Below are 113,953 nucleotides of genomic sequence, written 5' to 3'. Positions count from 1 at the left end.
CCGCGCTCCCGGCACACGGAGGCGATCTCGGAGCCGGTGAATCCCGCACCGATGACAAGGACACGCGAGGGTCCGGCGGCGAGGGCCCGTTGCAGGCCCGCGGCGTGCTCGCGCGTACGGACGACGAACACGCCGTCCAGGTCCGCCTCGCTCTCGATGAACCAGGGCCGCGCCCGTACTCCGGTGGAGATCAGCACCCGGTCGAAGGGAATCTCGCGTCCGTCGGCGAGCCGCACGTGGTTGGTCGCCAGGTCCAGTCCGTCGGCGGGCACGCCCAGGAGCCACTCCGCATCGATGTCGCGTCGCCGCGGCAGCGTGGTGTCGTCCGCCGGGACCCACCCGGTCAGGACCTGCTTGGACAGGGGCGGCCGGTCGTAGGGCTCCGCCGACTCGTCGCCGATCATGGTCAGTGACCCGGTGAAACCCTCGTCACGCAGGGCTTCCGCGGCACGAAGTCCCGCGAGTGACGCACCGACGATCACGATGCGGCCGTCACGTTTGAACCCCCGCAGGTTTTCCGCGCTGGTCACGACGACGCCTCCGCCGGTGTGTGCTGCCCCTCCCACTCGACCAGGATCGCCTGGACCGGGCAGGCGGCCGCGGCTCGCAACACCTGGTCGCGCTCGGCGTCGTCGGGACTGGGGTTGTACATGAGTGCTTCCTCGCCATGCATCCGGAACGCGTCCGGAGCGAGGAACGCGCACTGCGCGTACCCCTCGCAGCGCGAAAGATCCACGACAATTCTCATCCCGACCTCCACAGGGACTGCGGGAGAAAGAACTCGGCCGTCTCCTACCCCCGCGAAGCGCGAAGGGACGCACCGGAAACTCCGGGTCTGCGAAGAAGGGTTCGACTGTCGCGAATGATGCGACCACGGCCGGCGAGAGCGCCCGGAGAAACGTGCCCTCGCCGTCAAAAGCCTATGCCCTGGGTGCATCACCTGCACCTGGGAAAGGGGTGCCCCGCCGATCCCGGTTCGCTCGCAGGCCGGTGCCCGCGCACGTCGGCCGACCGGCCGTCACGAGGGGAGTTCGATGTACTCGAAGACGGATCCGTCCGGATGCCGGGCGATCATGCGGTTGCCGGAGGGGACGGGGGACGGGCCGTCGAGTACGCGGCCGCCCGCTCGCCGCAGGGCGTCGGTGACCGGCGTCAGGTCCCGGACCACGAGTGTGGCGCGGCGGTCGGAGAACTCCGCGGCCTTGTCCCCGGAGAGCAGGAGGAAGGGGCTGACGGAAGCGAGCCGGACGCCCGCGTACTCGAAGGTCGAGGCGGCTTCCGCGCCGCCCAGCTCCTGGTAGAAGGGAACGGCCGCGGAGAGTTCCGGCACGGTGACGCGGGCGATCACTTTGACGATGTTGCTCACGTGTGGCCTCCAGTGGGTTGGGTGGCGTCCGCTGCGGTGATCACCAGGTGAGGGGCAGCGCGTGCAGCCCGTAGGTGACGTTCGACTTGCGGAAGGGGACTTCGTCGTGGGGAACCGCACAGCGCATGTCGGGGAACCTGCGCAGCAGGGCGGGAAGCGCCACGCGCAGTTCGAGCTGTGCCAGCGGTGTGCCGACGCAGTGATGGACGCCGTGCCCGTAGGCCAGGTGGGTACGGGCCGGGCGGGTGAGATCGAGGGTGTCGGGGGCGTCGATGCCCTCGGGGTCCCAGTTGGCCGACGGCAGCGAGACGAGTACCTGCTCGCCGGACCGGACCAGGACGTCGCCGACGGGCACGTCCTCGGTCGCGGTTCGCAGCTCGCCGTGATGCGGGATGGTGACGTACCGGACCAGCTCGTCGAGAGCCGAATCGTGCAGATCCGGCCGATCGCGCAGCACGTGTGCCTGGTCGGGGTGGTGCAGCAGCGCCAGCACGCCCAGGCCCAGCATGTGCGCGGTCGTCTCGTGCCCCGCGACCAGCAGGAGGTTGCCGATACCGACCAGTTCCTCGTCGGTGACGGACTGTCCGAAGTCGCGGATCACGCGCCCCAGCAGGTCGTCCCCGGGGCTGCGCCGCTTGCCGCGGACCACCTCGCGCATGCCCGCACGGAGGGCATCGCGTGCCCTGATGAGGTCGGGCAGCGGCGACATGACGTCGGTCATGACCCGGGTGAGCCCGGCGAAATCGTAGGTGCTCTCCGCGGGCAGCCCCAGAATGGCGCAGATGATCCGGGAAGGGACGGGCAGCGCGAAGGTCTCCATGAGATCGACGGGGTGCGGGGCGGAGGCCATGACGTCCAGGTGCTCTTCCACCACGGTCTCCACGTACGGCTGGAGCAGACGCATACGGCGGGTCGTGAACTCCCGCGTCACCATCGCGCGCAGCCGTGTGTGTTCGGGTGCGTCCTCCTCGATGAACGTACCCGGCTGGCGGGACCGCAGAGCCCGCGTCAGGTCCTGGTCGCGTGAGGGGGGCACCACCACGCCGATCGGCGTGAGCCGGCTGCTGAACCGCGGGTCGGCCAGGACCTGACGGGCATCGGCGAACCGGGTGACCAGCCACGCTTCCGATCCGCCGGTGAGCCGGACCCGTGAGACGGGCTCCTCGCGGCGCAGTCGGGCCAGCTCCGGGTCCGGGGCGAACGGGCATGCCGGATCCCTGCGGTAGGGAAGGGGCGCCAGGTCCTCGCGCACCGGCGCGCTCATCGGGCTGCTCCTTCGCGGCCGCGCGACGCCGAGGGCGCGGGCACCGTCCAGTGACAACCGCGTTCGGCCAGCTCGACCTCCGCGCTGATGCCGAGGTGCGCGGCGGTGCGCTGATGCAGATCGACGCAGAACTCGCAGGGCCGGTCGAGCGTCAGGGTGACGCCCCGCCGCGCGGCCTGCTCCCGGTAGTCGAAGATGCCGCAGCGCCGTACGGTGAGTTCGGTTCGCTCCGGCGAGGTACGGGTCTCGGTGTCGGAACCGTAGACGCCGAGCATCGCGCGCAGCCCGGACAGCAGGTCCCGGGCCTGGTCGTCCGTGTCGGGCAGCCGGTGCCGCATGGCATCGGAGTTGATCCTGGCCACGTGCTCGGTCCACTCCGGCAGGTTCTCCCGCCCCATGTACCGCTCGATGGCGGCCTGGGTCCGGAAGTACACCCCGAGGACGAACTCGGCCTTCTCCTTGTCGGTCATCGTGCTCTCGACCATCACTGTCCTTTCCCGGGTGCTGCGTCGTGCGGTGACCGTTGCGCGGGGCGCGGTCACGTCGTCATGGCGGGTACGGCGGTGATCCGCGCGATCTGGCTCAGGGACTGCTGGACCGCCTCCTGCAGGGGCGGTGGGAGACTGCCGCTCAGGGCGGGATCGTCGAGGTCCACGAGCCGTGAGAGCTTCCAGCCCACGTAGGCGCCCATCGAAGCGAGCGGGGGCAGGGCGGACACGGTCCGCACCGTGACGTGGTGTTCGGCGAAGAGAGGATCGAGACGTTCGCCGAGCTCTGCTTCCCAGGCCGGAGTCGTGTCGCGGTCGGCGGTCACCAGGCACACGACCGAGTCGCCCTTGACCACGAGCATGTAATTGAGCACGACAGGCGCCCGAGCGTCCTGGGACGCCCACACGACGGCCTCGCACTCCTCCTGCCGTACACCGTCCCGCGCCAGCTTCAGAGCGTCCTGCTGCCGGCCGAGCGTGCGCAGCACCGGTGTACGGACGCCGCACGGGCACAGACCGTTGGCGATCTCGACGAGATCGCCCGTCCGGTACCGCACCAGTGGCCGTGACGGCAGATCCAGTGTGGTGACCACCAACTCCCCGGAATCCGCCCGGCCTTCCTCGACCGGACGCGTGCCCGCCTCGTCGTGCACTTCCAGGAGGTAACTCTGGGGCTGCGTGTGCAGTGAACCGTGTTCGCACGTCACCGCCACGGTGCCGGTCTCCGACGAACCGAAGGTGGCGACCCGGGCGGTGGCTCCCGTGAGGGTTTCGATGTGCCGGACGAAGCTGGGGCCGGTCTGCTCCGCGATCAGCAGCAGCTTGCCGAAAGCGGGCGGTGCCTCTCCCCGTGACAGGGCGTACTGCAGGAGCTCGGTGAGCCGGGACGGAGCACCCACGTAGGTGTTGATGCCCAGCTCCCGCACGATGCGCAGCACGCGGGAGTAGTCGCCGGTGACCTGGTCCACCCAGAGCCGGACGGACAACAAACCCAGGTATTCCAGGACCTTTTCGAACTGGTACCCGGCCGGTGCGAAGGGCCCGTTGATGAGAATGAGGGCCGAGTCGCCCTCCTTCAGGACGCGTGCCCACATCTCGCCGATGTTCACCGTGTTGACGATGAGATCGTCCACGGCCTTGGGTGCGGCGACCGGGTCGCCGGTCGTGCCCGAGGACTCGTAGTAATGCAGAAAGGACTGGATCGGCCGCGTCAGTGCTCCTCGGGGTGATGCACGCAGCTTCGTACGCGAAAGAAGCGGGATCGCCGGAAAGAGTTCGTTCAGCAGACGGCCCGGGGGCTCTTGGAGCATTTCCCGAACACGTTTCTTGTCGCGCCAGTACTTCAGGTTCTCGTCATGGAGTCCAGAATGGGCAGCCTCATGCAGAATCCGCACCAGTTTTCTCGCCTGGAGCCCCGCAAGGTCGCCCTGACCGGCCAGGGTCGAACGCACGTCGACCAGGTGGACCTTCATGAGGTCCGAGGCCGCGACGGCGGACGTGCCATCACGCATAAGCAGCATGGGTCTCACCTCCTGTGCGGAATCTAGAGCATCGGACCGGGCGGAATGCAAATCCCTTCCGGTAACTGGAAGGTGACGGGTGAGCATAAATTCAGCACGTCATATCGAAATGTCGAACGATCGCGCTCAGTCGAATGAGTGGCTTGTGCATGGTTCTGGTGGGACGGAAAAGGATGGCGGGGTTTCATGGGTCTGGGTTCTGGTTAGCTGACCCCGGGTGAAGACGGTTACGGGCCTGTTTCGTGCGGCCTGTTTTCCGCGGATTCACCCTGTCCGAAAACACCGAACAAAAGGAGAGGTCATGGCCACTACCACGGCAGACCCGTTGACCCGCAAGTACGAGCGCGTCTTCAAGCACCTGGACGCCGACGGCAACGGGTACCTCGAGCGTTCCGACTTCGCGTCCTTCGTCGACCGGCTGGCGAAGGAGTACAAGCTGACCAAGAACGACCAGAAGGTCCGCGCGATCTCGACGGCGTTCGACATGCTCTGGCACGAGCTGGTACGCCACGCCGACACGAACCACGACAACCGGATCTCGGAGGAGGAGTACATCTCGTCGGTCCGCAGGACGGTCGACGACACCACGCGCTTCAACGCGACCGACGCGCTCGCCAACTCCCTGTTCGACATCATGGACGTCGACGACGACGGCCAGATCAGCAAGGACGAGTTCATCCGGCTGCAGCAGAACGTCTGGGGAATCAGCGTCCCCGACGCGATCGACACCTTCATCGCCCTGGACACGGACGGGGACGGCCACATGTCCCGTCAGGAGGCGGTGAGGGGCTGCCGTCAGTACTTCAACTCCAACAGCCTGGACGAGCCGGGCAGTTGGTTCTTCGGTCGCTTCTGACCCCGCCGGGGTGACGGAGCGGCGATCCTCCGGTCCTCACCCTTTTTCGCGTGTGCGGTGCGTCCAGGAAACCGGCTCGTACCGCATGCGTGTCCGCCGATGGTGTTCCAGCCGCGACGGGCCCGTGTCAGACAGTCCCACCACGGAGCAGAACCCGCCGGATGCCGTACACGGCCGCACCGACGGCCAGTACCCCCGCCCCGGAGACCACCGAGCCCGCCGGCAGCGCGAAGGCCAGGGCCAGACAGCCGGTCAGGCCGATGACGGGGACGATCCGGGACGGGCGGCCTTCCTCGGGGGTCAGGGTGAGGGCGGAGGTGTTGGCGAGAGCGTAGTAGGCCAGGACGCCGAACGACGAGAACCCGATCGCCCCGCGTACGTCCGCCACCGCCGCCGACACCGCCACGACCGCGCCCACCGTCAACTCCGCGCGGTGCGGCACCTTGAACCGGGGATGCACCGCCGCCAGGGCGTGCGGCAGGTGCCGGTCACGGGCCATGGCGAGCGTGGTGCGCGAGACCCCGAGGATCAGCGCGAGCAACGAGCCCAGAGCCGCCACCGCCGCGCCCGCCCGGACCACGGGGGACAGCCAGTCGGCACCCGCCGCTCGGACCGCGTCCGCCAACGGCGCCTCGGCACCGGCCAGCCGGTCCGGACCGAGCACCGTCAGGACGGCGACGGCGACCAGGGCGTAGACGACCAGGGTGATGCCCAGCGCGAGTGGAATGGCGCGGGGAATGGTCCGGGCCGGATCGCGCACCTCCTCGCCGAGGGTGGCGATGCGCGCGTAGCCCGCGAACGCGAAGAACAGCAGGCCGGCCGCCTCCAGCACCCCGCCCCACGACGCGTCGGCACCCGCTTCCAGCCGGGAGGCCACCGCTGCCCCGGAGGTGAGGGTGGCGACCACGACGGCGGTGAGCACCGCCAGCACGATCGCGACGATCACGCGGGTCACCCACGCCGACTTCCGCACCCCGGCGTAGTTCACCGCCGTCAGCGCCACCACCGCCGCCACCGCGACGGCGTGGGCGTGCGCGGGCCACACGTACGCGCCGACGGTCAGTGCCATCGCCGCGCACGAGGCGGTCTTGCCCACCACGAACGCCCAGCCGGCCAGATACCCCCAGAACGCGCCAAGCCGCTCCCGTCCGTAGACGTAGGTGCCGCCGGAGGCCGGGTACCGGGCGGCCAGCCGCGCCGACGAGGTCGCGTTGCAGTACGCCACCACCGCGGCCACGGCCAGCCCCGTCAACAGGCCCGAGCCCGCCGCACGCGCGGCCGGGGCGAGCGCGGCGAAGATCCCGGCGCCGATCATCGACCCCAGGCCGATCACCACGGCGTCCGGCAGTCCGAGGCGTCGCCGCAGTTCATCGGGCATGCCGGCCGCCGTCGGTGTCCCACCCATCACGCGCCTTCCGTCCGTTCCGCGGTTCCCGGTCCCGGCGGACGATAGCCGAGACATCCGAACGTGCGGTGATCCGAAACCCGCCGACCGGCTCCGCCGCGCTCGTCCGGGACCTCAACCGCCCCTGTGCGAAGGCGCAGCCGACACGGCGGCCTCGGACCGCGTGGGGCTCGTCGACGGCGCGGCCCCGCGCGGGCGTGCCGAGGGGACCGCAGGGGCCGCCGGGGCCGAGAAGTCGCGGCCTGACGGGACGGCGGACGGGGAGGTGGCCGAGGTCGTGCGGCGGGCGGGGTCGGTCGGCGTCACCCTGGGGGTGCCGGTGGTGGTGTGCGGGGGAGCCGACGCTTCCGGGTTCGGCACGGCCGTGGGGCTGCTCGCGGGCGGCGGAGCCAGGGGGACCGTCGGGGTCGCGGGGGCCTGGTGGGTCGTACGCAGCAGCGGTACGGCGAGCAGGGCGGCGACCGCGCAGGTCGCGCCCGCGCCGACGGCGGCGCGCAGGACGCGGCGGCGGGCCGCGCCCCGGCGGATCTCCTCGTACCGGCCCGGGGGAGGCGCGAGGTGCGTGGCGGGCGGCCGCATGATGACGGCGAGGGGGTCTTCGGGGCCGAAGTCGGGACCGTCGTCACTGAATGTGGTCAAGGCTTCTCCTCAGGTGGGCGCGGAGCAGTTCACGGGCCGCGTGCAGGTCGGCCTTGACGGTCCCTTCCTTGCGCCCGGTGAGCACGGCCACCTCCCGGATCGGCACGTCAGCGTAGTAGTGCAGCAGCGTCGGTGTGCGCAGCCGTTCGGGGAGCGCCTGAACGAGCAGGCGGACCGAGGGGTCGGTCTGCTCGGCGGGCGGCAGGACGGACGCCTCCACGGTGGCGCGGCGCATGGCCCTGCGCTCGCGCTCCATGCGGCGCCAGTGGTCCCGGACGAGGTTGGCGGCCGTGACGTAGAGGAAGCCCCGGGGCTCCGACACGGACGTCCAGCGGGCCCAGAGACGGGTGAACGCCTCCGAGGCGATCTCGTGGGCCGTCTCGTCGTCGTCGACGAGACGGCGGCACCAGCCGGCCAGGCGCGGGTAGAGAGCGGCGAAGAGCTCTGCCGCCGCCTTCTCTCGGGACCGTTTCAACGTTCTCCATGGGGGGATGGGGCACTCTTTCGGGCCGGGGCGCCCCGGGGAAAGACCCCGGGCCGACGGCGTACGTTCCGTCGGCCCGGGACCGTGCGGGCGCCGACCGGGTCAGTCGGGTGCGGTGCTCGACGCGGCGAAGACGATCACGTTGTCGCGATAGCCGTCGCCGGTACGGGGTCCGCCGCACGTGATGAGCCGCAACTCGGGCCGGTCGACGTCGCCGTAGACCGCCTTCGTCGGGAAGTCGGCCTTGGGGACGGTCCGTACGGAGGTGACCGTGAATTGGGCCGACGTGCCGTTCTCCAGGCGCACCGTGATCCCGTCGCCCTGGCGCAGTCGGTCGAGGCGGCGGAAGACACCGTCGCCGTAGGCGCCGACCGTGACATGGCCGAGGATCACCGACGGACCGGTCCGGCCGGGCGTCGGGGAGTTCTCGTACCAGCCTGCCCGGTCGTGCGCGGTGATCGGAGGCACCTGCACACCGCCGCCCGGGGCCAGCCCGAGCCGCATGACCGGGGTGTCGACGCCGATCCCGGGGATCCGCAGCCGCGCGGGCGCCGAACCGCCGGGATCCGCCGAGGAGTTCGCCGGACCAGCGGAGGACGGGGTGCTCGCGTGCGTGTCGACGGGGCGGCCGGCGGACACTCCGGTGCCGTCGTGACCGACGCAGCTCGCGAGCAGGGGGACCAGCGCGGCGACGACGAGCGCGCGCCTGGAGAAGCGGGTCATGCCCCGGTCGCCCGTCGGCGGCGCAGGAGGAAGACGGCCGTGCCGCCCACCACGAGGGAACCGACGGCGCTGCTGCCGATCAGGGAGGCGTGCCGACCGGAGTCGCTCGAACCGGTGGTCGCACCGGTGTCGGGAGCGCCGCTGGGAACGACGCGGACCTGACCGCGTCCCCTGGCCGGGGCGGCGGACGGTACGGGGGTGGGCGCCCCGCCCGCCGTACGGGCGGGGGCGGCGCCCGGTATCCGGCTGGGGACCGCGCTCGGCTCCGTGCCGCCCGGAGCGCTCGGCCGCGCCGACGGGACGGAGGCGGACGGTACGGCGGTGACGGAGGGGCGGGCGGTCGGGGACGCACTCGCCCCGTGGGCGAACGCGGGCACCGTGCTCGCCAGCACGGCGACGCAGGCGGCCGCCGTGGCGCTGAGGACTGTTCGACGCATGAATCGCTCTCTTCGCTCGGCCGGCCCGGCGAGTGGCCGGGCGGCTGCGTGATGGATCGAGCGGAGAGACGAGACAGGGTCGGCACGGGTTGTAAAGCGTCGGCAAAGTCTCGGCGGCGGGTAATTCCCTTGTCCGGAGCGGCGGTTCAGGAAGCCGCGCCCGGCGACCGCCGGGTGAACGGTGTGACGGGGCGCTCCAGGCGTTCGCCGTCCACGGTGATGTCGACCGTCTCGTTGTAGAAGGCGAGGAGGTCCTTGACGGCGCCGACGGCGGGCAGTGGGTGGGGGTAACTCCAGACGACGTTCGGCGGAACATCGCCCGCACCCCGCCAGGACCAGTACGCGGCGGTGCCCTTGTACGGACACGCGGTGCTGTGGTCGGTGTGCTCGAACAGGTCCAGGCGTACGTCCTCGCGCGGGATGTAGTACCGCGTCGGCAGGCCGGTCTCGAAGAGCAGCACCGGGCGGCGGGTGTCGGCGACGACCGTTCCGTCGATCGCGACCTGGACGTGTCGGCTGCTCTGGATGGCGTCCACCCGTTTGTGCGGGTCGCGGGGGTGGACGAAGATCTCCTCTTCCTCCTCGTACCAGTGCTCCAGGCCCCGGCCCACCCGTGCGAACCACTCGAAGGCGATGTGCCCGGCCAGGTCTTCGGCCGGGAAGGTCCAGGCGGCGTTCTCCATCAAACGGCCGTCGGCCTCGAGGTCGTAGAAGATCCGCGATCCGCTGTGCGTGCCTTGCGGCGGATTCTTCGCCGGGCGGAGCAGATCCTCCCGGACCTCCTCGCGCGGGAAGGCGTACAGCGGCACCGGCGTTCCGGGCTCCCACACCAGGACGGGACGCCTGCTGTCGACGACCGTGGTGCCGCCGCCCGTGCGACCGCGTACCCAGCGCTCGGAGGGTTCCCACCGGATGCCTTCGGGGGTGGTCCTGACGGTCGGAGGGGTGGGGAAGGCGGTCATGTCCTGTACTCCTTCGGTTGCTCGCGCGGTGATTCGGGACGATGTCGGCGTGGCTCCCGGGCCCTGCCGTGCCCCGCTTGTCGGCGGGTCCGTCAGAGTGTCACGGGAAGCGAGGCCAGTCCGCGGACGAGACGGGTGTGCCGCCGGTTCAGCCGGTCCGGCGGTACGGCCAACCGGATTCCGGGGTACCGGGCGAGTACCGCTCGCAGGGCGATCTCCGCCTCCGCCTTGGCCAGGGGAGCACCGACGCAGCGGTGGATGCCGTGGCCGAAGCCGAGCTGAGCGGCGGCGTTCCGGTCCAGGTCGAGGCGGTCCGGCGAGGGGAAGCGTCGCGGGTCGCGGTTGGCCGCACCGAGGGCGACCAGGACCGGGACGCCGGCGGGGATGTCGGTGCCGCCGAGGGTGATGGGCTGCGTGGTGCAGCGGAAGGTGGCTGTGCTGACGGGCGAGTCGAAGCGGAGCAACTCGTCGAGTGCGGCGGGGATTTCGTCCGGATTCTTTCGAAGGCGGTCCAGCTCGGCGGGGTGTTGGAGGAGGGCCAGGAGGGCGTTGCCGAGGAAGTTGGTGGTGGTCTCGTGTCCGGCCACGAGCAGCAGGACCGCCAGAGAGACCAACTCCTCCTCGCTCAGGCGGTCGTCTCCGTCGCGAGCGGAGATGAGCTGGTCGAGGAGGGAGGTGCCGGGGGTCAGCCGCCTGGCGGCGACGAGGTCGGTCATGTAGTCGGCCATGGAGTGCGAGGCCGTGTCGATGACGTCGGGTTTCCCTGCCGCGAACAGCTCTCCGGACCAGCGCTGGACGTCGGACCGATCCTTTCGCGGCACTCCGAGCAGCTCGCAGATCACGATGACGGGGAGCGGAATGGCCAGACCGGCCACGAAGTCGACCGGCTCGTCGGCGGGCCACCGGTTCAGCAGCTCGTCGGTGACCCGCGCGATGAACGGACGAAGCTTCGTGACGGCTCCTGCGGTGAACGCCTTGGTCACCAGCCTGCGCAGTCGGGTGTGCCGGGGCGGGTCGGTGGCGAGCATGTGGTGTGCGACGGCAGGGTGCAGGTGACGTGGTGATCCCTTGCCCTTGAAGAAGGCGGCCGTGTCCTTGGAGAGCCGGGGGTCGCCCAGGGCCTCTCGTGCTTCCGCGTAGCCGGTCACCAGATAGCCGGGGCGGCCGCCGGAGCCGGTGGGTACGGGCTGTACCGGGCAGGCGGACCGCATGGCGGCGTAAGTGGGGTACGGGTTCTGGCGGAAGCGGGGGTCCTGCGTGGGGTCGGTCATGTTCTCAGGGTCCGCCCGACTTCGGCTGTCGGCCCGCCAAGTCCTAGGAAACGGGGGACTCCTGCGGGGAGCGGAGTACGAGCAGCGTGATCTCGCTGGGGGCGAAGACGCGGAAGGGCGGGCCCCAGAAGCCGGTGCCGCGGCTGGTGTAGAGGAAGGTGCGGGCGCCGTGGTGGGTGAGGCCGGCGAGGGCGGGCTGGTCGAGGCGGACCAGATGGTGGAAGGGCCAGATCTGGCCGCCGTGGGTGTGGCCGGAGAGCTGGAGGTCGATGCCGTGGTCTGCCGCGCGGTCGATGAACTTGGGCTGGTGGGCGAGGAGGAGGACGGGGAGGTCGGGGTCGGCTCCGTTCAGGGCCTCGGTGAGGTTGGCGCGGTGGCCCGGCAGGCCGGAGGACTCGGCGGTGACGTCGTCCACACCGGCCACCACGAGGGTGTCACTGCCGCGTTCGAGCAGCAGATGGCGGTTGCGCAACGGCTCCCAGCCCAGCTCGTCCATGAGGTCGACCCAGCCCTGGGCCTCGCTGTAGTACTCGTGGTTGCCGGTGACGTAGACACGGGCCCGAGTCGCCCGCACGGTGCCCAGCGGGGCGGCCTGGGCGCGGCGGCGTTCGGCCGTGCCGTCGGCGATGTCGCCGGTGTGGCAGACCAGGTCGGCTTCCAGGGTGTTCACCGTCTCGCAGACCCGCGCCGACCAGCGGGCGCGGTCGAGGGGGCCGTAGTGGGTGTCGGTGATGAGGGCGACCCGGGTGCCGTCCAATCCGGCTCCCAGGCGCGGGAGCCGCACCTCGACGCGGCGCACGCGCGGCACGCGTCGGGCCTCGGCGTAACCCCAGGCGAGCAGCACGGCGGTCACGCCCAGGACCGCCCAGGCGACGATGCGCGCCCGGTCCTGTCCGTCACCGACGGACGCCACGGTCAGGGCGCCCCGCAGCAGGACGCCGAGCAGAACGGACCAGGTGAACAGGACCCAGCCGGCGCCCAGCAGCGTGTCGCCGACGATCGCCGCCCCGTCCTGCTGGCGTCGGCCGTGGCCGCGTGCCATCGCGAGGGGCATGCCGACCAGGCCGAGGGCGAACAGCGCGGTGCCGGTCAGGGTGACGGGGAGCGGCCAGTGCTGGCCGCCGTACAGGAGCACCCAGCAGGGCACGGCCCACAGCAGGACGGGGGCGATCAGGGGGAGGTAGCGCGTCAGGCGCAGCAGTCGGCTCCGTGGCGCCTCCTGCGCTTCACCGGTGGCGGATCGGGTGTTGCTGGTGTCGGTCACGCTTCCCCTCCTGAGGTCTTGTCCGGCGGATCGTGCCCGTGGCGGAGCCGGGTGGCATGATCCGCCGCTCAAGTCCTGATTCTGCTCCTGCCTCGGCTGCCGGAGTCACTTGGAGGGCTCATTGTCCGCCGCGGAGCTTCGCGAACGCGCGCGTCGACGTGGCGAACCGCCAGGTCCGGTTGAGCATCTTCCGCCAGGGATTCGCCTCGGCTCGTCCGACCTGCGGCGACGAGTGAAATTTCCCGGTGCGCGGCCTAAGGGGCAGTTCAGGCCCCCCTGTTCGTCACCCGCTTCGCGGTGCCCCACTGCCCTGCGGCTAGTTTGTGCGGGGACGGGAACGCAGGCCCGTGGTGGCTGAGATGCACGAGGAAACGGGAGGTCGGGAACGGTGTCGCTGCGCGAAGGTGATCCAGCCGAGATCGGCGGTTATCCACTGGAGGCGCGGCTCGGCGCGGGTGGAATGGGCGCGGTTTTCCTGGCCCGTACGAGTTCGGGACGACGTGTCGCGGTCAAACTGATTCACCGGCAGTTCGCGGAGGACGACGAGTTCCGTATCCGTTTCCGCCAGGAGGTGGCGGCCGCGCGGCGGGTGAGCGGTGCGTTCACCGCCGCCGTGGTCGACGCCGACCCCGAGGCCGAGCAGCCGTGGATGGCGACGGCCTACATCGAGGGTCGCACGCTCGCCCAGCATTGCGCCGCGGAAGGTCCGCTGAGCGGGGCGGAGTTGAGAAGGCTCGCCATCGGGCTCGCGGAGGCGCTGCGCGACATCCACCGGGTGGGGGTCGTCCACCGCGACCTGAAGCCCTCGAACGTCGTGCTCTCGCCCGAGGGCCCGCGCGTCATCGACTTCGGCATCTCGCGTGCCGCGGGCCAGGAGACGCTGACGATGACGGGGCGGGTCATCGGCACGCCGCCCTTCATGTCGCCGGAGCAGTTGCAGTCGCCGCGTCATGTGGGGCCGGGGTCGGACGTCTTCTCACTCGGCACGCTGCTGGTGTACGCGGCGACGGGCCGCGGACCCTTCGACGCGGACAGCCCCTACATGACGGCGTATCAGGTGGTGCACGAGGAGCCGTCGCTCGGCGCCGTGCCGGTTGCTCTGCGCGCGGTCGTCGAACCCTGCCTGGACAAGGAGCCGAAGGGGCGCCCCTCGGCGGACGAACTCCTCGTGCTGCTGCGGGACCTGCCGGCCGACCTCGGCGGGGCCGACGCGGAAGGAGCCGACCCGGGCCACCGAACCCGCGACATGATCACTCAGCGGTCTTCCGTGCCGAGGGCCGTCCTGGCGTCGACTGCCCCGGGCGCCACTCCGGCCTCAACTCCGGGCGAGGCCCCGGCCGCTGAGCCATCCGTCGCCCCGATCCCCGCCCCGAGCGGTCCCGACGCGGACAGCCCAGGCACCCTCAACAGCCGCCGTCTGTACGGCCTATGGCGCCCCGTCCTCGCGGCCGCGGCCGTGGTCGCGGCGATCGGTGGGGGAGTGGCCGTGCTGAACGCGGGCCGTTTCGGGGGCGACAGCGGCGGCGACAAGGGCGACAGCGTCGTCGCGTCGGGAGCCGCGCTTCCCGACGGCTTCAAGCCGTGGCACAAGACCGTGCCGGGAGGCCAGGAGATGCTCGACGAGCTGCGGTGTGTCGCGCACGGCGACGCGGTGTACTGCGGGGGCGGCGGTGTCGTCGCGACCCGTATCAGGGTCATGGACGGCTCGCAGACGTGGACGGTGAAGAGTCCGGGCATCCCATCCGTGGGTGTGCACATGGTGGGCGCCACCGACGACACCGTGCTCGGGTACCGCATCGCCGCCCAGGACGACGCGCAGAGCCCGCCCAACGAGGTGGTGGCCATCGACGCGAAGAGCGGCCGGGAGCTGTGGTCCGCCCCGTCAGGCGGCCAGTCGACGGCCGTCACGGGCCGGTTCGAGGACGCTGTCGTGATCGGCTCCGCCGTCGTGTCGGTCGACGGTTCCAACTCCCGTTTCGAGGCCCGGGACGCGCACAGCGGTGAGGTCCTCTGGACGACGTCGTTCCCCGCGGGTACGCAGTGCGCTCCCGTCCCGGTGGGCGCGCGGCTCGTCGCGATGTGCGCGACGGACGAGGAGGCGGACGATCTGGGGGTGTTCCACCCCACCCTGTACGACGTCGACCGGGCCTCGGGGACACTGGGCACGCCCATCGCGGTCGACGGTCGCGCCGTGCCGGTGGGCGTCGTCGACGGCAGGCTCGTACTCCTTCAGGAGCCCGTGGCGGGGGGAGCGGAGCCGGAAGGGTACTACGGAGTGGTGCGGGTCGACCCGGCCTCGCGGAAGGTCACGTACACCCGGCTGGCCAGGAGGTACACGGGGACGGCCGGCATGGTGAACGGCACCCTCTACGTGAGCGGGCAGACCGGTCTCGTCACGGCGCTCGACCCCGCGACCGGCCGGCGGAAGTGGTCGCGGCAGACGGATGTGGAGGGCGCGTCGGGTCCTGTGGCGGGAGCCGGTGCGCTGTATTTCAGCTCGGCCACCGGCCGGGTCGTCGCGCTGTCGCCGGACGGCGGCAGGATCCTGTGGGCGACGCCGCCGCAGGCCGACGGGCTGACGGGCGAAGCGGGCGCGAGCCCGCGTGTGACCGTCGCGGGGCGTGCGCTGATCGTGGCCGCGGCCGACAACACGCTCTTCGCCTTCGACACGCGGAATCCGCCGAAGGCGGGCTGACTTTCGCGTCCTGTACGGGTGCGCCGTGCCCGTGGCGTTCCGGCGAGGCGGGGGTCGGCATGCTCTCCGTTGGAGAGCGGTTGGCGTGGTGGCGGTGTCATCTGGAGCCGGGCGGCTTCGGCCACTCCTCGCCCTTCGCCGCGGCGTCGAGGACGTCCCCCAGCCGCAGCCACGCGGTCGGACCGGAGTACGACGCCGGGCTTGTGGCGAAGCGGGACCATGCGGCGTCGTCGTCGCCGAGCGCGGTGAGGACGGCCGAGGCGACGACCGCGTGGGCGGTTCCGTGACGGGCGCCGCCCACGGTGAGCGCGCTCCACGCAGGCAGGGCCCGCACCAGCTCCGGCGCGCAGTCCGGGAGCGCGAGCAGTTGTCGTGTCCAGGACTCCCGCAAGTTGGGGCCGCCGCCCAGTAGTCGGCGGAGGTCCATGGTGATCCGGAGCAGCGCCGTGTCCGGTGCGGAATGGAAGGCGAGTACGTCGGACAGGGAGAGCTTCGGCCGGTACGGCGAGTGGGCGAAGGAGAGCAGCGCCTTTTCGGTCAGCTCGTCGTCGGTGTGCCGGGCCAGGTAGTCGTGCAGGGCTTCGTCGGGAGCGTTGGCGAGGTCCCGTACGGTGATCTGTTGCGGATCGCCGAGTGCCGACCGGCGTGACGGCGCGGAGGGATCCGCCAGGATCCGCTCGATGGCGGCGCGCAACTCGGTCAGTTGCCTGTCGTCCCGCTCCGTGCGGAAGTCCGTGTAGTCCCACCGGCCGCGAGTGCGCGGCCGGATGTGCCGGACCACTGCTTTCGCCTTCTCCCTCACCTCGTCCGTCAGGCGGGGCAGGTGAAGGAGCATGGCGTGGACCCACTGCAGGTCCTGGGGACGTGGGCCGCTGTGCTTGTCGTCGGGCTCCCACAGGCGCAGAGCCTTGACCGCTGTGTCCGCGAAGAGGCGGCCGAGGGTGACGAGGAGTTCGCCCGACGCGTGCCAGGTGTGCGGTTCGCCGTAACGGGTCTTCGCCCGGGAGGGGGCGAGGAGGTGGCGCCATGGCCCGGCTGCGGCGGATTCCACCCAACTGACCGCCGTGCGAAGGGCGTACTTCAGCTCGTCCTCACCCAAGTTGAGGATTCTCTCGGCATACTTGCGTCGCTGGGGTGTGAGCATGTCGAGTTCCGAGACGAACCGGGAACGGACTTCGTCCGGAGCTACACCTTCTCGTGCCATGAGGCACATGCGGGTGATCAGTTCGGCGGCGGTGAACTCGGCGAGGTGATCACGGGCGACCTCCTCCAACAGGGACGGCTCGACGTCCCAGGGGACGGCGCCCAGGAGATGGTCACGTATGACGCGCTTCGTGGAGTCGTCCGGAGCCCATTCGACGAGATGCCGGTGACGCCGGGTGTGCAGGGTCACCAGCTGCTCCCACATGGTCGTAAAAGCGCTGGTCGCGGCTTCGTGGCGGTCCAACCCGGCCAGGATGTCGTCGCCGTCCGTCCTGTCCTCGATCTCCAGGCGTGGGTATGTCGGCAGGAGGTCCAGGGCGCCGGTGAACACCACGTCGTGCAGATCGGCCTCGCGCAGGACGAGTTGAGGCGCGGTGGGCTCTTCGAGGAGCGTGGGTGTCATGGGCTGCCTGTGCGGGCCCCGGCTCTCCAGTTCCGTGACGACCGCACGGGCCAGCACGTCTCCACAGCGAGAGTGGCCGAGGTTCGCCAGCTGCGGTGCCGAGCAGCGCCGCAGCGTCTCTGCGCGCAAGGCGTCGGAGCACGACGGGTGGGCGAGTGCTACGGCGGCGAGGGGCAAGCGCACGCCCAGGTACGGCTGGGCCTCCTTGGCCAAGTCGCTCTCCACGGCCTCCTTGAGGATCCACTCGGGAGCCGCGTCACGCAGTGCCCCTCGGAGAAGAGCCAGCAGGAGGTCGTCGCGGGCGTCACCCGCCGGCAGATCCCGGGCCTTCTCCACTGCCATGCGAACCGGCGGTGAGTCCGGGCTCGCCTCCGCGGCGAGCGTACGGAGAAACGGAAGGGGCAGCCCGGAACGTGGCTCTTCAGCGGTCATGCAAATCCCCCCAGGACGTCTTCGTGCGTAGCCCATCGTGGCGCATGCCACTGACAACGGCCCGCGCCCGCGCCGTCAGCCTCCCGCCGCGGGTGAGTCTTGTCACGATCATGTGACTTTCTCTGAATCGAGACAACCTCACAGTTCCTCCACCTGTCACACAGGCGCATTCACCACCGAAGAAGGGCAGGCAGTTGAGGCGATCCTCAGCTCAACCGCCCGGCCGTCTACGACACATCAAGGAACGGACTGTCAGTGAGCGTTGCCGGATCCGGGGGACGGATTCAGCCCGGCCGACCCGGTGATCCCTCCCGCGTCGGCCCCTACCGGATCATCGGCCGTCTCGGTTCCGGAGGCATGGGTGTCGTCCACGCCGGCCTCACCGCCGACGGGCTCCGGGTCGCGGTCAAGGTGATCCACCCCGCGCAGGCGGAGGACCAGGAATTCCGGGCGCGGTTCCGCCGGGAGGTTCAGCTCTCCGCCCGCGTGAAGGGCCCGTGCCTGGTACCGCTCCTCGCCGCGGACACCGAGGCCGCCGAGCCATGGCTGGCGACCGCCTATGCCCCCGGTCCGACCCTCAACCAACATCTGGCCGGCCACGGCCCGCTCGCCGACGGCACCCTGTACGCCTTCGCGACCGGTACCGCGCAGGCCCTGACGGCGATCCACCAGGCCGGCGTCGTCCACCGGGACGTGAAGCCGCAGAACGTCATCCTCACCCCCGCCGGACCCCGTGTGCTGGACTTCGGAATCGCCCGCGCCTCCGACGGCACCAGCGTCACGCGCACCGGCGTCATGACCGGCACTCCGGGCTGGATCAGTCCGGAGTACTACCGCTCCAGTACGGCCGGGCCCGAGGGCGACATGTTCGCCTGGGGCGCGCTCGTCGCCTATGCCGCCACCGGTCGCCTTCCGTTCGGCACCGGTGCGCCCGACGCGGTCGCCTTCCGCGTCATGTCGGGCGACCCGGACCTCGTCGGGGTCCCCGAGCGGCTGCGGGAGATTCTGGAAAGGGCTCTCGCGAAGGACCCCTCCGAGCGGCTGACCGCGGCCGAGGCGGGGGAGGCGTGTTCGAGGCTCCTGGCCGCACAGGCCACCCAGGTCCTCGGCGGCGAGGGCGGCCTGGAGCCCACCCAGGTGGGCGAACTGGTCATGAACGAGTGGGACATGCCCACGCTGGACGACCCGGCCTGGCACGCGCCGTCCCCGCCCTCCCGCGGGCGCGCCGTCCTGGCCGTCCTCGTCGCCGCGGCCGTGGTCGGGGGTGTCGCCGCCGGGACCGCCCTCGCCTTCCGCGGCAACGGTGACGGCGATACCCCGGCCAGGACCGGCGTGGCCGAGCGCTCTCCGGGCGGGCCCGCCGCGTCCACGGCCGCGCGCCCGAACGCCCCCGCCTCACCTGCCCGGGCGGGCGGGCCGGGAGGTGCGAGTACGTCGTCGGTCGATCCGCGCCGTGCCGTCGTCCCGTCGGATCCGCTGGCGGGTGTGGCCGACCCGGCCTTCACGCGTGCGGGCGAGACGACCGAACCGACGCCCGAGGAGTGGCGGGCGAGCACCGTCGCGAGCACCTCGGAGGAGAAGGACGTCGAGAAGGCGATACGGGACCGGATGACGGCCATGCTCGCCACCAAGGACATGGCCTTCATGACGCCCACGGTCACGTTCAACAAGCGGGCGCAGACGGTGATGGTGACCGGCGGTCCGGTCTCCCAGATTCCTGAAGACGACCAGGAGGTGTTCCGCCGGGCCGGGGACATGGCGGCCTGTACCGCCCTCGCGTACCGGCTCAAGGACCACCCCACCACCTGGCCCTACGGGCGCTTCGTCATCTCCTGGAAGAACGTCGACGGTGACCTCGAACCGAGCGTCCTCGGCTTCGGCGAGGCCACCGACGGGTGCTACAGCGTGATCGCCGGCCAGTGGCATGGCGATGAGTCCGGTATCGCGACCGCCGCGATACCGAGCAGCGACAAGGCCGAGATCCGCGTCGCCGACGCCGCCGACAAGGCCATCACCGCCGACTGGAATGCCAGGACCGCCGAAGACGACGGCCTGGTGCCCCTTGCCGCGGGCGACACGATCGACCTCGGCTTCGACCCGGTCGAGGGGGCCGCGTACGTGTGGGCGCGGGACACCAGCGGGGGGCTCATCGGCCGGGCCCAGCGGGCCAACTTCCAGGACGCCGCGTCCACCATCCTGTGCCGGAAACTGACAGCCGAATACCGGAGCAACCGGGCCTGGGACTACACCCGCTGGTCCGTCGCCGTCTATGAGGGGAACAGCGGTGAACCCGAACTCATCGGCTCGGGTGAGTGCGCTCATTGAACCGCTGGGCTTGCGGCGAGCGTGCCCGGAGCTCGGGGCGGAAGGTGAAGCTCCGGGCCGGATAGGCTGGTCGGATGCTTGAGAATCCTCCTCCCTGTCCGAAGTGCTCCTGCGAGTACACCTACGAGATGAACGCCCTGGTGGTGTGTCCCGAGTGCGCCCATGAATGGGCTCCCGGCGAGGCGGGTGAAGTGGGTGCCCAGGACGGTGGGCGTGTCGTCAAGGACGCCGTCGGCAATGTGCTGCGGGACGGTGACAGTGTCGTGGTCGTGAAGGCGCTCAAGGTCAAGGGCAGCCCGTCCGGGATCAAGGCCGGGACCAAGGTGCGGAACATCCGGCTGGTCGACGGGGTCGACGGGCACGACATCGACTGCAAGGTCGACGGGTTCGGCGCGATGCAGCTCAAGTCGAGCGTGGTCAAGAAGGCCTGAGCTCCGGGCACCCCTGCCGGTGGCGGAACCATCGGGGCCCTCATCGGTTGAGGAATTGCATAATTTCGCAATTGCTTAGATGCTGTGATGGTTGTGTCCGCAGGTAGCCGCGGGCACAACCTTTCGCGTCCTGCCCCCGAGGGGGCTGTTGGGGAAGCCGAGGGGCCCGGTGTCCGTTCCGCTGTACCAGGTCAAGGCCGGCCGCCTGTGGACCTCCGTCGCCGCGCTGCTGCCCGGCCGGGGCGACCTCGCTCGGATGCGGCGCGACCCGCGCCGCGACCTGCTCGCCGGACTCACCGTGGCCGTCGTCGCGCTGCCGCTGGCGCTGGGCTTCGGGGTCTCCTCCGGGCTCGGCGCCGAGGCGGGCCTCGCGACCGCCGTGGTCGCCGGTGCGCTCGCGGCAGTCTTCGGCGGCTCCAACCTCCAGGTGTCCGGGCCGACCGGCGCGATGACCGTGGTCCTCGTGCCGATCGTCGGCCGGTACGGCCCCACCGGGGTGCTCACCGTCGGCCTCATGGCGGGCGTCATGCTCGTCGGCCTGGCCCTGCTGCGGGCCGGGAAGTACATGCGGTACGTCCCCGCGCCCGTCGTCGAGGGCTTCACCCTCGGCATCGCCTGCGTGATCGGGCTCCAGCAGATCCCGAACGCCCTGGGCGTGCCCAAGCCCGAGGGCGACCGGGTGCTGGTCGTGACCTGGCGGGCGGTCGGGGAGTTCGCGAGGAACCCGAACTGGACGGCCGCCGGATTCGCCGTCGCGGTGGCCGCAGTGATGCTCGTGGGCGCCCGGTGGCGGCCGACCGTACCCTTCTCGATCGTCGCCGTGATCGCGGCGACCGTCGTGGCGCAGGTGGGAGGGTTCCACGCGGCGACGCCGATCGGCGACCTGCCGGCCGGACTGCCCGTGCCCTCGCTGTCCTTCCTCGACCTCGGCTCGCTCGGGAGCCTGCTCGGCCCCGCCGTGGCGGTCGCCGCCCTGGCCGCGCTGGAATCCCTGCTGTCCGCCTCGGTGGCCGACGGCATGACGGTCGGGCAGCGGCACGACCCGGACCGCGAGCTGTTCGGGCAGGGGCTGGCCAACATCGCCGCCCCGCTGTTCGGCGGCGTCCCGGCCACCGGTGCCATCGCGCGAACGGCGGTCAACGTCCGTACCGGCGCGGGCTCCCGGCTCGCCGCCCTCACCCACGCCGTCGTCCTCGCGGTGATCGTCTTCGCCGCCGCGCCGCTGGTCTCGAAGATCCCGCTGGCCGCGCTCGCCGGAGTCCTGCTGGCCACGGCGATCCGCATGATCGAGGTCGGCGCGCTGCGCGCCATGGTCAGGGCCACCCGCTCCGACGCGCTGGTCCTCGTCCTGACCGCCGTCGCGACCGTCGCCCTCGACCTCGTCTACGCGGTCGTCGTCGGCCTCGTCGTCGCCGGGGCGCTCGCCCTGCGCGCCGTCGCCAAGCAGGCCCGCTTCGAACAGGTGCCGCTCGACCGGGCCGACCACACCGCCGAGGAACACGCCCTGCTCGCCGAGCACATCGTCGCCTACCGCATCGACGGACCGCTGTTCTTCGCCGCCGCCCACCGCTTCCTGCTGGAGCTGACCGAGGTCGCGGACGTACGCGTCGTCATCCTGCGCATGTCCCGGGTGTCGACCATGGACGCCACCGGCGTGCTCGTCCTCAAGGACGCCGTGGAGAAGCTGGAGCGGCGCGGCATCCGCGTCCTCGCCTCCGGGGTACGGCCCGGTCAGCGCCGGGTCCTCGAATCGGTGGGCGCGCTGGAGCTGCTGCGGCACGACGGGCGCGAGTACGCCACCACGCCCGAGGCGATCCGGGGCGCCCGGGAGTACCTGGAGCGCGCCGGAGTGCTGCCCGCCGGACCCGCCCCGCACGCCGGCACCGCGACAACCGCCCCGCACGCCGACACCGCGACAACCGCCCCGCACCCGGGCACCGCGACGACGGCCGTGGAGGCGTGATGTTCACCGATCTGAACGCGCTGCCCCACCGGCATGTGCTCACGCTGCCCACGGAACCCTCCGCCGTACGCGTCGCCCGCGAGACCGCCGAGCGGGCGCTGACCGAGTGGGGAATCGGGTTGCGGCACCCGGCCGTGGACCCGGCCCTGCTGATCGTGAGCGAGCTGGTGACCAACAGCGTGCGGCACGCCGCCGTGCTGTCCCCGCAGGTCACGGTGGTCTACGCGGCGGCCCCCGACCGGGTCGCCTTCGCCGTCCACGACCGCCATCCCCACCGGCCCCGGCTCGACGGACCGGGCGTGGACACTGGGACGGGCGGCCTGGCCACGGTCATGGAGCTGACGCTCGGCCTGGGCGGCAGCGCCGCGGTCCATGCCGACGACGACGGGGGCGGCAAGGCCATCTGGATCACGCTCCCGCTCTGAGGGCGGCGCCGCCGACGGAGCCGCGGGAACACGGGCTGATTCGCCCGTTCGAAGACTTGCTAATCTCGGCAATTCACGAGGTCATCGCCGTCGCACCCGGCGGCTCCCGTCGTCGACGTGGATTCGGCCGGGCCGCTGCCGCACGCGAGGATGGGTCGCATGGTGTTGACGAATGGCCGGACGCGGCGAGGCGCCGGGATGGGCCCGGTGGGGCCGCGCCGCCGCGCGGAAAGGGAGACGGCCCGGTGAGTACGCCGCTGTACCAGCTGAAGGCGGAGTTCTTCAAAACCCTGGGTCACCCCGCCCGCATCCGTGTCCTGGAGCTGCTGAGCGAGCGCGAGCACGCCGTCGCCGAGATGCTGCCCGAGGTGGGCATCGAGCCCGCCAGCCTCTCCCAGCAACTGGCCGTCCTGCGCCGGGCCAACCTGGTCAGGACGCGCAAGGAGGGCTCGAACGTGTATTACTCCCTCACCAGCCCGCACGTGGCGGAACTGCTGCGGGTGGCGCGGACCATCCTCTCGGGCGTCCTCGCGGGCCAGGCCGAACTCCTCGCCGACCTCCGGGCGACGCAGGGCGAGAGAAAGCAGGTCTGACCTTCCGGTCATGGCCCGCTCGCGCCGGTTCGCGTCTCCGTGGGGTGATTCTCCCCGTTGATCGATAGAGTCATGACGTTCACATCAGGTGCACCGAATCTCCACACGAGGTTCCGGTGAGGGCGGGGGGTTCCTTCTGCCTGGTGATCGGTCGGGGAGGCCGCGTGTACGAGATGACCAAGGGCGCCAACGTCGTTCTGGGCAGCCTGAGCGACGGGGACGTCGAGTCGGTGGTGGTCAGCCTGGGGTGGGTGAGTCCGACCGGCGAGGGCGACGCGGACGTCTCCGTGCTGCTCCTTGACGAGAACGGCAAGGTCCGCGGCGACACCGACTTCTACTTCTACAACAACCCGTGCGCGCCGGACGGCAGCGTGCAGCTGCTCGGCAAGACCCCGGTCGGGGAGGGCAGCGAGGACCGGATCGGCTTCGACCTCAAGGCGCTCCCGGACGACGTCGCCACGATCCTCGTCGCGGCCAGCCGGTACGGCTCGGCCCGCTTCGACGAACTCGAGGACCTGCGGCTGACGTTGAGCGACGGCTCGGGCGAGCCCCTGCTGACGTACGAGGTCGGGGACGCGGGCGGCGTCAGCGCCCTGATCTTCGGCGAGCTGTACCGGCGCGGGGAGGAGTGGAAGTTCCGCGCGGTCGGGCAGGGGTACGAGGCGGGGTTCGCCGCGCTCGCGTCCGACCACGGTGTCGACATCGACGACGACGCCGAGGACGACGCCGAGGCGGCCGAGACGGCCGAGAGGGTGGACGAAGCGCCGGAGGAGGAGGCGACGGTCGAGCCGGGAGACGAGTCGGCGGCCGGGGACGCGCTGGTCGAGCAGATCCCCGAGCCGCGGCCCATGCCCGAGCCCGTCGCGCCCGTCGCAGGCGTCGTCCCGCCGCCGCGCACCCCCGATGCCGCCGCCGATGCCGTACCGGCCGCGAGGAAGACCCGCCCCCGGACCGCCAAGAAGAAGGTCACCCTCCCCAAGGCGCTGAAGAAGTCCCTCGCGGAGAACGACGCGTGGCGCGGTGCCCGGCTCTTTCCCGTCTCCGCGCTGAAGAGCGACCGGGACCGGGAGATGCGGGCCACCTCCGTGCTCCTGGCCGTGATGGCGCAGGTGCCCGAGTTCGGGCGCAGGCTCACCGCCGGGTTCGGCGCTCCCGCCGGGCGCATGGAGACCTTCACCGAGGTGTCCCTGCCGCACGGTGACACGCCCCGGCGTCCGGACGGTGTGATCCGGGTGGAGCGCGCGGGCAAGCTCTGGACCGCGCTCGTGGAGACTAAGACGAACGGCAACCCGCTCAAGGCCGAGCAGGTGCAGGCATACGCCGACATCGCGGCGCGGCGGGGGTACGAGGCGGTCATCACCCTCTCCAACGACGTGGCGCTGGAGGGCAGTCCACTGGTCGAGGTGAAGATCGACCGGCGGCGCAAGAACAAGGTGAGCCTGTGGCATCTGTCCTGGGCCGAGGTGGCGCACCAGGCGCAGATGCTGATCCGGCACGAGGGCGTGGTGAACCCCGCCCATGCGTGGCTGCTGGAGGAGTTGCTGCACTATCTCCTCCACGAGAACTCCGGCTGTCACGGCTTCCAGAACATGGGCCCCGCCTGGGTGCCCGTGCGCAGCGGCATCCAGGACGAGACGCTCTGCCAGGGCGACCCCCGGGCGCTGGAGACCGTCGAGAGCTGGGAGCGGCTGGTGCGCCAGGTGTCGCTGGGCCTCGGCGGCGAACTCGGGCTGAAGGTCCTCCCCGTCCAGCGGGCCCGGCGCGACTCGGACGCGGTGGCCCGGCGCTCCCGCATGGCCGACCAGCTGTGCCTGGACGGCACGTTGCAGGCGGAGCTGCGTATCGAGGGCGTCGCGGGCGTGCTCGGGGTCACCGCCGACCTGCGCACCGCGAAGATCCGTACCTCCATCGACATCCCGGCGCCCGAGCAGGGTTATCCGCTCTCCTGGGCCAAGCGGATCGTCCGCGAACTGGCGGAGGCACCCGCAGACCTGCACATCGAGACCCTGGTCGAAGGCGAGACCGGCGGTCCGCGCGGCACGCTGGAGCGGCTGCGGCCCGAGCCGGGCGACATGCTGCCGAAGAGCGGGGTGAAGATCACCGGCTTCCGGCTCTCGCTGTTCAAGAGCATGGGCGGTCAGCGGGGGAACACGGAGGCGGGCTTCATCCGCAGCATCGACGAGGCCGTGCACAAGTTCAACGCGGGGGTGCTGGCCCATCTCGACCGCCTGGTGGTGACGAAGGGGGCGTAGGGCGGGGCGCGGACCGGTGCGCGTGGGAGACTGCGCCGCATGATTCTCGATGATCTTGATTTCGCCGGGTGGCGGTCCCTCGACGCGTCCACGGTGCGCCGGTTGGCCGAGGCGGTGGCCGGGCGGGTCGGGGGATCGGTGAGCGAGGTCGGGGCCGGGGAGCATCTCGGCGGGGTGTGGCATCGGGTACTGATCGAGCGGGGCGGGCAGGAGTTCGCGCTGATACCCGGGGGACGGGTGGCGGTCGGGTTCGACCTGGATGCCTGGCGGCCCACGCCCGAGCAGGAGGCCGACCATGCCGAGAGCCTGGCGCAGGGGCTCGCGTACGGCCCCGATCTGCGCGCCCACCTCGCGCAGGTGCTCAGCCCCCGGCGGACCGTCACCGTGCCGACCGTCCTGATGGCCGTCGAGGCCGAGGCGCTGACCGAGTTGCCCGCCGGGATGCCGGACGTGCTTGCCGAGCGCGGGCTGCGGATGCCGAGCGCCGACGAGTGGGAGCACGCGTGCGGGGCCGGGGCGGGGACCCTGTTCCGGTGGGGCGACACGTGCCCCCTCGACCGCATCCCGTACGGCGACCGCTCCGGCCCGCAGAACGACCTCAACGCCTTCGGTCTGCGCATCGCTTACGACACGTACTCCGCCGAGCTGAGCCAGGACACCGGCGCCGTGCACGGCGGGGACGGGGGCGAATCGGTGTGCGGCGGGTACGGGATGTTCCTGGGCTGGCTGCCGCTGGCCACCGCCAACCGCAATCCGTCCATGGCCGACTTCGTCTACGGCGAGGAAGGCGAGGACATGTGGGAGGACTTCTCCACCCGGCCCGTGCTGCCACTCTGAGCTACGACGGCCGGGTCAGGCCGCCGGTTTGCGCCAGACGGACACGTGCTTCGGGGAGTCGTCCGTGAACGGTGTCCCGTCCCAGTCCGCCACCCGCCGCTCCAGTTCTAGCCCGGCGAGCCGCGCCATCAGGTCCAGCTCGGCCGGCCAGGCGTAGCGGTGCCGGGAGGCGGTGCGCCGGTAGCGGCCGTCCTCGCCGTCGCGGGTCAGATGGTGAGAGACGAGGATCTGCTCGACCAGGTCGAACGTGTCGAAACCCAGGTGCCGGTCCGACACGTCGAACGGCACGGCGGCCGCGCCGGGCGGCAGGAGCCGCAGCGGAGGCACGTTGAGCTCGATGACGAAGCGGCCACCGGGCGCCAGATGGCGCGCCGCGTTGCGGAAGCACTCCACCTGCTCGTCCTGGGTGAGCAGGTTGGAGATCGTGTTGTAGACGAGGTAGACCAGGGTGAACTCACCCGGCACGACGGTGGTCGCCATGTCCCCGAGGACGACCGGCAGGGTCTCCTCGTCCACCTTGCGGCGCAGCACGGCCGCCATGTGCTCGGACAGTTCGACGCCGGTCACGGGAACCCCGCGCTCCCGCAGGGGCACGCCGACACGGCCGGTGCCGATGGCGAACTCCAACGCGGGCCCGTCGCCCGCCAGTTCGGCCAGGAAGGCGAGGGTCGGGTCGAGTACGGCGGCGTAGAACATCTCGGCGTCCTCCGCGTCGTACCGCTCGGCAGTGGCCCGGCTCCACAGTTCGCTGCTCGTCACGGCGGGGTACTTTTCCGGGTGAGTCCGGGGTTGTCGAGCGGTTTATGACCCCTTACGCGGTCCAGCCCGCCACGCACAACGCCCTGTCCAGCGCCGCCGTGTACTCCCTCGCCTTCAGCCACGCCTCCGTGAAGCGCGTCGGATCGGTCGGGAGCAGGCGCCCGAAGGTGTCGCGGGAGCGGGTGGTCGCTGTGGAGTGCAACTCCGTGAGGAGAGCCGCCGCCGTCGGGAGGCCGTGGGCGGTGAGGCGGCGGGGGTCGGTGATGCCGCCGGTGCCGGGGTGGGCCAGGGCGCGGCGGCCGCCCGCCGCGGTCTGGTGGATGCGGCGGACGAGGAGGTGGACGGGGGGTTCTTCGGACGGGGGAGCGGGCTGCGGGGGCGGGGTGGGGGAAGGCAGGTCCGCCTTTTGCAGGCGGTCCAGGCCCACGTCCACGTGCGTGCCCGGGGTGGTGGGGTGTTCCGTCGCCAGCAGCGTTGCCCGGGGGTGCGAGGCCGGGGTCAGTCGGGCGATGACGCGCAGGGGTCTGTCCGTGGCGGCGGCCAGGAGGCGGAGGTTGTCGCGGTGGGGGAGGGACGGGTCGTCGTGGGCCGCCGTCAGACGCAGGGTGACGCTGTCGCAGGCGGCCAGCAGGCAGTCGCCCGCCGACTCGCGGACCGTGCCCGTGAAGGTCACCTCCAGGAAGAGCAGACCGGGGGAGTCGGGCGCCAGGGCGCGGGCCAGCTGGTCCCGCAGGGGGACGCGCCAGAGCCGGTCCAGCGGGTCCGCGCGCCAGTCGACGCCGGGGGCGCGTACCGCGCGCACTTTGGCGCCCGCGCCCAGCCGGCCCGTGGGGGAGACCGTCGCGCCGGAGACCGCGAGCCCCGCCCGGGACAGCTCGCGGTGGGTGAGGGCCGTGTCGCCGAGTCGTACGGCGCGGTCGGCGGCGCCCGTCGCACGGGCCGCGCCGCCGGGTGCCACGTCCGACACCTGGTAGAGCCTGCCGTTCGCGTCGGCCGTCCAGGTCACCGCGCCCGCGTACCCGCTCGCCGTCAGCACCGGCTCGCTGAAGAGGCCGTACAGTCGCAGCGAGCCGTCCGGGCGGTACGGCTGCCGCGCCGTGCCGCGCAGGGCGGCCAGTTCCTCGCCCTCGGCGTGCGGGAGGCGGTGGGACACCGCGAGGACGTCGCCGAGTGCCGCGACGAGGTCCGCGAGCCGGTACGCCGGGTCGGCCGAGCGGGCCGCGCGCAACGCCGTGACCACGGAGGACGACGCGGCGGCTACGCGGTGCAGACCGGCCAGGCGCGCGGTGTGGGCGGCGCGCAGCAACTCCGCCTGGAGGACCGCCCCGCAGCCGTCGGCGCCCGCGTCCAGTACGGCCGCCGCGGCGGTCCATACGGTTCGTGCGGCGGCGAGTTGGCCGGGGGTGGGCCGCTCGGGTTCGGGGGCCTCGGGCTCCTGCGGCTGTGGCGCTCTGTCCGCCACCAACGGCTCGGCCGCAAGCGGTAGTTCAGCCACCGGTGCCAACGAAGCGGCCGCCGCCCGGTGCAGACAGTCCGGCGCCAGCAGACAGCCGCAGCGGACCGCGTCCGGGGTCGTCACCGACCCGCCGGGCGTGTGGAGTTCGACGTACGTGGTGTCGTCGACGGCGATGCGCACGGTGTCGCCGTCGCGGTCCACCGGGCGGTCCGCCAGCTTGGCGATGCCCGCGTCCAGGCGCTTGCGCAGCCGGGGGGAGAGCGCCTCCACGAGAGCGGCGGTCACCTCCGGTGCGACGGGCGGCAGTTGGGTGCTCATGCGATCTTCTCCCCTATCCAGCGGGCGAGTTCGAGGGGGCTGAGGGCGGCCACCGGCATCCCGGCCGCGACCAACTGGCCTGCCACACCGGTCGAGTAGCGCGGGCGTCCCGCGTCGTCCAGGCTCGCGCAGCCCAGTACGTGGCAGCCCGCGCCGACCAGCGAGCGGACCTCGCTCAGCAGACCGCCGAGCGGATAGCCCTCCTCGAAGTCGCTGATCACCACGACGAGCGTCCGCGAGGGGACGGTGACCAGTTCACGGGCGTGCCGCAGCCCCGCCGCGATGTGCGTACCGCCGCCGACGCTCACCTCCAGCAACAGCGACAGTGGGTCCTCGACCTGGTCGGTCAGGTCGATCACCTCCGTGGAGAAGGCCAGGAAGTGCGTGGACAGGGTGGGCACCCCGGCCAGCACGGAGGCCGTGAGCGCCGCCCAGATCGTGGACGCCTCCATGGAGCCCGACACGTCCGTGACCAGGATCAGCCGCCAGTCGGCCGCCTTGCGGGCCCGGGTGCGGAACACCGGCCGCTCGGGGATCACCGTCACCGTGCCGTCGGGGGCCCGGCGCGCGGTGGCCAGGTTGGCCCGCAGCGTGCGGGCCAGATCGAGACCGCCGCCCGGACGGCGGCTCGGCCGGGGCAACGCGGTGCCGTGCAGCGCGGGACGCAGCCGGGTGGCCAACTCCCGGGTCAGCGCCTCCACCAGGCGCCGTACCAGCGGCCGCAGCGTCGCGAGCCGCGCCTCGGGCAGGCCGCCCGCGTGCCGCAGCACCGAGCGGAGCAGGTCCACCGAGGGGCGCACGCTCTCCGCGTCGAGTTCCGCGAAGACGTCCGCCCGGCCCGTCGCCGCGGCTGCCGCCAGCACCTCCTCCCGGACACCCGGGCCGAACAGCGCCGCCAGCTCCTCCGACCACTCCCGCACGCCGGGGTACGGTGCTTCCCGACCGCCCCCGCCGCCGGACCCGGACCCGGCCCCGGTTCCGGTGAGATCGCCCCGGCTGCCCTCGCCGCGTCCGGTGCCGTACAGCTCGTCCAGGGCCGTCGCCAAACGGCGTGCCGAGGGCGGTAGTTGGTCCCTGCGGCGGCCCAGGACCAGGCGCCATCGGTCGGCCGGTGCGAGGTGTCCGGCGGAGGCCGGAGTCGGCTCGTCGGACGGGCAGGGGGCTTCCGAACTCGTCTGTTCCGCCTCCGGAACCGTCTGCTCCGCCTCCGGCAGCAGCCCCACCGCCGCCAGCGCCTCCCGCGCCGCCAGGTCGGCCCGCGTCCACCTCGCCAGCGCCACCGGATCGACGGCGCCCGTGTCCGCGAGGCGTCGCACACCCAGCCGCTCCTCCACGGTCGACAGCAGCCGCTCGCGCGCCGCCGGGCTCAGCGTGTCGAAGCCGCCGCGCAGGGCCGGGAGGCGCGTGAGGAAGTCCTCGTCGGACAGGTCCGACACCCGGCCCAGCAGCGGTTCGAGGGCGGGGGCCGCGGACTCCAGCAGGGGTCCGGCTGCCGTGAGCAGTCCGGTCAGCCGGTCGGTGAGCGCCGTACGGGTCACCGCGTCGGTCGCGCCGTCCACCCACGACGCCACCCGGTCACCCAGGGCCCGTGGCTCCTCGTGTCCCAGCAGCACCCGTACGGCCCCGGCCGCCCCGCGCATCAACGGCGAGCCCTCGCGGGCCAGCCGGGCGAGCGCATCGGTGAGCCGGATGCCGCCGAACACGTCGGCACGGTGGGCGAGTTCGAGCAGGGCGCGGGCGTCGGCCGGTTCCTCGGAACCGGTGAGACCGTCGACCTGGCGCACGGCGGCCGAGGTCAACAGCTCGGCGACCGCGGCCAGGCGCGCCTTCATGTCTTCGTCCGGCACGCCCGACCCGGCGATGTGACCGGCCCGGAGGCGGTCCAACAGGGCGAGCCCCGCGAGGAGTTCGGGCAGTGTGCCGGAGCCCGGCAGCGCGGACGCGATGTCCTCCACGCGCTCCTCGGCGAGCGCCGGGAGTCCGCACCGCGCAGCCTCCTCCAGGCCCCGCAGCGACTGGGCCGCCGTGGGGCCGCCCTCGTCCCGCTCCGCGCGCAGCCGCTCGCGCAGCAGTCCCTCGGCGGCCTGGGCGGAGGTCACACCCCGGACCCCGGCCGCGTTGAGCATGGCCGCCGTGGCGGGCGTCCAGCGCACCTCCCAGCGCGAGGTCAGCGCCTCGCCGCCACCGGCCGCGCCGACCTCCCTGGGCTCGGCGTACGGCACCCCGCACACCGTCAGCCGGCGCAGCAGTACCTCCCGGCGGGCGTCCAGAGCCGAGCGCAGCGGGTCGAGGCGCAGGTCGCGCGCGGTACCGGGGTCCGCGGGGCCGGGCAGGCCCAGCTCCGCCAACTCCGCCTCCACGGCGGGGGCGAGACCGCTGCGCGGCGCGTCCGGCGCCGGACGCCCGGCCCTGGTGCCGACCAACACGCGCTCCATCGCCCGCGCCACGGCACGTCCACGACCGTACGGCTCGCCCTGCGCGAGCACCGTCTGCACGGCCTCCACCAGTTCACCCCGGCCCGCCGCGGGCAGCCCCCGCAGCCGGGCCAGATCACCGGCGAGCCGGGTGATCTCCCGCGCGTCGGCGGGCCCCGACGGATGCCCGAGCGCCCGCAGCTCGGCGCAGATCCGCACGGCGGCGCCGGTCAGCGCGTCCGTCAGGGCCGAGGGATCACCGGCCGCGTCGAGCACCAGGTGCTGCCACTCGGGGTCGCGGATGCCGGCGGGGTAACCGGAGCGCTCGTCCAGCAGGGCGTAGGTGTAGGGGACGAGGGAGGTCGTCCAGGTCATCGCCGCAAGCGGAGGCGCATCAGCACCCTCGGCCGGGGCGGGCGACGCAGGGTCGGGCAGCGCCACGTCGAGCAGCGCCGGGGCGTGGAACGCGCCGACCACCACGGCGGCCCGCGCCCCATCGGCCGTGGCGGCGGCCAGCCGGGACCGCATCCAGCTCTCCCGGCGCAGATCCAGTTCCGGCACCCCGCCCGAGGCCGCCGCCTCCGCGCGCAGCGCCCACCCCGTCAGCAGCGCCGCGCGCCGCAGCGCCTCCGGCGGTGAACCGGGCGCGGCGGTCTCGACCAGCCGGTCCCAGAGGTCGTCGTCCGGGCGCCCGGTGAGCCGGGAGCGGAGGGCGGCGGTGATACCCGGGGGCGTACCGGTCGCCGCCCCCGGGGAGGTGTCGGCCGACGGCTCAGAAGGGGCATCCGTGTGGCGTTCACCCGACCACGCCCGGTCCGCCAGCGGCAGATCGCAGGTGAGCACCGGCACCCCGTGTTGGGCCGCCCACCGCACCGCCGCCAGCTCCGGCGAGAAGTCCGCGAAGGGGTAGAAGGCAGGCCCGACACCTCCACTCGCGGGCCCCACGCCTGCGGCCGCCGGTGCCGCCGCGAGGGCGACAGGCGCCCGCGTCTCCTCGTGGGCGAGCCACGGCAGCCACTCCTCCAGTTCGGCGGGCAGCTCCACCAGCAGCACGTCCGGCTCGGCCGCCGCCAGCAGCGCCGGTACGGCCGCCGCCAGCGAGGGCGCGTGGTGCCGTACCCCGATGAGATACGGCGCCGCCGGGTCGGTCAGGGCGGCCACCGCCGCCTCGGGGGATGCGTGGGACACGGTGCTCAGCCCTCCAGTACCGTGCGCAGGTCCCACAGGGTGCGCCAGGTGGCGGAGCCCTGCTCGGCCCGGCGCCGTACCGGACCGTCCCAGTAGCCGCGCAGCCGGGCCGCGTCGGCCGGGTCGTCCTTGCGCACGACGCCCAGCAGGTGACCCGGCAGCAGGCCGAGCACGTCACGGTCGCCGGGGAAGTAGGCGGCGGCCAGCGCCAGCGCGCCCGCGACGGACACCGCCTCGGCCGTGCTCATCACGGTCGAAGGACGCTCCACCTCCCAGCCCTCCGCCGACCGTCCCTCGCGCAGGTCCCGGAACGCGGTGACCAGGGCTTCGAGCACGGCGTCGTCCACCTGGAAGGCCGCGCCCGAGCGCTCGACCGCCGCCCGGGCCTGGCCGCGCACCAGCGCGGTCTCGGCGTCGAGGTCCGCAATGGGGCCCACCGTCTCGAAGTTGAAGCGGCGCTTGAGCGCGGCGGACATCTCCGAGACGCCCTTGTCCCGCAGGTTGGCGGTGGCGATGAGGTTGAAGCCGGGTGCCGCGTGCGCCAACGCGTCCTCGCCGCCCGCCAGTTCGGGCACCGCCATGCGCCGCTCGGACAGCAGCGACACCAGCGCGTCCTGCACCTCGGGCAGACAGCGGGTGACCTCCTCGACCCGCGCGATCGCCCCGCGTGTCATGGCGGTGAGCACCGGCGACGGCACCAGCGCCTGCCTACTGGGCCCCTGGGCGAGCAACAGGGCGTAGTTCCAGCCGTACTTGAGCTGGTCCTCGGTCGTGCCCGCCGTGCCCTGCACCGTCAGTCCGCTGGTGCCGCACACCGCGGCCGACAGCAGCTCGGACAGCATCGACTTGGCCGTGCCCGGCTCGCCGACGAGCAGCAGACCGCGCTCCCCGGCGAGCGTGACGACACACCGCTCCACCAGCGCGCGGTCACCGACGAACTTGCCGCCGATCTCCAGCCGTTGCGGTACCCCGTCCGGGACCGCCGCGTCGGCGGGGAGCGCGAGGGCGCGCCCCTCGCTGCCCATCACGAAGGTGACGACGGCGCGGGGCGTCAGCCGCCAGGCGGGCGGACGCGGTCCGGTGTCGTACGCGGCGAGGAAGGCGAGTTCGGTCGCGAACCGGTCCTCCGGCGGGACGATCTGGCGTGCCGCGCCGGGGGCGAGGTCGGTGGTCATGAGCGGTAATCCTTCGCGGTGGTGCGGGGGAGAGGGCGGTCATCGGCGCCGCCCTCTGCGAGAACGTCGTGAACGTCGTGGGCGGAGGCGGTCACCTGCGCCGGCCCCTCCGGTTCGCCCGGGTCGTCAGCTCCTCGTACGCCGGGCCGTCGCCCGCGCGGACGCGCTCCCAGGCGCGGTGGAACAGCTCGGGCACCGGCAGCGGGGGTACGGCACGGCCGACCGGGTACAGCCCCTCCTTCCAGGTCTCCACCGGCAGCGCGGGCGACTTCAGGTCCCGCCAGCCGCACGGCAGGAAGAGGGTGCGCCCGGCGCGCGGCCGCTTGGCCTCGACGACCACACCGCTCGCGGTGAGTTCGGCCCGCGCCTTCTTCGCCCGGGCGGGCTTCCACCCGGTCCAGCGCGTCCGGTTGCGGTCCGTCGGGTCGGGCAGCGCCAGCAACTGGAGGTAGAGCACGGCCGCGTCCTCGCCGAGACCGTGCGTGGCGGCGACCTCGGCGACCAGCTCGGGCACGCTGACCGACGGGTCCTGGGCGTAGCCCCGCGGGCCGTCGGCACCGGCCGCCACCGCGCGCTCCAGCTCCGGGCCGAGGAGCGTGCTCAGCGCGCGCAGGCCGTCGCCGCGATCCGGGCCGACCAGTCCTTCCAGCAGCCCGAACACCGGGTCGTCCGGGCCGGTGAGCGCGGCCGTGCGGATCAGGACCGCCTCCCCGTGGTACCAGGGGCGCAGGACGAGGGCCGTACCGGCCCGGACCAGCCCCTGTGCGTCGGCGCCGCCGGTGGCGGGCAGCCCGTACGCCTTGCGTACCTCCGCCCCCGTGGGTGTGCCCTTCTCCGTCCACGCCACGCCGGGGTCGTGCAGCAGCTCCGGGTCGGTCATCCGGCGGCGCACGGCGGCCAGACCCTCCGGCAGCGCGGCGCGCAGCGGGTGGCCGTACGGCAGGACGTACGCCAGCGCCGCGAGCGAGACGGCCGCGCCGGAAAAGGCGTACCCGCCGGGCACCGCCGCCGGGTCCTCCGGGGCCAGTTCGCCGTCCGCGCCGAGGCGCAGCCGCGTCGTACGGGCCAGCCAGGGCGTGCGGGACGGGTTGAGGACGTCCTCGGCGTGCCCGGCGTGCAACCCGGCCAGCTCGGCGTCGATGTCCTCCGGTATCCGGACCAGCGAGCCGAGCCGCTCGGCCCAGACGCGTCCGGCCGCGCCGGTGTCCGGGCCCGAGGTCCACAGCGCTTCCGGGTCGGCGGGCAGCAGCGCGCCGAGCAGGGAGGTCCGCGTCCCGGCGGGGAGCCCGCCGAGCCGGGCGACCCCGTACTCGCACTGGCGGGTCTTCAGCCCGATGAGGGCCAGGGTCTCCGCGGTGGGCTCCGGCGGCAGCGTGGCCAGCAGCGCCGTCGCCTGGAACGGGCCGAGGCCGCCGCCGGTCGCGGCCGTCAGCGACTCCGGGGCCCCGGGCTGCCAGGGAGCGGCGCCCTTGGCGCGGATCAGCCGCGTGACGGCGGCCAGGCCCTCGCCGGAGATCTCCGGGTCGTACCGGACCTCCTCACCGAGGGTGAAGTGGGCGACCGGCCCGAACGCGCCCGACGGATCGTGGTCGAGGGCCAGCCAGTCGATGCGGTCCCGCACCCGGTCGACGCGCTTGCTGCCGAGGATCACGACCGTGCGCCCGCCGTGCCGCAGCACCTGTCCGGTCCGCTGCCATCCGTCGGCCCGCTCGCTCAGCGTGATCTCCCGGAGTGTGCCGGGCCCCGAGACGAGCGGCCCCTCGCCGAGCGCCTCGAACAGCAGGAGCAGCGCCTCGCGCTGGGCGTCGGGCAGCGTCGCGGAGGCGGCCCGGAAGGCGAGCGCGCGCAGGGCGCCCAGGGCGGCCGGCCACGCCAGACCGATGCCGGGGACGGTGTGCGTCTCGCTGTGCCAGCCGTCGGTGAGGGCGGCGTTGCGCTCCGGGTTCGTGAGTGGCTTGCCGTGGGCGGCATGGCCCGACAGCACGTGGTTCACGGCCCGGATCTGGCGCAGGGCGGTGCGCTGCTCGCCGTGCCAGTAGCCGTACACGCTCACGATCCCGGACAGCGCCTCGCGCAGCGTGCTGTCCTCGCCGTGCTCGGGGCTGTAGTCCCAGAACATGCCCTCGGTGTGCTCGCGCGGCCGCGCGGGCCGCTCCCGGGGCGGCTCGGCGAAGGTGGTCACCGAGGCCGTGAGCCGCAGTGCCGAACGGACCAGCGAGGTCACACCGGTGATCAGCCGGGCGTCGGTGAGGCCCGGCAACTCCTCGCGCACCGCCCGTACCGTCAGTTCGGCCTCGGACGGCAGGGCCTCCCGCGCGGCCTTGTCGTCCCCGGCGCGCTTCAGGGCCTCCTGACGCTCGGCCAGTGCCTCGGCCGTGGTCCGCATCAGCTCGGCCGCCCGCTCGTCGGTGAGGGCGCGCAGCACGGCCGAGCCCTGCTCGTCGCGCGGCCGCAGGGCGTGCCAGAACGGCAGCGGGGGCACCAGCGGGGTACCCGCGGCGAACTCGCCGCCCGGGCCGTTCAGCTTCACATGGCCCAGCTCGCCGGTCGTGTCGCGGTCGTCGCCCGCGAACAGCATGACGTTCTGGAGCACCCGCGCCGCGACCGGCTCGGCGCCGGGCAGCCGCAGCGTGCCCAGGGGCGCGAAGGCGGACGTCCTCATGGGCAACGACACCGTGCGGCCGTCCGGAGTCCCGGCGGTGCGGGACCGCTCCCCGCCGTCCCCCTCGGTGCGCACCCAGCGGCCCAGGACCGTACCGTCGGTGCCGAACGGGCTCTGCTCCAGGCCGGGTTGCATCGGCAGCAGCTCGCACATCCCGGCCACCAGCTCGGCGTCCTCGCGGACACCGGCGCGCAGCGGCGCGGGCAGGGAGGCGCGACCGTGGTCGCCGGTCGCCGGGTCGTACTCCAGCCACACCGTCCGCAGGCCCTGCCTGCCCTCGCGCCAGTACCCCGTGCCGTCGCCCAGGACGGGACGGCTCGGCGGGAGGTCCGTGTCACCGGCGTGCAGGGCACGGCCCCCGGAGGCGCGGCCCCCACCGGGCAGCGGGATCGAGGCGGCGAGGTCGTCGTTCCCGTACCACCAGGTCGGGACCTGCTCGCCGCCGAGCCCGAACACCTCGGCGGGACGGCTCGACCAATAGGCGCGCTGCTTGTTGTCGTGCCGCCAGACGACCAGCAACTCCCCGTCCACATAGCGGAACCGGGGGCGCTGATGGCGGTCCAGCTCCTGCGGCAGCCGCAGGTCGTGGTCGAGGAGGATCTTCTCCGGACCGACGACGAGCGCCTTGTGCCCCCGGGAGACGATGAGCGCGGGCCATGCCTCGTGGACGGTGACCGGGTGGTGGTTCTTCGGGTCCAGGGTCTGGGCGTCGAGCAGCTCCAGCGCCTCTTCGAGGGCGGGCCAGCCCAGTTCGTCCAGGACACCGGCGCGCAGCGTGCGGCCGAGCAGGGGTGCGAGAGGGTGTCCGGCGACCCGGGCGACCGACTCGGGTGCCGCCTCCGGGGCGACGCTCCGGAAGGGCCGCAGCCGGTCGAGCGACAGGCGCGCGGCGGGCAGGCCGGTCGCGCGGGTGAACTCACCGGACACCTCGTCGAGCCATTCCCGCAGCACCTCGGAGAGCACCGGATGGGCGGCGATGGCCTTCAAGTGGTCGTCGTTCCGGGCGTGTTGACCCCCAGCCGCCTCCACGCCCGAGTGCAGCAGCGGCCGCAGGCGCGGGTCGGCCGCGAGGGCCACCAGGTCCCGGCGGCCCTCCCCGGTGTCCGAGAGCCAGTTGGTCAGCGACATCGGCACCGGGACATCGGCGGCCGGGACGGACAGCGGCACGCCCTCGGCGGCGCACAGGTCCAGCAGATCGACGTGGGCACTCGCCCCCCAGTTCCCGGCGAACAGGTCCACCGGACGCCCGGCGGAGCGCAGCAGCGGTGCCATGCGCCCGGCCAGCGCGAGCGTGGCAGGGGAACGGAGCGCGTACGAGCCGCCGCGCTTGCGGTGCAGCGCCCAGCGGGTCAGCCAGCCGGCCGCGTCCACGCCGTGCTCGCGGGCCGCCGCCTCGTCCGTGAGCAGCCGGTCGGCGCCGGTCCCGGCCAGCAATGCCAGCCAGAACTCGTCGTCCTCGACCTCGCGTCCGAGCCCCGCGGGCATGATCTCCAGCAGCCGCGCCCGCACCCCGGGCCGCTCCTCGGCCAGGGCGCACAGGGCAGGACGGTAGGCCGTCCAGAAGGACGCGGGCGCCCGGACGGCGGCGGGCGAGGTGATCAGGTCGGCGACGAGTGCGCGCTCCTCGGTGTCCCGGTCGAGCCCGGCCGCCTTGATCAGCCCGCGCGCGTCCTGCGGCAACGAGGCGTACGGCGGCATCCCGGCCGCGCAGCGCTCCACCGTCAGCTGCCGGAACTGCGCCCACGCGGCGGCCGGGTCGAGCCGCAGACCGAGGTCCTTCACATGCTCCTTGAGGGCCTTCACGGTCAGCGCCCCGGCGAAGGCGAACTCCAGGAACACCGCCCGCTGCCGCTCCTCGTCCACCGCGAGCGCGTGCACCCGCTCGGCCTCCCGGGCCCGGCCGAAGAACGCGGCGGCGTACGTGGTGTTCTCGTGCTGGAGGAAGGCCCGCGCCGCCTGCTCGTAGAACGTCGGCAGGAAGTGCGGCACCGCCCGCCCGAGCCGGGTGCCCAGCTCCTCGAAGCCCTGCTTGGCGGCCCCCGGGCGGGACTTGGCCTGCCGGGTGAGCCGCTCGACGTCCTTGACCAGGGCGAGCGCGTGATGGCCGTTCGCCGGGTCGTGCACCAGCGCCCAGGCCGGGAAGCCCAGCGTCTCCCGGCGCACCTGGCCGACCTCGGGCGCCTCCGGCTCCCGGACCAGGCCGAGGAACTCAAGGGCCAGGTCCTCGGCCTCCCCGAGGGTGCCGGGCACCAGCCGTACGACCTGCCGGTCCTCCAGCACGGGATGGGTGTAGGTGCGGACGGTGAGCGTGTCGGCGTCCTCGCGCGCGGTGGTGCCGGGCGGCAGGACCGCGCCCGCCTCCAGGAGCGCGGCCAGGGTGGTCTCGTCGTACGTCGTCATGCCGCCCGCTCCTCGTTCTCCACGTTCCGCCCCGCGTACAGCGCCGCGGCCATGCGCATCCCCTCCGACCACGCGACCGGGCCCACCTGACCGAGCTTCAGCACCCGGCCCGCCGGGTCGGTCCACATCAGCGGGCCGGTCTCGGTCTCCTCGTAGCCGTCGTAGTCACCGACCCAGACGCGGGCCTCGATGCTGCGGCCGTCCTCCAGGACGGGGCAGACCGCCTGGCCGCCGCGCACCCGGTAGCCCAGCTGGGCGGCCCGGCCGTGCAGGAAGCGCAGCTCCTTGAACGCGCCGCCCGCGTACTCCTCGACCTGCGTGGCGTTCTCGGACAGGGTGGCCGGGCGGTGCCACACCTCGCGGAAGAGCTGCTGGGCGCGCTGCTCCACGCCGAGTTCGACGGCGAACTCCCGCAGGTCCGCCAGATCCTCCAGGAGCACCGGGTGCGGGATGCGGACCAGCTCGGGGGCCATGCGCACGGTGTCCCCGTCCAGGTCGACCAGGCCGAGGCCGCGCCCGGGGTCGGCGTCCCGCAGGAAACCGGCGATCCGGCCGTCCTCGCCGGTCACCACGAGGTCGCGCAGCGCCCCCTGCCAGGCGGGGTCGGGCCAGACACGGGTGAGCACGGCGAGCGGCACCGCGAGCGAGCGGACCATCCACCGCTCCACGCCCTCCAGGCACTCCCGCTCGTGCCGCTCCAGCCACTCGGCGAGCTGGGCGAGCCCCACGACCGCCGGATCGTCGGCGATCTTCGGCGGCACCGACTTCAGCCGCCGCCCCGTGGCGTTGCGGCACACCACCTTTCCGCCGTCGAGGGTGACCTCGTAGCCACCTGCCGACACCCACCCCATACGTGCCTCCCCGCACCGAAGTGATCAAGTGCAGAAGACTGTAGGCGGCACCACTGACAACGCCCCCCGGCCAGGCCAGGGGGCGTGTGCGGTGCGGGCGGGGTCAGTCCTCGCGGGCCGCCTTCTCCTGCTTCAGGTTCTTGATCCGCACGGCTTCCTTGCGGACCTCCACCTGAGTGGCGCGCTCCTTCTCCAGCCACTCGGGACGCTCCTCCTTGAGCGCGTCGATCTGCTCGGTGGTCAGCGCGTCGGTGACACCGCCGCGCGCCAGACCGGCGATGGACACGCCGAGCTTGGCCGCGACGACGGGGCGCGGGTGGGGGCCGTTCTGGCGCAGCTCGCGCAGCCACTCGGGCGGGTTGGCCTGGAGCTCGTTCAGCTCGGCGCGCGAAACGACACCCTCCTGGAACTCGGCGGGGGTGGCGGGGAGGTACACACCCAGCTTCTTCGCCGCGGTGGCGGGCTTCATCGTCTGGGTGCTCTGCTGCGAACTCATGAGGTCAAGGGTATCGGCCGCGTACGGGTGGGCCGACCGGGGCCGGTAGCCTGGTCTGGTGACAGGCTCGGAGGAAACACCGTCGTTCCGGCTCGCGTACGTTCCCGGAGTGACGCCCGCCAAATGGGCGCGGATCTGGAACGAGCGGCTGCCGGACATCCCGCTCACCCTGCTTCAGGTCCCGGCCGCGGAGACGGACGGGCTGCTGCGCGCGGGTGACGCGGACGCCGCGTTCGTACGGCTGCCGGTGGACCGTACGTTCTTCAGCGCGATCCCGCTCTACACCGAGACCACCGTGGTCGTCCTCCCCAAGGATCACCTGTTCACGGCGGGCGAAGAGGTGACCGTGGCCGACCTCGCCGACGAAGTCCTCTTCCACCCCCTGGACGACGTCTTCGACTGGGACGCGCCGCCCGGCGAGCCCGCCTTCGAGCGGCCGGCCACCACCGAGGACGCGATCGAGCTGGTCGCCGCGGGCGTCGGCCTCCTGGTCGTGCCGCAGTCACTGGCCCGCCTGTACCACCGTAAGGACCTCACCTACCGCACGCTGACCGACGGCCCGCAGTCCAGCATCGCCCTCTCCTGGCCGGAGGAGGCCACCACCGACCTGGTGGAGGACTTCATCGGCATCGTGCGCGGCCGCACGGTCAACAGCACGCGGGGACGCTCCACGGCGACCGAGCAGCCGAAGCAGGAGCGCAAGCGCCCGGAGCCGAGCCGTCAGAAGAGCGGGAAGGCCTCCGGCGGCTCGAAGTCGTCGGGCGGAGCGAAGTCGTCGGGTCGGGGCACCCGTGGCCGGGCCGGAACCTCCGGGAGGGGTACGGGCAAGCCTCGTCGCAGGTCCTGAGCGACGGACCGGGCCAGGCTCGGTTCCCAGGCGTACCGGCCTCGGGGCAGCGGACTCGGCCCTGCGTGGTTCCCGGACCTGTGGCGGGGCGCCGCCAGGTCGCCGCGCGGCGTTCGGCGGCGCTGCGTGCGGAGGTCTTCACCGCGCCGAGCGCGCCGCTCCGCGTGGGCCCGCGCGGAGCGAGGTCCGCCTCGGCTTCGGCCCCCCCGCCGGGTTCATCGCCCCTGGTCACACCACCCGTGTGTCGAGTGGTCACACCACCCCGTGTGTTGAGTGGTCACACCACCCCGTGTGTCGAGCCCAGGCTGCCGGGCATCCCGTCCCGCTCAGACCCCCCGCCCTGCCCCCTCCGCAGCCGCCGTCGGGCCGCCCCCGGGTGTGGCCGCCGGGGCAGTAGCGGCCGTCGTCGGCTCCGGGTGGTTCCGGCGTTCGCGCAGGTCCGCCACCGCCAGGGCCAGGGCGATCAGGATGATGCCGACCGCCGTGAGCAGGCCGAGCTGGAGGGCCGTCGTGGGATTGCCGGCGTTGGCCAGGTGGGCGAAGTACACCGCGCCCACGGCCGCGATGCCCGCCGCCGAGCCGACACGCTGGGCGGTGACCAGGACACCGCCCGCCGCACCGGCCCGCTGGACCGGTACCCGGGTGAGGGTGAGGGCGGTGTTGGGGGAGATGGTGACGCCGGAGCCGAGGCCCGCGATCAGCAGGGGGAGTGCCGCCGCCCAGGCCGCGCCGCGACCCGGTACCGCCTGTACGGCCACGATGACCGCGAGCAGCCCGAACACCACCGCGCTCAGCCCGACGACGACGAGCTTGCGCCCGTGCCGCACCACCAGCCGGCCGCCCCGGGCCGCGCCCACCGCCGAGCCGACCGCGAACGGCAGCGAGGCCAGTCCGGCCCCGAGCGCGCCGTAGCCCAGGCCGTTCTGCAGGAACAGGGTGTAGACGAAGAACACGGTGGTGAAGCCCGCGAAGTACACCACGTTCAGCAGCACGCCGAGGGTGAAGGACCGCAGGGCGAAGAGGTTCAGGTCGACCAGCGGGGCCCGCCCGCGCCGCCCCTGGTGCCGCTCCCAGAGCCAGAACGCGGCCAGCAGCAGCCCCGCCAGCGGCAGCAGCGCCCACTTCTCGCGGCCGGTCCATTGCTGCTCCTGCACCAGCGGCAGCATCAGCGCGAGCATGCCCGCGCCGAGCAGCGCGACCCCGGGCAGGTCCATTCCCTCGCGCGGGCGGCCCGGCGCCACGGGCGTGCGGGGCAGCAGCCGCAGGGCCGCGCAGAAGGCCGCGACACCGATCGGCACGTTGATGTAGAAGATCCAGCGCCAGCCGTCCGCCACGCCGAACGCCTCGATCAGCAGCCCGCCGGCGGGCGGCCCGACCGCCGTGGAGACGCCCACCACGCTGCCCAGCAGGCCGAACGCGCGCGCCCGCTCGGCGCCCTGGAACATCTGCTGGATCAGCCCCGTCGTCTGCGAGGCGATGACGCCCGAGGCCGCGCCCTGCACCAGCCGGTACAGCACCAGCCAGCCCGCACTCGGCGCCAGCGCGCACGCGACCGAGGACAGCGTGAACAGCGCGAGCCCGAACAGGAAGGCGGCCCGCCGCCCGCGCACGTCACCGAGCCGTCCCGCCGGGACCAGCGCGAGCCCGAAGGTGAGGGCGAAGCCCGACACCACCCAGGACACGTCGGCCGCGTCGGCGCCCAGGCCGCGTTCCATCGAGGGCAGGGCCACGTTCACGATCGAGCTGTCGAGCATCGTCATGAAGCCCGCCGTGAGACAGACCGCGAGCGCCTGCCACCGCCGTCGGTCGCCGGTGGCCGGGTGGGTCTGGACTGTAGTCATGGGATCACGCTAGGCAGTCGACGCCCATGGCGCGCGCGGAGATCCGCCCCGCCCGGGGCCTGCCGGAGACCCGCCCGTCGCCCGCCGGGGGCCCGCCAGAAACCCGTCCGTCGCCCGCCCGGTGGCCGCCCGGGCCCGTCCGGCCGGTGTCAGGAGCGCGTCGCCGCCCGCCCCACCGACTCCACGAGCGGCAGCAGCCGGTACGGCACGCGCTCGCGCAGCACCACCTCGGTGCGGGTGCGCACCACGCCCGGCACGCTGATCAGCTTCTGGATGACGTCCTCCAGATGGGCGTTGTCCCGCCCCACCACCCGGGCCAGCAGATCCCCGCCGCCGGTGGTCGAGAACGCCTCCACGATCTCCGGCACGGACGCCAGCGCCTCGCCGACATCGTCCAGATGGCCCTGCGTGACCTCGATGTGCACGAACGCCAGCACCGGATGCCCGAGCGCGGCGGGGGAGAGGGAGGGCCCGGTGCCGGTGATCACGCCGTCCCGCTCCATGCGGTCCAGGCGGGCCTGGAGCGTGCCCCGGGCGACACCGAGCACGCGCGCGTACTCCCGCACACTGGTGCGCGGCTGCTCGAGCAGCAACCGCAGGATGCGCGTGTCGAGTTCGTCCACGGCCATGACGCTCCCGCCTCCTCGTACCGCGCCCGTATCGCGTAGGTCACCGCGACTGTACCAATGGCCCAGCGCGGCGCCTCCTCGGTATGCCGTGCGACCTGGGCCGTTGGTCTGCCACCGGCTCCGCACTCATGGACTTCACTGGTCCAATGGCCCAGCAAATCGGGTGCCAGTTGAGCCAAGTGGCCCTGTGATGCTCATATAGTCAGGTCGATGGCGCTGCGGATCACCGCGGCGCCTTTTTCGTGCGTACGGCCACAAGGGGGCGACAGCAGTGCTGAAGAAGGTGTTCGTGGCGCCGGACCCGGGACACACGCGGTTGCGCTTCGCCGCGCGCGCGGTCCTCGGGATCGGGCTCGCGGTCCTCGTGTGCGGTCTCGCCGGGCACTCCCTCGTCGGGATGGTCGCCGGTGGACTCGCCGCGCTGCTCGCGCTCTTCACCGTCGCCGACGCCACCGTGCGCGGCCAGGCCGTCACCACCGCCCTGCTCCCCGTCGTCGGCATCCCGGTGCTCGCGCTGGCCGCCGGGCTGCACACCCACCCGGTCGGCCGCGACTTCGCCTTCATCGCCGTCGTCGGCGCCGGGGTCTACGCCCGCCGCTGGGGGGCACGCGGACACAGCCTCGGTGTGTTCGGGTTCATGATGTTCTTCGTCGGCCAGTTCCTGCGGGTCACCCCCGCCCGGCTGCCCGAGCTGTACGCCGCCCTGTTGCTCTCCCTGCTCGCGGCCTCGGCCGTGCGCTTCGGCCTGTGGTGCTACGAGCGCCGGATGCCCCCCGCCGCCGCACCCGCGCCGCCCGGCGGCACCGGCCTGGCCCGCGTGACCACCCGGCAGGCGGTCCAGGCGGCCGCCGGGGCCGGGTTCGCGCTGGTCATCGGGCAGCTGGTGTCCGGACAGCGCTGGTACTGGGCCGTCGGCGCCACCTGGTGGGTCTTCGTCAACACCGCCTCGCGCGGCGAGACCCTGGTACGCGGCTTCCGGCGCGTCCTGGGCACCCTGCTCGGCGTCGCCCTCGGCGTGCTCGTCGCGATGCCCGTGCACGGCGCGCCGGTCGCCAGCGCCGTACTCGTCGCGGTCGCCGTCTTCGGCATCTTCTACACGGCCGCCGTCTCCTACACCTGGATGATGCTCTGGGTGACCCTCCTCGCCGAACTCCTCTACGGCCTGTTCGGTGTCCTCGGCCCCGCCCTGCTCGCGCTGCGCGTGGCCGAGACCGCCGTCGGTGTCGTCGGCGCCGCGCTCGCCGTGCTGTTCGTGCTGCCGGTCACCACCCACCGCACCACCGACGCCTCGATCCAGCGCGCCCTGCACTGCGTGCGGGCCTGCACCGCCGAGGCCGCCGCCCGCCTCGCCGGGGCCGACGCCGACCCCGCCCCGCGGGTGGCCGAGCTGGAACAGCTCCTGGGCCGCGTCCGGCTCTCCGTCGCACCGCTGACCCACCCGATGAACCCGCTCCTGTGGCGCAAGCGGCGCGCGCGGCGTGTCCTCGCGCTCCTCGACGACTGCGCCCGTGAGGTGCGCGGCCTGGTCGCGGTCGCCGCCGACCCCGTGGCCTCGCACGACGCCCGGCTCGCCGCCGCCTGCTGGCGCGTGGAGGCCGCCGTCGAGGCGCTCACCGAGGGCGGCGCCGGGCACATCCTGCGCCCGGCCGAGACCCCGGCCGAACCGGCCCTCGCCCACCTCCACGGTCTGGAGCGGGCCCTCGCCGAACTGGCCGAGCCGCTGCACGCCCCGGCGCCCTCGCGGCTGGTCGGCGCCTGACGCGCACCCCTGCGCGTGCCCCCGCCGTCCCGGCGCGCACCCCTCCGCCATTTGGTCCAGACCGGTTGTGACCTGCTGCTAGCGTCGGCACTGTTCTCGGACCGAAAGGGGACAAGGTGGCAGACAGCGGCGAACGCGGACAGGTGCCCCGCCGGGCGTTCATCGGCTCGTACACGGCGGCCGGCGGCCCCGGTCTGGTGACCGCCGAGGTCCGGCCCGACGACGGCGCCCTGATCCGCACCGGCGGCCTCGGCGCCGTGCCCGACCCGTCGTACCTCGCTTTGTCTCCCGCCGGGGACATGCTCTACGCGGTCAGCGAGACGGCCGAGGGTGCGGTGGCCGCGTACCGCGTGCGCGGGGACAAGCTGGAGCCCGCCGGGCCGCCCGTGCCGGTGGACGGCAGCGGACCCGTCCACCTCGGCCTGCATGCCGGTCACCTGCTCACGGCCAACTACGGCAGCGGCACCGTCACCGCCGTCCCCGTACGCTCCGACGGCACCCTCGCGCCCGCCCCCTCCGGACAGCTCCAGCACACCGGCTCGGGCCCGCACGACCGCCGCCAGCGCGGTCCGCACCCCCACCAGGTGCAGGCCGACCCCGAGGGGCGCTGGGCCGTCAGCGTGGACCTCGGCAGCGACTCGGTGCGGGTGTGCGCCCTGGAGGCGGGCGTGCCCGTGCTGCACCGCGAGATCGCCCTGCGGCCCGGCTCCGGACCCCGCCACCTGGTCTTCCACCCCGACGGCGCGCACGCCTACGTCGTCAACGAACTCACCCCCACCGTCACCGTCTGCCGCTGGGACTCCGGCGCGGGCTCCCTGCGGCCGCTGACCGAGGTCCCCGTCCTGCCCGGCGCCCCGGCCGGGGACGCCTACCCCTCCGGCATCGTGGTCGCGCCCGACGGCCGCCACGTGTGGACCGCGACCCGCGGCGAGGACGTCCTGTCCGCCTTCCGCGTCGAGGGCGACGGCCTCAGGCCGCTCGGTACCGTCCCCAGCGGCGGCCACTGGCCGCGCGCCCTGGCCGAGCACGACGGCCGTCTCTACGCCGCCCACGAACGCTCCGGCGGCGTGACCTGGTTCACCGTGGACGGGAAGAGCGGCCTGCCGCGCTACGACGGCTCCCTGGAGGTCCCCGCCGCCTCCTGCGTGATCTTCGGCTGAACGGCCCGGAGAACCCCGCTCAGGCGCGCTCAAGGGCCTGCTCAGACATGCGGGAAGACCTTGCTCGGGCACGCGGCAGAACCTTGCTCGGACACGCGGAAGACCTTGCTCAGGCATGCGGAAGGGCCCGCCCCGGTCTCCCGGGGCGGGCCCTCATGTCGTACGGGTGTCGTGCCGCGTCAGCGGACCGGCGCTCCCTGCGGCTGCTCCGGGGCGATGCCCAGCGCCGTCGTGTACTTGGCGAGCGCGAGCTTGCCGATCGCCGGGTAGGCGCCCAGCGCCTCCGAGGTGGCGCAGTCCACCTCCTCGGCGGCCGCCGTCAGCAGCGACGTGTCGATCTCCGGACCGATCAGGTACGGCGCGAGGGCCAGCTGCTGCGAGCCGGACGCGCGCAGCTGCTCGGCCACGGAGGCGATCGAGCCCTCCTGGTCCAGAGCGGCCGCGATCACCGGCACGGCCAGGCGCGCGGCGAGCAGCATGCCGGTGATACCGGCCGCCTGCACGGCCTCCTCGCCGCCCACGGAGGCCAGGATGATGCCGTCGGCCGCGGTCGCCACGGTGAACAGCCGGGCGCGGTCCGCGCGGGCCAGGCCCGCCTCGGAGAGCCGCACGTGCAGGCCCTCGGCGAGCAGCGGGTGCGGGCCGAGGACGTCGGTCAGCTCGGCGGCGACGCGGCTGTCCATCATCGCCTGGCGGATCTGGCGCAGCAGGGCGCCGTCGGGGCCTGCCAGCAGCGGGACGACCGCGGCGACCGGGCCCTCCGGCTTCTTCGGGTCACTGCCGGCGGCGAGGGCCTGCTCGTAGCGGGCGGTGCGCTCCTCGGCGGTCCGTGCCAGCACGGACTTGAGGGTCGGGAAGTCCGCGTCGTCCCCGTCCAGGTAGCCGATCCGGGCATCCAGGCCGGGCAGCTCGGAGCGGGCGATGCTCACGACCTCCTCGGCGAGGCTGCGCGTGGCGGCGCTGGGCGCGCCGGGCACGGCGAGGACGAACGCGGGCGCGTCCTCGGGAGCCACCAGCGGTTCCGGACGACGGTGACGTCCTGGCTGGCGGGGTCGCGGCATTCGTACTGGGAGGCCGGACTCGGGTCCAGTGGGGGAGCTCATGGCGCCGCATGTTACTGGTTTCCTGTGCTCCCCTGTTCGGGGAGGGTGCAGGTGAGCGGTATCCGTCCGGTTTTGTCTGATGAGTTGCGCAGGTGGGGCGGCTCTTCCCGCCCCGCACCGGACAGTTGGTGCTTCGGAGGACTCAATCCGTATTTATAGTGACCACATGGAGCATGGTCGGCGCAATCGGGACATCGCACCGGTCGGCCGCGAGATCCTCCGCGAGCCGGACCGCACCGCGCAGCGGATCGCCCTCGGCCGGTACGGACCTCGCGTGCGGCAGCCGCTTCGCCAACTCCTCGCGCAAGGGCGCCAGTAGGGGTTCGCCGAGGTGGAAGAGGCCACCCGTGAGCGCCACTTCGGGCTCCCCGTCCGCCGGGCACACGGCGGCGGCCGACTCGGCGAGATGCCGGGCCCCCGCACGCAGGATCCCGGCCGCGACCGGATCGTGCGCCGCGCACTCGCCCACGGCGGGCGCGAAGGAGGCGAGCACGGCGGCGCGGTCGGTGCGCGGATAGATCCGGGCGGGCAGTCCGGCCATCGCCCCGAACCGCTCCGTCGCGCGCTCCAACAGCGCGGTCGAGCCGCCGTCCCGCCCGTCGTGCGCGCGCAGCGCGGCCTCGAGCCCGGCCCGGCCGATCCAGGCCCCGCCGCCGCAGTCGCCCAGCAGATACCCCCAGCCGTCGGCCCGACGCCAGCCGGTCAGGTCCGTGCCGACGGCGATCAGACCGGTGCCCGCGGCGAGCACGGCACCGGGACGGGGGCCGAGGGCGCCGACGTACGCGGTCACCGCGTCGGCGGCGAGAGCGACGGTCCGTACCCCCAACTCCCGGGCGAGCGCACCCGGCAGCTCGGCACGCAGGGCCTCGCCCAGACTCGCGAACCCGGCGGCCCCGACGACGGCCCAGGAGATGCGGTCCGCCCCGGCCTCGGCGGCCAACGTACGGGCCAGGGGCGCGACTTGTGCCATGAGGTGCGCCGGGTCGAGGCCGCGCTCCGTGGTCCGCACCGGCTCGCCGGTCACCGCCTCGGCCGTACGACCCGTGCCGGGGATGCCCACCGCCACCCGGATTCCGGAGCCACCGGAGTCCACGGCGAGGAAGGCGGACGTCACGGCGGACGCCGGTCCTCGTCCGGCTACGTCGGCTCGCTCGGGCGCACGGCTCACGGGGAGGAAGAGTAGCGGCGCGTACGCCGGGCGGCCCGGCTGTTCCGCGCATTCCACTCGCCGGGGCGGATTGTCAGTGGGGGCCACTAGAGTGACTTGACGTGGCACGACGACCGTTGAGTGAACTTGTTGAGACCGGCTGGGCCAAGGCCCTGGAGCCGGTGGAGGGCCGTATCACGGCCATGGGCGACTTCCTGCGTGCCGAGGTGGCGGCGGGGCGGACCTATCTGCCGTCCGGGGCGAACGTCCTGCGCGCCTTCCAGCAGCCCTTCGATGATGTACGGGTCCTGATCGTGGGCCAGGACCCCTATCCCACACCGGGCATGGCCATCGGCCTGAGCTTCGCGGTGGCGCCGGAGGTACGGCAGCTGCCGGGCAGCCTGGAGAACATATACCGGGAGCTGCACTCGGACCTGGGCCTGCCCCGGCCGTCCAACGGCGACCTGACCCCCTGGACCCAGCAGGGCGTCCTGTTGCTGAACAGGGCGCTGACCACGGCCCCGCGCAAGCCCGGCGCCCACCGCGGCAAGGGCTGGGAGGAGGTCACCGAGCAGGCGATCCGCGCCCTCGCCGCACGCGGCAAGCCGCTGGTCTCCATCCTGTGGGGCCGCGACGCCCGCAACGCGCGCCCCCTGCTCGGCGATTACCCGGCCATCGAGTCGGCCCACCCCTCGCCCATGTCGGCCGACCGCGGCTTCTTCGGCTCGCGCCCGTTCAGCCGGGCCAACGAACTGCTCGCGCAGCAGGGCGCGGAGCCGGTGGACTGGCGCCTGCCGTAGCGGCGCGACGGGGCACCGGGAACCCTGGTGATTCCCGGCATCCCGTCGCACGGTGGACCGCCGGATCAGGCGGCCGGCAGCCATTCCGGCCGCTGGGAGCCGCGCGGCACGAGGATCTGCCGATAGGCGCCCGGGGTGTCCGACATCCGCACCTGGTCGGTGATGCCCTGATAGTGGCCGAGCGGCGTCTCGGCGGTGAACAGTTCGGGGTCCGGGTAGGCGTGCCGCTCGCCCGTGCCCGCGATCTCCTTCGCGTAGTCCTGGTCGAAGATGCCCATCGACAGAATCCACAGGGCCACCCGGGACAGCGAGACGTGGACGCGGTAGCTGCCGCCGTCCACGGCGCGGCGGCGCAGCGCCTCGGCGATGCCTGCCGTCAGGAACCACGAGACGAGATAGTCGTTGACGACGGTGATGGGCGGCAGTGCGGGCCGGTCGCCGTCGCCCTCCAGGTGCAGCAGGCCGGTGAGCGCGCCTGCCGTCTGGTCGAAACCGAGGTAGTCCTTCCACGGACCCTCATGGCCGTTCAGCGACACCGTGGCGTAGACGAGTCCGGGCCGCCGGGCGATCGACTCCTCCTCGGACAGTCCGATGGACTCCAGGAAGCCGGGGCGCCGGTTGGCGTAGAACACATCGGCCCCGGCCTGGAGTTCATGGATGCGGGCCAGACCCTCCGGGGTGTACGGGCTCACCGTCGCGGAGCGCACGCCGACGCTCGTCGTCAGGTAGGTGACGTCGTGCTCCAGCTCGTACGGCCGCCACAGGTTCAGCACGTCCGTGCCGTGCAGGGCGAGAGCGCGCCCCGCCCCCGCCCCGGCGATGATGTGGCCCATGCCGAGCGCGCGTACGCCGTCCAGCGGGGCGGTGGGGTCGGCGGGCAGCGGCTCGGGGTCGCTGTCGCCGACGCGGGTGATCTCCACCAGCGGCAAGTGGGCCAGGACATCGGTGTACTGACGCTCCGTCAGAATCTCGGCGGGGGTGCGCACCATCGGCATGACGCAGCCGGCCTCCGCGCCCGCCCGCTCCAGCTCCCGGGCGTCCCACTTCGCGATCGCGGCGGCGACGTGCTCGGGTACGTCACCCACCCCGAGCAGCCGCTCGGCGGCGACCTTGATGTTGGGATAGATGTTGAACGGCATCATCCAACGGCCGTCCGCGCTGCGGTAGAAGTTGTTGGCGAGGGCCATGTTGATGATCGACGGGGTGCCCCCGGTGTAGCCGTTCAGCAGCTCCCACTTCTGTTCGTAGAACGGGCACAGCCGGTGCGGGCCCACGCGCAGGTCCATGTGGATGTCCTGGCCGCGACCGGTGCGGTCCTTCCACAGCGCGGCGATGGCCGCGGACTTGGCGACAAGGGCGATGCCGGAGGCGGCGCCCAGGCGCAGGGTGCTGGGAACGACGGGGTCGGCGCCTTCGAAGGTGATCGTGCCGCCGGTGTCCTCGGGCTTCAGTCCGATGCCCGCGAGGACGTCGGTCATCTCGGCGTGGACGTCGAACGCGTCGTCGGTGGCGGGGTCGTTGATCGCCCGCGTGATCTTCTCGGTGAGGTTCATGGGTGTGCGTTTCTCGCGTGTGGTGCGGTGAAGGCGGTTGTCCGGCAGGGGTGTTCCGGTGCGGGCGGTCAGGCCGGGTCGGTGTTCCGGCGGTCCGGGGTCTCTCCCAGGGCGCGCATCAGCGCGATCTGCGCCTGGTCGCGTCGGGCGGCCAGCTCCGCCACGGTGCCGTCGCCGAAGGCGTCCCGCGCCTGGTCGGCGAGGAGCGCGACGGTGGCGTCGTCGAGCGTGGGGTTGCCGAGGGCGGGCCACATGTGGTCGGCCATGGCGCGGCCCAGGTGCTCGACGAAGTGGGGCAGGCCCTCGGGGCCGCCGCCGAGGTGGAAGGTGCGGAAGGGGCCCGCGACGGCCCAGCGCAGTCCGATGGACGAGGTCACGATCTCGTCCAGCTCCTCCTCCGTCACCACGCCCTCCGCGACCAGGTGCACGCACTCACGGAACAGCGCGGACTGCAGGCGGTTGGCGACGAAGCCCGGGATCTCCTTGTGCAGCACCTGCGGCTTCTTGCCGAGCGCGGTGTAGAAGTCCACGGCCTCGCGGACCACCTCCGGCGAGGTCTTCTCGCCGGGCACGACCTCCACCAGCGGCACCAGGTGCGGCGGGTTGAACGGGTGCCCCACCACGAGCCGTTCGGGTTGCGGCAGACCCGCGGCGATGGCGGTCGCCGGGATGCTGGAGGTCGACGTCGCGAGCAACGCGTGTGCGGGGGCGGCCTCTTCGACGGTGCGCCAGATCTCCTGCTTGAGGTCGAGCCGCTCGGGGCCGTTCTCCTGGACGACGTCCGCGTCCGCGACGGCGGTCGCGAGGTCGGCCTCGAAGGAGAGCCGGTCGGTCAAGTGCTCGGTGGGCAGCCCGAGTTCGTCCAGGGTCGGGACGATCTCGGCGAGACCGGCGCGGACGGTCTCCTCGATGCCGGGCCGGGGGTCGCTGACGACCACCTCCATGCCGTGCGCGAGGAAGAGGGCGGCCCAGGAGACGCCGATGACGCCACCGCCGACGATCGCGGCGCGCTTGCGGGAGTCCGGTGCGGGGCCGGAGGCGGTGGGTGCGGAAACAGAGGACATGGTGTCGCGGCTTTCTCGAAGCTCGTGGTTCGCAGTTCGCAGGGGGAAGGAGGCGGACTCGCTCAGGCCCGGGCGAGGTAGTCGAAGACCGGCTCGACCGGGTTGAGGGACAGATCCGTCAGGATGTGGCTGGCGCTCACGACCTCCAGCACCGGCAGATCCGCCAGCGGCGCCATCACGTGCGCGAAGAGCTGGAGCCGCGCGGGGCCGGTGTACGCGCTCTTCACGGTGATGTCGGTGATCCGGGTGCGGACCAGTTCGCAGATGCGCGGGGTGCCGTCGTAGTTCGGCACCGTCTTGATCATGAACGTCGGCACGCAGATCTCGGCGCGGGCCTCGTCCAGGTCCATCGCCCGCTGCTTGTAGCCCATGGTGGCGTTGGCCACGCGCAGGCTGCCGTAGTCCAGCGTGCCCACCAGCGTGTCGGAGTCGACGTAAAGCGCCGGGGAGCCGGACTTCTTCGGGTACGCGCTGTACTCGCGGCCGCTGGAGATCGCGGGGACGCTGTTCACGTACATCGCGAGGTTGAACTCGCCCCGCTCACCCTCGTGTTCGACGGTGATGAGCTGCCCGGCCTCGGTGTAGTCGCCCAGGCCGGTGGTGTCGGGCATCCGCATGACCTCGAAGCGGACCAGCGGTTCCGGGACCGTCAGCGGCTCGGGGACCAGGCGGCGCAGCGCCTCGGGGTCGGTGCGGTAGGTGATGTTGAGGTACTCGCGGTCGGTGAAGCGGTACCGCGTGGGCGCGTACGCCGGGGAATCCACCGGGGTGGTGAAGAGCCGGGCGACATCCTGCTTGCGCATGGGGCCTCCAGGGAGAGGGGGCCGCCGTGCTCGCCCGGACCTCTCCCGCATGAGATTGCTGGAACCGGTAGTGCCGGAGAGCCGCCGCCGTTTCGCGGGGCATCCCCTGGTATCCAGTGGACGCCTCACGCGCAGGTCTGTCCAATATATGATTGGCTAGCGTTCGATATGGCTGACGATATCAATCTGACGAAGCGCCTCCTCGAACAGTTTCTGGTGGTGGCCGACGAGCGGCATTTCGGCCGGGCGGCGGAGCGGCTCTTCATGAGTCAGCCCCCGCTCAGCCAGTCGATCCAGCGCCTGGAGCGGGGGCTCGGGGTGCGGCTGTTCGACCGGGGTCCCGGCGGGGTCGCGCTGACCCCGGCGGGCGAGGCGTTCGCCGTGGACGCCCGGCGCCTCCTCGACGCCCAGTCCGCCGCGATCGAGCGGGTACGACGGGTGGCGGCGGGCCTGGAGGGCGTCGTGCGGGTGGGGTACGTGAGCGTCCTCAGCCACCTCTACCTGCCCGGCTTCCTGCGTGCGGTGGCCGAGGAACTGCCCGGTCTGCGGGTCCATCTGCACCACGACTCCTCGGTCGCCGTGGCCGACCTGGTCCGCTCCGGCGCCCTGGACCTCGGGTTCCTCCGTGATCCCGCGTCCGTCTCGGACGACCTCGTCAGCACGCGGTTCGCGGTGGAACGCATCGCCGCCGCCCTGCCGGACGGCCACCCCCTCGCCGGGGCCGACGGGATCGACCTCGCCGACCTGCGCGACGAGGACTTCGTGCTGCCCGATCCGGTGGCCCTGCCGACCCTGGCCCGGCAGGTCCAACTCGGCTGTCACGACGTGGGGTTCACACCCCGGGCGCGCGCGGTGGCCGACGACCTCTCCGGGCTGTACAGCTATGTGGCCTCCGGCCTGTGCGTCGGCCTGCTGCCCGGGCGGCTGGACGGCTTCCCCGTCCCCGGGGTCACCTTCGTCCCGCTGCGGGGCGCGTCGTCGTACCTGGAGACGAGCGTGGTAGCCGTACGCCGCCCGGAGGCCGACGCGGCCGTACTGCGCCTGCTGGAGCTGATCGACCGCCGCGCGGGGGAGTGAGCAGCCGTGCCGGGGAGTGCGTCGTCGTTTCTCGGCCACTCCGTCGGGTGACCTGGATCTCCCACCGCCAAGTCCGCGCAGGTCGGCGGGGGTTGGCCCGGCCGGTGACCGGGGTCGTCCGGGCGGTCTGCCGGATGTTCCTGCGCGCGAGGTGTCTCCCGTGCGACCGTCGGGAAGGCGGTCCGTCCTGAGCAACAGGGCGGAGCCGCCCGTATGGGAGGACGGTACGGCCGGTCGGCGCGTTCGGTGAGGAGGATGCCCTTGATGGCGTTCCGTGGTCCGCAGGTGTGGCTCTGGCGCTGGCGGCGCAACCCGCTCAAACGCCGTGTCGACGTGGTGGAGGCATGGGTGGTGCTCGGCGCCTGGGCGCTGACGGTGCTCGTCGGGGTGCTGTCCGGGCTCGCGGCGGCCCGGTCGGTGGACAGCGGGCTCGCCCGCGACCGCGCCACCTGGCACCAGGCCGTCGCCCGTGTCGTCTCGCGCGTCCCCGGGAAGTCCGCCGCGCGGAAGCCGGAGGCCGACGGCGAGCGGGTGTGGGGCGAGGTCCGCTGGACCGTGGACGACGGCTCCGCCCACACCGGCCAGGTCCGCATCGCCCCCGGCAGCCCGGCTGGCACCCCGGTCACCGTCTGGACCGACCCGCAGGGCCACCTCGTCACCCGCCCCGCGACCGCCGCCGAGGCCACCTTCCGCGCCACGCTCCTCGGCGCGCTGGTGGGTACGGCCGCGGGCGCCGCCCCCTTCATCTGCGGCCGTGTCATCCGCACCGCCCTGGAGCGCCGCCGCCTGGCCCACTGGGACGCGGAGTGGGCCAGACTCGGACCGCAGTGGGGACATACGACGGGGTGAGGCCGTAAGGCCCCTTTGCCGTCAGCCCCGTTCCGGCAGCGCCCGCTCCAGGATCGTGTCCAGGTCCGTCCCCGCCGGGAGCGTGCCGAACGCGTGCCCCCAGTCGCCGGCCAGGCGCGTAGCGCAGAAGGCGTCCGCGACGGCGGGCGGGGCGTGCCGGACCAGAAGGGACGCCTGGAGGGCGAGGGCCATGCGCTCGACGAGACGGCGGGCGGTGACCTGGTCGGCCTCGGCCAGCTGCCGCTTGAGGTCGGTCACCGTCGCGTCCAGTCGGGCGTCCGCGCCCCGGGCCAGGGCGAGTTCGGCGAACAGCGCCTCGGCGCTCTCCGGCTCGCGGACGAGCGCGCGGAGCACGTCGAGCGCGTTGACGTTTCCCGAGCCCTCCCAGATCGACAGCAGCGGGGCCTCCCGGTAGTGCCGGGGCATCCCGGAGTCCTCGACGTACCCGTTGCCGCCCAGGCACTCCAACGCCTCGGCGGTGAAGGCCGGGCCCCGCTTGGTCACCCAGTACTTGCCGACGGCCGTGGCGATCCGGCGGAAGGCCCGCTCCCCGGCGTCCCCGCGCACCGCCCGGTCCGCCGCCCCGGCAAGGCGCAGGGTGAGCGTCGTCGCCGCCTCCGACTCGAGGGCCAGGTCGGCCAGGACGTTGCGCATCAGCGGCTGGTCGAGCAGCCGGGCTCCGAACGCGCTGCGGTGGCGGGCGTGATGACCCGCCTCCACCAGTGTCTTGCGCATGAGCGTGGCCGAGGACATCACACAGTCGAGCCGGGTGCAGTTGACCATCTCGATGATGGTCTTCACCCCGCGCCCCTCCGGGCCCACCAGCCACGCCACCGTACGGTCGAACTCCGGCTCGGAGGACGCGTTGGAGCGGTTGCCCAGCTTGTCCTTCAGGCGCTGGATGCGGAAGGTGTTGCGGGTGCCGTCCGGCAGTACGCGGGGCACCAGGAAGCAGGAGAGCCCGCCCGGCGCCTGGGCCAGCACCAGGAACACGTCGCACATCGGGGCCGAGGTGAACCACTTGTGCCCGCGCAGGGTGTACACCCCGGGTTCGCCGGTCGGCGTGGCCACGGTGGTGTTGGTGCGCACGTCCGAGCCGCCCTGCTTCTCGGTCATGCCCATCCCGGCGAGCAGCCCGGCCTTCTCGGTGGGCACGCGCAGCCCCGGCTCGTACACCCGGCTCGTCAGCAGCGGCTCGTAGACCTTGGCGAGGTCCGGCTCGGCGCGCAGGGCGGGTACGGCGGCGTACGTCATCGACGTGGGGCAGCCGTGGCCCGCCTCCGTGTGCCCCCAGACCAGCCCGCCCGCCGTCCGCGCCACGTGCGCGCCGACCCGCTCGTCCGCCCACGGGGCACCGGCGAGGCCCGCCTCGACGGCGGCGCCCATCAACTGGTGCCAGCTGGGGTGGAAGTCCACCTCGTCCACGCGGTTGCCGTAGCGGTCGTGGGTGCGCAGCTCCGGCTCGTGCCGGTTGGCCAGCTCGCCCCACTCCTGCGCCTCCGCACCGCCCGCCCGCACACCGAGCAGCCGGACGTCCTCCTCGGCCCAGTCCGCGCCCTCGCGGCGCAGGCCCTCCAGGAGGGCATGGTCGTCGGAGGCGTCGTACGGAGCCAGGGGCGGGGGCTGGTTGGTGACGTCGTGGGTGGCGGACGACGGCGGGAGCGGTGGCTGCGCGGGCATCGGGTCCATACCGCCATGTTGCACTCACCGTACGGCCGCAGCAATAGTGCAACAACGATCCGCCCGTACAGAATGATCCGCCCGTACAGTGCGTGTCCATGTCCATGAAAGATCCGCCGCACGGGACCGCCCCCGCACCGCGCCCCCTGTCCGCGCGGTCGGTCGTCCTGAGCCTGCTCCTCGGCGCGCACCCGCCCCGGCTCCCCGTGAAGGAACTGCTCCGGCTGGTCGAGCCCTTCGGTGTGGGCGGCTCCACCCTGCGCGCCGCGCTCAGCCGGATGGTCGCGGCGGGCGACCTGCGGCGCACGGACGCGGTGTACGGCCTCAGCGACCGGCTGCTGGCGCGGCAGCGGCGCCAGGACGAGGCGGTACGTCCGCTGACGCGGGACTGGGACGGCGACTGGGAGATGGTCGTCATCACCGCGACCGGCCGCGACCCCGCCGCCCGCGCCGACCTCCGCTCCCGCCTCGGGGAACTCCGCCTGGCCGAACTCCGCGAGGGCGTCTGGCTCCGCCCGGCCAACCTGGAACGACCGCTCCCCCCGGAACTGGACCGGGTCGCCCTGACCTACCGGGGCCGCCCCGACGAGCCCGCCGCCCACCTGGTCGCCCGCCTGTGGCCGCTGCCCGCCTGGGCGACGACCGCGCACGCCCTGCTGACCCGGGCGGCGGCGGCCGAGACCCCGGCCACCCGCCTGGCCGCCTACGCCGCGATGGTCCGCCACCTGCTGACCGACCCGGTACTGCCGCCCGAGCTGCTCCCGCAGGACTGGCCGGGCGACCGGCTGCGGGCCGCCTACGCGGGGTACCAGCGGGAACTGGCAGGGCCGGTGGGGCTGCCGGGACTGTCGGTGCTGCCGGGGGCGGGCTGAGCGGGCTCGCCCGGGCGAGGAGTTCCGCCGGCCGACGGGACTCCGTTGCGTACCCCGGCCGCCCCCGTCGATCCGTCGCGTACCCCACCCGCCCCGGCCCGTCGCGTACCCCGCCCGCCCCGGTCGAGTGGCGGCCCGGCCCTCACCGGCGTTCCCTGGGAGGAGGGGGTGGACAGCGTGTGCGTGCTCGTGGGGCACGGCAGGCGAACGCACCCGAGGAGAGTCATGGCTGAGCGGAAGTCCTCGTCGGTCCTCACCGCGCCCCTGCGCGGCGCCGCCTCCGTCCTGGGCAGAGTGCCCGGTGCCGCCATGGTCGGCAAGGCGGCCCAGGAGACGCTGGACAAGGTGGGCGTGGTGTCCCCGCGCGGCCGCCGGGCGCTCGTGTACGCGGGGGCGGGGGTGCTGGGGGTCACCGGTGTCGTGGAGTGGCCGGTCGCCCTCACCGGAGCCGCCGTGGCCTGGCTGACCCAGCCCCGCCCGGCGCAGCACGCGAACGGTCAGGAAGAACCGCGGGCCGAGGAGACCCACGAGGCCGCGGAGGAGCCCGCGCACGACCTCGGCAGCGCCGCGCTCCGCTCCGGCACCGAGGCGCACCATCAGGAACCCCGTACCGAGGCGCACCACCAGGAACCTCCCGGCCCCGTCAAGGCGACTCCGGCGAACCCGGCCCGCACCGGTGCCCACGCCAAGGGCACCACGGGTCCGCTCGGCCCCACCGCCCGCCCCGAACGCACCAGCCTCTGACGGCGCCGCAATGGTGCTCAAGCTGCTGATCTCGCCGGTCACCGCCGTCCGACGACTGCCCGCCGTACCCGGACTTCTCGCGGGAGCCGCCGCGCCCGCCGTCGGAATGGCGGCGGGCGCGGTGGTCGGCACCGCCCGGGCGGGTGTGCGCACCGTCGACACGGCCGCCCGTGTCACGAGGGTCGTGCGGTCCGCCCTGCCCGGCGGCCCCGCCCACTGGCGTTCCGGCGCCCGTGCCCACCTCCCGCTGTGCGCCGCCCACCCGGAGCACGTACGCCACGAGGGCGGCACCGCGCACCTGGCCCGCCGGATCGCCGTCGCCCTCGCGGAGCGCCCCGACGTGGTCTTCGCCTACTGGGACGAGGGCCTGGCCCGGCTGGTCGTCACGGTCACCGAGGACGACGTCCTCGACCGGGTCGTGGACCACGCGGCCGACCTCGCGGAGCGCGAGGGACTGCTCGTGGCGGGCGGCGACCCCGAGGAGAACACCCACCCCGCCGACCCCGCCGGAGTGCGCGCCGCCGCGACCACCCTCGGCATCGACATCCTCGGCATCTCCGTCGCGGTGACCACCTTCCTGCTGCGCACGCCGCCCACCCCCCGCGCGCTCACCGCCCTGGTGACGTTCCTGCGCGAGAACCCCCGCTTCCGCGCCCTGCTGCGCGCCCGCATCGGCGCCACCCGCATGGACCTCCTGCTGGCCACCGCGAACGCCACCGTCCACGCCGCCGGGCAGACCCCCACCTCCCTGGTGCTCGACGGCACCCTGCGCGGCTGCCAGCTCGCCGAGACCGTGGCCCGCGCGGCCGCCTTCGACACGGTCCACGACCAGCTCTGCGCCCCCGACCGGGTCAGCGTCACCGCCGACGACACCCCGCGCCCGTCGCTGCGCGAGTCCCCGGCGCAGGCGTACGCCGCCCATGCCTCGATCGGCAGCGTGCTCGGCGCGGTGGCCGCCTTCCTGGTCAAGCACGACACGTCCGTCGCCGCCGAGGCCGTGCTCGCGGGTTCGCCCAAGGCCGCCCGCTACGCGCCCGCCGCCTTCCACGCCGTGTTCGGCACGTACCTCGCCCGCGACGGCGTGCTCGTCCGCGACCCGGAGCGGCTGAGACAGCTGGAGACCGCCGGCACCCTCGTCCTCCACCCGAGCGCGCTGCGTACCGACGAGGGAATCGCCGACCCGTGGACCGAGGCCGTACTCGACGCGGCCCGCCGCGCCGGACTCCGCGTCGTCCTGGTGGACGACCCCGCCCTGGAGGACTTCACCGGGCTCGCCGACCAGGTGGTGGACGCCCGGCGCCCGCTGGACGACGTGGTGTACGCGCTGCGTGCCGACGCGGGCGAGGAGGACGACGTCGAAGCGGCCGGCGGCCGCGAGGACGTCGTCATCACGGTCGCCCGGCCGCGCACCGCCGAGGAGCGCGAGGTGCTGGCCGGGCTGCGCGGCAGCGACATCGCCGTGGTGCTCACCGACCGCGGCGGCGCCGTGGTCTGGGGCGCCGACGTCCTCGCCCCGCACGGACTGCCCGACGTGTGGCGGCTGCTGACCGCGATCCCCGCCGCCCGCGACGTGAGCCGGCGCGGACAGGTCCTCGCCCGTTCCGGCGCCGCGCTCTCCGGCCTCCTCGTGGCCATCGGGGACGGCCACGACGGCAGACGCCACTCGCTGCTGCCCGGACTGCGGCACGCGCCGGTCGACACCGGCGCGCTCACCGCCTTGTTCTCCGGCATCTGGGCCGCCCTCGGCGTGGCCTCCGCCCGCACCCCGCGCCCGCGCGCCCGGGTCCGCTGGCACGAACTCGGCCCCGACGAGGCCATGGAGCGCCTGGACCGCACCGCCGACGCCCCGCCCACCGCCCTGGAACGCACGCTCGCCACGGCCCGCCACACCCTCCGGCACGTGGTACGGCATCCCGCGCTCATCCCCGCCCGCCTGAGCTGGCAGCTCGGCCAGGCCGTACGCGGTGAGCTGGACGATCCGCTCACCCCGGTCCTCGCCGTCGGCTCCGCCGCCTCCGCCATCCTCGGCTCGGTCGTGGACGCCCTGCTCGTCGTCGGCGCGCTCGACCTGAACGCGCTCGTCGGCGGAGTCCAGCGGCTGCGCGCCGAACGGGCCCTGTCCGGGCTCCAGGCCGAACAGCAGCGCAAGGCCCGTGTGGCACCCCCGCCGGAGGAGGCCCCGGCCGGCGGCACCGTGACCGTCGACGCGGGGAAGCTGCGCCCCGGCGACGTGATCGAGCTGAAGGGCGACGACGTGGTGCCCGCCGACGCCCGGCTGCTCTGGGAGGACGGCCTGGAGGTGGACGAGTCCGCCCTCACCGGCGAGTCGTTGCCCGTGCAGAAGCACCCCGACCCCACTCCGCACGCCGCCGTCGCCGAACGGCGCTGCATGGTCTTCGAGGGCACGACCGTGGTGGCGGGCACCGCGCACGCCGTCGTGGTCGACACCGGGGAGCGCACCGAGGCCGCCCGCGCCGTCCACCTCGCGGGCCGTACGCCCCCCGCCGCCGGAGTGCAGGGCCGCCTCCAGGAACTCACCCGCAAGGCACTGCCGTTGACCCTCGCGGGTGGCGCCGCCGTCACCGGACTCGCACTGCTGCGCGGCACCCCGGTCCGCGAGGCGGTCAGCGGAGGCGTGGCCGTCGCCGTGGCCGCCGTACCCGAGGGGCTGCCGCTCGTCGCCACCGTCGCCCAGCTCGCCGCCGCCCGGCGGCTCAGCCGCGACGGCGTGCTCGTGCGCACCCCGCGCACCCTGGAGGCACTCGGCCGCGTCGACACCATCTGCTTCGACAAGACCGGCACCCTCACCGAGAACCGGCTGCGCCTGGTGCGGGTCTCCGACGCCGAGGGCGCGGTCGGCGCCGTCGACGACCCCGGCCCCGCGCGCACCCTGCTGCGCGCCGCCCGCGCCTGCCCCCGCGTGAACGGTGGCTCGGGCCGCCCCGTCCACGCCACCGACGAGGCGGTCCTCGACGCGGCGGGCCCCGACCCCGAGTGGACCCAGCTCGGCGGCCTGTCCTTCGAGGCCGGCCGGGGCTACGCCGCCGCCGTCGGCCGCGAGGGCGACGGGCCCCGCCTGCTGGTGGTCAAGGGCGCCCCCGAGACCGTGCTCCCCGCCTGCGAGGGCACCCCCGACCGCGCCTTCGCCACCGCGCACGACCTGGCCGGGGACGGACTGCGCGTCCTCGCGGTGGCCGCGCGCCGCCTCGCCGACGACGAGGACGAGACCAAGGTCCTCGAAGACCCGCTGCACGACCTGCGGTTCAACGGCCTCCTCGCGCTCTCCGACGTACCCCGCGAGACCTCCCGGGCCCTGGTGCACGGCCTCTACGAGGAGGGCGTACGCCCCGTCATGCTGACCGGCGACCACCCGCAGACCGCCCGCGCCATCGCCCGCGACCTGGGCTGGCCCGAGGGCACTGAGGTCGTCACCGGCGACGAACTGGCCGCCGCCGACCGCAGGACCCGGGCCCGGATGCTGCGCGACGCCGGAGTCGTCGCCCGGGTCGCGCCCGAGCAGAAACTCCAGGTCGTCGAGGCGCTGCGGGACGCGGGTCGGGTGGTCGGCATGGTCGGGGACGGCGCCAACGACGCCGCCGCGATCCGCGCCGCCGACATCGGCGTCGGCATCAGCGCCAGGGGCTCGGCCGCCGCGCGCAACGCCGCCGACATCGTGCTCACCGACGACGACCTGACCGTCCTGATCGACGCCATCGGCGAGGGACGCTCGCTGTGGCACAGCGTCGCCGACGCCATCGCCATCCTCATCGGCGGCAATGCGGGCGAGGTCGGCTTCGGCATCATCGGCACCCTGGTCTCGGGCACCGCCCCGCTGTCCACCCGCCAGATGCTGCTGGTCAACCTGTTCACCGACCTGTTCCCGGCCATGGCGGTCGCCGTCACCCCGAAGACGCCCGACGACGCGGCGGCGGGGGAGTGGACCACCACCCCGGAGGACGCGGCGGGCGGCGTCCTCGGCGCACCCCTGATCCAGCAGATCCGGCACCGCGCCCTGACCACCGCGCTCGGCGCGACCGCCGCCTGGCTGATCGGCCGCTTCACGCCCGGCACGGCCCGCCGCTCCAGCACCATGGCACTGTGCGGGGTGGTCGGCACCCAGCTCGCGCAGACCCTCCTCGACCGCCGCGACAGCACCCTCGTCCGCGTCACCGCCCTCGGCTCGGCAGCCGTCCTCGTCGCCGTCATCCAGACCCCCGGCGTCAGCCGCCTCGTCGGCTGCACCCCGCTCGGCCCCGTCGCCTGGACCGGCGTCGCCCTGGCGATCCTCCTCGCGGTGGCGGGTCAGCGGGCCCTGCCGCGCCTGGAGGAGACGGTCGTACGGCTGCTGCCGAAGGAGGAGGACGAGGCGGCGGCCTGAGCCGCGTCGGCAGCTAGGCCGTGGCCTCCTGCGCGGATGTCCCGTCGGCCGGTACGGCTCCGTCGCGGCTCCTCGACGGCAGGTGGTTGAACAGCAGGTTGAGCGCGATCGCGGTCAGACAGCCCGCGCTGATCCCGCTGTTCATCACCGTCTGGAACCAGTCCGGGAACTTCGCGTACACGTCCGGCACGCCCACCGGCAGCATTCCGACCGCCACCGAGACCGCGACGACCGTCAGATTGTGGTTGCCCTTGAAGTCGACCCGGGCCAGCGTCCGCAGTCCGCTCGCCGCGACGGTCCCGAACATCACAAGGCCGGCCCCGCCGAGCACCGGCGCCGGGACCGCCGCCACCAGCGCGCCCAGCTTGGGCAGCAGACCGAGCAGCACGAGGAGCGCCCCGGCCGCGGCGACCACCCAGCGGCTGCGCACCCGGGTCATCCCGACCAGGCCCACGTTCTGCGCGTACGCCGTGTACGGGAAGGTGTTGAACACCCCGCCCAGTACCGTCGACAGGCCGTCCGCGCGCAGCCCGTCGGCCAGCGAGCGCGGCTCCACCCGACGACCCGTCAACTCGCCCACCGCGATCAGGTCACCGGTGGTCTCCGTCATCGTCACCAGCGCCACCACCAGCATGGAGACGATCGCGGACACCCGGAACTCGGGCGCCCCGAAGTGGAACGGGGTGCTGATCCCCACCCAGTCCGCGTGCGTGACCCCGCCGAAGTCCGTGAAGCCGAAGGGCACGGCCACCGCGAGGCCCACCACGATCCCGGTGAGCACGGCGATCCGGGAGAGGAACGCCGGGGCGAACCGCTGCACCCCGAGCACCACCGCGAGCACGAACGCCGCGAGGGCCAGATTGCGGGGCGCCCCGAAGTCCTTCGCGCCCACACCGCCCGCCGCCCAGTTGCCCGCGACCGGGAGCAGCGAGACCCCGATGACCAGGATCACCGTGCCGGTGACCAGCGGCGGGAAGAAGCGCAGCAGCCTGCCGAACACCGGCGCAAGCAGCATGATCGCCAGCCCCGCGACGATCACCGCGCCGTAGATCGCGGGCAGTCCGCCGCCCGTCGTCCCGATCAGCACCATCGGCGAGACCGCCGCGAAGGTGCACCCCTGCATGATCGGCAGCCGTACGCCGAACCGCCAGAACCCGACGCACTGGATCAGCGTCGCCACCCCGCACACCAGCAGATCGGCGGTGATCAGATACGCCAGGTCGGCGGCGGACAGCTTCATCGCGCCGCCCACGATCAACGGCACCGCCACCGCGCCCGCGTACATCGCGAGCACATGCTGAAGGCCGAAGGCCGCGAGGCCGCGCACCGGTGGTATCTCGTCGACGGGATGAACAACTGCGGTCTCTGCCATGGGTACTCCAGAGCGGCGGTGGGGAGCGGCATCCGAACTGCACGCGACGGTAGGCGGCTTGAACAGATTGTTGATTTCCGCGGTGTTGCCGCCGTGTGTCCTGCCCCACCGGAGCCACGGAGATGCCAACTCCCGTGTGCGCGTTGCCTATACGGTCCGCGCCGCTGCCAACAGCTCGTCCCAGTCGGCCAGTTTGACCACCTTCCGCCCGAGACGTTCCCCCAGCTCCGCCTCGGCCCGCTCGATGGCCAGCCAGCCCGGCCAGGGCACCGGCTCGATCCCCGACTCCCGCAGCGCGGCGAGCGGTTCGTCCGGCACCTCGCGGGCGGCGAGCGCGGGCGCGTCGGCGAGCAGCGAGGCCACCGATTCCTTGGCGCACGGCCGGTTGCTGCCGATGACCCCGGTCGGGCCACGCTTGATCCACCCGGCGACGTACTCACCGGGCGAGGGCGCCCCGTCCCGGAGCACCCGGCCCTCCTGGTGCGGCACGGTCCCCGTCACGGGGTCCAACGGCAGCCCCTCGGGCGGCACTCCGCGATAGCCGACCGAGCGCAGCACCAACTGTGCCGGTACATCCTCGAATTGACCCGTGCCGACCACACCGCCCTGCCCGTCCGGCGCCGTCCGCTCGAAGCGCACAGCGCCCACCCGACCGTTCTCCTCCAGGAGTTCGACGGGTCGCAGGAAGAATCGCATCCGGATGTTCCGCTCCGCCTCCGCCCCCGGAAGGGCCGCCCAGTCGCGCAGCACCTCCGCGTTGCGCCGCTGTGCGGAGGGCAGCACGGACAGCTCGGCGAAGGCCGGGTCGAGCGCCAACTCGGCCGGGTCCACATGGACTTGAGTGCCGGGCAGCTGCCCCAGCTCGCGCAGTTCCTTGGTGGTGAAGCGGGCCTGCGTCGGTCCGCGCCGCGCCGCCATGTGGACCTCGCCGATGCCGCTCGCGGCCAGCACGTCCAGGGGCGCCTGCGGCATGTCGGTGCCGTGCAGCTGTTCCGCGCCCCGGACCAGCATCCGGGTCACGTCCAGTGCCACGTTGCCCGCGCCGATCACCACCGCCGAGCGCACGTCGCTCAGCGAGCCGAGGCCCGCCGCGTCCGGGTGGGCGCTGTACCAGGACACGAAGTCCGTCGCCGCCCAGCTGCCCGGCAGATCCTCGCCGGGGATGCCCAGGCGGCGCCCTGTGGCGGCGCCCACGCAGTAGACCACCGCGTGGTACATCTCCCGCAGCCGCTCCGGCGCGAGCCCGTCCGGGCCGCCGACCTCGACCCCGCCGAGGAACCGCACCCGCTCGTGCTCCAGCACCGTGCGCAAACTGTCCTGGAGTGACTTGATCTTCTCGTGGTCCGGGGCGACGCCGTACCTGACCAGGCCGAACGGCGCCGGCAGCCGGTCCAGCACGTCCACGTGCACATCCGGGTTCCGCTGGACGAGGTTCTGCGCGGTGTAGCACCCGCTCGGTCCGGAGCCGACGACGGCGACACGCAGCACGGCGTACTCCTCACCCCGGGGGCATCGGGAGAGTGCCCTGACGGCTCCAGCATGGCACCGGCGGGCGGGCGCGGCAGGGAGTGAGCGGCCACCCGGGCCGTGTCGTCCACGCCTCCGTGTCCAGACCCCGCGCCCGGGCGTCCGCCCGAGTCCGGAGACCGGCGCCTCAGCCCTCCGTCGAAGCCGCCCGCTCGTCCACCGGCGCCGGGCGCTCTTCCACCGGCGCCGCCCGCTCCTCCGTCGCGAAGAACCGCGACAGGTCCTGCTCCGCCTCGACTCCGTCCGCCGCGCTCTCCGGCGGCACCCCCAGCTCCCAGGCCAGCCCGTACCGCTCGAACAGCTCCGCGCGCAGCACCGGCACGGGCATCGGCACCCCGGGCACGAGCGCCGCGTACACCGCGCCCATCAGCAGCGCCCGCAGCATGGGGTAGTCGACGGGGACGTCCTCCGAGCCGTACCGGGCGACCGTGTCGCCCAGCAGCTCCGACAGGCGCCGCTGCTCCGGGCACTGCACGAAGCCCTCGGCCTGGAGCAGTCCCGCCATGTGCTGGCGCATGAGCACGGGCCGGTCGCGGGCGAGGCCCAGGATCGCGTCGACGGCGCGGGCCAGCCGCTCGCGGCCGTCCTCGGTGCGCGGCTCCCGCTCCAGCGCTTCTTCCAGCGTGCGGTGCATCAGCCGGTGCACGGCGGACTGCACCAGCTGGCGCTTGCCGGGGAAGTAGTACGACACCAGTCCGCGCGCCGATCCGGCGCGGTCCGCGATGTCTCCGAGGGTGGTCGCGTCGTAGCCGCGTTCGCCGACCAGCTCCACCGCGGCCTGCAGCAGACGCTCCCGGGAACGGCGGCGCAGCTCTTCGTTGACCGAGGCGCTGCGCGGGGACATCGTCGAACTCCTGCGTTGACTGGCTGGCGGCCAACTATACTCGTCGGACCAGGCACCGCTTCGCGCGGGGCCTGCTCAGGGGTGCCGTCCGTCTGGGGCGACGCGGGGGATCGTCTCAGGCGGGCGGCACACCGGTGAGCCGTTTCGCGGTATTCGCCCGCGCCTTCCGTGCCCTCAGCCGCTCAGCCGCTCAGCTCCAGCACCGGCAGCAGCGCGTCCGGGCGCCGGTCCACCGGCAGATGGTCCACGAAGTGCACCCGGCAGCCGAGCGCGGCCGCGCCGCCGTCCGCGCCCCGGCTGTCCCCGACCATCAGCGTCTCGCGCGGGTCGACCCCCAGCCGCTCGCAGGCCAGCGCGAACAGCCGGGGGTCCGGCTTCTTCATCCCGTGCTCGTACGACAGCACATAGGTGTCCACGTACGCGTCGAACCCGTGCGCGCGGAAGACGGGACGCAGGTCCCAGCCGATGTTGCTGACCACCCCGATCGCGGCCCCGCGCTCCCGCAGCTTGCGCAGCACGTCCGCCGCGTCCGGGTACGGCGTCCACGCGGCCGGTGTCATGTGCCGGTCGTACAGCACGTCGTGCAGCCCCGGATCGGGCAGCGGGACGAGCCGGGACAGGCCGGTGTACGCCGCCCGGTGGGCCTCCGAACTCTGGTCCCGGGTCGCCCACAGCTCCGTCAGCCCGTCCGGTACGCGCACCGGCTCCGCACCACCCGCGAGCGCCCCCAGCTCCTCCAACCGCTGTGCCGCAGCGGTGAGTTCGTCATCCCCGAGCCGGGTGCCGGTGGCCGCGAGCCCGGCCCGCAGCCACGACTCGGTCGACTCGATACGGAACAGGGTGCCGGAAAAATCGAACAGGACGGCGTTCATGCGCGCGAACCTACCCCGGCCCGCGCCCCCGTACGCCCCGCGGCCACTCGTGGACCACGACGGCGACCGCCACCACCAGCGCCCCGAACAGCCAGCCGCCCAGCACGTCCGAGGGCCAGTGCACACCGAGCCACACCCGGGTCGCGCCCACGCCGATCACCGCGAGGAGCGCGAGCGCGACGGCCGTCCACCACAGGACCCGGCGCACGCCACTGCGGTGGAGCAGCCACAGCAGCAGGCCGCAGACCACGGTGGCCGTCATCGCGTGGCCGGAGGGGAAGGCCGCGAAGCGCGCGGAGTCCACCGGGTCCGGCCACACCGGACGCGGCCTGCCGACGGCGGCCTTCACCGCCTGCTGCACCACCACCGCCACCCCGACGGTCAGCACCAGCCACAGCGCCGTCCACCAGGCCGCCCGGCGCCACAGCAGCCACAGTGCGACGGCCGCGCACAGCAGACGCATGGTCAGCGGGTCGAGGACCCAGTCCGACAGCACCCGTATGACGGAGGTGGCCGCGCCGTCGCGGACCGCCCAGCGGTGCGTCGTCCGGGAGACCGAGCCGTCCACCTCGACGAGCGGCCCCCACTCGACCGCCACCAGCGACATCAGCACGGCGCAGCAGGCGGCGAGGGCGGCCACCACGAGGGCGGCGGTTCTGACAGGGGGAGAGGGGTGTTGGACGGGAGTGGTCCGGTCGGGCTCGTGACACATGCCGCGATCCTCGTACATACGGCGGTACATGGGCATCCCACTGCCGTCGGCGCGTCGGCGCCGAGGGACTCCCGCCCCGGCGCCCGGACGGCTAACCCAGCGCCCGCAGTGCCGGAACGAGCGTCACCAGCACCGGAATCACCGGGATCAGCGCGGCCGCCGCCGTCAGCCGGAGGCGCTGCGGAGCCGGAAGCCGTTCCGGGGCGGTCAGCAGGCGGTCCACCCGCTGCGGCACATGCGACTCCGGGGTGGGACACGGCCCGAACACGCCCCGGTGGTGGTTGAGTTCGACCAGCGCGAGCGCCGTCGTCACCCGGCCGAAGCGGCGGGAGGCGGTGTCGTCGGCGGCCAACTCGACCAGCCGGTGCATCTCGTCGCGGAACGCGGCGAACACCGGCACGCGCGGGAAACCGTCCGCCAGCGCGGCCGAACAGTGCAGCAGCCAGTCGTGCCGGGCACGCGCGTGACCCTGCTCATGGGCCAGCAGAGCGTCGAGTTGACGCCCCTTCAGGCGGCGCAGTGCCGCCGTGGTGACGACGAGCCGGGGTGCCGCGCCGGACAGCCACCAGGCGTCGGGCCGTTCGCCCTCCAGCACCACGAGCCGCCCTTCCGACGCCTGCTCGCCGGGCAACAGCGGTGCGCGGAGCAGTAGTTCGGCCCGGTCCCGCCCACGGCACCGGCGGACCCGCACCACCTCGCGGACCAGCATCGCCGCGCTCCACAGACCGCCGCACGCGAGGGCCACCGCCGTCACGGCCGCCCAGGCCCCGCCCGTGCCGAGGGCGTACGCCTCGACGACCGCGTGCGGTGCCGGGGCGAACACCCGCCCGCGCACCGCCTGCCAGGCCGCCGCCGCGCTGAGCGTCATCGACAGCGCGCAGCACAGCAGCACGGCCGCCACCACGCACTGCCACACCCACAGCGCCACCACCGGCTCCCGGTCCGGCCAGTCCGCGCGCCCGAGGAGCCGGGGGGCGGCGACGGAGGCAAGGATGCCGAGCAGCAGCAGCGCCACGGGGACCATCATGGGCAGCACCCTATGGGCGCGACCCGTCACCGGGAGCCGCGCGGTCCGCCGAAGTGACGCAGACAACGCCCGGACGTGCGACGGAGGTTGAAGATCCCGTCGGTCGCGGTGCCCTCACATCGTCAGCAGCATCGCGACCGTGCCTATCCCCATCGACAGACGGCACGCGCGCGCGAGTTCGGGCCGGTCGCCCCAGCGTGCCGTGGCCGGTCCCGGGCTCGCGGCCGCCGCCGGGACCAGGCGGGCGCCGGTCAGCAGCACATAGCCGGTGAAGTACAGCAGCAGCGCGCCGGTCAGCGGGGCCACGCCCGAGCCGCCGGGCATGTGGTGGTGCCCGGCCGGGGCGAGGGCCATCACCACGGACATGTAGACCATCGCCGAGGTGCCCATCAGATGGTGCAGATGATGGGCGTCCCGGCGTGCCGCCCACAGCGCGCGCAGCGCCGCCGCGCCGAACACGGCCGCGTACACCGGCCACATCCAGCGCGGTGGGGCGAACACCGCCGCCGGGACCGCCATCGCGGCCATCCCGAAGCCCATCAGCGCCTCGCCGCCCGCCGCGCGGCGCTGCTCCTCGACGCCGCTGCGCATCCGCAGCAGGCAGTAGGCCCCGGTCGCCGCGCACAGCGCGACCAGCAGCCAGGCCGGTGAAGCCGGACCGTGCACGCCCCTCACCCCCGTTCGACGTCGGTCGAGGGATGCGATGCCCACGACACGCGGAGCGCACGCGAGCGCAAGGGAGTACACGGGGAGCACTCGCCGGAGCGCGCACGCCCGGGAGAGGCAATCTTTTACAGGTAAAACACATGTTAAGTTCATCAGTATGAGCAGCCTGTCCCTCCGCCCCCTCCCGCTCGCTCAGACGTTCCGTCTCGGACGGCCCTCCGCGATCTGGTTCAAACCCGCCCTCAGCGTCGTGGCCTCGACCCTCCCGCCCAACCTCGTCCTGCTGGCCCTCGGCCGCCTCGACCTCGCCCTCTACACGATGGCCGGGGCACTGTGCGCGCTCTACGCCCACGACCGCCCGTACGCCGCCCGGGCCCGCGTCCTCGCCCTGGTGGTCCTCGGCATGACCGCCGGTCTGGCCGCCGCCCTCGTCGCCGCGTCGCTCACCTCCGACGCGGTGGTCCTGGTGACCGTCGGCGCCCTGCTGGCCGCCGTGCAGAAGACCGTCTGCGAGGCGACGCGGATCGGACCGCCCGGGAACGTGGTCGTCGCCTTCGTCATGTCCGCCGCGCTCTTCGTCCCGCAGACCCTGGGCCAAGTCCCCGGTCACGTCGCCCTCGCCCTCGGCGCGGGCGTCTGGGCCTGGCTGATCTGCATGGCCCCGGGCCTCCTCCGTCCGCACGGCCCGGAACGCCGCGCCGTCGCGGCGGCCCTGCGCGCGGTCGCCGCCCAGGCCGGGGGCGGCGCAGGGGCGTCCCCTACGGCCGCGTACGCCGCCCTGTTCAGCGCATGGTCGGCCCTGCACGCCCCCGGCGTCCGCCCCGACCCCACCCGGCGGACCCTCGCCGCACTGCTGACCGAGGCCGAGACCGCCCTCACGACCCCGGATGCCGAAGCCGCCGTACTCCGCGCCCACGCCGACGCGCTGCGCGGCTCCGGCCCCGTCCCCGGCGTCGTCGTCACGGCACCGGAACCGCCGTACCCCCGCCCCCGCCGCATCCCCCTGACCCACCTCGCCCCGCTCGCCGTCCGCACCGCCCTCGGCTGCGCGCTCGCCGGATACGCCGCCCTCGCGCTCGGTGTCGGCCGCCCCTACTGGGCCCTCGTCACCGCCGCCGCGCTCTACCAGGCCAACGTCACCCGCACCTGGAGCCGCGCCCTCCAACGGGTCCTCGGCAACCTCCTCGGCGTGCTCCTCTTCGCCGCTCTCGCCCCGCTGACCCACCTCCACCCGGTCGTCCTCGTGCTGTGCTGCGCGGCCTGCAACTTCGGCGCCGAGGCGCTGATCGCCCGCAACTACTGGCTCGGCAGTGTGTGCGTGACCCCCATGGCGCTGCTCATCACCGAGTTCGCCCACCTCCAGGACCCGGGCCGGCTGATGACCCAGCGCGTCCTGGACACCCTGGTCGGCGCCCTGACCGGCTTCGCCGCCGCCGTCCTCGTCACCAACCGGCGTGCGGGACGGCACGTGGAGCACGCCCTCACCGCCGCCGAGGAGGCCCGCGCCCACGCCGACCGGCTGCTCGCGCAGCCCCGGCCGACCGCCCTGGTCCCCGCGCGCCGCGCCCTCGCCGTGGCCCTGATCGACCTGCGGGCCACGGCCGACACGGCGCTGGGGGAGTGGTGGCAGCGGCCCCTGCCCGGGGAACGGGTCCTGCGCGCCGAGCAGGCCGGACACCGTACGCTCACCGAGACGGCACGGCACGTGCGGGCCGCACACGCGCGGGCGCGGAACAGCGGGACGACGGAGGCGGTACGGCCATGACGGCGAGGAACGGGCAGCCGGACACCGGGACCGAACGGACGGACGGCCCCGGACCGACGGCCGACGACGCCGGCGGCACGAGTGGCACCAGCACCAACACCGACATCAGCCCTGGCCCCGACGCCACGCCCCGCACCGACACCGTCGCCTCTGTCGTCGGCCAGTGGCGTGCCGTGCACCCCGGTCTCGACACCGGTCCCATGGAGGTCATCGGCCGGATCAACCGCTGCGCCGCCCTCCTCCAGCAGGCCGAGGACGCCCCGCTGCGCCGCGCGGGGCTCAGCCGCGCCGAGTTCGACCTGCTCGGCGCGCTGCGCCGCACCGGCCACGAACTCACCCCCGGCGAGCTGGCCCGGGAGACCTTCTCCTCCGGTGCCGCCGTGACCAAGCGCCTCAAGCGGCTCACCGAGACCGGACTCGTCGAACGGCGCACCGACACCCGCGACCGCCGCGTGGCCCACCTCCGCCTCACCGACGCGGGCCGCGACCTGGTGGACGGCATCCTCCCCGAGCAACTCGCCTACGAGAAGGCGGTGTTGTCCGCCCTGGCCGCCGAGGGCCAGGAGGAGCTGTCCGACCTGCTCGCGGTGCTCCTCAACGGGCTGGAGGGCCACTTGGGCGGCCTGCGTGTCTGAGGCTGTCAGGCTCGCCGTAAGACCTCAGATCCCTGGCCGGTACCGCAGCGGGTGCTCCGCCGGGATCTCCACCAGCACGATGGGGATGCCGTCCGGGTCCGCGATCCACATCTCGTCCAGCCCCCAGGGCTCCCGCTCCGGCGCCCGCACGATCTCGACGCCCTTCGCCAGCAGCTCCTTGTGCGCGGCCCGCAGATCCGGGACCTGGAGCCACAGCCGCACCTCGGGGGACGGCGGGGTCTGCGCGCGCCCCGAGACCTCCAGGAAACCACCGCCCAGGAAGTAGACGGTCCCGCGCTCCGGCCCCGTACCGAACTCGCGGTAGACGGCGAGGCCCAGTTGCTCCCCGTAGAAGGCGCGGGAGCGGTCGGGGTCGGTCGGGCGGACGAGGATACGACTGCCGAGTACGTGCACCATGCGGGCGAAGCCTAATGTCCCGGTTACCCTCGACCCTGGCCGAGCCGCGCCCGAGAAGTCGGAGAACATTCCATGAACCACCCCACCGGACTGACCTTCCGTGACGCCACCGACGCCGACGTGGACACCCTCGTCGCGCTGGTCGAGTCGGCGTACCGGGGCGAGGCGAGCCGGGTCGGCTGGACCACCGAGGCGGACATCCTGGACGGGCAGCGGACCGACCCCGAGGGCGTGCGGGAGATCGTCAAGTCGCCCGACAGCCGGCTGCTCGTCGTCGAGCAGGACGGCCGTACGGTCGCCTGCTGCCAGCTCGAACAGCGGGGAGACCACGCCTACTTCGGCATGTTCGCGGTCAGCCCCGCCCTCCAGGGCGCGGGCCTCGGCAAGGTCGTCATGGCGGAGGCGGAGCGCCAGGTCCGCGAGACCTGGGGCGTGACCGAGATGCACATGACGGTGATCTCCGTCCGCGAGGACCTGATCGCCTGGTACGAGCGGCGCGGCTACCGCCGTACGGGAAAGACGTCGCCCTTCCCGTACGGCGACGAGCGCTTCGGCATACCGCGCCGGGACGACCTGCGCTTCGAGCTGCTGGTCAAGCCGCTGGTGTGACCCGGCAGCCGACTCAGCCAACTAGGCCGACTCAGGCGACTAGGGAGACTCGGGCGGCTCAGGGCGCTCAGGCCGTGAAGCGGCCCGTGCGTTTGATCTCCGGGTAGTCCGTCGTCGCCCCGTCGAGCTGGAGCGCGCGCACCAGCCGCAGGTCGTCCTGCGTGTTGACCACCCAGGCCAGGACCCGCAGGTCCGCCTTGCGCGCCTTCTCCACGATCTCCTGGGTGAGGCGGCGGATGTTGAGACAGAGCGCCGTGGCACCCACCGCCACGGCGCGGTCGACCACGTCGGTGCCGTAGCGACTGGCGACCAGCGCCGTGCGCACCCCCGGCACCAGCCGGGAGATCTCCGCCAGCGCCTCGTCGTGGAAGGACAGGACCTCCACGCGGGAGACCAGGTCCCGGCGGTGCATGACCTCGGCGAGCGCCCTGGCCGCCGCCACGTCCTTGATCTCCGCCTGGAGGGGCGCGCTCACCGCGTCCAGGACCTCTTCGAAGACCGGCACCTGCTCGCCGAGCCCCGCGTCCAGCGCGCGCAGCTCCGCGAGGGTCTTCTCGGCGATCGCCCCGCTGCCGTCGGTGGTGCGGTCCACCTCGGCATCGTGCATGACGACCAGCGCGCCGTCCTTGCTGAGATGCAGGTCGAGTTCGATGACGTCGAGGCCGGCCTGCTGCGCCGCGACGAAGGAACGGAGGGTGTTCTCGGGCTCGATGCCCATGATCCCGCGGTGTCCGATGGTAAGGAAGTTCAAGGTTCAACTCGCTTCCGTCGACGGCGGCCCGGTCCGCGGACCCGACGGACGTCGTCGACCGCGCGGCACGTTCCGCAGCCTAATGGCCCCGCCCCGGGATGGCTCTTCATGTGCGTCCGCCCCGTCACGGACCGTGTGCCGCTGCCCGCGCGTGGGGTGGCTGAAACGCGCGGGCGCCGGTGCGGCCGGATGCGCATGGCGAAAGTGAGCGCCGTCACGGTTTGCCGCAGGAAAAACGCCGGTCGAACGGCGGCTGCGCAGAATAATTTCCCGAGTCCCCTCTTGTTCGGTGAAACCGGGTATGCATACGGTGTCCATACGCGAGGTTCTCCCGTGGAGGATGGGACATGACGGAAATTCTTGTGCAGGCGGGTGTGGAGGAGCAGCTTCCTTCGCTGACCAGGGTGATCGAGCACCCGGCCTGGCCGATGCTCAAGGATGCCGTGGAGCAGATCCGGCCATGGCAGTCCAAGGACGGATCGATCGACTTCGAGGCCGAGGGCGCGCCCGCGCGGGCCGACGCCGAGGCGGCCGTCCGCCGGGTGACCGAGGCGGTCGAGCAGCTGGCCCCCCTTCTCCCGCACGACGCCGCGTACCACGAGGCCGTCGTGAAGGACCTGCGCCGCTGGGCCGAGGGCGGCTTCGAGGTGCCGGACTTCCTCGACTCGCTGCTGGCCTTCCAGCCCGCCGCGCGCCGCGAGCACGACCTCCAGCACCTGGTCGTCTTCCCGATGTACACGCAGAACGGCAACCCGGACCGCAACCTGGAGGCGGTCGTCCTGCGCATGGTCTGGCCGGACTGGCTGGCCGAGCTGGAGCGCACGCGGTACGACAACCCGCTGTTCTGCGGCATCACCTTCGAGGACTTCACCTCGGGCTACGACACCAACTCCGCCGTCCTCTTCCCGGAGACCATCGCCGTCCGCGAGGCGCCGGAACGTTTCTCCTGGGGTGGCATCTTCTGCGACCGCGAGGCCGCGCGCTTCCGCAAGGTCACGGACGCCGCCGTCGCCCTCCTGGGCCTGGAGCTGCCCGAGGACATCGCGGAGATGGTCCACGACCAGAAGCGCTGCGAAGAGGCCTTCGTGCTCTGGGACATGGTCCACGACCGCACCCACAGCCACGGTGACCTGCCCTTCGACCCGTTCATGATCAAGCAGCGCCAGCCGTTCTGGATGTACGGCCTGGAGGAGCTGCGCTGCGACCTCACCGCCTTCAAGGAGGCCGTGAAGCTCCAGGCGGACGGCGTCCCGCAGGCCCGTGACGTGCAGTACGCGGTCCTCTTCGACCGCATGTTCCGCTTCCCGGTCACCGGCGACCGCGTGCGCAACTACGACGGCCTGGGCGGTCAGCTGCTCTTCGCCTACCTGCACAAGCACGACGTGGTCCGCTGGACCGACAACAGGCTCTCCATCGACTGGGAGCGCGCCCCCGAGGTCACCAACCGGCTGTGCGCCGAGATCGAGCAGCTCTACCGCGACGGCATCGACCGGCCCAAGCTGGTCCACTGGTTCGCCGGGTACGAGCTCGTCGCGACCTACCTCGCCCCGCACCCCGGCTCCAAGTGGGGCAAGGGTCCCGACGCCCTCGACCTGAGCCTGCCGCCGCGCAAGCTCGTGGATGACGTGCTCCCGGACGAGTTTCCGCTCAGCATGTTCTATGAGGCCCTGTCCAAGAAGCTGAAGGGCGTGATCGCCTCGGCCAAGGGCATCACGGCGGACGGTGCCGGGCGGACCGCCGCGTGAGCGACGGCGGCCACGAGAGCGACGTCCACGAGACCGGCGTGCACGAGACTGGCGTACACGAGACTGCGGAGCGGGAGAGGAAGACGATGGGCAACGGGGTTCTGCGGGGTGCGGTGATCGCGGTCGCCGGAGCGGGCGGACCGGCGGGGCGGGCGACTCTGGTCCGGCTGGCCGAGGCGGGGGCGACCGTCGTCGGCGCGGACAACGACCCCGCCCGGCTGGCGGAGGCCGTGGACGCGGCCCGTTACGCCAACGGCGGCGCCACGGTCACCGGCGAGACGGTCGACCTGCTCGACCTCGACTCGACCCGGGCCTGGGCCGCGGGCATCGAGAAGGAGCACGGCCGGATCGACGGCCTGGTCCACCTGGTCGGCGGCTGGCGCGGCGGCGCCAAGTTCGACGACACCGACCTGGCCGACTGGGATCTGCTGGAGAAGCTGCTGATCCGTACCGTCCAGAACACCTCCCTGGCCTTCTACGACGCCCTCCAGCGCGGCGGCAACGGCCGCTACCTGCTGATCAGCGCAGCGGGCGCGTCCAAGCCCACGGCGGGCAACGCGGCGTACTCCGCCGCCAAGGCCGCCGCCGAGGCGTGGACGCTCGCCATGGCCGACGGCTTCCGCAAGGCCGGGGGCGAGGAGGGGCCGCGCGCCGCCGCTGCGATCCTGGTGGTGAAGGCGTTGGTGCACGACGCGATGCGCGCCGAGCGCCCCAACGCGAAGTTCGCGGGCTTCACGGACGTCAAGGACCTGGCCGACGCCGTCGCCGGCGTCTGGAACGAGCCCGCCGCCGAAGTGAACGGAACGCGTCTGTGGCTGACCGAGAAGCCGTGAACCCGCCCAGGACCGACGCACGTCGTCGTCACGACCCGAAGGTCCGGGGGTTCGCCAGCGACAACTACGCCGGTGCGCACCCCGAGGTGCTGGCCGCCGTGGCCCTGGCCAACGGCGGCCACCAGGTGGCGTACGGCGGGGACGAGTACACCGAGAACCTCCAGCGGATCATCCGCGGCCACTTCGGCGCGAGCGCCGAGGCGTTCCCGGTGTTCAACGGCACCGGCGCGAACGTCGTCGCGCTCCAGGCGGTCACCGACCGCTGGGGCGCGGTGATCTGCGCCGAGAGTGCGCACATCAACGTGGACGAGGGCGGCGCCCCCGAGCGCATGGGCGGCCTCAAGCTGCTCACCGTGCCCACGCCGGACGGCAAGCTCACGCCCGAGCTGATCGACCGGCAGGCCTGGGGGTTCGAGGACGAGCACCGGGCCAAGCCGCAGGTCGTCTCGATCACCCAGTCCACCGAACTGGGCACGCTCTACACGCCCGATGAGATCCGCGCGATCTGCGACCACGCCCACGCGCACGGCATGAAGGTGCACCTGGACGGCTCCCGCATATCGAACGCCGCCGCCTCCCTGAACGTCCCCATGCGGACCTTCACCAACGCGGTCGGCGTGGACATCCTCTCTCTCGGCGGCACGAAGAACGGCGCCCTCCTCGGCGAGGCGGTCGTGGTGATCAACCAGGACGCCGTCTCCCACATGAAGCACCTGCGCAAGCTGTCCATGCAGCTCGCCTCCAAGATGCGCTTCGTCTCGGTGCAGTTGGAGGCCCTGTACGCCAAGGACCTCTGGCTCCGCAACGCCCGCCACGCCAACGAGATGGCCCAGCGCCTGGCCGAGGGCGCCCGCGCGGTGGACGGCGTGGAGATCCTCTACCCGGTGCAGTCCAACGGCGTCTTCGCCCGGCTTCCGCACGACGTGAGCGAACGCCTTCAGAAGCGCTTCCGCTTCTACTTCTGGGACGAGGCCGCCGGCGACGTCCGCTGGATGTGCTCCTTCGACACCACTGAGGACGACGTCGACCTGTTCGTGTCGGCCCTCAAGGAGGAGATGGCCCGCTAAGTGCGTGCATGAATATGCGGCCGCCCGGAAATCCATTGCTTTCCGGGCGGCCGCATTCCTATGCTTCACGACCATGGAGCTGATCCAGGACACCGCCGGCCTGTCCGCCTACCTGGCCGCCGACGAGACCGTCGACCACCGTCATCCCGCGGTGCGGCGAACGGCCGCCCGACTGGCCGACGGGACCGGTGACGCGTGCTCATACGCGCATGCCGCCTACGAGTTCGTACGCGACACCATCACGCACTCGGCCGATGCCGACGACCCGCGCGTCACCTGGCGTGCCTCCGACGTACTGGAACAGGGGACGGGCATTTGCCACGCCAAGGCGCACGCCCTGGCCGCGCTCCTGCGGGCCGGGGGCATCCCCGCGGCCCTGTGCTACCAGCGGCTGACCGACGACACCGGAACGGGTCACGTCCTGCACGGGCTGGTCGCCGTACATCTGCGCGGGGCCTGGCACCGGCAGGACCCGCGGGGCAACAAGCCGGGGGTGGACGCCCGGTTCTCCCTGGAGGGCGAACGGCTGGCGTGGGTGCCCGACACGGGGGCCGGGGAGGAGGACCATCCCGTTCTGTTCGCGGCGCCGCATCCCGCCGTACTCGGGGCGCTGATGAGCGCCCCGGACCGGCCGTCCCTGTGGCGGACGCTGCCCGACTCCCTCTGACCGGGGCCGGGACGCCGCGCCGTCAGAGCGCCTGGACCATCCGCAGCTGCTCCGCCGTCGGAGCCGTGCCGCCGAGGTGGGCCGGGAGCCACCAGGAGTCCTCGGCGGACTTGGGACGGGCGGGGTAGGCGCGCTGGGCGGCGTCCAGAAGGTCCTGGACGCGGTCGCGCAGACGGCGGGTGATCGCGCCCGCGTACTGGTCGCGCGGAGCCTCGACCGCCTCGCCCACCCGGACGGTGATGGGGGTGTGGCTGCGCTTGAAGTTGCGCGGGTGGCCCTTGGTCCACAGCCGCTGGGTGCCCCACAGGGCCATCGGGACCAGCGGGACGCCCGCCTCCTGCGCGAGCCGCGCCGCACCCGACTTGAAGCTCTTCAGCGTGAAGGACTCCGAGATGGTGGCCTCCGGGAACACACCCACGATCTCGCCGGAGCGCAGCGAGTTCAGCGCGTGCGCGTACGCGGCCTCGCCCTGCGACCGGTCCACGGGGATGTGCTTCATCCCGCGCATCAGCGGACCCGACACCTTGTGCCGGAAGACCGCGTCCTTGGCCATGAACCGCACCAGCCGCTTCTGCGGCAGCGCCGCCAGGCCGTTGAAGATGAAGTCCAGGTAGCTGATGTGATTGCTCACCAGCACGGCGCCGCCCGTGCGCGGGATGTTCTCCGACCCCTGGCAGTCGATCTTGAGGTCCCACACCTTGAACAACGTCTTCGCGAAACCGACGACGGGACGGTAGACCAGTTCTGCCATGAGCGGGGTCGGCCCTTTCTGCTCTGCTCGGGAAAGGGGCTCCCGGCGGGAAGTTACGCAGCCGTAGGTTTACGGCGTCTCCAGATCGTGCCCCAAGAACGGACGGGTAGCCAGTCCTGGTGCCCCGTGGCGGCGAGATCCTCGTCACGTCCCTGTAACAGCCGCCTCGGAGGGGCCGCCGCAGGTGTACCACCCGCCCCAGGAGCCCTCTCCGCAGGGGTGCGGGAATCCTTCGCGGCCCCCGCGCGCTTGTGCCGAGGACGACTCGCGCGTGTGCCGAGGACGACTGAGGACGACCGGGCCGACCGCGGGACGCGGCCGGCCGGATGCCGCGCGAGCGGCGGAAGCGGAGGACGCGCGTGCGCGGGCAGGATGAGGAACAGCGGCTGGGACCGGCCGACCTGAGCGGTGAACTGGGCGAGCGGGCCACCCTCGTTCAGTTCTCCAGCGCCTTCTGCGCCCCCTGCCGGGCCACCCGCCGCACCCTCGGCGAAGTCGCCGCCATGGTCCCCGGCGTGACCCACGTCGACATCGACGCCGAGGCGCATCTCGGCCTCGTACGCGCCCTCGGCATCGTCCGCACCCCCACCGTCCTGGTCCTCGACGCGACAGGACGCGTGGTGCGCCGCGCCGCCGGACAGCCGCGCCGGGCCGATGTGATCGCCGCGCTCGGAGAGGCCCTGTGAGCGGCGGGAACCGCCCGGCCCGGCCTCTTCCAGATCCCGGAACGTACTTGACTGTGCGCGCCATCCATCGTCAGCCTGACCGTATGCCGACCGAACTCCTTCTCGTCGGACGGGCCCACGTCGACCTGGCCCGCACCGCGAGCGCGCGCTGTCCGGGCTGTTGAGCAGCCACGGCATCCGCTCCGCTCGCCCTCCTCAGCAGAAGGACAACTCCATGACGGCCACGCCCGATCTCGGCACCCACCAGACCGCCTCGCCCGAACTGCTGCGCGCCACCTTCCGCCGCCATGCCGCCGGTGTCGCGGTCATCACCGCCCGCGCCGAGCACGGCCCGGTCGGCTTCACCGCCACCTCCCTCACCTCCGTCTCCGCCGAACCCCCGCTCGTCTCCTTCGGCATAGGCACCGGCGCCTCCAGCTGGCCCGCCGTCTCGCGTGCGGAGTACGTCGGTGTCCATCTGCTCGCCGAGCACCAGGGCGGCCTCGCGGCCACCTTCGCCCGCAGCGGCGCCGACCGCTTCGGCGCTCCCACCGCCTGGCGCGAGGGCCCGGAGGGCGTGCCCGTCCTGGACGACGTGCTCGCCTGGCTGGTCTGCCGGGTCGTCGGCCGCGTCCCGGCCGGGGACCACCGGATCGTGCTCGCCGAGGTCGTGCTCGGCGACCCCTCGGGCACCGGTCGCCCGCTGCTCTACCACCAGGGCCGGTTCAACGCGCTGCGGGACTGACCGGGAACGGGCCCGCTCCGGGGACGGCGGCCCGCTGCTGCGTGGCCGTCGAGTTCCGGTTACGCTGCGTTGCGAAGGTCACAGTTCAAAGCGCTTGCTCAGCGGGCACGAACTGGATGTACTGGCGAGTAATATTTCGGCCGGGAGCGCACCGACGCCCCGACCGGGACAGGCCGCTTGAGGCGCCTATGCTGCCTTCAAGAGGCAGCCCGGAAATAGACGATGCAGTAGGAGAGCCGGCGTGAGCTTGAGGATCGTTGTCACTGTGAAGTACGTGCCCGACGCCACTGGCGACCGGCACTTCGCCGATGACCTGACCGTCGACCGCGACGACGTGGACGGTCTGCTCTCCGAGCTGGACGAGTACGCGGTCGAGCAGGCCCTCCAGATCGCGGAGGACGCCGACGACGCCGAGGTCACCGTGCTGACCGTCGGCCCCGAGGACGCCAAGGACGCGCTGCGCAAGGCCCTGTCGATGGGCGCCGACAAGGCGATCCACGTCGAGGACGACGACCTGCACGGCACCGATGCCCTCGGTACCTCGCTGGTGCTGGCCAAGGCGATCGAGAAGGCCGGCTTCGACCTGGTGATCTCCGGCATGGCCTCCACCGACGGCACCATGGGCGTCGTACCCGCCTTGGTCGCGGAGCGTCTCGGCGTGCCGCAGGTGACGCTGCTGTCCGAGGTCTCGGTCGAGGACGGCACCGTCAAGGGCCGTCGCGACGGCGACACCGCCTCGGAGCAGCTGGAGGCCTCCCTCCCGGCGGTCGTGTCCGTCACCGACCAGTCCGGCGAGGCCCGTTACCCGTCCTTCAAGGGCATCATGGCGGCCAAGAAGAAGCCGGTGGAGTCCTGGGACCTGTCCGACCTCGACATCGAGGCGGAGGAGGTCGGTCTGGACGGCGCGTACACCAAGGTCGAGGTCGTGGCCGAGCGCCCGGCGCGCACCGCGGGCACGATCGTCAAGGACGAGGGCGAGGGCGGCAAGCAGCTCGCCGAGTTCCTCGCGGGCCAGAAGTTCATCTAAGGCCCCGCGCCCAGACCTCCCCTCAACTTCGTTACGCAGGAGACCAATCCCATGGCTGAAGTCCTTGTCTACGTCGACCACGTGGACGGTGCCGTCCGCAAGCCCACCCTGGAGCTGCTGACGCTGGCCCGCCGTCTCGGCGAGCCCGTCGCGGTCGCGCTGGGCAACGGCGCCGCCGACACCGCCGCCACCCTTGCCGAGCACGGCGCGACCCGCGTCCTGACGCACGACGCGTCCGAGTACGCCGACTACCTCGTCGTCCCGAAGGTCGACGCGCTCCAGGCCGCCGTCGAGGCCGTGTCCCCGGCCGCCGTGCTGGTGCCGTCCTCCGCCGAGGGCAAGGAGATCGCCGCCCGCCTCGCGCTGCGCACCGGCTCCGGCATCATCACCGACGCCGTCGACATCGAGGCCGGCGACGAGGGCCCGGTGGCCACCCAGTCGGTGTTCGCCGCGTCCTTCACCACCAAGTCCCGCGTCATCAAGGGCACCCCGGTCATCACGGTCAAGCCGAACTCGGCCGCCGTCGAGGCCGCCCCGGCCGCCGGTGCCGTCGAGGCCCTGTCGGTCACCTTCTCCGAGAAGGCCACCGGCACCAAGGTCACCGGCCGCACCCCGCGCGAGTCGACCGGCCGTCCGGACCTGACCGAGGCCGCGATCGTCGTCTCCGGCGGCCGTGGCGTCAACGGCGCGGAGAACTTCGGCATCATCGAGGCGCTCGCCGACTCCCTCGGCGCGGCCGTCGGCGCCTCCCGCGCCGCCGTGGACGCCGGCTGGTACCCGCACACCAACCAGGTCGGCCAGACCGGCAAGTCCGTCTCGCCGCAGCTCTACATCGCCAACGGCATCTCCGGCGCCATCCAGCACCGCGCCGGCATGCAGACCTCCAAGACGATCGTGGCCGTCAACAAGGACCCCGAGGCCCCGATCTTCGACCTGGTCGACTACGGCGTCGTCGGCGACCTCTTCGAGGTCGTCCCCCAGCTCACCGAGGAGATCAAGACCCGCAAGGGCTGATCCCCGCGAGAGTGCGCCCGTGTGCACCCTTGTCCACGGAACCCCCGCGACCGGCCCCGGTCGCGGGGGTTCCGCGTTTCCCGCCCCGCCCGGAGGGTGTTGACCAGGACCGGAGGGTGTTGACCAGCGAGAATCACCCCGGATAGCTTCGGCGCGCGGACCCGTCCGGTTCCGTACCGCGCGAGAGGGAGGGTGTGGATGGACGGGCAGGAGAAGGTCAGGACCAGCCTCGCGGACTCGGTGGCGGAACGCGTCGGCGCCCTCCTCGCCCCCGTCGACGCCGACCTGGCCCGCCGTTACCCCGGCGACCCCGGCACCCGGCAGCCCGTCCACACCGTCTACGTCCCCGCCGACGCCTTCGCCCCCGACACCCCGCGCGCCTGGGGCGACAGCGCCCTCGCGGCCCTCGACCGGCACGCGCCCGACGCCGAATCCTTCGCGGCGGTCCTGGGGCTGCCCGCGCAGCTCGCCGACGCCGTGTGCTCCCGCGTCCGCGCCAAACTGGAGCGCGAACCGGTGGAAGACCTCCGGGTCGACTTCGAGGACGGCTACGGCATCCGCCCCTCCGACGAGGAGGACCAGGCGGCCGCCCGGGCCGCGCGGCTGATCGCCGAGGCGTACGAGAAGGGCACGGCGCCGCCGTACACCGGTATCCGCGTCAAGTGCATGGAGGCCGGGGTGCGCGAGCGGGGCATCCGCACCCTGGACGTCTTCCTCACCGGCCTGCTCGCGGCGGGCGGTCTGCCGGACGGGCTGGTGCTGACGCTGCCCAAGGTGACGTACGCCGAGCAGGTCACCGCGTTCGCGCGGCTGCTGGATGCCTTCGAGGAGACCCACGGCCTGGACCGGGGACGCCTCGGCTTCGAGATCCAGATCGAGACCAGCCAGGCCGTCCTCGCCGCCGACGGCACCGCGACCGTCGCCCGCATGATCCAGGCGGGCGAGGACCGCGTCACCGGGCTCCACTACGGCACCTTCGACTACAGCGCCGCCCTCGGCGTCTCCGCCGCCCACCAGGCCCCCGACCACCCCGCCGCCGACCACGCCAAGGCGGTCATGCAGGTCGCCGCCGCGGGCACCGGCGTACGCCTGTCCGACGGCTCCACCAACGTGCTGCCGGTCGGCCCCGCCGAGCAGGTCCACGCGGCCTGGCGGCTGCACCACGACCTCGTCCGCCGGGCCCTCGCCCGCGCCTACTACCAGGGCTGGGACATGCACCCCGGCCATCTGCCGACCCGCTACGCGGCCGTCTTCGCCTTCTACCGCGAGGGATTCGAACGCGCCGCCGACCGGCTCGCCCGCTACGCCGCCCGCGCGGGCGGCGACGTCATGGACGAGCCCGCCACCGCCCGGGCCCTCGGCGGCTACCTCCTGCGCGGCCTGGACTGCGGTGCCCTCGACACCGCCGAGGTCACCACTCTGACCGGGCTCGGCCGGGGCGACCTGGAGTCCTACGCGGCCCCCGGCGGCCGCCCGGCCTGAGCGCGGGCGGAAGCCCGGTACGGGAGGCCGGTACGGAAGCCCGGCACGAGAGGCCCGACACCGGAGGCCGAGTGCCGGAAGCTCAGTCCGCCGGGGGCAGTTCGCCCGAGCCCCGCTCGATCAGCCGGGTCGGCAGCTCGATCCGCTCGGGCGCCACGAGTGCGCCGTCCAGCCGCCGGAACAGCCGCTCGGCGGCCGTACGGCCCAGGGCGGCCGAGTCCTGCGCGACGACCGTCACCCCGGGCTGGAGCAGGTCGGCCAGCTCGAAGTCGTCGAACCCGACCAGGGCGACCGGGCGCGCGTGCGCGGCCAGCACCCGGATCACGGTGACGGTCACCCGGTTGTTGCCCGTGAATATGGCGGTCACCGGCGAGGGCCCGGTCAGCATCTCCTCGGCCGCGCGGCGGACCCGCTCCGGGTCGGTGGCGCCGAGGGACATCCAGTCGTCCTCGACGGGTATCCCCACGTCCTCCATGGCGGCCCGGTAGCCGCGCAGCCGCTCCGCGGCGGTGTGGATGTTCGGCATGTCGCCGATGAAGCCGATCCGGCGGTGGCCGTGCGCGATCAGATGGGCCACCCCGTCGCGGGCGCCGCCGAAGTTGTCGGAGAGCACCACGTCCGCGTCGATGCACGCGGCAGGACGGTCCACGAAGACGGTGGCCACGCCCGCTCTTATCTCCGGCTCCAGATAACGGTGGTCGTCCCCGGCCGGAATCACCACGAGCCCGTCCACCCGCCGCGCGCACAGCGCGAGCGCCAACTCGCGCTCCCGGTCCGGGTCCTCGGCGCTGGAGCCGTTGATCAGCAGGGCGCCGTGGGCGCGGGCCACCTCCTCGACCGCGCGGCTGAGCGGGCCGTAGAACGGGTCCGCGAGGTCCTCCAGGATCAGGCCGATGCTCGCCGTACGGCCCTTGCGGAGCACGCGCGCGCTGTCGTTGCGCCTAAAGCCCAGGGCCTCGATGGCCTCCTGTACGCGGCGTTCGGTGTCCGGGGTGACGCCGGGCTCGCCGTTGACTACGCGGGAGACCGTCTTCAGCCCCACTCCGGCCCGCGCGGCCACGTCCTTCATGGTGGGCCGGTTGCCGTAACGGCCGGTGCCGTTGGCGCGTTCTGCTCCGCGGGTGGTCTCGGGCACGATGCGCTGTCCTGTCCTGTCGTCCGTGGTCTTCACTGGCCGGTGCCCCGGTCGGGGCCGGTACGAGCATGTGGCGTCGAGCATAGAGCCTGGACAACGTTGTCAGGTGCGCGAGAGACTGTCCACCGCCGTCCCCGGTCCAGGTCCGTCATGACCGGTCGGGGGCGTTTTCCGGCTTCGCTCCATCTCACGGCTCGACGGGGAGACCTGACACTGATGCACACCGACCTCGTGGCTGCGCTGGACATCGGCGGCACCAAGATCGCGGGCGCGCTGGTGGACGGCGACGGCCGGATTCACACGCGTACGCAGCGTGCCACGCCCGCCCGCGAGGACGGCGAAACGGTTATGCGCGCGGTCGAGGAGGTGCTGGCCGAGCTGGCCGCCTCGCCGCTGTGGTCCCGCGCCGAGGCCATCGGTATCGGCAGCGCCGGACCGGTGGACGCCTCCGCGGGCACCGTCAGCCCCGTCAACGTGCCGGGCTGGCGCGGCTTCCCGCTGGTGGAGCGGGTGCGCGCGGCGACCGGGGGCGGCCTGCCGGTGGAGCTGATCGGCGACGGCGTGGCCATCACGGCGGCCGAGCACTGGCAGGGCGCGGCGCGCGGCCACGACAACGCGCTGTGCATGGTGGTCTCCACGGGCGTCGGCGGCGGCCTGGTCCTGGGCGGCCGACTGCACCCCGGCCCCACCGGCAACGCCGGTCACATCGGCCACATCAGCGTCGACCTGGACGGCGAACTGTGCCCGTGCGGCTCGCGCGGTTGCGTCGAGGGCCTATCCAGCGGCCCCAACATCGCCCGCCGCGCCCTGGAACAGGGCTGGCGGCCGGGCCCCGACGGCGACACCTCCGCCGTCGCCGTCGCCGCCGCCGCCCGCGCGGGCGACCCGGTCGCCGTCGCCGCCTTCGAACGCGCCGCCCAGGCCCTCGCCGCCGGCATCGCCGCCACCGCGACCCTCGTCGAGATCGACATCGCCGTGATCGGCGGGGGTGTGGGGAAGGCGGGCGACGTCCTTTTCGCTCCTCTGCGCAAGGCGCTCGCGAGTTACGCGACGCTGTCGTTCGTCCAGCGGTTGACGGTCGCGCCCGCGCAGATGGGGACCGACGCGGGGTTGGTGGGGGCCGCTGCGGCGGCGCTGAGCCGCAGGCCGGACGCTACGGCTGCGGGGGTCTGAGGGACGCCAGGCCCCTGTCGTGCCGGTCCGGGGAGGCGGGCGACGCGGCCCGTCTCCCGGTGCGCGGCCGGGCGATGACCAGGTGGCCTTGGACCGGCTTCCTCCCGGGGTACGCCCGGATACCGCTGTCGCCCGAGGGACAGGAACGGGCACGGCGGCTGCGGTGAGGTCCGGATTGATGCCGAGCTGTGGGAGGACCGCGTCGGAGAGAGCGGCGTGGCGGAACTCCTCAAGCCCGGCATCCGAGCCCGGATCGCGAAGGTCCAGGCCGCCGTACACGCGCAGGTTGAGAACCTCAAACAGGACATCAAGGACCTGGTGAAGTGGTGGAACATCGCACCCACCGCGTCGAAGAGAGGCATCACGCTGCTTTTTTTGGAGAAGATCGTGGTGTTCCCCGCGAGCGCCCGCGGGATCAGGACGATCGAGCCGGGGCGAGTCGTCCTTCACTGGCGCGGGCTGTCCGGCATGTCAGGTGGCTGACACCGTCACCCGCGATGTGAGCCGTCTGCCCACCATCGCCATGGTCAGCCCCGTGATCAGTGAGATCACGGCGAGCCCGGCCAGGAGTGGGGAGACGATCTCCTCGTACCGCAGCGGCCATGGGTGACCCAGGTAGTGGGTCACCAGGTATGACCCCTTGCCGGCGGCGTAGGCCACCCCGAGGAGCGCGGAGATCGACGACAGGGCGAGGCCGCGAGCCGTCCAGGCGTGTCCTGCGCGCCGGGCAGCGAGAGCCATCCCGGTGCACAGGAACGCGATCTCGCCGCAGGTGATCGCCACGTAGCCCAGATAGACCATGAGGTAGGCGGTGACGCCTGGCACCGCGGCGAACTCGGTCGTGAACTCCACTGTCTCGTCGGTGGTGCCGACGAACAGGGGCAGCATCGCAGCCAGGACGCACACCGCGAACGCGACACGTGCGTACAGACTGGCCTTCAACACCTCGTGGTTGTAGGACCAGTCCACGAGCATGAGCTGAAGGCTGCCGCACCATACGACTGCGCAGATGTGCGCCCCGAGCTTGGCGGCGTTGTTCATGCCGGTCGCAGACTCGATCACGTCCTCTGTCGCCGGCACGGCGAGAGTGACGCCCACCGTGCAGATGCCGATGGCCAGGGCTCGGGTGAAACGGGCTACGCGGTAGTCGCTTCGGTCACGCTGACGCCAGGCTTCCTGAGCTGAGAGCACGGTGCCCGCCAAGCCGATCAGAGCGCACAGGCCGAAGACCAGGCCGTCCATTTGGTTCAGGTTCCTTCCAGGTCGGAGACGGCGCGCTCAGCCGCTTCAGTGAAACTGAGGCGCCTCCGCCGGCCTGGCCGCGGTGGTTCCGGGGCAGGCGGAACAGGCTCGGGTACCTCCGGGACGGCGAGATCACTGCGTCCGTGTCGCGGACGGATCTCACGTGCGGCCTCCAGGAGTTCGGCAGCTCCGGCGTCCCCAGGTCGTGGATGAGGCGAAGTGCCTCGCGCGCGTCTGGGCAGTCCTCATGGACCGATAGGGATGTCAGTTCGTTGCAACCGGGGAGTAGGTAAGCTACCGGAGAGATCAACGCCCTTGCCAGGCCGGTCAATTGGGAGACCGCTGGATTCGCCTTGATTCCGTTCGGGAGGTCGTTCACGACCTGATGGGTCATCGCGGGCCAGATGGATCTTGGTGGTGAAACCTTCCCGGGACCGGCCCAGACCGTGGTCGTCGGGCTCCTCGCCGATCCCGCCCGGCGGCTCCTTCTGGGCCCCTCCGTTCCGACGGGCACCCGCAGCATGCTGATGTGCCCGGCACATCGTGGAGTCGACGTTCACTTCCCATGTGATCAGCCCAACTGCGTCCGCTCGGGCCTGCGGCCTGGTCGGCAGCAGCGGCTCCAGCACCACCCACTGCTCGTCAGAAAGGTCCCCTCGCCTCACATCCAGATCATCGCGATGCGAGACGAGGGCGAAGCCCACTTTCAAAAACACGGCCTGGGCGACGGGACTACTTTCCTGGCCATGAGGACTTCTGCCGCTGACGACGACTGGCTGCCTGACCGCCAACGCTGGTCCAACCTGAAGATCAAGATCCCCGGATTGCTGGACGACTACGTTGCGCAGCCGGAGATCACTCACCCGCGCACCGTGGGATTGGCCCGGGACTATGACGTCTGGGGATCATCCAGGATGAGGAAGAAGCCGTGATGCCGGACACCGCGCGCCAGGAGCGCGTCCTGCGAGGAGCCGTCGTCCCGCTGCTGCTCGTGCTGTGCGGTGTGCTGCTGCCAGCCGCCGTCACTGTGGTGGTCTGGCCGGTGCTGTCCGCCACGCCGGGGGTACCCGCGGCGTCTTCCGGGACCGCGGCGGTGAAGCAGGGCGTTCCCGGCGCCGCGCTCCAGAAGACCTTCCGGCTCGCGGTGCCGGCCGGTGCCCGGGACGCCTCCTACCTGGTGGTTCCAGGTGACGGCAGCGCGGAAGACAGCCAGGACATCTATCTGCGCTTCCGTACCACCCCCGAAGGCCTCAAGGAGTTCGTCACGTCAATGGGCAAGACCACCGGGGACCTGGCGTCCGGTAACGCCGTCCTGGACCAGGACGACATCGACTCCGTCGGGCTTCCTTGGAAGATCGGGACCAGGGGGCATCTTGCCGGCGTCTACGCGGACATCCCCGAGCCGGGCGACAAGGCCGGCGAGGCCCTGCTCACCGTCGACGAGACCGACGCTGCCGCGCCCTTGGTCTACGCCCATGTGACCGTTTAGCCCGTATTCCGCGACCGGTAGGGCGGCGACATCCGGTACGCGGCCAACTCGGAGTCGGAGACCGTCAGTCGGTCGTCGACCGTGATCTGTCGCCCAGCTCTCGGGCCGGACTCTGGTGTGGGGCGGCGCCCGCTGGGGCCCGGTTGCAGGAACCGTTCTCGTGTGGGGGAGGATGCGGCGCGGGAGGGGATTTGAATGCGTTCAAAAACGCCGGAGTCGAGGCAGCCGCAGGCGCGCGTGAGGGACAGGTTCGGCGCGGTGCTGACGGCTTCGATGTCAGTGCTGTTCGTCGAGGCGGTCATCGGGGCGATCGCGTTTGAGGTGTGGGAGACGGCCCAGGAGAGCCCGGGCCTGCCCTACAACTCGCTGGAGGGCGTCCTGCTGATTCTGGTGGCGCCCTTCGTGGCGGCGGCCGGAGCCGTTGTGGCCGCCCTGCTGTCGATCGGCGTGGTGATGCCGCTTCTGGTCGTGGCCGGATGGCTCGGGCGCCGAATCTCGGGGCGCGAGGCGTGGTGGTGGGTTCCGGCTTCGGCGGCAGCCGGATCGGCTCCGTTGGCCCTGATGGTGGCGATTCTTGTCGAGGCCGGTGTCCTGGCTGGCCTCGGCGGATGGTTCGCGGTGACGGGGATGCTTGCCGTCACGGCGCTGGTTGCGCGAAGGCTGCTGCTGCCGGACCGTCCGCGACTCTCCGGCGGCGCGATGTTCGGTCGAGTGGCGCTGTACGGCGCACTCGCTGTTGCCGTCGGCGTGCTCGCCGGCATCGCGCTGTACGCCGGGATCGGTTACGAGCCTCCACTGCTGGGCGCGGAAAGGGTCGCCGGGACGTGGTCCGACGGAAAGGGCGGCACGCTCATCCTCGCCGCGGACGGCAGCGCCACGGCGACCCGCGTCGAGACGTTCGACTTCGACGACTCCTTCGAACCTGTGGTGCACACGTGCACGGGCGCCCGGGACGTGGGAGTACGACCCGGGTACCGGACCGCGGTCCCAGACGGTGGAGGTGTCCGTCGACGGTTGCCCCATGGATGCCTGGGAGGTGTTCGGGACCATCGAGCACCCGAAGCTGTTCGTCCGCATCGGCGATCCCGACAGTTGGGACCTCTACATCCTGCAACGCCGCGAACGGGCCGAATCCTTCGGATCTCGCCGGGGAGCGCCTGCGTTGTGACGCGTACGGCACGCCCCTGCTGTCCGGCGCGAACGCAGAGTCGGTTTCACGGACAGGGCGGGACGCCGGACCGGTCAATCGGGTGCCGCGTGGCAGAGCTGCCGCCCCCGGCCGGAGTGCGGCAGGGGGCGGCGGCTCGCTCACGGGCTCACGGGCGGGACCGCGGTGAACTTTCGTTCCTCAGCAGGTCACCCGCACGTCCGCCCAGTCCGCGTGGTCCGAGTCGATGCCGTCGCCGCCGTCGGTGACGACGAGGTGGACGACCCGGGCGCCGGTGACGTCGGCGGTGAGCGGCTGGGCGGGGAGGGTGTTGGTCAGGACATCCGTCGAGGCGGCCTTCGTGTCGTCCGCCCGGATCTCGAAGGCGACCGTGCCCCTGGTGCCCTTCTCGTCGTCGACGCCCACCTCGGCGGTGATCTTCGTGCACCGGCCGCCCGTGTAGTAGGTGATGTCGCTGGGCGCGTGGGTGCCGAGTCCCTTGGCGTACGTCACCGAGCCGATGGTGAGCGGGTTGCCGTCGCCCGCCGCGCTCTCCCCGTTGCTGGTGTCGCGTTCCACCGGGCCCCAGCCGCCGGTGGCCGACATCCAGGGCAGGTCGCTGAGGTACGAGGTGCCGGACGGGGGCCGTACCACCACGTCGGCGGTCAGCGGGAGGACGTCGGTGACCGGTGTTCCGGCGGCCGAGCGGTAACTCGCGTGCAGGGAAAGGGCGTAGGGGCCGGTCGGGGTGCCCTCGGGGGCCGTCACACGCCATCGGGTGCGCAGGGAGCGGCCCGGTGCGAGCGTCCCGGCCCGGGTCGGGGATTCCGCGCGTACGCGCCACCCCTCGGGGCCGGTCAGGGACACCGACACCCGGTGGGCCGTGGTACGGCCCAGGTCGGTGAGGGTGGTGGTCAGCGTCGCCGGGGTGCCCGCCTCGACCAACGGCTGCTGGGTCACGCCGAGTTCGGTGGCCGGGGGATGGGCCGCCCAGTGGCCGTCGGCCGACACCCGCAGCAGGACGGTGCCGTGGGCCGGGACGGTCGCGGCGATGGTGCCGGAGGTGTTGAGGCTCCGGTGCCGCCAGAGGTCGCGCTGGGTGTAGCCCGCGGCCTTGGGCAGACCCACGGCCGACGCACTGGTGGCGATGTGCTGGGCGGTCGCGGACTCGTTGAAGAGGGCGACCGTCCGGCTGCCGTCCGCCATCTCCTTGGCGACGACCCACCGGCCGCCCTCGGAGGAGACGACCGTGCCCTGGCGGCCCAGCGGGTCCTGGTCGACCGCGATGACCTCCTTGTTGCCGAGGATGTCGAGGGTCTCGGCGGACGCCTTGCGCAGATCCGTGCCGATCAGCAGCGGCGCGGCCATGATCGACCAGAGGGAGAAGTGGGAGCGGTACTCCGTGTCCGTCATGCCGCCGTTGCCGACCTCCAGCATGTCGGGGTCGTTCCAGTGGCCCGGACCGGCATAGGGTGCGAGGGGCAGGTTCTGCTTGAGGATCGACAGCATCGAGCCCCAGTTGTCGCTGATGTCACCGGTGGTGCGCCAGAGTTGGCCGACGTCGCTCGCCCACTCCCAGGGCTTGTTCTCGCCCCATTCGCAGATGCTGTAGACGATGGGGCGCCCGGTGGCCCTGAGGGCGTCGCGCATGGTGCGGTAGCGCTGGCGGGCGTCGACACCCTGGTTGTTGCAGTTGTCGTACTTGAGGTAGTCGACGCCCCACTCCGCGAACTGCCGTGCGTCACTTGCCTCGTGGCCCAGCGCGCCGGGGAATCCCGTGTTGTCGCAGGTCTTGGTGCCCGCGCTGGTGTAGATGCCGAGCTTGAGTCCCTTGGCGTGGACGTAGTCGGCAACTGCCTTGATTCCGTGGGGGAATCGGGTGGGGTCGGGCACCAACTGCCCGTTCGCGTCCCGGTTCGGGAGTGCCCAGCAGTCGTCCAGGTTGACGTACTGGTAACCGGCGTCCTTCAGACCCTTGTCGATGAAGAGGTCCGCGATGCCCTCGACCATGGTCTCGTCGAACTCGGCCCGGCAGTGGGTGGAGTTCCAGTTGTTGAAGCCCATGGGAGGGGTCGGGGCGAGGCTGTCGTCCGCGGCCGCGGCCGGACTTCGTACGGGAGTCGCGGCGGCGGGCGCGGTGAGCGCGGCCGCGCTCACCAGCAGCGCGGCGGCGAGCGCGCCGACCGCTGTGACACCGGATCTGCGGGATCTGTACGTGTGGGGGTGACGCATCGTCCACGTTCCTCCGACTCGCGTGCGCGGGTGACGGCATGTTCGTGTCAGCAGTGCGCGATTACGGTAGAACGTGTGGGACTGTGTTGGAAGCCTCGTGACAAACGGGTATCAGCCGTTCGGTTGTGTGGGTTTCGGTGCGGGCTTCGCGGGCGAATCCGCGTGACTCCTCGGCGCTCCGGCAGTTGATCAGGTCATGAAGAAGCGCAGCATGCTCGCCATCGCCAGCCTCGCCACCGGATTCGTCGTGGCCGCCATCACTCCGTCCCACGCGAACGAGGACGGCGTGGTCAAGGACCTCAGGGTCACCGACACCCTGGGCACGGTCGACCACCTCGTCAGCCAGGAGAGCCTGGACCTGGACGAGGGCACGTTCGGTACGGCGTGACCCGCCCCCACGGCGCCGGTGTCCCCGCGGAAGGGGTGCCGGCGCCGTGCTGTGCGCCCTCAACTGGGCGTGGTTTCCGTGGCAGGGTGGAACGGGCAAGCCCCAGGGGGCCAACACAAGAGGGGGAACCGTGACCGTCGTCTGGATCAACGGCGCGTTCGGTGCGGGGAAGACCACCACCGCACGGGAACTGATCGAACTGATCCCGAACAGCACGCTCTTCGACCCCGAGACCATCGGCGCGGAGCTGTCCCGCCTGCTGCCCACCAAGCACCTGGCCGAGGTCGGCGACTTCCAGGACCTGCCGATCTGGCGCCGCCTGGTGATCGACACGGCGGCCGCGATGCTCGCCGAGCTGGGCGGCACGCTGGTCGTGCCGATGACCCTGCTGCGCCAGGAGTACCGCGACGAGATCTTCGGCGGTCTCGCCGCCCGCCGCATCTCCGTGCGCCACCTGGTCCTCGCCCCGGCCGAAACGATCCTGCGCGCGCGGATAGCCGGCCGGGAGATACCGCCGGACCCCGACGGCGAGATACGGGTGCGCCAGTGGTCCTACGACCACATCGAGCCCTACCGCGCCGCCCTCGTCTCCTGGCTCGCGGCCGACGCGTATCCGATCGACACCGGCTCCCTCACGCCGTACGAGGCGGCCCTGCGGGTCACCGAGGCCGTCGGCAGCGGCGCGGCCCGCCCCTGCGACATCGTGCAGACCCCCGAGCCCACCGCCGAGACCCTGGCGGCCGGGGTGCTCCTCTTCGACGAGGACGACAAGGTGCTCCTCGTCGACCCCACCTACAAGCCCGGCTGGGAGTTCCCCGGCGGAGTGGTCGAACCCGGCGAGGCCCCCGCCCGCGCCGGGATGCGCGAGGTAGCCGAGGAGACCGGCATACGGCTGCGCGAGGTCCCCCGGCTGCTCGTCGTCGACTGGGAACGCCCCGACCCGCCCCGCTACGGCGGCCTGCGCCTCCTCTTCGACGGCGGCCGCCTCGACCCGGCCGAAGCCTCCCGCGTCCACCTCCCCGGCCCCGAACTCCGCGCCTGGCGCTTCGCCTCCGAACACGAGGCCGCCACGATGCTCCCCCCGGTCCGCTACGAACGCCTCCGCTGGGCCCTGCGGGCGCGCGAGCGGGGGGCGGCGATCTATCTGGAGGCGGGGACGCCGGTGGGGTGATCCGTCTACGGGATCAGGACCACCTTGCCTAGGTTGCGGCGGGACTCGATGATCCGGTGGGCGTGAGACGCGTCCGCGAGGGGGATGCGGGCGAACACGCTGGGACGCAGGGCCCCTTGGACGTACAGATCCCAGAGTTCGGCCAGCCATCGTGCGTACAGCTCGGGCTCGGTGCGGGCGATGCGTGCCATCTGAAAGCCGATCACCGAGGCGCTTCTGACCAGCAGTTCGTAGGCGTCGATCGTTCCACCGCCCGAACTAAAGGCGATCAGGCGTCCGTTGGGAGCGAGTGCGCTTATGGCGGGGCGGAGAACGTCGCCGCCCACTCCGTCGAGCACCACGTCCACCGGCTCGCCCCAGTTCTCGTCCGCGTAGACGACGACCTCGTCGGCGCCCAACGAGCGGACGAAGTCGGCCTTTTCGAGGCTGCTCACCGCGGCGGCCACGCGGGAGGCGCCGCCGGCTCGCGCGTACTGGAGGGCGAGCGCGCCGGTCGTGCTGGCCGCTGCCGTGACGAGTACGGCTTCGCCCGCGCGGGGGCGGGCCGCCTCGTAGGCGCCGCGTGCCACCAGTCCGCTGCGGACGACCGCCACCGCCTCGACGGGGGTCGCCTCCGGGGGGATATGCGAGGCCATCTGCTCGTGTAGCACGGCGAGTTCGGCGTACGCGTCGGAGAAGCAGAGACCGGTGACCCGGTCGCCCACGGCGAATCCCGTGACGCCCTGACCCACGGCGACGACCCTCCCCGCCACGTCGCCCCCCAGCGGTCCCGCCTCCGTCCCCTCTCGCACCTTGCGAACGGTGGGCAGCGTGACCCCGATCGCCTCGGTACGCACCAGCAGCTCGCCCGGTCCCGGCTCGGGAGCGGACACCTCCTCGGCGAACAGAACCTCCGGACCGCCGTTCACCTCGTACCGGACGCGGCGCATGGACACCTCCAGGCATCAAGTCGTTGGGAAGTCCAACGGAATTGAGGCTAGAGAGGGCATCGTTGGGAAGTCCAATGAATTCTGGCTACGCTGCCGCCATGACGCGCACCGAAGGCCCGGGCCCTCTCGCCCACATCCAGTCCATGCCGAGCTGGCTGCTGGGGCGGGTGGCCGCGCGAGGGCGGAGGCTGGTCGCCGAGGCGATCGCCGGGGAGGGGCTGAAGCTGCCGCAGCACGCGGTGCTCGCGGCGGTCGCCGAGTACGGGCCGCTCGCCCAGGCGGAGTTGGTGCGCCGTCTCGGCTTCGACGCCAAGGACGTGGTCCTGGTGCTCAATCACCTGGAGGACGCCGGACTCGCGGTGCGCGAACCCGACCCCGGAGACCGGCGCAAGAACGCGGTGCGGGTGACCCCGGCGGGGCTGAAGACCCTGGAGCGCTGCGCGGAGCTGGCCGAGCAAGCCAACGCCGACCTCCTGGCACCGCTAGGCGCCGAAGAGAGCCGTCAGCTCCTGCGGCTGCTCGGGCGGTTGTACGAGGCGTAAGGGAGCGGCCCCCGGCGACATCGCGCGCCGGGGGCCGTCGGAAGGCGGGTCAGTTCGCCGCGTACTCCTGGAGGAACAGCGCCTCGGCGATCGAGAGGCGCTCCAGCTCCTCGGGGGAGACGCTCTCGTCGACCGCGTGGATCTGGGCCTCGGGCTCGCTGAGGCCGATCAGGAGGATCTCGGCCTGGGGGTAGAGGGCGGCGAGGGTGTTGCAGAGGGGGATGGAGCCGCCCTGGCCGGCGTACTGCATGGTCTCGCCGGGGTAGGCGGCGGCCATGGCGGTGGCCATCGCCTGGTAGGCCGGGCTGGTGGTGTCGGCGCGGAAGGGCTGGCCGCTGCCGATCTGCTCGGTGGTGACCCGGGCGCCCCACGGCACGTGGGTCTCCAGGTGGGCCTGGAGCAGCTTGGAGGCCTCGGCGGCGTCCGTGCCCGGCGGCACGCGCAGGCTGATCAGCGCGCGGGCGGTCGACTGCACCGACGGGGTGGCGCCGACGACCGGCGGGCAGTCGATGCCGAGGACCGTGACGGCGGGACGGGCCCAGATGCGGTCCGCCACCGAGCCGTCGCCGATCAGGCCGACCCCGTCGAGCACCTTGGCGTCCGAGCGGAACTGCTCCTCGGTGTACTCCAGACCGTCCCAGTGCTCCGCGGCGGCGAGGCCGTCCACCGTGGTCGAGCCGTCCTCGGCGCGCAGCGAGTCCAGGACCCGGATCAGCGCGGCGAGCGCGTCCGGGGCGGCGCCGCCGAACTGGCCCGAGTGCAGGTTCCCGGTGAGGGTGTCGACCTGGACGCGGACCAGCGTCATGCCGCGCAGGGTGCTGGTCACGGTCGGCAGGCCGACGCGGAAGTTGCCCGCGTCGCCGATGACGATGGCGTCCGCCGTGAGCAGCTCGGGGTGCTGCTCGGCGTAGCGCTCCAGACCGCCGGTGCCCTGCTCCTCCGAGCCCTCCACGATCACCTTGACGCCGACCGGGACACCGCCGTCCGCCTTGAGGGCGCGCAGCGCCAGCAGGTGCATGATCAGGCCGCCCTTGCAGTCGGCGCTGCCGCGTCCGTACCAGCGGCCGTTCCGCTCGGTCAGCTCGAACGGCGGAGTCGTCCACGCGGATTCGTCCAGCGGCGGCTGCACGTCGTAGTGGGCGTAGAGCAGGACGGTCTTCGCGCCCTCGGGACCGGGCAGGTAGCCGTACACGGACTGGGTGCCGTCCGGGGTGTCGAGCAGCGCCACGTCGGTGAAGCCCTCGGCGCGCAGCGCGTCCGCGATCCAGTTCGCGGCGCCCTCGCTCTCGCTCTTCGGGAACTGCGCGAAGTCCGCCACCGACTTGAAGGCGACCAGCTCGGTCAGCTCCGCCTTGGCGCGGGGCATGAGCGAGGCGACGGTCTCGGCGACCGGAATCGACGGCATGGGGCACGCTCCTCGTGGGTGCGACGCTGTTTACGCGACGTTGAACTGCTGGGATACCCCCGATCCTCCCACAGTGGGCCTCGGCGGTGATCGCCGTAGGATGCCGGATGACATGGGTTTCCCCGCTCCGGTGCGGCCGGGAGCCCGGGAGAGCGGCATCGGCTGGATCGGAGCGGTAGACCATCGTGAGCGGCGAGAACTCTTCGGCGGACGGCGTGCAGCGGGTCTGGGACGTCGTCGTGGTGGGCGCGGGACCCGCGGGGGCCTCGGCCGCCTACGCGGCGGCGGTCTCGGGACGGCGGGTGCTCCTGCTGGAGAAGGCCGAACTGCCCCGCTACAAGACCTGCGGCGGCGGCATCATCGGCCCCTCCCGCGACGCGCTGCCGCCCGGCTTCGAACTGCCCCTCAAGGACCGGGTGCACGCGGTCACGTTCACGCACAACGGCCGCTTCACCCGCACCCGGCGCTCGAAGCAGATGCTGTTCGGGCTCATCAACCGGCCCGAGTTCGACCAGCAGCTGGTCGAGCACGCGCAGAAGGCGGGCGCCGAACTGCGCACCGGCGCCACCGTGCAGCGCGTCGAGCAGCACGGCTCGGCGGTCCCGGACCGGCGCACGGTCGCCGTGGTGCTCCAGGGCGGCGAGACGGTCCTGGCCCGCGCGGTCGTCGGCGCCGACGGCAGCGCCAGCCGGATAGGAGCCCACGTCGGCGTCAAGATGGACCAGGTCGACCTCGGCCTGGAGGCGGAGATCCCGGTGCCGGACACCGTCGCCGAGGACTGGAAGGGCCGGGTGCTCCTCGACTGGGGCCCGCTGCCCGGCAGTTACGGCTGGGTCTTCCCCAAGGGCGACACCCTGACCGTCGGCGTGATCTCCCGGCGCGGCGAAGGCGCCGCCACCAAGCGGTACTTGGAGGACTTCGTCGCCCGGCTCGGCCTCGCCGGGTTCGAACCGAGCGTCTCCTCCGGGCACTTGACCCGCTGCCGCGCCGAGGACTCCCCGCTCTCCCGGGGCCGGGTGCTGGTCTGCGGCGACGCGGCGGGACTTCTCGAGCCGTGGACCCGTGAGGGCATCTCCTTCGCGCTGCGCTCGGGCCGGCTCGCGGGGGAGTGGGCGGTGCGCATCGCCGAGGCCCACGACGCGGTGGACACCCGCCGTCAGGCGCTGAACTACGCCTTCGCCGTCAAGGCGGGCCTCGGGGTGGAGATGAGCGTCGGCAAGCGGCTGCTGGCCGCGTTCGAGCGCCGTCCCGGGCTGTTCCACGCCGGCCTGACCGGCTTCCGCCCGGCCTGGAGGGCGTTCAGGGACATCACGAGCGGCGCGTCCTCGCTCGGCGAGATGGTCAGGTCCCGCCCGCTCGCCCAGCGCACCATCGCCCTCCTCGACCGGGGGCACGCGGCGGACCTGGCGGACGCGGACGAGGACCTCGTCGATGAGCGGCGGGCAGCCGATGAGTGACGGGCAGCCGAGGACGCCGTGACCGGCGCCGAGGACGCCGTGACCGGTTTCGAAGGAACCGTCAGTCCGCGACGGTGATCCGGAACACCGGATGGTCGGGGGCGGCCGCCAGGATCTCCGCGTCGGAGGACTTGGCGGTCACGCCCGCGAAGAACGTGTCCACCTGCCAGCCCCAGCGCTCCAGGTAGGTCCGTACGACGGCCACCTTCTCGGCGTCCGGCAGTTCCACCGCCGTGAACGTGCGCACCTTCCGGCCGACCCGCAGCTCCCCGCCGCCCGCCGCCCGCATGTTGCGCACCCACTGGGAGTGGCCGCGCGCGGAGACCAGATACTGCCCGCCCTCGTAGGTGTGCGGGTTGACCGGGATGCGCTGCATGACGCCGCTCTTGCGGCCCCGCACCGACAGCTCGGCGCTGCCCGCGAAGCTGAGTCCGTACCGGGCGAGCCGGCCGATGACGTTGTTGAAGCGGACGGCCATCGGACTGCCCTGGATGTAGTACGGCGACGACGAAGACGACATGACGACCCCCATGCTGTGGGAGAGCGGTGCTCTCGCTTTCCTCCAGTGTGCCGAGAGCGGTGCTCTCGCGCAAGAGCGATGCTCTCTTTTGTGGGCACCGCTCTCGTTCCATGGCAGACTCGTCGCATGAGCAGCACACAGGGCGCCCGCGCGCGGGCCAGGACCGAGGTCACCGCCGCCATCAAGGACGAGGCCCGCAGACAGCTCGCCGCCGAGGGCGCCGCCAAGCTCTCCCTGCGGGCCGTGGCACGCGAGCTGGGCATGGTCTCCTCCGCGCTCTACCGCTACTTCCCGAGCCGCGACGACCTGCTCACCGCCCTGATCATCGACGCCTACGACTCCCTCGGCGAGGCCGCCGAGACCGCCCACGCGGCCCTCCCGGACGACACGGCCCCGCTGCACCGCTGGACCACCGTCTGCGAGGCGGTACGGGCCTGGGCGCTCGACCACCCCCACGAGTACGCGCTCATCTACGGCTCACCCGTACCCGGCTACGCCGCGCCCCCGACCACCGTCCCCGCCGCCTCCCGGGTCGGACTGCTCCTCGTCGGCATCGTCGGCGACGCCCACCGGGACGGCACCGGCACCCCGCTCCCGCCCCTGCCCGCCGAGCTGCGCCCCGAGGCCGAACGCCTCTCCGCCGACATCTCCCCGGCCCTGCCGCCCGAGGCCGCGCCCGCGCTGGTGGCGGCCTGGTCCCAGCTGTTCGGACTGGTCGGGTTCGAGGTGTTCGGGCAGTTCAACAGGATGGTGACCGACCGCGCGGAGCTCTTCCGGTACGCGGCGGGGCGGCTGGGGGAGGGCGTGGGGCTGACGGGGGCGTGAGGGCCCCTCGGCCCGGTCTTCCGTACTCCTCGGGGCCGCTTGCCGTACTCCCCGGGGAGTACCCGTGATCACCACGCTCGGCCGACGCCCGCGCACCCCGGCGGCGTCTAGCGTGGCAGGCATGGAAGAGCAGCACGGACCCGGGTGGTGGCGGTACGGACCGCCCTGGTGGCACCGGAACGACGGCGACCCCGAGTCCGGTACCCGGGCCGCCCGGTGGCCCTGGCTCTCCACCCTGCTCATCACCGCCGTCGTGCTCGCCGGATCGTCCTTCGCCGCGCACGCCCAGCCGCACCGCGAAGCACCGGACGTCGCCGGGCGCGTGCTGCTGGTCGCCGCCTCGGCCGTCCTGCTGTGGCGGCGCCGCCATCCGGTGGCCGTCGCCTTCGCCACCTCTGTCATCACCCTGGCCTACCTGGCCGCGGGCTATCCCTACGGGCCCGTGTTCCTGACCGTCGCGGTCGGCTGCTTCAGCGCGGCCGTTGCCGGGCACCGGCGTGCCGCGTGGGCCGCGCTCGGCCTGCTCTGGGCGGGGCATCTGCTGATCGCGCTCTGGCTCCACCGCTACCTCCCGCCGGCCGGGGACTCCGGCGCGAGCGCCGGGCAGGAGATCGTCGCCGCCACCTGGGTCGCGGCCGTGGTCGCCGTGGCCGAACTGGCCCGGGTCCGGCGCGAACAGTGGGCGCGCGAACGCGCGGACCGCGCCCGCGCCGCCCAGCGCCGCGCCGACGAGGAACGGCTGCGGATCGCCCGCGAACTGCACGACGTGCTCGCGCACAGCATCTCCGTCATCAACGTCCAGGCCAGTATGGGCCTCGCGCTCCTCGACAAGGACCCCGAGCAGGCCCGCACCGCGCTCACCACCATCCGGGCCGCCAGCAAGGAGGCGCTCGGCGAGGTGCGCCAGGTCCTCGACACCCTGCGCGCCCCCGGCGCCGCCCCGCGCGCCCCCGCTCCCGGTCTCGACCGGCTGCCCGAACTGGTCGAGCAGGCGGCCGCCGCCGGACTCACCGTCGAGGTCCGGGGCGCGCCCCCGAACCTGCCGCCCGGCGCCGACCTGGCCGCCTTCCGCATCCTCCAGGAGGCCCTCACCAACGTCGTACGCCACTCGGGCTCCCGGCACGCGCGCGTACGCTTCGCACAGGGCGCGGACGAGCTGCGCCTCACCGTGGACGACGACGGGCCCGCCACCGGCGCCGACGCGGGCGGCACCGGCAACGGACTCGCCGGGATGCGCGAGCGCGCCGCCGCGCTGGGCGGCACCATCGAGGCCGGACCGCGCGCCGACGGAGGCTTCCGCGTGCTCGCCGTCCTTCCCGCGCGGACAAGGGAGACGCCGTGATCCGGGTCCTGCTCGCCGACGACCAGTCCCTCGTCCGGGCCGGGTTCGGGGCGCTGCTCGGCGCACAGCCGGACATCGTGATCGCCGGGGAGGCGGCCGACGGCGCGGAGGCACTGCGCCGGGTGCGCGAACTGAGGCCCGACGTCGTCCTGATGGACATCCGCATGCCGGTGCTGGACGGTCTGGCCGCGACCCGGCGCATCACCGGGGACCCCGCCCTCGCCGACGTCAAGGTGATCATGCTGACCACCTTCGAACTCGACGAGTACGTCTTCGAGGCGATCCGCTCAGGCGCCTCCGGCTTCCTCGTCAAGGACACCGAGCCGGACGAACTCGTGCGCGCGGTACGGGCCGTGGTCGACGGGGACGCCCTGCTGTCGCCCGGCGTCACCCGCCGGCTGATCGCGGAGTTCGCCGCCCGCTCCAAGGAACCGGCCACCGCCGACGCCCTCGGCCGCCTCACCGAACGGGAGCGCGAGGTGATGGCACTCGTCGGCATCGGCCTGTCCAACGAGGAGATCGCCCGCCGCCTGGTCGTCAGCCCGCTCACCGCCAAGACCCACGTCAGCCGCGCCATGGTCAAGATCGGCGCCCGCGACCGGGCCCAACTCGTCGTCCTCGCCTACGAGTCCGGGCTCGTGCGGCCTGGCTGGCTCGGCTGAGCGAGTCGTACGGCCCGGCTGAACCGCCGTACCGCGCACGCTCCTTGAAGGCGCGCGAACGGCCGCTGTACCGTCGGGAGCGATCAGCAAGGGGGAGGACGTGGCATGAGCCATGCCGAGCACGAGCTGAACAGCCAGCCCGAGTGCTGGACCCGCGCGGCCGTCGAAGTGGCCCGGTACGCCGATGTGTTGCCCGCGCCGGGGGAGCGCGTGGCGATCACCGGCTGCGGCACCTCGTATTTCATGGCCCAGTCCGCGGCGGCCCTGCGCGAGGCCGCCGGGCAGGGGGAGACGGACGCCTTCCCCGCCTCGGAGTTCCCGCGCGGACGCGCCTATGACCGCGTCATCGCCCTCACCCGCTCCGGCACCACCACCGAAGTGCTCTCCCTCCTCGCCGAGTTGAGTACGCCGACCACCGCGATCACCGCCGATCCGGCCACCCCCGTCAAGGAGGTCGCCGACGACCTGATCGTCCTCGACTTCGCCGACGAACGCTCCGTCGTGCAGACCCGGTTCGCCACCACCGTGCTCACCCTGCTGCGCGCCCACCTCGGCCTGCACACCCCCGCCGTCGTCACGGACGCGCGCACCGCGCTCGCGTCTCCGCTGCCCGAAGGGCTCGCTCACTGCGAGGAGTTCACCTTCCTCGGCCGTGGCTGGACCACCGGACTCGCCCAGGAGGCCGCGCTCAAGATGCGCGAGGCGTCACTGTCCTGGACCGAGGCGTACCCGGCGATGGAGTACCGGCACGGGCCGGTCAGTGTCAGCACCTCGGGCACCGCCACCTGGATGTTCGGCCCGGCTCCCGACGGTCTCGCCGAGCAGGTCCGCCGCACCGGCGCCCGCTGGATCGACGGCACCCTCGACCCGCTCGCCGAACTCGTCCGCGCCCAGCGGCTCGCCCTCGCCGTCGCCGCCGTCCGGGAACTCGACCCCGACCGGCCGCGCCACCTCACCCGCTCGGTGATCCTCGCCCCCTGACGGCACCGGAAGGGAGACACCGTGCCCCTCGCCACCACCGGTGAACTGATCACCCGGGCGGCCCGCTCCGGCTCCGCCGTCGCCGCCTTCAACATCGTCACCCTGGAACACATCGAGGCCGTCGTCGCCGGCGCCGAGACAGCGCGGGCGCCCGTGGTCCTCCAAGTCAGCGAGAACACCGTCACGTTCCGCACGGGCGGACTGCTGCCGCTGGCCCGAGCCGCGCGCGCGGCCGCCGAACACGCCTCCGTACCCGTCGCGTTGCACCTCGACCACGTCCAGGACGACGACCTGTTGCGCCGGGCCCCGGAGGCCGGATTCAGTTCGGTGATGTACGACGCCTCCGGCCTGCCGTACGCCGACAACCTCGCCGCCACCCGTGCCGCGGCCATCTGGGCTCACGGCCAAGGGCTCTGGATCGAGGCCGAGTTGGGGCAGATCGGCGGCAAGGGCGGGAGGCCGCCGCTGGACGCGCACGCGCCGGGCGCCCGTACCGATCCCGACGAGGCGTTCGCATTCGTCGCGGACACCGGAGTGGACGCCCTCGCGGTGGCCATCGGCAGCGCGCACGCCATGACCACCCGCACCGCCACCCTCGACCAGACGCTGCTGCGACGGCTCTCGGCCGTCCTGCCCGTCCCGCTCGTCCTGCACGGTTCCTCCGGCGTGCCGGACGACGCGCTGGCCGGAGCGGTCGCTGGCGGCATCGGCAAGGTCAACGTCGGCACCGCGCTCAACGCGGCCCTGACCGGAGCCGTCCGCCGCCATCTCACCGAACGCCCCGGGGCCGTCGACTCCCGTGGCTACCTCGGCGCGGGCCGGGAGGCGATGGCCGCCGAGGTCGCCCGGATCATCGGCGTCCTCGGCACGGCACCCACTAGCCGTTCTTGACGGCCTTCAGCACCACGAACTTCGGGTCGCTCGCGACCAGTTCACAGTTCCCGAACAGCCGCTTCAGCTTCACGTGGTAGCCCAGATGCCGGTTCCCGACCACCCACAGCTCACCGCCCGGCCGCAGCGCGCGCTCGGCCCCGGTGAACATCCGCCAGGCCGTCGCGTCCGTCGTCGCCTGGTGGGAGTGGAACGGCGGGTTGTTCAGCACCACATCCACACTGCCCGGCGCCACCCCGGCAAGACCGTCCCCGACCCGGAACTCGGCATGCCCCGGCACCCCGTTGGCCTTGTACGTGGCCTCGGCCGAGGCGACCGCCTGGAACGACTCGTCCACGAACAGCACCTCGGCGTCCGGGTCGGCCAGCGCCATCGCCGTACCCACCACGCCGTTGCCGCAGCCCAGGTCCACGATTCGGCGGCCGCGCGGAGCCGGCAGGTGCCCGAGGAAGAACCGGGTGCCGATGTCCAGCCGGTCGGCGCAGAACACGCCCGCGTGGTTGACGACCGGGCGTCCCGAGACGGCGCCGATGCCCTCCTCCAGCGCGTACTCGTACGGCCACGGGTTCGCGGGCCGCGCGAGCGACGGGTCGGGGGTGCAGAAGATCAGCCGGGCCTTCTGCCGCGCCAGTGACGTGCGGGTCGGGCCCAGGATCCGCTCGAACAGCTGGAGCGTGGAGGTGTGGATCTCCTTCACCATGCCGGTGCCGACGATCACCGTCCCCGCGTGCACGGCGGGGGCCAGCCGGTGGAGCTGGTCCTCCAGGAGCGCCAGGCTCTTCGGCACGCGCACGAGCAGGACGTCCACCCGCTCCGGCACCGGGTCCTGCGTGGTCAGCAGGCGCACCGCACCGGGCTCGACACCGGCCCGCGCCAGGTTCGCGCGGGTCGCCTCCTGGCCCAGGTGGGAGTCGGTGATCTGCGCGGGCCGGTGCGGGGCGAGCGCCGTCGCCAGTGCGCCCCAGCGGTCGCCCAGGACGACGACCTCGCCCGACAGGTCCACCCCTTCCTCGGCCAGATGCCGCAGCAGATAGGCGTCGGAGGCGTCCCAGGCACGCAGCCGGTCGCGGGGGTCGTCGGGGAAGCGGGACAGGTCGAGCTCGCCCCACGGAGTCGTCATACGGTCGTTCATCGCCCACCAGGCTAGCCGAGCCGCAGCTCAGGCAAGGTCGGGTCGGCCGTCGGGCAGGACGGGACGCGTGAACCCGTCGGGCAGGATGGGACGCATGGACGCGGAACTGTTCCCCCCGCGAGCGGGACGCGGTCGCCCCGGGCGCCGTGCACGTCCCGGACTGGCTGGACGCGGACGAGCAGCGCGCGCTCCTCGCCTCCTGCCGCGAGTGGGCGCGTCCACCGGCCGGGCTGCGCACGGTGCGCACCCCCGGCGGCGGCACGATGACCGCCCGGCAGGTCTGCCTCGGCCACCACTGGTACCCCTACGGCTACGCCCTCACGGCGGTCGACGGCGACGGCTCCCCGGTGAAGCCCTTCCCGGCCCGGCTGGACGAACTGGCCCGCCGAGCCGTCGCCGACGCGCTGGGCCCGGCCGCGCTCCCGGGAGAGCCGTACGACATCGCACTGATCAACTTCTACGACGCGGACGCCCGCATGGGGATGCACCGTGACGCCGACGAGCGCTCCGACGCGCCGGTGGTGTCGCTGAGCCTCGGGGACACCTGCGTGTTCCGCTTCGGCAACACAGGGACCCGGAACCGGCCCTGGACCGACGTGGACCTGCGGAGCGGGGACCTGTTCGTCTTCGGCGGGCCCTCCCGGCTCGCGTACCACGGTGTGCCGCGCGTACGGCCGGGTACGGCACCTTCCGGGCTGGGGCTCACCGGGCGGTTGAACATCACACTGCGGGTGAGTGGACTGGCGTCCTCCGCCGGGTGAGCGCACCCCGCCACGAGCGGCCCGGATCATGGGAGACTCGCCCTCATGAGCGGCATGGCGGAGCCCCGGAAGGCGGGGGAAGAGACCACCACGAGAGCGCGTCTCGACCGTGGGCGCGGCGCCCTCGGCCCCGCGCTGGAGCTGGTGCACACGGGCCGGGCGCCGACGCGTGCCGTCCTCACCGCCGAGCTGGGCGTCACCCGCGCCACGGCCGGGGCGGTCGCCGCCGAGCTGGAGGCGCTGGGCCTCATCCGGGTCGACGCGCGGCCCGCCGCGGCCTCGGGCTCCCAGGGGCGCCCCTCGCACCGGCTCGAGGTCGCCGAGGACGGCCCGGTCGCGCTCGCGGCGCAGATCCACGCCGACGGCTTCCGGGCCGCGCTGGTCGGCCTCGGCGGCCGGATCGTGGCCACCACGCCCGGCTGCGAGACCGTGGACGCCGACCCGGCCAAGGTGCTCGGAACCGTCGTCGAGGCGGGCGCGGAGCTGCTGCGCGCGACCGGCCGCCGCTGTGTCGGTGCCGGACTCGCCGTGCCCTCCGCCGTCGCCGAGCCCGACGGGCTGGCCCTCAACCCGCTGCACCTGGCCTGGCCCGTGGGCGAGCCGGTGCGCCGGATCTTCGTGGAGTGCGTGCGCGCCGCCGGGATCACCGGCCCCGCCTTCGCGGGCAACGACGTCAACCTCGCGGCCCTCGCCGAGCACCGGCACGGCGCGGGACAGGGCGCCCGGGACCTGCTCTGTGTCGCCACCGGACACCGGGGCGTCGGCGGGGCCCTGGTCCTCGACGGCCGTCTGCACACCGGCAGTTCGGGCCTCGCCCTGGAGGTCGGACACCTCACCGTCAACCCCGAGGGCCGCCCCTGCCACTGCGGCAGCCGGGGCTGTCTCGACGTCGAGGCCGACCCACTGGCCCTGCTGGTCGAGGCGGGCCTCGACCCGGGCCCCGAGGTCTCCCTGCTCCAGCAGGCGACCGACCTGCTGCGCACCCGCTACGACGAACCGGCAGTACGCCGTGCCGCCGAGACCCTGATCGACCGCCTCGGCCTGGGACTCGCCGGTCTGGTCAACATCCTCAACCCGGACCGCATCATCCTCGGCGGACTACACCGCACCCTCTTGGAGGCCGACCCCGACCGGCTCCGCGCGGTGGTCGCCGAGCGCAGCCTCTGGGGCGGTCAGAGTGGCGGCGTGCCCATCCTCCCCTGCACCCTGGACCACGACAGCCTGGTCGGCGCGGCCGAACTCGCCTGGCAGCCGGTGCTGGACGACCCGCTGGGCACGCTCGGCTGACGTTCCGTCAACCGCGCGGCTACCACTGCCTGCCGCGCGGGAGCCGGTCGAGTCCGGGCGCGGACAGGTGCCGCACCTGGAACAAGTCCCCCTCCGCCTTGGGTGATTCGTGGTCCCACAGCGAGAAGTGCACCAACTCCCAGCGGTGCGCGTCCACGGCCGCGGCCGCCAGTACGGCACCGTCCTCGCCCGCGAGCCGTACCGCCCCCGCGACGGCCGCCTCCATGAAGGCGCCCAACTCCACGCCCTCCGGCACCGGTTGCCGGTGCCGGACCGCGAACGCGGCGGACGAAGAGGCGGCCGGTCCGCGCTCGTACGCGAGGCCCGTCCACTGCCGCGCCGGCGGCCGCCCGAAGTCGTTCGAGAGCCCCTGGAAACCGCCGCCCCACAGGAAGCGGTTCATGCCGTCGAAGGAGTTCCAGAGGTAGAAGGGCGCGTACTGGTTGACGGGCGAGCCGAACCGGCCGCGTTCGCGTATCAGATAGGCCTTGATACCGAGGCCGTCCCAGTCGTCCAGCAGATGCCCGAGCCGGTCGACACGGTCGCGGATCACTGCCATGTCGTAGTCGGCGGGCAGGGTGACCTCGTACTGCAGGGCGTGCACGGGCGGTCCTCTCGGTGAGCCGGTGACAAGTCAGTTCCGAGCGGCGGAAGTCGGGGGTGCGAGCAGCGCGAGCAGGCCGCGTACGCCCGTGTCGAACGCCTCGGGCGAGCCGGAGGCCCGCGCCAGGACGTAGCCGCCCTGCACGGTCGCGAGCACGGCGGCGCCGATCTCCTCGCCGTCCAGGGAGGGCGCGAACTGCCCCTGCCGCTTGCCCTCTTCGACGAGCCCGGCGATCCGTCCGCGAATCCGCGCGATGACCTCGTCCACCGGGGCGCGCAGTTCGTCACTGGCGATCACCTCGGGGTCCATGGTCAGCCGCCCGACCGGACAGCCGCGCAACACGTCGCGCTCGCGCAGCAGATACGCCTCGATCCGCTCGTACGGCGTCCCGGGGCCGTCGAAGATCCGCTCGGCGGTGGCGCCCAGCTCGTCGGCGGTCCGGCGGATCGCGGCCAGGGCGAGATCCTGCTTGCCGCGGAAGTGGTGGTACATGCTGCCCTGCCCGGCTCCCGAACGCTCCAGGATCGCCTTGGGGCTCGTGCCGACGTAGCCGCGCTCCCACAGCAGCTCGCGGGTGGACTCGATCAGTCGCTCGGAGGTGCTCATGCGGACACTGTACCTACCAATAGGTACAGACGGCCGGGTCGGGCCTGGTTTCCGGAGTCGTACTCCCGGCGTCGTACGCGCACTGCCGCCCGCCGCACGACGACCCCGACCCCCTCGCGGAGGGAGTCTCGGAACATCACCCGATGGATGTGCTCGACCGAGGAGATGAGCCCGAGATGGAGACCCTGGCGAACTGGGACGGCGGCGGACCCGGCCCCTGGATTCTGTTCTTCCCGCTGATCTGGGCGGCCGTGGTGGTGGGGGCCGTCACGGTCCTGCGCCGTACGGCCTGGCGTGGGCGGGGTGCCCCCTGGCGTCCGATGGAGTCCGGGCGCCCCCTGGGCGACTCGCCGCTCGCGGTGCTCGGCCGCCGCTTCGCCTCCGGCGAGATCGACGAGGACGAGTACTGGCGCAGGCTGTCCGTGCTGGACGAGAGGTTCGGGTCCGTGGGCAAGGGCTGAGTGCCCGTGGGCAACGGCTGAGTGTTCATGGGGAGTTGCCGAGCCGCGTCCTGGGCGTGCCCGCGCGGCGGAGCGGCGGGGCGGCGGGTCATCGACACCCGCCGCCCCGCCGCCGTACCGGGGAGGTCACCGCCCGGTCAGCCGGGAACGGCCGACCGGGCGGGAGCGGTGGCCACCGTGGTCTGGGCCAGGGCAGGTGTGGACGCCGGCGCGGGCTCGGGGCCGACGGATGCGGCGCCGATGGGCGTGACGGCGAGGGCAGGCTCCGCCACGGGACCGGCGGACGCGGACGCCAACGCGGGCTCCGGTGCGGGACGTACCGGCGCGGGCGCCGGAGTCACCGGCGTGACCGGGAGGGGCGCCGGGACCGGGTCCGGCGTCACCGGAGTGACGGGGGTGACCGGAGTGACCGGGCCGACCGGTGCCGGGCGCGGTTCGGCGGCGCGGGACGCGGCCCGCGGCTCCGCCGTGCGGAGCGGGGTACGGGTCGGCCGGGCGGGTTCCACGACGGTGGCGGCCAGCGTGAACCACACGACCTTGCCGCTGTCGCCGTCCGGGCGCGCTCCCCAGCTCTCGCTGACGGCCGCGACCATGGCGAGGCCCCGCCCGCAGGTGGCGAGGGGCGCCAGTTCGAGTGTGTCGGCCGCGTCGGCCGCGTCGGCCACCACGGGCAGCCGCGGATCGCGGTCCCGTACCGACACGGTGAGACGGTCGGGGAGCAGCTCCAGTTCGACGGTGCACGACTTGTCGGGCCGCGCATGTCGGTGGACGTTGCTCAGCAGCTCGGTCACGCCCAGTGCGGCGCGGTCGATGAGGGGGTCCAGATGCCAGTAGCGCAACTGCGCAGAGACGATTCTGCGGACCTGTCCGATCCGCGACGGCAGGGCTTGGAGCTCCACCGTGCAGTGCCTGTTGGGGTGACTGATCACGGCTGCGACTCCCCGATGTGAGGTCCGGAAGGAACCGGAAGAACACGGAGAACAACGGAAATCCAGGAGGGCGCCCGCGTCCAGGAGGCGGCCCGATTGCGCGGCCGGCGGGCTGGACCTCAGCGTTACCTCAGGTAAACCCAGAGTGACGTGAGATCAGCGTGACGCAGTGCCCGCCCTCCCGCAACTCGCCGCGGCGGCACGCAGGTCAGTCGCCGTGTCGGGCCGCGCGGCGCACCGCGTCGATGAAGCGCCGGGCCGCGGGCGGGCCCGATTCGCCCGGCGCCGGGTCCTGCTCGCCGAGGGTCAGCTCGTAGCGCCGGCCGTCCAGCTCGGCCCGCGCGCGGTCGTCCGGCGCGAACCACGGCTTGGAGGCGCGGACCTCCTGGACCGGCGCGCTGTCGATCTCGCTGTCGTAGCTGTTGAGCAGCTCCACCCTGCCGTCGCTGATCCGGACCTTCCCGGCCCGGGTGAGCGAGCGCAGCCCCTTGCCGATGCGCACGCCTCTCGCCGTGAACTCGGGCTCCGCCATCCTCGTCGTCCCCTCCTGCGCGTGCCGTCCGATCGTCCGCGTGTCGTTCGTCGACCGCGTGCCGTGCGCTCGTTCCGCGTGTCGGGTTCCGCCTGCCGGGCGCCGACGCCTGCCGTTCGCAGTCTGCCCCCGCGAGCACCGGAGCACCAGAGTGCGGAGGGCGTGCGCTGCGAGCGCCGGGAGTACTCACGCCAATGCGCCCCCACGCTCCCCGTACGGGTGTGCCCCAGGCTTCCTTTGGGTGGCTGAAAGATGCGTTGATGCAGGTGAGAAGCGTGACGGGAGGTGCCTATGATCGAGGTGCCGGCCGCGCGGGGCGCCGTCGGCGCGACCGCGTAAGGAGCCTCGCCGTGAGCACCACCCCACCGGCCCGGGCCGGGGCCACCCTCGACGTCGACCGCAGCGACGCGGCCTACCGCGACTGGCTGAAAGAGGCCGTCAGGAAAGTCCAGGCGGACGCGAATCGCTCGGCCGACACGCATCTGCTGCGCTTCCCGCTGCCCGAGCACTGGGGCATCGACCTGTATCTGAAGGACGAGTCGACCCACCCGACGGGCAGCCTCAAGCACCGCCTCGCCCGCTCCCTCTTCCTCTACGGCCTCTGCAACGGCTGGATCCGTCCGGACCGTCCGGTCATCGAGGCGTCCAGCGGCTCGACCGCCGTCTCCGAGGCGTACTTCGCGAGCCTGATCGGCGTCCCGTTCATCGCCGTCATGCCGCGCACCACCAGCGCGGAGAAGTGCCGACTCATCGAATTCCACGGCGGCCGCTGCCACTTCGTGGACGACCCGCGCACCATGTACGAGGAGTCGGCGCGCCTCGCGGCCGAGACCGGCGGCCACTTCATGGACCAGTTCACCTATGCCGAGCGCGCCACCGACTGGCGCGGCAACAACAACATCGCCGAGTCCACCTTCCGCCAACTGGCCCTGGAACGCTTCCCGGTGCCCGCCTGGATCGTCGCCACCGCCGGGACCGGCGGCACCTCCGCGACGCTGGCCCGCTACGTCCACTACATGCAGTACGACACCCGGGTCTGCGTCGCCGACCCGGAGAACTCCTGCTTCTTCGAGGGCTGGACCACCGGCGACGCACACGTCACCTGCGACTGCGGCTCACGCATCGAGGGCATCGGACGGCCGCGCATGGAACCGAGCTTCGTGCCCGGCGCCATCGACCGGATGATGAAGGTGCCGGACGCGGCGAGTGTGGCCGCCGTACGCGCGCTGGAGCGGGCCATCGGCCGCAAGGCGGGCGGCTCGACCGGGACCGGCCTGTGGAGCGCGCTGAAGATCGTCTCCGAGATGGTGGCGGCGGGGCGCACCGGCAGCGTCGTCACCCTGCTCTGCGACCCCGGCGACCGCTACCTGGACAAGTACTACTCGGACAGCTGGCTGGAGGAACAGGGGCTGGACATCACGCCGTACACGGCCGCGATCGAGACGCTGCTGGCTACGGGGGTCTGGCCGGACTGAGCGGGGGCGCTGCCGCTCGGGCACGGCCGGGGTGAGCGGAAGGGTGCCGCTCGGGCGCGGCCGGGTGACGCGAGGCCGAGGTGCCCTCAGGCTTCCTCGGTGTCGTCCGACTCGCCCTCGTCCACGTCCGGCTCGCCCGCCACCACCAGGCGCCGCAGCCGCTCGGAGACCTCCGCGCGGGCCTCGGCGGGCAGTCCCGTGTCGGTGACCAGGGTGTCCACCTCGTCCAGCGTCGCGAACGAACTCAGGCCCACCGTCCCCCACTTGGTGTGGTCCGCGACCACCACCACACGCCGCGCCGAGCGCACGAGGCGCCGGTTCGTCTCGGCCTCCGCCAGGTTCGGCGTGGACAGCCCCGCCTCGGCCGATATGCCGTGCACACCGAGGAACAGCAGATCGAAGTGGAGCGCGGAGATCGCCCGGTCGGCCACCGGGCCCACCAGCGAGTCCGACGGTGTGCGCACCCCGCCGGTCAGCACCACCGTGGCCGCGCCCTGCCGCTGCCCCGAGACCCGCTGGGCGGCGTGGAACACGTCCGCGACGCGCACCGAGTTCGTCACCACCGTCAGGTCCGGCACCTCCAGCAGATGCCGGGCGAGCGCGTAGGTGGTCGTGCCTCCGGACAGCGCCACCGCGGCACCCGGCGCGACCAGCCGCGCCGCGGCCCGCGCTATCTCCTCCTTGGCGGTCGGCTCCAGGCCCGACTTGGCCTCGAAGCCCGGCTCGTGCGTGCTCGCCTCGATCACCGGCACCGCACCGCCGTGCACCTTCTCCAGCACACCCTGACGGGCCAGCGCGTCCAGATCGCGGCGCACCGTCATGTCCGACACACCGAGCTTGCGGGTCAGTTCGTTGACCCGTACCCCGCCCCGGCGCCGTACCTCGTCCACGATCAGGGCGCGGCGCTGCTCCGCGAGGAGGTTCTGATTCTCACTCACGTACGCTCCGGTCCTTTCGCCCCACACTCGTCCGACACGCCCGGCACACCTGCTCCGACCAGGACGTTTCATCCGGCCGCAGCTGTGCGGGCGTTTCATCTTGTCACGCCGCCCCATAGGGCGCGCCACCGGCTGTCACCACGCCCACCTGGGGTGCGACCACATATGCGCCGCGCCCACCCCGGCCGCCGTCGCACGAATCGGGAAGATTCGGTAACGAAAAGTGACGGCGGGTGTACGCGGGGCCCGAAGCGGAGAACCTGATTCCCGCACGGCACGGAAACCCCGCTCGGAACCGCACGGAACCTCGCACGGAGCCCGCACGGGAACGCTCGCCGTGCGCGTCACCCGGACCGCGTCACACGAATGCGAGCGAACAGTGGCAGGCGCGCAGAAGCACACCACCGCGCCGGAACCGGCGCCTTCCCCCACGGCGCCCCCGGCGACCCGCCCGGACCTGGAACTGCTGGTGCACGGGGTCGGCGGCACGACCCCGGAGAAGATGCTCGGCGACCCCCGCACGGTCCGCGTCACCGGCGACGACACGGCCGCCGTCTTCCGCCGCGCCGAGGACGCCGGGCCACCCGAGGCCCCCGACGACGCCACGGCCGGCGGCAGATCCCGCGGCGAACCGGTCCGGGAGGCGTACGTCTGGTGCAACCTCACCTCCGGCAACGCCAGCCGCGCCCTGTGGCTGCTGCTCCTGCCCTTCATGGTCGTCAACCTCGCCCACTGGATGCGCCCCGCCGCCCCCGGGCGCACCCGCAGCATCCGCCTCTACGGCCTGCTCGTCCGCCTGGTCGCGCTCTCCCTCACCGTCCTGCTGGTCGCCGCCGCCTGCGAGGTTGCCCTCGACCTGGTCGCGTGGCAGTGCGCGGGCGTCACCGCCTGCTCCGGCCGTCACTCCTGGCTGGCCTTCCTCTCACCCGCGGGCCACGGCTGGTGGAGCGCACCCGGCCGCCGCCTCGCTCTCGCCGCCCTGGCGCCGACCGCACTGACCGCCCTGCTCTGGTACCTCTCGCACCGCACCTGGAGCGCGTACGAGTCCCACCGCCCGATGGCCCGCGCCCCCGAGGCGGACCCGAACGCCGGTGCCCTGGCCAGCCCCGGTTTCTGGTACGGCCGCCGCCTGGGCGCCCGGCTCCGCGCCGCCCACACCGCCGCCGGACTGCTCACCGTCGCGGCCGCCCTCACCTTCCCCGCTCTCCGCCGCGACCACCACCCCGCCCTCCTCCACACCCTGGGCCTGATCCTCGGCGCGGCCCTGCTCGGCTGGGCGCTCACCGTCGTCCTGGTCGTCTGCCGCCGGGGACGCAGCGAGGCCCGCCTCGACTCCAGGACCGACCGCCACCTCGTGCGCGGCCTGCCCCTCGGCGCCCTCGCCCTGCTGCTCCTCGCCGCGCTGTACGCCGGCTGGTCCCGCCCCGACTGGCACTCCGCCGGGCGGCTCCCCGGCGACCCCGTCTTCGGCACGCTCATGCTGATCCAGGGCGTCCTCGCCGTGGCGCTCGCCGTCGTCGCGTACGACCTGTACCGCCGCAACCCCGACCCCCGCGCCGCCATGCGCGGCCTCGGCGGACCGGCCGTCGCACTGCTCGCCTGCGCCCTGGGCGGAGTGGCCTCCGGCGGGGTCGCCCAGCGCGTCGCCGACTGGCTGGACGGCACCCGCTCCTCGCTCTCCGGACCGCCCGTCACCCTGACCTGGCAGGCGTCCGCGATCCCCCCGCTGCTCGTGGTCCTGCTCGCCACAACCGCCCTGCTGGCAGCGCGTGTCGCACGCCTCGCCCGCGCCGAACGCGAGCGTGTCCGCGACCAGCACCCCGGCGAACCCGAGGACCCCGCCCGCACCCGCGCCATCGCCCGCACCCGCGCCATGGCCGGCCTCACCGACCGCGCCCCCCTGCTCCTCGCCGTCGTCGCCGTCACCACTCTGCTGTTCGGCGCGGCGGCCCTGACCGGTTCCCTGATCACCGGACTGCCGCCCGCGCGCGCCGCGCAGGGTGCCGACGAACCGGTCCGGATCGCCGCCGAGACCGCGCAGGCGCTGGGTTCCTGGCTGGTCGGCCTCGGACTGCTGCTCTTCGTCACCTGGGGCCGCCGCGCCTACAAGGACGCCTCCGCGCGGCGCACCATAGGCATCCTGTGGGACGTGGGCACCTTCTGGCCGCGCGCCGCCCACCCCTTCGCGCCGCCCTGCTACGCCGAGCGCGCCGTACCCGACCTCACCTGGCGCACGGCCAC

Annotated in this window: 98 protein-coding genes and 3 pseudogenes (2 of these 101 only partly in view); 48 read left to right on the top strand and 53 right to left on the bottom strand. The window is 73.0% G+C overall.

Features of this window, described 5'->3' with window-relative positions; all coding sequences use genetic code 11:
• The 6 genes from AB0E91_RS22065 to AB0E91_RS22040 all read right to left on the bottom strand — a co-directional run.
• Positions 1-530, bottom strand: partial view of an FAD/NAD(P)-binding oxidoreductase gene (locus AB0E91_RS22065; RefSeq protein ID WP_361784382.1) — the beginning only. It extends 862 nt beyond the left edge of the window; only the first 530 of its 1,392 coding nucleotides appear in the window; it begins with the start codon at positions 528-530; its stop codon lies off the left edge, out of view.
• Positions 527-748 carry a ferredoxin gene (locus AB0E91_RS22060; protein ID WP_361784379.1) on the bottom strand — a complete coding sequence of 74 codons (222 nt, stop codon included), beginning with the start codon at positions 746-748 and terminating at the stop codon, positions 527-529. Before AB0E91_RS22060 ends, AB0E91_RS22065 begins: the two co-directional genes overlap by 4 nt.
• Before the next feature lie 270 nt (positions 749-1,018).
• Positions 1,019-1,366, bottom strand: coding sequence for a VOC family protein (locus AB0E91_RS22055; protein WP_361784376.1), 348 nt, complete (start codon positions 1,364-1,366; stop codon positions 1,019-1,021).
• Positions 1,367-1,406: 40 nt separating this feature from the next.
• Positions 1,407-2,630, bottom strand: coding sequence for a cytochrome P450 (locus tag AB0E91_RS22050; protein WP_361784373.1), 1,224 nt, complete (start codon positions 2,628-2,630; stop codon positions 1,407-1,409).
• Positions 2,627-3,115, bottom strand: coding sequence for a hypothetical protein (locus AB0E91_RS22045; protein WP_361784370.1), 489 nt, complete (start codon positions 3,113-3,115; stop codon positions 2,627-2,629). The genes AB0E91_RS22050 and AB0E91_RS22045 overlap by 4 nt, the downstream gene beginning before the upstream one ends.
• Before the next feature lie 53 nt (positions 3,116-3,168).
• Entirely contained in the window at positions 3,169-4,638 is a 1,470-nt protein-coding gene (locus AB0E91_RS22040; protein ID WP_361784367.1) for a hypothetical protein, read from the bottom strand.
• Between the two features lie 301 nt (positions 4,639-4,939).
• On the opposite strand from AB0E91_RS22040, the gene AB0E91_RS22035 reads away from it, so the two are divergent.
• A complete protein-coding gene (locus AB0E91_RS22035; protein ID WP_361784364.1) occupies positions 4,940-5,494 on the top strand; it encodes an EF-hand domain-containing protein in 555 nt (184 codons plus the stop codon).
• A gap of 127 nt (positions 5,495-5,621) precedes the next feature.
• Here AB0E91_RS22035 and AB0E91_RS22030 read toward each other — a convergent pair whose 3' ends face one another.
• The 8 genes from AB0E91_RS22030 to AB0E91_RS21995 form a co-directional block, all read right to left on the bottom strand.
• Positions 5,622-6,872 (bottom strand): APC family permease, encoded by a 1,251-nt coding sequence (locus AB0E91_RS22030; protein WP_361784361.1) that lies wholly within the window; start codon positions 6,870-6,872, stop codon positions 5,622-5,624.
• 141 nt (positions 6,873-7,013) lie between these two features.
• Positions 7,014-7,538, bottom strand: coding sequence for a hypothetical protein (locus tag AB0E91_RS22025; protein ID WP_361784358.1), 525 nt, complete (start codon positions 7,536-7,538; stop codon positions 7,014-7,016).
• Entirely contained in the window at positions 7,522-8,013 is a 492-nt protein-coding gene (locus tag AB0E91_RS22020; protein ID WP_361784355.1) for an RNA polymerase sigma factor, read from the bottom strand. The genes AB0E91_RS22025 and AB0E91_RS22020 overlap by 17 nt, the downstream gene beginning before the upstream one ends.
• Positions 8,014-8,124: 111 nt before the next feature.
• Complete coding sequence (locus AB0E91_RS22015; protein WP_361784352.1) at positions 8,125-8,745, bottom strand: class F sortase; 621 nt, start codon at positions 8,743-8,745, stop codon at positions 8,125-8,127.
• Positions 8,742-9,182: a sortase-dependent protein gene (locus tag AB0E91_RS22010; protein WP_361784349.1), complete on the bottom strand. Its 441-nt coding sequence runs from the start codon at positions 9,180-9,182 to the stop codon at positions 8,742-8,744. Before AB0E91_RS22010 ends, AB0E91_RS22015 begins: the two co-directional genes overlap by 4 nt.
• A 146-nt stretch (positions 9,183-9,328) precedes the next feature.
• Positions 9,329-10,144, bottom strand: coding sequence for a DUF427 domain-containing protein (locus AB0E91_RS22005; RefSeq protein ID WP_361784346.1), 816 nt, complete (start codon positions 10,142-10,144; stop codon positions 9,329-9,331).
• 92 nt (positions 10,145-10,236) lie between these two features.
• Positions 10,237-11,415, bottom strand: a complete 1,179-nt coding sequence (locus AB0E91_RS22000) for a cytochrome P450 (protein ID WP_361784343.1) — start codon at positions 11,413-11,415, stop codon at positions 10,237-10,239.
• 43 nt (positions 11,416-11,458) lie between these two features.
• Positions 11,459-12,679, bottom strand: a complete 1,221-nt coding sequence (locus AB0E91_RS21995) for a metallophosphoesterase (protein ID WP_361784340.1) — start codon at positions 12,677-12,679, stop codon at positions 11,459-11,461.
• A 388-nt stretch (positions 12,680-13,067) separates the two neighbouring features.
• Between AB0E91_RS21995 and AB0E91_RS21990 the strand changes: the two genes are divergently transcribed.
• Positions 13,068-15,374: a serine/threonine-protein kinase gene (locus tag AB0E91_RS21990; RefSeq protein ID WP_361784337.1), complete on the top strand. Its 2,307-nt coding sequence runs from the start codon at positions 13,068-13,070 to the stop codon at positions 15,372-15,374.
• A 97-nt stretch (positions 15,375-15,471) separates the two neighbouring features.
• Here the strand turns inward: AB0E91_RS21990 and AB0E91_RS21985 are convergent, their stop codons facing one another.
• A complete protein-coding gene (locus tag AB0E91_RS21985; protein WP_361784335.1) occupies positions 15,472-17,322 on the bottom strand; it encodes a hypothetical protein in 1,851 nt (616 codons plus the stop codon).
• Between the two features lie 345 nt (positions 17,323-17,667).
• Between AB0E91_RS21985 and AB0E91_RS21980 the strand changes: the two genes are divergently transcribed.
• From AB0E91_RS21980 to AB0E91_RS21950, 7 genes are all read left to right on the top strand, one after another.
• Entirely contained in the window at positions 17,668-19,737 is a 2,070-nt protein-coding gene (locus AB0E91_RS21980; RefSeq protein WP_361784332.1) for a serine/threonine-protein kinase, read from the top strand.
• A 74-nt stretch (positions 19,738-19,811) separates the two neighbouring features.
• Complete coding sequence (locus AB0E91_RS21975) at positions 19,812-20,168, top strand: zinc ribbon domain-containing protein YjdM (RefSeq protein ID WP_361784329.1); 357 nt, start codon at positions 19,812-19,814, stop codon at positions 20,166-20,168.
• Between the two features lie 256 nt (positions 20,169-20,424).
• The gene (locus AB0E91_RS21970) at positions 20,425-22,131 is read left to right on the top strand and encodes a SulP family inorganic anion transporter (RefSeq protein WP_361784616.1); all 1,707 of its coding nucleotides are present in this window, start codon (positions 20,425-20,427) and stop codon (positions 22,129-22,131) included.
• Positions 22,131-22,556, top strand: coding sequence for an ATP-binding protein (locus AB0E91_RS21965; protein WP_361784326.1), 426 nt, complete (start codon positions 22,131-22,133; stop codon positions 22,554-22,556). The genes AB0E91_RS21970 and AB0E91_RS21965 overlap by 1 nt, the downstream gene beginning before the upstream one ends.
• A 245-nt stretch (positions 22,557-22,801) precedes the next feature.
• Positions 22,802-23,149 carry a metalloregulator ArsR/SmtB family transcription factor gene (locus AB0E91_RS21960; RefSeq protein WP_361784323.1) on the top strand — a complete coding sequence of 116 codons (348 nt, stop codon included), beginning with the start codon at positions 22,802-22,804 and terminating at the stop codon, positions 23,147-23,149.
• A 173-nt stretch (positions 23,150-23,322) separates the two neighbouring features.
• Positions 23,323-25,401 carry a TerD family protein gene (locus tag AB0E91_RS21955; protein WP_361784613.1) on the top strand — a complete coding sequence of 693 codons (2,079 nt, stop codon included), beginning with the start codon at positions 23,323-23,325 and terminating at the stop codon, positions 25,399-25,401.
• A 39-nt stretch (positions 25,402-25,440) separates the two neighbouring features.
• Entirely contained in the window at positions 25,441-26,238 is a 798-nt protein-coding gene (locus tag AB0E91_RS21950; RefSeq protein ID WP_361784320.1) for a hypothetical protein, read from the top strand.
• Between the two features lie 15 nt (positions 26,239-26,253).
• Here AB0E91_RS21950 and AB0E91_RS21945 read toward each other — a convergent pair whose 3' ends face one another.
• From AB0E91_RS21945 to AB0E91_RS21915, 7 genes are all read right to left on the bottom strand, one after another.
• Positions 26,254-26,997, bottom strand: a complete 744-nt coding sequence (locus AB0E91_RS21945; RefSeq protein WP_361784317.1) for a class I SAM-dependent methyltransferase — start codon at positions 26,995-26,997, stop codon at positions 26,254-26,256.
• A gap of 52 nt (positions 26,998-27,049) precedes the next feature.
• Positions 27,050-28,771, bottom strand: a complete 1,722-nt coding sequence (locus AB0E91_RS21940; RefSeq protein WP_361784314.1) for a hypothetical protein — start codon at positions 28,769-28,771, stop codon at positions 27,050-27,052.
• On the bottom strand, positions 28,768-32,373 hold the full coding sequence (locus AB0E91_RS21935; RefSeq protein WP_361784311.1) for a DUF5682 family protein: 3,606 nt from the start codon (positions 32,371-32,373) through the stop codon (positions 28,768-28,770). The genes AB0E91_RS21940 and AB0E91_RS21935 overlap by 4 nt, the downstream gene beginning before the upstream one ends.
• 5 nt (positions 32,374-32,378) lie before the next feature.
• Entirely contained in the window at positions 32,379-33,548 is a 1,170-nt protein-coding gene (locus tag AB0E91_RS21930) for an AAA family ATPase (protein WP_361784308.1), read from the bottom strand.
• A gap of 91 nt (positions 33,549-33,639) precedes the next feature.
• Positions 33,640-38,610: a hypothetical protein gene (locus AB0E91_RS21925; RefSeq protein WP_361784305.1), complete on the bottom strand. Its 4,971-nt coding sequence runs from the start codon at positions 38,608-38,610 to the stop codon at positions 33,640-33,642.
• Positions 38,607-39,461 (bottom strand): DUF4132 domain-containing protein, encoded by an 855-nt coding sequence (locus AB0E91_RS21920; protein WP_361784302.1) that lies wholly within the window; start codon positions 39,459-39,461, stop codon positions 38,607-38,609. Before AB0E91_RS21920 ends, AB0E91_RS21925 begins: the two co-directional genes overlap by 4 nt.
• Before the next feature lie 103 nt (positions 39,462-39,564).
• Positions 39,565-39,957 carry a DUF5997 family protein gene (locus AB0E91_RS21915; protein ID WP_361784299.1) on the bottom strand — a complete coding sequence of 131 codons (393 nt, stop codon included), beginning with the start codon at positions 39,955-39,957 and terminating at the stop codon, positions 39,565-39,567.
• Between the two features lie 58 nt (positions 39,958-40,015).
• Here AB0E91_RS21915 and AB0E91_RS21910 point away from each other — a divergent pair, with 58 nt between their 5' ends.
• Positions 40,016-40,804 (top strand): LysR family substrate-binding domain-containing protein, encoded by a 789-nt coding sequence (locus AB0E91_RS21910; RefSeq protein WP_361784296.1) that lies wholly within the window; start codon positions 40,016-40,018, stop codon positions 40,802-40,804.
• Between the two features lie 326 nt (positions 40,805-41,130).
• Here AB0E91_RS21910 and AB0E91_RS21905 read toward each other — a convergent pair whose 3' ends face one another.
• Both AB0E91_RS21905 and AB0E91_RS21900 read right to left on the bottom strand, forming a co-directional pair.
• On the bottom strand, positions 41,131-42,645 hold the full coding sequence (locus AB0E91_RS21905) for an MFS transporter (RefSeq protein WP_361784293.1): 1,515 nt from the start codon (positions 42,643-42,645) through the stop codon (positions 41,131-41,133).
• Positions 42,646-42,794: 149 nt separating this feature from the next.
• Positions 42,795-43,274 carry an Lrp/AsnC family transcriptional regulator gene (locus AB0E91_RS21900; protein ID WP_361784290.1) on the bottom strand — a complete coding sequence of 160 codons (480 nt, stop codon included), beginning with the start codon at positions 43,272-43,274 and terminating at the stop codon, positions 42,795-42,797.
• Positions 43,275-43,545: 271 nt separating this feature from the next.
• Here AB0E91_RS21900 and AB0E91_RS21895 point away from each other — a divergent pair, with 271 nt between their 5' ends.
• Positions 43,546-45,033 (top strand): FUSC family protein, encoded by a 1,488-nt coding sequence (locus AB0E91_RS21895; RefSeq protein WP_361784287.1) that lies wholly within the window; start codon positions 43,546-43,548, stop codon positions 45,031-45,033.
• Positions 45,034-45,149: 116 nt separating this feature from the next.
• Entirely contained in the window at positions 45,150-46,193 is a 1,044-nt protein-coding gene (locus AB0E91_RS21890) for a lactonase family protein (RefSeq protein ID WP_361784284.1), read from the top strand.
• A 179-nt stretch (positions 46,194-46,372) separates the two neighbouring features.
• Here AB0E91_RS21890 and AB0E91_RS21885 read toward each other — a convergent pair whose 3' ends face one another.
• Together AB0E91_RS21885 and AB0E91_RS21880 are read right to left on the bottom strand one after the other, a co-directional pair.
• A complete protein-coding gene (locus tag AB0E91_RS21885; protein WP_202485271.1) occupies positions 46,373-47,296 on the bottom strand; it encodes a hypothetical protein in 924 nt (307 codons plus the stop codon).
• A 142-nt stretch (positions 47,297-47,438) separates the two neighbouring features.
• Complete coding sequence (locus AB0E91_RS21880; RefSeq protein ID WP_361784281.1) at positions 47,439-48,410, bottom strand: BadF/BadG/BcrA/BcrD ATPase family protein; 972 nt, start codon at positions 48,408-48,410, stop codon at positions 47,439-47,441.
• A gap of 155 nt (positions 48,411-48,565) precedes the next feature.
• Between AB0E91_RS21880 and AB0E91_RS21875 the strand changes: the two genes are divergently transcribed.
• On the top strand, positions 48,566-49,243 hold the full coding sequence (locus tag AB0E91_RS21875; protein WP_361784278.1) for a uracil-DNA glycosylase: 678 nt from the start codon (positions 48,566-48,568) through the stop codon (positions 49,241-49,243).
• Positions 49,244-49,308: 65 nt separating this feature from the next.
• On the opposite strand, the gene AB0E91_RS21870 is transcribed toward AB0E91_RS21875, so the two are convergent.
• The 3 genes from AB0E91_RS21870 to AB0E91_RS21860 form a co-directional block, all read right to left on the bottom strand.
• Entirely contained in the window at positions 49,309-50,796 is a 1,488-nt protein-coding gene (locus tag AB0E91_RS21870) for a CoA transferase (RefSeq protein WP_361784275.1), read from the bottom strand.
• Positions 50,797-50,864: 68 nt separating this feature from the next.
• Positions 50,865-51,860: a 3-hydroxyacyl-CoA dehydrogenase NAD-binding domain-containing protein gene (locus AB0E91_RS21865; RefSeq protein WP_361784272.1), complete on the bottom strand. Its 996-nt coding sequence runs from the start codon at positions 51,858-51,860 to the stop codon at positions 50,865-50,867.
• Between the two features lie 62 nt (positions 51,861-51,922).
• On the bottom strand, positions 51,923-52,663 hold the full coding sequence (locus AB0E91_RS21860; protein ID WP_361784269.1) for an acetoacetate decarboxylase: 741 nt from the start codon (positions 52,661-52,663) through the stop codon (positions 51,923-51,925).
• Positions 52,664-52,831: 168 nt separating this feature from the next.
• Here AB0E91_RS21860 and AB0E91_RS21855 point away from each other — a divergent pair, with 168 nt between their 5' ends.
• Both AB0E91_RS21855 and AB0E91_RS21850 read left to right on the top strand, forming a co-directional pair.
• On the top strand, positions 52,832-53,740 hold the full coding sequence (locus AB0E91_RS21855; RefSeq protein WP_361784266.1) for a LysR substrate-binding domain-containing protein: 909 nt from the start codon (positions 52,832-52,834) through the stop codon (positions 53,738-53,740).
• Between the two features lie 264 nt (positions 53,741-54,004).
• A complete protein-coding gene (locus AB0E91_RS21850; RefSeq protein WP_361784263.1) occupies positions 54,005-54,589 on the top strand; it encodes a hypothetical protein in 585 nt (194 codons plus the stop codon).
• A 21-nt stretch (positions 54,590-54,610) separates the two neighbouring features.
• Here AB0E91_RS21850 and AB0E91_RS21845 read toward each other — a convergent pair whose 3' ends face one another.
• Positions 54,611-56,278: an acyl-CoA dehydrogenase family protein gene (locus AB0E91_RS21845; RefSeq protein WP_361784260.1), complete on the bottom strand. Its 1,668-nt coding sequence runs from the start codon at positions 56,276-56,278 to the stop codon at positions 54,611-54,613.
• Between the two features lie 89 nt (positions 56,279-56,367).
• On the opposite strand from AB0E91_RS21845, the gene AB0E91_RS21840 reads away from it, so the two are divergent.
• The 3 genes from AB0E91_RS21840 (at position 56,368) to AB0E91_RS21830 (ending at position 62,263) form a co-directional block, all read left to right on the top strand.
• Positions 56,368-57,141 carry a PaaX family transcriptional regulator C-terminal domain-containing protein gene (locus AB0E91_RS21840; RefSeq protein WP_361784257.1) on the top strand — a complete coding sequence of 258 codons (774 nt, stop codon included), beginning with the start codon at positions 56,368-56,370 and terminating at the stop codon, positions 57,139-57,141.
• A 225-nt stretch (positions 57,142-57,366) separates the two neighbouring features.
• The gene (locus AB0E91_RS21835; RefSeq protein ID WP_361784254.1) at positions 57,367-57,885 is read left to right on the top strand and encodes a hypothetical protein; all 519 of its coding nucleotides are present in this window, start codon (positions 57,367-57,369) and stop codon (positions 57,883-57,885) included.
• A gap of 10 nt (positions 57,886-57,895) precedes the next feature.
• Positions 57,896-62,263, top strand: a complete 4,368-nt coding sequence (locus tag AB0E91_RS21830) for a cation-translocating P-type ATPase (RefSeq protein ID WP_361784251.1) — start codon at positions 57,896-57,898, stop codon at positions 62,261-62,263.
• Positions 62,264-62,276: 13 nt separating this feature from the next.
• Here the strand turns inward: AB0E91_RS21830 and AB0E91_RS21825 are convergent, their stop codons facing one another.
• From AB0E91_RS21825 to AB0E91_RS21795, 7 genes are all read right to left on the bottom strand, one after another.
• A complete protein-coding gene (locus tag AB0E91_RS21825; RefSeq protein WP_361784248.1) occupies positions 62,277-63,635 on the bottom strand; it encodes a nucleobase:cation symporter-2 family protein in 1,359 nt (452 codons plus the stop codon).
• A gap of 147 nt (positions 63,636-63,782) precedes the next feature.
• Positions 63,783-65,123 carry an FAD-dependent oxidoreductase gene (locus tag AB0E91_RS21820; RefSeq protein WP_361784245.1) on the bottom strand — a complete coding sequence of 447 codons (1,341 nt, stop codon included), beginning with the start codon at positions 65,121-65,123 and terminating at the stop codon, positions 63,783-63,785.
• A gap of 166 nt (positions 65,124-65,289) precedes the next feature.
• Positions 65,290-66,006 (bottom strand): helix-turn-helix domain-containing protein, encoded by a 717-nt coding sequence (locus AB0E91_RS21815; protein ID WP_361784242.1) that lies wholly within the window; start codon positions 66,004-66,006, stop codon positions 65,290-65,292.
• A 182-nt stretch (positions 66,007-66,188) separates the two neighbouring features.
• Complete coding sequence (locus AB0E91_RS21810) at positions 66,189-66,878, bottom strand: HAD-IA family hydrolase (protein ID WP_361784239.1); 690 nt, start codon at positions 66,876-66,878, stop codon at positions 66,189-66,191.
• A gap of 10 nt (positions 66,879-66,888) precedes the next feature.
• Positions 66,889-67,485: a phosphatase PAP2 family protein gene (locus AB0E91_RS21805; protein ID WP_361784610.1), complete on the bottom strand. Its 597-nt coding sequence runs from the start codon at positions 67,483-67,485 to the stop codon at positions 66,889-66,891.
• Positions 67,486-67,681: 196 nt separating this feature from the next.
• Positions 67,682-68,617: a M56 family metallopeptidase gene (locus AB0E91_RS21800; RefSeq protein ID WP_361784236.1), complete on the bottom strand. Its 936-nt coding sequence runs from the start codon at positions 68,615-68,617 to the stop codon at positions 67,682-67,684.
• 114 nt (positions 68,618-68,731) lie between these two features.
• Complete coding sequence (locus tag AB0E91_RS21795) at positions 68,732-69,283, bottom strand: DUF5134 domain-containing protein (protein ID WP_361110695.1); 552 nt, start codon at positions 69,281-69,283, stop codon at positions 68,732-68,734.
• Between the two features lie 157 nt (positions 69,284-69,440).
• Here AB0E91_RS21795 and AB0E91_RS21790 point away from each other — a divergent pair, with 157 nt between their 5' ends.
• Both AB0E91_RS21790 and AB0E91_RS21785 read left to right on the top strand, forming a co-directional pair.
• Positions 69,441-71,048, top strand: coding sequence for an FUSC family protein (locus AB0E91_RS21790; protein ID WP_361784233.1), 1,608 nt, complete (start codon positions 69,441-69,443; stop codon positions 71,046-71,048).
• Positions 71,045-71,683 (top strand): MarR family winged helix-turn-helix transcriptional regulator, encoded by a 639-nt coding sequence (locus tag AB0E91_RS21785; protein ID WP_361784230.1) that lies wholly within the window; start codon positions 71,045-71,047, stop codon positions 71,681-71,683. The genes AB0E91_RS21790 and AB0E91_RS21785 overlap by 4 nt, the downstream gene beginning before the upstream one ends.
• Positions 71,684-71,707: 24 nt before the next feature.
• Here AB0E91_RS21785 and AB0E91_RS21780 read toward each other — a convergent pair whose 3' ends face one another.
• Entirely contained in the window at positions 71,708-72,100 is a 393-nt protein-coding gene (locus AB0E91_RS21780; RefSeq protein WP_361784227.1) for a VOC family protein, read from the bottom strand.
• Positions 72,101-72,172: 72 nt separating this feature from the next.
• Between AB0E91_RS21780 and AB0E91_RS21775 the strand changes: the two genes are divergently transcribed.
• Positions 72,173-72,709, top strand: a complete 537-nt coding sequence (locus AB0E91_RS21775; protein WP_361784224.1) for a GNAT family N-acetyltransferase — start codon at positions 72,173-72,175, stop codon at positions 72,707-72,709.
• A gap of 67 nt (positions 72,710-72,776) precedes the next feature.
• On the opposite strand, the gene AB0E91_RS21770 is transcribed toward AB0E91_RS21775, so the two are convergent.
• Complete coding sequence (locus AB0E91_RS21770) at positions 72,777-73,460, bottom strand: glycerophosphodiester phosphodiesterase family protein (protein WP_361784221.1); 684 nt, start codon at positions 73,458-73,460, stop codon at positions 72,777-72,779.
• A 347-nt stretch (positions 73,461-73,807) separates the two neighbouring features.
• On the opposite strand from AB0E91_RS21770, the gene AB0E91_RS21765 reads away from it, so the two are divergent.
• The 4 genes from AB0E91_RS21765 (at position 73,808) to AB0E91_RS21750 (ending at position 77,772) form a co-directional block, all read left to right on the top strand.
• Positions 73,808-75,205, top strand: coding sequence for a DUF6421 family protein (locus AB0E91_RS21765; RefSeq protein ID WP_361784218.1), 1,398 nt, complete (start codon positions 73,808-73,810; stop codon positions 75,203-75,205).
• A gap of 86 nt (positions 75,206-75,291) precedes the next feature.
• Complete coding sequence (locus AB0E91_RS21760; RefSeq protein WP_161179460.1) at positions 75,292-76,038, top strand: SDR family oxidoreductase; 747 nt, start codon at positions 75,292-75,294, stop codon at positions 76,036-76,038.
• Positions 76,035-77,105: a low specificity L-threonine aldolase gene (locus AB0E91_RS21755; protein WP_361784606.1), complete on the top strand. Its 1,071-nt coding sequence runs from the start codon at positions 76,035-76,037 to the stop codon at positions 77,103-77,105. The genes AB0E91_RS21760 and AB0E91_RS21755 overlap by 4 nt, the downstream gene beginning before the upstream one ends.
• A 73-nt stretch (positions 77,106-77,178) precedes the next feature.
• The gene (locus tag AB0E91_RS21750; RefSeq protein ID WP_361784215.1) at positions 77,179-77,772 is read left to right on the top strand and encodes a transglutaminase domain-containing protein; all 594 of its coding nucleotides are present in this window, start codon (positions 77,179-77,181) and stop codon (positions 77,770-77,772) included.
• A 22-nt stretch (positions 77,773-77,794) separates the two neighbouring features.
• Here AB0E91_RS21750 and AB0E91_RS21745 read toward each other — a convergent pair whose 3' ends face one another.
• Positions 77,795-78,523 (bottom strand): lysophospholipid acyltransferase family protein, encoded by a 729-nt coding sequence (locus AB0E91_RS21745; RefSeq protein ID WP_361784212.1) that lies wholly within the window; start codon positions 78,521-78,523, stop codon positions 77,795-77,797.
• Positions 78,524-78,849: 326 nt separating this feature from the next.
• Between AB0E91_RS21745 and AB0E91_RS21740 the strand changes: the two genes are divergently transcribed.
• The 5 genes from AB0E91_RS21740 to AB0E91_RS21720 all read left to right on the top strand — a co-directional run bounded on the left by AB0E91_RS21740 (position 78,850) and on the right by AB0E91_RS21720 (position 83,456).
• On the top strand, positions 78,850-79,209 hold the full coding sequence (locus AB0E91_RS21740) for a thioredoxin family protein (RefSeq protein WP_361784209.1): 360 nt from the start codon (positions 78,850-78,852) through the stop codon (positions 79,207-79,209).
• A gap of 214 nt (positions 79,210-79,423) precedes the next feature.
• Positions 79,424-79,933: a flavin reductase family protein gene (locus tag AB0E91_RS21735; RefSeq protein ID WP_361784206.1), complete on the top strand. Its 510-nt coding sequence runs from the start codon at positions 79,424-79,426 to the stop codon at positions 79,931-79,933.
• Positions 79,934-80,174: 241 nt separating this feature from the next.
• Positions 80,175-80,960 carry an electron transfer flavoprotein subunit beta/FixA family protein gene (locus AB0E91_RS21730; RefSeq protein WP_361784203.1) on the top strand — a complete coding sequence of 262 codons (786 nt, stop codon included), beginning with the start codon at positions 80,175-80,177 and terminating at the stop codon, positions 80,958-80,960.
• Between the two features lie 51 nt (positions 80,961-81,011).
• Entirely contained in the window at positions 81,012-81,974 is a 963-nt protein-coding gene (locus tag AB0E91_RS21725; protein ID WP_361784200.1) for an electron transfer flavoprotein subunit alpha/FixB family protein, read from the top strand.
• A gap of 198 nt (positions 81,975-82,172) precedes the next feature.
• Positions 82,173-83,456 (top strand): aldolase/citrate lyase family protein, encoded by a 1,284-nt coding sequence (locus tag AB0E91_RS21720; protein ID WP_361784197.1) that lies wholly within the window; start codon positions 82,173-82,175, stop codon positions 83,454-83,456.
• An 82-nt stretch (positions 83,457-83,538) separates the two neighbouring features.
• Here AB0E91_RS21720 and AB0E91_RS21715 read toward each other — a convergent pair whose 3' ends face one another.
• Positions 83,539-84,675: a LacI family DNA-binding transcriptional regulator gene (locus AB0E91_RS21715; RefSeq protein WP_361784194.1), complete on the bottom strand. Its 1,137-nt coding sequence runs from the start codon at positions 84,673-84,675 to the stop codon at positions 83,539-83,541.
• A gap of 132 nt (positions 84,676-84,807) precedes the next feature.
• Here AB0E91_RS21715 and AB0E91_RS21710 point away from each other — a divergent pair, with 132 nt between their 5' ends.
• Both AB0E91_RS21710 and AB0E91_RS21705 read left to right on the top strand, forming a co-directional pair.
• Positions 84,808-85,764 carry an ROK family protein gene (locus tag AB0E91_RS21710; protein WP_361784191.1) on the top strand — a complete coding sequence of 319 codons (957 nt, stop codon included), beginning with the start codon at positions 84,808-84,810 and terminating at the stop codon, positions 85,762-85,764.
• A 216-nt stretch (positions 85,765-85,980) separates the two neighbouring features.
• Positions 85,981-86,247, top strand: coding sequence for a hypothetical protein (locus tag AB0E91_RS21705; RefSeq protein ID WP_361784188.1), 267 nt, complete (start codon positions 85,981-85,983; stop codon positions 86,245-86,247).
• On the opposite strand, the gene AB0E91_RS21700 is transcribed toward AB0E91_RS21705, so the two are convergent.
• Both AB0E91_RS21700 and AB0E91_RS21695 read right to left on the bottom strand, forming a co-directional pair.
• Positions 86,236-87,006, bottom strand: a complete 771-nt coding sequence (locus tag AB0E91_RS21700; protein ID WP_361784185.1) for a hypothetical protein — start codon at positions 87,004-87,006, stop codon at positions 86,236-86,238. The two genes, AB0E91_RS21705 and AB0E91_RS21700, sit on opposite strands and share 12 nt — an antisense overlap.
• Positions 87,007-87,386: 380 nt before the next feature.
• Positions 87,387-87,620 (bottom strand): annotated as a pseudogene (locus AB0E91_RS21695) (hypothetical protein); the annotation flags it as partial.
• A 317-nt stretch (positions 87,621-87,937) separates the two neighbouring features.
• Here AB0E91_RS21695 and AB0E91_RS21690 point away from each other — a divergent pair.
• Positions 87,938-88,495: a hypothetical protein gene (locus AB0E91_RS21690; protein ID WP_361784182.1), complete on the top strand. Its 558-nt coding sequence runs from the start codon at positions 87,938-87,940 to the stop codon at positions 88,493-88,495.
• Between the two features lie 1,021 nt (positions 88,496-89,516).
• Complete coding sequence (locus AB0E91_RS21685) at positions 89,517-89,663, top strand: hypothetical protein (RefSeq protein WP_361784179.1); 147 nt, start codon at positions 89,517-89,519, stop codon at positions 89,661-89,663.
• 180 nt (positions 89,664-89,843) lie between these two features.
• Here AB0E91_RS21685 and AB0E91_RS21680 read toward each other — a convergent pair whose 3' ends face one another.
• Positions 89,844-91,874, bottom strand: coding sequence for an NPCBM/NEW2 domain-containing protein (locus AB0E91_RS21680; RefSeq protein ID WP_361784176.1), 2,031 nt, complete (start codon positions 91,872-91,874; stop codon positions 89,844-89,846).
• 196 nt (positions 91,875-92,070) lie between these two features.
• Between AB0E91_RS21680 and AB0E91_RS21675 the strand changes: the two genes are divergently transcribed.
• On the top strand, positions 92,071-92,262 hold the full coding sequence (locus AB0E91_RS21675; RefSeq protein WP_361784173.1) for a hypothetical protein: 192 nt from the start codon (positions 92,071-92,073) through the stop codon (positions 92,260-92,262).
• 130 nt (positions 92,263-92,392) lie between these two features.
• A complete protein-coding gene (locus tag AB0E91_RS21670; RefSeq protein ID WP_361784170.1) occupies positions 92,393-93,433 on the top strand; it encodes an NUDIX domain-containing protein in 1,041 nt (346 codons plus the stop codon).
• A gap of 5 nt (positions 93,434-93,438) precedes the next feature.
• Here the strand turns inward: AB0E91_RS21670 and AB0E91_RS21665 are convergent, their stop codons facing one another.
• Positions 93,439-94,362, bottom strand: coding sequence for a zinc-binding dehydrogenase (locus AB0E91_RS21665; RefSeq protein WP_361784167.1), 924 nt, complete (start codon positions 94,360-94,362; stop codon positions 93,439-93,441).
• A 98-nt stretch (positions 94,363-94,460) separates the two neighbouring features.
• On the opposite strand from AB0E91_RS21665, the gene AB0E91_RS21660 reads away from it, so the two are divergent.
• A complete protein-coding gene (locus AB0E91_RS21660) occupies positions 94,461-94,904 on the top strand; it encodes a MarR family transcriptional regulator (protein WP_361784164.1) in 444 nt (147 codons plus the stop codon).
• Positions 94,905-94,953: 49 nt separating this feature from the next.
• On the opposite strand, the gene AB0E91_RS21655 is transcribed toward AB0E91_RS21660, so the two are convergent.
• Complete coding sequence (locus AB0E91_RS21655) at positions 94,954-96,309, bottom strand: dipeptidase (protein ID WP_361784161.1); 1,356 nt, start codon at positions 96,307-96,309, stop codon at positions 94,954-94,956.
• A gap of 185 nt (positions 96,310-96,494) precedes the next feature.
• Between AB0E91_RS21655 and AB0E91_RS21650 the strand changes: the two genes are divergently transcribed.
• Complete coding sequence (locus tag AB0E91_RS21650) at positions 96,495-97,766, top strand: geranylgeranyl reductase family protein (RefSeq protein ID WP_361784158.1); 1,272 nt, start codon at positions 96,495-96,497, stop codon at positions 97,764-97,766.
• 61 nt (positions 97,767-97,827) lie between these two features.
• On the opposite strand, the gene AB0E91_RS21645 is transcribed toward AB0E91_RS21650, so the two are convergent.
• A complete protein-coding gene (locus tag AB0E91_RS21645; protein WP_361784155.1) occupies positions 97,828-98,298 on the bottom strand; it encodes a nitroreductase family deazaflavin-dependent oxidoreductase in 471 nt (156 codons plus the stop codon).
• 114 nt (positions 98,299-98,412) lie between these two features.
• On the opposite strand from AB0E91_RS21645, the gene AB0E91_RS21640 reads away from it, so the two are divergent.
• The 5 genes from AB0E91_RS21640 to AB0E91_RS21620 all read left to right on the top strand — a co-directional run bounded on the left by AB0E91_RS21640 (position 98,413) and on the right by AB0E91_RS21620 (position 102,987).
• Positions 98,413-99,111, top strand: a complete 699-nt coding sequence (locus AB0E91_RS21640; protein WP_361784152.1) for a TetR/AcrR family transcriptional regulator — start codon at positions 98,413-98,415, stop codon at positions 99,109-99,111.
• Positions 99,112-99,232: 121 nt separating this feature from the next.
• Entirely contained in the window at positions 99,233-100,453 is a 1,221-nt protein-coding gene (locus AB0E91_RS21635) for a histidine kinase (protein WP_361784149.1), read from the top strand.
• Complete coding sequence (locus AB0E91_RS21630; protein ID WP_361784146.1) at positions 100,450-101,115, top strand: response regulator transcription factor; 666 nt, start codon at positions 100,450-100,452, stop codon at positions 101,113-101,115. Before AB0E91_RS21635 ends, AB0E91_RS21630 begins: the two co-directional genes overlap by 4 nt.
• A 105-nt stretch (positions 101,116-101,220) precedes the next feature.
• Positions 101,221-102,096 (top strand): sugar isomerase, encoded by an 876-nt coding sequence (locus AB0E91_RS21625; RefSeq protein WP_361784143.1) that lies wholly within the window; start codon positions 101,221-101,223, stop codon positions 102,094-102,096.
• 21 nt (positions 102,097-102,117) lie between these two features.
• Positions 102,118-102,987, top strand: coding sequence for a class II fructose-bisphosphate aldolase (locus AB0E91_RS21620; RefSeq protein ID WP_361784140.1), 870 nt, complete (start codon positions 102,118-102,120; stop codon positions 102,985-102,987).
• On the opposite strand, the gene AB0E91_RS21615 is transcribed toward AB0E91_RS21620, so the two are convergent.
• Positions 102,974-104,107, bottom strand: coding sequence for a methyltransferase (locus tag AB0E91_RS21615; RefSeq protein ID WP_361784603.1), 1,134 nt, complete (start codon positions 104,105-104,107; stop codon positions 102,974-102,976). The genes AB0E91_RS21620 and AB0E91_RS21615 overlap by 14 nt on opposite strands.
• A gap of 106 nt (positions 104,108-104,213) precedes the next feature.
• Between AB0E91_RS21615 and AB0E91_RS21610 the strand changes: the two are divergent.
• Both AB0E91_RS21610 and AB0E91_RS21605 read left to right on the top strand, forming a co-directional pair.
• Positions 104,214-104,880: pseudogene (locus AB0E91_RS21610) on the top strand (alpha-ketoglutarate-dependent dioxygenase AlkB).
• A gap of 45 nt (positions 104,881-104,925) precedes the next feature.
• The gene (locus AB0E91_RS21605) at positions 104,926-106,167 is read left to right on the top strand and encodes an ROK family protein (protein WP_361784137.1); all 1,242 of its coding nucleotides are present in this window, start codon (positions 104,926-104,928) and stop codon (positions 106,165-106,167) included.
• Between the two features lie 19 nt (positions 106,168-106,186).
• On the opposite strand, the gene AB0E91_RS21600 is transcribed toward AB0E91_RS21605, so the two are convergent.
• Together AB0E91_RS21600 and AB0E91_RS21595 are read right to left on the bottom strand one after the other, a co-directional pair.
• Positions 106,187-106,771 (bottom strand): DUF4865 family protein, encoded by a 585-nt coding sequence (locus tag AB0E91_RS21600; RefSeq protein ID WP_361784134.1) that lies wholly within the window; start codon positions 106,769-106,771, stop codon positions 106,187-106,189.
• A 30-nt stretch (positions 106,772-106,801) separates the two neighbouring features.
• Complete coding sequence (locus AB0E91_RS21595) at positions 106,802-107,377, bottom strand: TetR/AcrR family transcriptional regulator (RefSeq protein WP_361784131.1); 576 nt, start codon at positions 107,375-107,377, stop codon at positions 106,802-106,804.
• Positions 107,378-107,553: 176 nt separating this feature from the next.
• Here AB0E91_RS21595 and AB0E91_RS21590 point away from each other — a divergent pair, with 176 nt between their 5' ends.
• On the top strand, positions 107,554-107,838 hold the full coding sequence (locus tag AB0E91_RS21590; protein WP_361784128.1) for an SHOCT domain-containing protein: 285 nt from the start codon (positions 107,554-107,556) through the stop codon (positions 107,836-107,838).
• Positions 107,839-108,350: 512 nt separating this feature from the next.
• On the opposite strand, the pseudogene AB0E91_RS21585 reads toward AB0E91_RS21590, so the two are convergent.
• Together AB0E91_RS21585 and AB0E91_RS21580 are read right to left on the bottom strand one after the other, a co-directional pair.
• A pseudogene (locus AB0E91_RS21585) lies at positions 108,351-108,767 on the bottom strand (ATP-binding protein); the annotation flags it as partial.
• A gap of 208 nt (positions 108,768-108,975) precedes the next feature.
• Positions 108,976-109,299: a hypothetical protein gene (locus AB0E91_RS21580; protein WP_361110758.1), complete on the bottom strand. Its 324-nt coding sequence runs from the start codon at positions 109,297-109,299 to the stop codon at positions 108,976-108,978.
• Positions 109,300-109,649: 350 nt separating this feature from the next.
• On the opposite strand from AB0E91_RS21580, the gene AB0E91_RS21575 reads away from it, so the two are divergent.
• Complete coding sequence (locus tag AB0E91_RS21575; RefSeq protein ID WP_361784125.1) at positions 109,650-110,774, top strand: PLP-dependent cysteine synthase family protein; 1,125 nt, start codon at positions 109,650-109,652, stop codon at positions 110,772-110,774.
• Between the two features lie 86 nt (positions 110,775-110,860).
• Here AB0E91_RS21575 and AB0E91_RS21570 read toward each other — a convergent pair whose 3' ends face one another.
• The gene (locus AB0E91_RS21570) at positions 110,861-111,712 is read right to left on the bottom strand and encodes a DeoR/GlpR family DNA-binding transcription regulator (protein WP_361784122.1); all 852 of its coding nucleotides are present in this window, start codon (positions 111,710-111,712) and stop codon (positions 110,861-110,863) included.
• Positions 111,713-112,169: 457 nt separating this feature from the next.
• On the opposite strand from AB0E91_RS21570, the gene AB0E91_RS21565 reads away from it, so the two are divergent.
• A protein-coding gene (locus tag AB0E91_RS21565; protein ID WP_361784600.1) for a hypothetical protein crosses the window boundary here: on the top strand, positions 112,170-113,953 show its 5' portion. It continues 481 nt past the right edge of the window; only the first 1,784 of its 2,265 coding nucleotides appear in the window; it begins with the start codon at positions 112,170-112,172; its stop codon lies beyond the right edge, outside the window.

It is taken from the genome of Streptomyces sp. NPDC026659, from assembly GCF_040638245.1.
Classification (GTDB): domain Bacteria; phylum Actinomycetota; class Actinomycetes; order Streptomycetales; family Streptomycetaceae; genus Streptomyces.
Note: the sequence above shows the minus strand (reverse complement) of the source record. Positions and strands in the feature narration are given on the sequence as shown.

Coding starts and splice junctions, on each gene's coding strand:
- AB0E91_RS21950 (WP_361784320.1), top strand. CDS start 25,441: ATGATTCTCGATGATCTTGATTTCGCCGGGTGGCGGTCCCTCGACGCG.
- AB0E91_RS22045 (WP_361784370.1), bottom strand. CDS start 3,115: ATGGTCGAGAGCACGATGACCGACAAGGAGAAGGCCGAGTTCGTCCTC.
- AB0E91_RS21815 (WP_361784242.1), bottom strand. CDS start 66,006: ATGTCCCCGCGCAGCGCCTCGGTCAACGAAGAGCTGCGCCGCCGTTCC.
- AB0E91_RS21720 (WP_361784197.1), top strand. CDS start 82,173: ATGGACGGGCAGGAGAAGGTCAGGACCAGCCTCGCGGACTCGGTGGCG.
- AB0E91_RS21985 (WP_361784335.1), bottom strand. CDS start 17,322: ATGGCAGTGGAGAAGGCCCGGGATCTGCCGGCGGGTGACGCCCGCGAC.
- AB0E91_RS21685 (WP_361784179.1), top strand. CDS start 89,517: ATGGATGCCTGGGAGGTGTTCGGGACCATCGAGCACCCGAAGCTGTTC.
- AB0E91_RS22030 (WP_361784361.1), bottom strand. CDS start 6,872: ATGCCCGATGAACTGCGGCGACGCCTCGGACTGCCGGACGCCGTGGTG.
- AB0E91_RS21830 (WP_361784251.1), top strand. CDS start 57,896: ATGGTGCTCAAGCTGCTGATCTCGCCGGTCACCGCCGTCCGACGACTG.
- AB0E91_RS21780 (WP_361784227.1), bottom strand. CDS start 72,100: ATGGTGCACGTACTCGGCAGTCGTATCCTCGTCCGCCCGACCGACCCC.
- AB0E91_RS21680 (WP_361784176.1), bottom strand. CDS start 91,874: ATGCGTCACCCCCACACGTACAGATCCCGCAGATCCGGTGTCACAGCG.
- AB0E91_RS21785 (WP_361784230.1), top strand. CDS start 71,045: ATGACGGCGAGGAACGGGCAGCCGGACACCGGGACCGAACGGACGGAC.
- AB0E91_RS22050 (WP_361784373.1), bottom strand. CDS start 2,630: ATGAGCGCGCCGGTGCGCGAGGACCTGGCGCCCCTTCCCTACCGCAGG.
- AB0E91_RS21955 (WP_361784613.1), top strand. CDS start 23,323: ATGACCAAGGGCGCCAACGTCGTTCTGGGCAGCCTGAGCGACGGGGAC.
- AB0E91_RS22015 (WP_361784352.1), bottom strand. CDS start 8,745: ATGACCCGCTTCTCCAGGCGCGCGCTCGTCGTCGCCGCGCTGGTCCCC.
- AB0E91_RS22040 (WP_361784367.1), bottom strand. CDS start 4,638: ATGCTGCTTATGCGTGATGGCACGTCCGCCGTCGCGGCCTCGGACCTC.
- AB0E91_RS21900 (WP_361784290.1), bottom strand. CDS start 43,274: ATGGCCGTGGACGAACTCGACACGCGCATCCTGCGGTTGCTGCTCGAG.
- AB0E91_RS21885 (WP_202485271.1), bottom strand. CDS start 47,296: ATGAGCTCCCCCACTGGACCCGAGTCCGGCCTCCCAGTACGAATGCCG.
- AB0E91_RS21840 (WP_361784257.1), top strand. CDS start 56,368: ATGTCCATGAAAGATCCGCCGCACGGGACCGCCCCCGCACCGCGCCCC.
- AB0E91_RS21745 (WP_361784212.1), bottom strand. CDS start 78,523: ATGGCAGAACTGGTCTACCGTCCCGTCGTCGGTTTCGCGAAGACGTTG.
- AB0E91_RS22010 (WP_361784349.1), bottom strand. CDS start 9,182: ATGCGTCGAACAGTCCTCAGCGCCACGGCGGCCGCCTGCGTCGCCGTG.
- AB0E91_RS21750 (WP_361784215.1), top strand. CDS start 77,179: ATGGAGCTGATCCAGGACACCGCCGGCCTGTCCGCCTACCTGGCCGCC.
- AB0E91_RS21590 (WP_361784128.1), top strand. CDS start 107,554: ATGGAGACCCTGGCGAACTGGGACGGCGGCGGACCCGGCCCCTGGATT.
- AB0E91_RS21975 (WP_361784329.1), top strand. CDS start 19,812: ATGCTTGAGAATCCTCCTCCCTGTCCGAAGTGCTCCTGCGAGTACACC.
- AB0E91_RS22000 (WP_361784343.1), bottom strand. CDS start 11,415: ATGACCGACCCCACGCAGGACCCCCGCTTCCGCCAGAACCCGTACCCC.
- AB0E91_RS21690 (WP_361784182.1), top strand. CDS start 87,938: ATGCCGGACACCGCGCGCCAGGAGCGCGTCCTGCGAGGAGCCGTCGTC.
- AB0E91_RS21765 (WP_361784218.1), top strand. CDS start 73,808: ATGACGGAAATTCTTGTGCAGGCGGGTGTGGAGGAGCAGCTTCCTTCG.
- AB0E91_RS21605 (WP_361784137.1), top strand. CDS start 104,926: ATGAGCGGCATGGCGGAGCCCCGGAAGGCGGGGGAAGAGACCACCACG.
- AB0E91_RS21660 (WP_361784164.1), top strand. CDS start 94,461: ATGACGCGCACCGAAGGCCCGGGCCCTCTCGCCCACATCCAGTCCATG.
- AB0E91_RS21700 (WP_361784185.1), bottom strand. CDS start 87,006: ATGGACGGCCTGGTCTTCGGCCTGTGCGCTCTGATCGGCTTGGCGGGC.
- AB0E91_RS21735 (WP_361784206.1), top strand. CDS start 79,424: ATGACGGCCACGCCCGATCTCGGCACCCACCAGACCGCCTCGCCCGAA.
- AB0E91_RS21760 (WP_161179460.1), top strand. CDS start 75,292: ATGGGCAACGGGGTTCTGCGGGGTGCGGTGATCGCGGTCGCCGGAGCG.
- AB0E91_RS21710 (WP_361784191.1), top strand. CDS start 84,808: ATGCACACCGACCTCGTGGCTGCGCTGGACATCGGCGGCACCAAGATC.
- AB0E91_RS21715 (WP_361784194.1), bottom strand. CDS start 84,675: ATGCTCGACGCCACATGCTCGTACCGGCCCCGACCGGGGCACCGGCCA.
- AB0E91_RS21790 (WP_361784233.1), top strand. CDS start 69,441: ATGAGCAGCCTGTCCCTCCGCCCCCTCCCGCTCGCTCAGACGTTCCGT.
- AB0E91_RS21580 (WP_361110758.1), bottom strand. CDS start 109,299: ATGGCGGAGCCCGAGTTCACGGCGAGAGGCGTGCGCATCGGCAAGGGG.
- AB0E91_RS21665 (WP_361784167.1), bottom strand. CDS start 94,362: ATGCGCCGCGTCCGGTACGAGGTGAACGGCGGTCCGGAGGTTCTGTTC.
- AB0E91_RS21865 (WP_361784272.1), bottom strand. CDS start 51,860: ATGTCCTCTGTTTCCGCACCCACCGCCTCCGGCCCCGCACCGGACTCC.
- AB0E91_RS21940 (WP_361784314.1), bottom strand. CDS start 28,771: ATGAGCACCCAACTGCCGCCCGTCGCACCGGAGGTGACCGCCGCTCTC.
- AB0E91_RS21640 (WP_361784152.1), top strand. CDS start 98,413: ATGAGCAGCACACAGGGCGCCCGCGCGCGGGCCAGGACCGAGGTCACC.
- AB0E91_RS21635 (WP_361784149.1), top strand. CDS start 99,233: ATGGAAGAGCAGCACGGACCCGGGTGGTGGCGGTACGGACCGCCCTGG.
- AB0E91_RS21825 (WP_361784248.1), bottom strand. CDS start 63,635: ATGGCAGAGACCGCAGTTGTTCATCCCGTCGACGAGATACCACCGGTG.
- AB0E91_RS21920 (WP_361784302.1), bottom strand. CDS start 39,461: ATGGGGTGGGTGTCGGCAGGTGGCTACGAGGTCACCCTCGACGGCGGA.
- AB0E91_RS21965 (WP_361784326.1), top strand. CDS start 22,131: ATGTTCACCGATCTGAACGCGCTGCCCCACCGGCATGTGCTCACGCTG.
- AB0E91_RS21930 (WP_361784308.1), bottom strand. CDS start 33,548: ATGACCACCGACCTCGCCCCCGGCGCGGCACGCCAGATCGTCCCGCCG.
- AB0E91_RS22060 (WP_361784379.1), bottom strand. CDS start 748: ATGAGAATTGTCGTGGATCTTTCGCGCTGCGAGGGGTACGCGCAGTGC.
- AB0E91_RS21810 (WP_361784239.1), bottom strand. CDS start 66,878: ATGAACGCCGTCCTGTTCGATTTTTCCGGCACCCTGTTCCGTATCGAG.
- AB0E91_RS21870 (WP_361784275.1), bottom strand. CDS start 50,796: ATGAACCTCACCGAGAAGATCACGCGGGCGATCAACGACCCCGCCACC.
- AB0E91_RS21835 (WP_361784254.1), top strand. CDS start 57,367: ATGGCTGAGCGGAAGTCCTCGTCGGTCCTCACCGCGCCCCTGCGCGGC.
- AB0E91_RS21595 (WP_361784131.1), bottom strand. CDS start 107,377: ATGAGCACCTCCGAGCGACTGATCGAGTCCACCCGCGAGCTGCTGTGG.
- AB0E91_RS22005 (WP_361784346.1), bottom strand. CDS start 10,144: ATGACCGCCTTCCCCACCCCTCCGACCGTCAGGACCACCCCCGAAGGC.
- AB0E91_RS21655 (WP_361784161.1), bottom strand. CDS start 96,309: ATGCCGTCGATTCCGGTCGCCGAGACCGTCGCCTCGCTCATGCCCCGC.
- AB0E91_RS21675 (WP_361784173.1), top strand. CDS start 92,071: ATGAAGAAGCGCAGCATGCTCGCCATCGCCAGCCTCGCCACCGGATTC.
- AB0E91_RS21645 (WP_361784155.1), bottom strand. CDS start 98,298: ATGGGGGTCGTCATGTCGTCTTCGTCGTCGCCGTACTACATCCAGGGC.
- AB0E91_RS21805 (WP_361784610.1), bottom strand. CDS start 67,485: ATGTCGCTGGTGGCGGTCGAGTGGGGGCCGCTCGTCGAGGTGGACGGC.
- AB0E91_RS21905 (WP_361784293.1), bottom strand. CDS start 42,645: ATGACTACAGTCCAGACCCACCCGGCCACCGGCGACCGACGGCGGTGG.
- AB0E91_RS21615 (WP_361784603.1), bottom strand. CDS start 104,107: ATGACGACTCCGTGGGGCGAGCTCGACCTGTCCCGCTTCCCCGACGAC.
- AB0E91_RS21725 (WP_361784200.1), top strand. CDS start 81,012: ATGGCTGAAGTCCTTGTCTACGTCGACCACGTGGACGGTGCCGTCCGC.
- AB0E91_RS21775 (WP_361784224.1), top strand. CDS start 72,173: ATGAACCACCCCACCGGACTGACCTTCCGTGACGCCACCGACGCCGAC.
- AB0E91_RS22035 (WP_361784364.1), top strand. CDS start 4,940: ATGGCCACTACCACGGCAGACCCGTTGACCCGCAAGTACGAGCGCGTC.
- AB0E91_RS21845 (WP_361784260.1), bottom strand. CDS start 56,278: ATGGACCCGATGCCCGCGCAGCCACCGCTCCCGCCGTCGTCCGCCACC.
- AB0E91_RS21800 (WP_361784236.1), bottom strand. CDS start 68,617: ATGATGGTCCCCGTGGCGCTGCTGCTGCTCGGCATCCTTGCCTCCGTC.
- AB0E91_RS21855 (WP_361784266.1), top strand. CDS start 52,832: ATGGCTGACGATATCAATCTGACGAAGCGCCTCCTCGAACAGTTTCTG.
- AB0E91_RS21925 (WP_361784305.1), bottom strand. CDS start 38,610: ATGACGACGTACGACGAGACCACCCTGGCCGCGCTCCTGGAGGCGGGC.
- AB0E91_RS21850 (WP_361784263.1), top strand. CDS start 54,005: ATGGCGTTCCGTGGTCCGCAGGTGTGGCTCTGGCGCTGGCGGCGCAAC.
- AB0E91_RS21740 (WP_361784209.1), top strand. CDS start 78,850: ATGCCGCGCGAGCGGCGGAAGCGGAGGACGCGCGTGCGCGGGCAGGAT.
- AB0E91_RS21915 (WP_361784299.1), bottom strand. CDS start 39,957: ATGAGTTCGCAGCAGAGCACCCAGACGATGAAGCCCGCCACCGCGGCG.
- AB0E91_RS21860 (WP_361784269.1), bottom strand. CDS start 52,663: ATGCGCAAGCAGGATGTCGCCCGGCTCTTCACCACCCCGGTGGATTCC.
- AB0E91_RS21970 (WP_361784616.1), top strand. CDS start 20,425: ATGCGGCGCGACCCGCGCCGCGACCTGCTCGCCGGACTCACCGTGGCC.
- AB0E91_RS21625 (WP_361784143.1), top strand. CDS start 101,221: ATGAGCCATGCCGAGCACGAGCTGAACAGCCAGCCCGAGTGCTGGACC.